We start from the raw sequence: 114,409 nt of genomic DNA, 5'->3' as shown, positions 1-114,409 counted from the left end.
CCGCCCATCTCGACGCGGGCCGACGCGCCGCGCTGTTCTCGATCCTCGAAGAGCTGAATTGCCAGGCTTTCATGACCGGGACCGATGCGGCGCTGTTTTCCAGTCTCAACGGACGCGCGCAGTTCCTGACCGTCGATCACGGCACGGTCGGGCCAACCGTTTGAGTTCCTGGATATTGTGCCAAAAGTAGTAATGAATGGTGAATGGTGAATGGTGAATGGTGAATGGTAGTGAGAGCACCCTTATTCACTAATCACTAATCACTAATCACTAATCACTAATCCCTAATCACTAAATCATCAGGGTTCACTATTCACTATTCACCATTCACCATTCACCATTCACACTATTCAACTGCTGCGCACCCCGATGGGCAAGCCGATGGCAGGCTTTGGCAACGTGCATTACCGCCTGACAAGATTTTTCTCGCGCTATATGGTCCGGCGATGATCACCACCGCGCTCACCAACGAAGAACTCGAACGCTACGCCCGCCACATCGTGCTGCCCGAGATCGGCGGCGCCGGCCAGCAGCGACTGAAGCGGGCTCGGGTCCTGGTCATCGGCGCCGGCGGGCTGGGAGCGCCGGTGCTTGAATATCTTGCCGCAGCCGGCGTTGGCACACTCGGCATCGTCGACGACGACAGCGTCTCGCTGTCGAACCTGCAAAGACAGGTTATCCACGGCACCGGCGCTGTCGGCATGGCGAAGACCGACAGTGCCAAGGCGGCGATCGCCCGCATCAACCCCAACGTCGCCGTGGAACTGCACAATCTCAGGCTGACGGCGGACAACGCCCCTGCCCTTGTCGCCGGTTATGACATCGTCGTCGACGGCTCCGACAATTTCGAAACCCGTTATGCGGTGGCCGACGCCTGCGCCGTGGAAAAGCGGCCGCTGGTCCATGCCGCCGTCGGCCGCTTCGACGGCTCGGTGACCGTGCTGAAACCGTTCGAGACGGGCACGGACGGCAGGCCGAATCCGAGCTATCGCGATCTTTTCCCGGAACCACCGCCGGCCGGCCTGGTGCCATCCTGCGCCGTGGCCGGCGTGCTCGGCGTGCTAACCGGCGTCGTCGGCACGCTGCAGGCCATGGAGGCGATCAAGCTGATCGCCGGCATCGGCGAACCGCTCGTCGGCCGGCTGCTGCTTTACGATGCATTGGCCGCCCGCTTCGACACGATCCGCTACAAGAGCAGCTAGAACAAGAGCAGCTAGATTTTGGACAGCCTGGTTTCCGTCGCGCAGCTTCCGGCCGATTTCGACCGTTGGGACGAGGTGCTGGCGCTGATCATGCGCGCCTTCGCTGCCATGGACGGCGTCATCGATCCGCCATCCTCGGCGCATCGGCTCACGGTCGAAAATCTCCGGGACAAGGCCCGGCAGGAGACGGGCTTTGCGGCGCTGAAGGACGGCAGGATTGTCGGCTGCGTTTTTGTCCTTGAGCGGGCCAGAGATTTCTATGTCGGAAAGCTCGCGGTCGAACCGGATTTTCGGGGACAAGGCATCGCCAGGCGGCTGATGCAAGCTGTCGAGGATCTTGCCCGCAACCGCGGCAAGCCTGCGATCGAGCTTCAGACGCGGATCGAACTGACCGGGAACCACGCGGCCTTTGCCCGCCTCGGCTTTCACGAAACGGCACGGACAGCGCACAGTGGCTATGACCGTCCGACCTCGATCACCATGCGCAAGGTTCTTTCGTAAGCCTGCACTAACTTAATATGGCAGCCGGTCACGTCCGTAGCGGCAGCACGCGATCCGGCGGCCGATGGCCATCGAAGAAGGCGCGGATGTTGATGATCACCTTCTCGCCCATGTCGATCCGGCCTTCGAGCGTCGCCGACCCCATATGCGGCAACAGCACGACCTTGCCCTTGGCGGCGAGCTTCAGCAATTTGCTGTTCAGCGCCGGCTCATGCTCGTAGACGTCGAGCCCGGCGCCGGCGATCTTGCCGTCCTGGATCAGCTTGACCAGAGAGTCCTCGTCGATGATGTCGCCGCGCGCCGTGTTGACGATGTAAGCGGACGGTTGCAGAAGCGCCAGCCGCCGCGCCGAAAGCAGATGGAAGGTCGCCGGCGTCGACGGACAATTGACCGAAATGATGTCCATGCGGGCAAGCATCTGGTCGAGGCTTTCCCAATAAGTCGCCTCCAGTTCGTCCTCGACCGCGGCAAGCACGCGATGGCGGTTGTGATAGTGGATCGACAGGCCAAAGGCCTTGGCCCGCCGGGCGACGGCGGTGCCGATGCGGCCCATGCCGACAATGCCGAGGCGTTTGCCCCAGATACGCCGGCCGAGCATCCAGGTCGGTGACCAGCCGGCCCATTTCTTGTCGCCGGTCAGCACATTGGCGCCTTCCGCCAGCCGCCGCGGCACCGCCAGCATCAGCGCCATGGTCATGTCGGCGGTATCTTCGGTCAAAACGTTCGGCGTGTTGGTGACGGTAATGCCCTTCTTCGCTGCTGCTGACACGTCGATCTTGTCGACGCCGTTGCCGAAATTGGCGATCAGCTTGAGGTTGTCGCCGGCCTGAGCGATCAGCGCCGCGTCGATTTGATCGGTTATGGTCGGCACCAGCACGTCGGCTTCCTTGACCGCCGCGACCAGTTCCGGCTGCGTCATCGGCCGGTCTTCGACATTCAGCCGGGCGTCGAACAGCTCACGCATGCGGGTCTCGACCGGGTCGGGCAGCTTGCGCGTGATGACGACGAGGGGCCTTTTTCTGCCTACCATTGTTTCCTCGAACCCGACCTCGTTGAGACCTCTTTAACCAAGACAGGCGAAACTGCAGGCCGGTCGCGGTGCCAGTTCTCCATGTAACAAGAGGTTCCGCCGAAGACAAAGAAAAAGGGGCGCCAGGGCCGATGAGCCGGCGCCGAAAGGGAACGAAAGTGTCTGGTTTCGCGTCGCTCCGCCTGGCCCTCAGCGCAGCATTTCTCGGCGCTCTGCTTTATTCCCCGGATGTGGCGGCACAGAATGCGGCAGCACCGACCCAGAGCGTCACGCTCGGGCCGAGCGGCCTGCCGCTGCCGCGCTTCGTCAGCCTGAAAGCCGGCCGCGTCAACTCCCGCGTCGGACCAGGCGTCAACTATTCCGTCGACTGGATGTATATGAAGCCCGGCCTGCCGATGGAGATCATCCAGGAATTCGACACCTGGCGTCGGGTGCGCGATGCCGACGGCTCGGAAGGCTGGATCAACCAGTCGCTGCTTTCAGGTCGCCGCACGGCGATCGTAGCACCCTGGCAGCGCGGCAAAGATGCCCGAATCAACCTACTCGACGACCCGCAAAAGGATGCCGGCATCGTCGCAATCGTCGAGCCTGGCGCCATGGGCACGATCAAGTCCTGTGACGGCCAGTGGTGCGAAATGACCTTCAGTGGCCACACCGGCTGGCTCGCCCAGTCGCTGGTCTGGGGCGCCTATCCGGGCGAACGGGTCAAGGACTGACCTCTTCTTGCCGGTTCGGGATGATGGTCCAACGCATGTCGCGCAAAAGTGCGCAGCGGTTTTGCGATAACGACATGCGTAAAAACAACAACCTGAAGCGCGTCGCATGAGGCCGGCCAAACGCGACGCGCTTTAGAGGCCGATACAGGCGAAACGGTATCTCGCCGCCTTATAAAGAGCGGATCAATCGGAGCGTTTGGGGCGCAGCCTCACCACGATATCGACATTGGCGATCTCCATGCCCTCCGGCGGCTCCGGCAGGTTGGAAACCGTGACAGGACCGCTGGCGATGTCAAAAATCCTGTTTTCGCCCTCAATGTAGAAATGATGGTGATCGGAGGTGTTGGTGTCGAAGTAGGTCTTCGACCCCTCGACGGCCAGGATGCGCAGAAGGCCCGCCTGGGTGAATTGATGAAGGGCGTTGTAGACGGTGGCGAGCGATACCGGCACGCCGGCGGCGATTGCCTCCTCGTGCAGTTCCTCGGCCGACAGATGGCGGTCGCCTTTGGCAAAAAGCAGATCGGCCAGCGCAATGCGCTGACGCGTCGGCCTCAGGCCAGCTTCGCGAACCCGCTTGTCCACAGCGACATTTTCCTTCCGGCAGCCCAGATCCATCTATCCATCCAAGCTCAAGTTTCGCCTCAAAACCTGTCCAGAACGGCAAAAAACCAACATTGACCGAACCTGGACATCCCCCGACATATATTCTGTCGGCCGAATACGATCAATAGCGCGCATTGACCCCGGCAGGCGGGCGGGTTAAGCGCAAACGCCGGTTTCCGGCCTGAAATAGATTGTGTTAGGAAACCAACGACAAGGGCGCGCTACCGCCCGGACGATTATTGGGGACGGAGACTGATGGCGGTTTCGAAATCCAGCTACGATTACGAGGAACTGCTTGCCTGCGCCCGCGGCGAGCTGTTCGGACCTGGAAACGCCCAGCTCCCCTATCCGCCGATGCTGATGTTCGACCGCATCACCGAAATCAGCGAGACCGGCGGCGCCTTCGACAAGGGCTTCATCCGCGCCGAATTCGACATCAAGCCGGACCTGTGGTTTTTCGCCTGCCACTTCATCGGCAACCCGATCATGCCGGGGTGCCTGGGCCTCGACGCCATGTGGCAATTGACGGGATTCTACCTTGGCTGGCTCGGCGAGCCGGGCAAGGGCATGGCGCTGTCGACCGGCGAAGTGAAATTCAAAGGCATGGTGACGCCGTCGGTCAAGAAGGTAGAATATGGCGTGGATTTCAAGCGCGTGATGCGCGGCCGGCTGGTGCTGGGTATCGCCGATGGCTGGCTGAAGGCGGATGGCGAACCCATATACGCAGCAACGGATCTCAAGGTGGGACTGTCCAAGCAATCGGCTGCCGCCTGACCGGCGCCTGCGCAGCGCGGCGAGTCCGCGGGAGGCGCAAAGGAAGCTGTAGAACTTAATTTGCGCATCCTTGTCCGGCAGGTTTCGGTCCGGCAGGTTTCGGGTTCACGCGCTGGAAGGAGTTGCGAATGAGACGGGTCGTAGTTTCGGGCCTCGGCATCGTGTCGTCGATCGGCAACAATGCCAACGAGGTGCAGGCCTCGCTGCATGATGCCAGATCCGGCATCAGCTTCTCGGATTCCTTCGCCGAACACGGCTTCCGCTGCCAGGTCTGGGGAGCGCCGACGCTCGACCCCGCCGCGCTGATCGATCGCCGCGCCATGCGCTTCCTGTCGCAAGGTGCGGCCTGGAACCATGTCGCCATGGACCAGGCGATCGTGGACGCTGGACTTGGCGAGAACGACATCACCAATGAGCGCACCGGCATCGTCATGGGATCGGGCGGACCATCGACCAGAACCATCGTCGAGGCCGCTGAAACCACGCTCAAGAACGGCAGCCCCAAGCGCATCGGCCCGTTCGCGGTGCCGAAGGCGATGTCGTCGACCGCTTCGGCGACGCTCGCCACCTGGTTCAAGATCCAAGGCGTCAATTATTCGATCTCTTCGGCCTGCTCGACCTCGGCGCATTGCATCGGCAATGGCTACGAACTGATCCAGTGGGGCAAGCAGGACATGGTCTTCGCCGGCGGCCATGAGGATCTCGACTGGACGATGTCGGACCTGTTCGACGCGATGGGCGCCATGTCCTCCAAGTTCAACGACCGGGCATCGGCTGCCTCGCGCGCCTATGACGTCGATCGCGACGGCTTCGTCATTGCCGGCGGCGCCGGCGTGCTGGTGCTGGAAGAACTCGAGCACGCCAAGGCGCGCGGCGCCAAGATCTACGCCGAGGTCGTCGGCTATGGCGCGACCTCGGACGGCTTCGACATGGTGGCGCCCTCGGGCGAAGGCGCGGTGCGCTGCATGCGGCAGGCGTTGGCGACCGTCTCTTCGCCGGTCGACTACATCAACACGCACGGCACCTCGACGCCGGTCGGCGACTCCAGGGAGATGGGCGCGATCCGCGAGGTGTTCGGCGAAAACATGCCGTTCATCACCTCGACGAAATCGCTGACCGGCCACTCGCTGGGTGCGGCCGGCGTGCAGGAATCGATCTACTCGATCCTGATGATGCAAGGCGGATTCATCGGCGAGAGCGCCCACATCGAGCAGCTCGATCCGGAATTCGAGGGTATGCCGATCGTGCGAGAGCGCATCGACGATGCCAGGATCGACACCGTCCTGTCCAACTCGTTCGGTTTCGGCGGCACCAACGCAACGCTGATTTTCCAGCGCTATTCCGCATAAGGACTGCCGACCATGGACGGATTGATGAAGGGCAAGCGCGGGCTTGTCATGGGTGTCGCCAACGACCATTCGATCGCCTGGGGCATCGCCCGGAAACTGTCCGAACATGGGGCGGAACTCGCCTTCACCTATCAGGGCGAAGCCTTCGGGCGCCGGGTCAAGCCGCTCGCCGACAAGCTCGGCTCCTCGCTGGTCGTGCCTTGCGACGTCGAGGACAGCGCATCGATTGCCGCTACCTTCGGGACCTTGGGCGAGGCCTGGGGCGGCTTGGACTTCGTCGTCCACGCCATCGGCTTTTCCGACAAGAACGAGCTGAAAGGCCTTTACGCCGACACCAGCCGCGACAATTTCGTCCGCACCATGGTCATCTCCTGCTACTCCTTCACCGAGGTCGCCCGTCATGCGGCCGCGCTGATGAGGGACGGCGGCTCGATGATCACGCTGACCTATGCCGGTTCGGTCCGCGTCATGCCGAACTACAACGTCATGGGCGTCGCCAAGGCCGGGCTTGAAGCCAGCGTCCGCTATCTCGCCAACGACTACGGCCCGCGCGGCATCAGGGTGAACGGCATATCCGCGGGACCGGTGCGGACACTGGCCGGCGCCGGGATTTCCGACGCACGCCATATGTTTTCCTACCAGCAGCGCAACTCGCCGCTGCGCCGTACAGTGACCATCGACGAAGTCGGTGGCTCCGCGCTCTATCTGCTGTCCGATCTGTCGTCGGGCGTCACCGGCGAAATCCACTATGTCGATTCCGGCTACCACATCGTCTCGATGCCGGCGCTCGACGAGCTGAAGCGGACCGACAGCGGACGAGAGTAATTTCGGCCGTAGAAGATGCCTTTGTCCGCCTTCAGCGGCGCGCCGCGAAAATCTTGAACATGCCGTCGCGGGCGATCTCGGCATGGCTGGAGAAGGCGGCCGCCAGCACCGGCTCGTAGGGAAGCTGGCGGTTCGCCACCATGAACAGCCGCCCGCCCGGCTTCAGCGCCTTTGCCGCGGCGCGGATCATGCCGGCACCGATCTCGGGCTCGGCCGCCCGGCTGCGATGGAAGGGCGGGTTCATGGCGATGGCGTCATAGCGCCGCTCGACCGGCTCGCTCAAGAGATCGATCCAGAAGAAACGGGGTTCCGCCGTTGTAGTGCCGATATTGAATTTCGCCGCTTCCAGTGCATCGAACTCGGCCTCGTAGAGATTGAGCGCCGATAGGCCAGGTGAGCGGGCGGTGATTTCGGCCGCCACATAGCCCCAGCCGGCGCAGAAATCGGCAACGCTGCCACGCAGGTCGCCGGGCAGATTGTCGACCAGCAATCTCGAACCTGCATCGATCTTGTCGAAAGAAAACATGCCTGGTGCGGTGCGGAACCGATCCTCGACCAGAAGGGCGGGATTGGCAGCGCGAAGTGCCGCTGCGACCGCAGCATCGGCAGGTCGATGAAACCAGAAGGCGATGCCGTGATGTTTCGGCAAATGGCCATCGAGCGGCACAAGCTCGTCGATGCGCTTGCGCAGGCTGGCAATGCCATCGTCCTTGGCGCCGGCGACGACAATCGACCCGCCCGGCCTCACACATTCGACCGCCTCGGCGATGCGCAATTCGTTTTGCCCGCGATGACGGCCGGCAAGCACCAGTGCCGCATCGAAACCTTCGCCCTCCAGGCGCGGCGTGACGGTGAAACCGGCCGCCTGCAGCGCGCGAAAGTGCGGCCGGAAGCCTTGCACCAGATGCAGTGCTGCATCAAAACCTTCGGGCAGGCGGAAGCCCGGCTCAGCGCCGAGAAAGAGGACACGCTCGCCCTTACGCGGCAAGGAAACAGCCTCGGCCTCGAACGGATGGAACAGTGTCTTCAGCGGCTCGGCGGACATTTTTCGATCTCGAAGTGCAGCTGGCTTTTCCAGAAAATGAAAACGGGCGCGACCTGTCGGCGCGCCCGTTTCGATTGTACGGTCAGATCGCTCAGGCGGCGTCTTCTTCGCCGTCGGCCTTCTTGTCGCGGGCGATTTCCTTTCCGGTGGCCTGGTCGACGACCTTCATCGACAGGCGGACCTTGCCGCGTTCGTCGAAGCCCATCAGCTTGACCCAGACCTTGTCGCCTTCCTTGACGACGTCCGAAGTCTTGGCGACGCGATCATTGGCGAGCTGCGAGATGTGGACGAGGCCGTCACGCGGACCGAAGAAGTTGACGAAAGCGCCGAAGTCGGCGGTCTTGACGACCGTGCCCTCGTAGATTTCGCCGACTTCCGGCTCTGCGACGATGGTGTGGATCCACTTCTTCGCCGCCTCGATCTCCTTGGCGTTGGACGAAGCGATCTTGACCGTACCGTCGTCCTCGATGTTGATCTTGGCGCCGGTCTTTTCGACGATCTCGCGGATGACCTTGCCGCCCGAGCCGATCACGTCGCGGATCTTGTCGGTCGGGATGTGCATGACCTCGATGCGCGGCGCGAATTCGCCGAGTTCGGAGCGCGCGCCGGACAGCGCATGGCCCATTTCGCCGAGGATATGCTGGCGGCCGTCCTTGGCCTGGTCCAGCGCGATCTTCATGATCTCCTCGGTGATGCCCTCGATCTTGATGTCCATCTGCAGCGAGGTGATGCCGTTGGCGGTGCCGGCAACCTTGAAGTCCATGTCGCCGAGATGGTCCTCGTCGCCGAGGATGTCGGAGAGCACCGCGAAGCGCTCGCCTTCCTTGATCAGGCCCATGGCGATGCCGGCGACCGGCTTGGCCAGCGGCACACCGGCATCCATCAGCGCCAGCGAGGTGCCGCAGACGGTAGCCATCGACGACGAGCCGTTGGACTCGGTGATCTCCGAAACGACGCGCAGCGTGTAGGGGAACTGGTCTGATGTCGGCAGCATCGGGCGGATCGCGCGCCAGGCGAGCTTGCCGTGGCCGATCTCGCGGCGGCCGGGCGACCCCATGCGACCGGTTTCACCGACCGAATAGGGAGGGAAGTTGTAGTGAAGGAGGAACTTTTCCTTGTACATGCCGGTCAGCGAATCGACATACTGCTCGTCCTCGCCGGTGCCGAGCGTGGCGACGACCAGCGCCTGGGTCTCGCCGCGGGTGAACAGCGCCGAGCCGTGGGTGCGCGGCAGGACGCCGACTTCGGAGACGATCTTGCGAACCGTCTTCAGGTCGCGGCCGTCGATGCGCGAACCGGTGTCGAGGATGTTCCAACGCACGACCTTGGCCTGGAGCTCCTTGAACACGGTGCCGATCTGCTCGGACGTATACTTGGCTTCTTCGCCTTCGGCGGGCGCGAACGCAGCCTTGACCTTGGCCTTGACGGCGTCGACGGCGGCATAGCGCTTCTGCTTGTCGGTGATCTTGTACGCATCACGAAGCTCGCCTTCGACGATCTTCAGCATCTCGGCTTCAAGTGCCGAATAATCCGGCGCGGTGAAGTCACGCGGATCCTTGGCGGCGACTTCTGCCAGCTTGATGATGGCGTCGATCACCGGCTGGAAGCCGCGATGGCCGAACATGACGGCGCCGAGCATCAGATCCTCGCCGAGTTCCTTGGCTTCGGACTCGACCATCAGCACGGCGTCGGAGGTGCCGGCGACGATCAGGTCAAGCTTGGATTCCTGCATCTCGTCGACATGCGGATTGAGCACATATTCGCCGTTGATGTAGCCGACGCGGGCGCCGCCGATCGGACCCATGAAAGGGACGCCGGACAGTGTCAAAGCCGCCGAGGTGGCGACGATCGACAGGATGTCCGGGTCGTTTTCGAGATCATGCTGGACGACGGTGACAACGATCTGCGTGTCGTTCTTGTAACCGTCAGCGAAGAGCGGGCGGATCGGACGGTCGATGAGGCGGGAAACCAGCGTTTCCTTTTCGCTCGGACGGCCTTCGCGCTTGAAATAGCCGCCCGGGATCTTGCCGGCGGCATAGGTCTTTTCCTGGTAGTTGACGGTCAGCGGGAAGAAGTCGAGGCCGGGTTTTGGTTCCTTCATCGAAACGACGGTGGCGAGAACCTTGGTTTCGCCGTAGGTGGCGAGCACCGCGCCGTCAGCCTGGCGCGCAACCTTGCCGGTTTCGAGGATGAGCGGACGGCCGCCCCATTCGATTTCCACTTTGTGGTGATTGAACATGTCTTGTCCTTCATATGCGGAAAGGGCCGCGCCATTTCACCGTGCGCGAGTGCCCCTTTCCCTTGGCTTCGTTTCTCGGGCAGCCACGGGCAAGACAACGGGAAGCTCGGGTAAATCCGGCGCGGGTGCCGCGCGAGCGTCCTGCAATCCTGCCCCATGACCGTCCATGGGCGGTTTCGAATGGCCCTGTGCTATATCGAAACCGGGTCTGGCCAATCGATCCGACTGGCCTTGCGCATGACCCGAAAACCGCGGCTCTCGGAAATGCCTTGCGCAAATTCAAAGTTTCAGAGCGTCCCATGTGCGCGTCCAAATCGAAGCGCGGCGCTCTACTCCTTCATTGGAGCAATGGACTGCTCCAATGCGCGACCGGCGGGCTCTCGAAAGAACCCGCCGGTCAATTCGTCAACGGCGCAGACCGAGCTTCTCGATCAGCGTCTGATAGCGCGCGTCGTCCTTGCGCTTGAGATAATCAAGCAGGCTGCGGCGCTGGGAGACGAGAGCGAGCAGACCACGGCGGGAATGGTTATCCTTCTTGTGGTCCTTGAAATGGTCGGTCAGGTTCTTGATGCGCTCGGAAAGGATGGCCACCTGGACTTCCGGAGACCCGGTATCGCCCTTGGCGGTTGCGAATTCACCCATCAATTCCTTCTTGCGCTCGGCAGTAATCGACATCGTGTTTTTCCTTATCTGTTTGAGGAAACGGGACGCCCTCGGCCGGGATGTCGTCCAGCAGGGGCCGGTACAAGCAACGTGGCATTGCACGATGCTGCGGCGCATATAGTGCAATTCAGGCAAAAACACCAGCCCAATTCACAAGCCGGCTTTTTGCTGCACAAACGAAGTTTTCGCCTCGGCTAAAGCCACTTCTTCCATCTGAAGAAGGCGACAAGACCGAGCGCGACAACGGCCATGAACACCAGCGCTGCCGGATAGCCGTATTGGGCCTTCAGCTCCGGCATGTTCCATGGCGAGGCTTCGGGATCGAAGTTCATGCCCCACACGCCAGCGAGAAAGGTGAGCGGGATGAAGATCACCGAGACGATCGTCCAGATAGCTGATGACGTCGCTGGTGCGCTGACTCAGCGACAGATGCATCTCGATCAGACCGGTCAGCATGTCGCGCTGGGTTTCGACCAGTTCGATGAGCCGAAGCGAGTGATCGAGCGTGTCGTTCAGGAAGATCTTGGTCTCGGGCTTGACGTAGGGCACGTCGTTGCGGATCAGCGTCGCCAGCGCGTCGCGCATCGGCCAAAGCACCCCCTTCAGCACGTTGGCGTCGCGCCGCAACTCGTGAAGCCGCCGCATCTGGTGCTTGTCCGCCGCGCGCAGCATCTGGTCTTCGATGCTGTCGACCAAGTCGCCGGCAGTCTCGATCGGCGGGAAATAACTGTCGACAATGGCGTCGATCAGCGCATAGGCGAGATAGTCGGCGCCGCGTGAGCGCAGCCGGTTGGGCATCGAGCTTTCGATGCGCTTGCGCACGGGATCGAACGGATCGCCTTCGCGCTCCTGGAAGGTGACGACGAAGTTCCTGCCGAAGAAGACCGCGATCTGCTCGTAGCGATGCGCGGTGACGTCGTCGATCATCCTGACGACGACGAAGGCATGGTCTTCGAAGAAATCCACCTTCGGCCGCTGGCCGGTGTTGACGACGTCTTCCAGCGCCAGCGGATGCAGGCTGAAAATCCGGCCGATCTCCTCGATCAGCGGGATGTTGGCGAGGCCGGTGCAGTCGAGCCAGATGACCGGCCAAGCGTTGCAATGAGCATTCAGGTCGTCGATGCTGGCATTTCTCGATTGTCTCGAATTTGTCGGGCGACATCAGTGTCAGTCGCAGTTCGCTGCGCCGCGCCGCAGGGTCGGCGATCAGTGTGCCCGGTGATGCGCCGATCGGCGGCCGCCGTGCTGTCACCGGCGCCCGCTTCCTGATCGTCTCGGCCTTTGCCATGTGCCCCTCGAATGTGCCTCTGATCCAGATTAGACGAGGGGGCTCAGCCGGCAAAGACCCGCTTCGGCTTGAACATGCCTTGCTCGATGGCGCCGATGGCGACCAGCTTGCCGCGCGCCGTGGCGCAGGCTTCCTCGGCTTCCACCGGCGCGTCGCGGCCACGGATGATGACCGGGTTGCCAAGGCGGATTTTTGTTGCCGCGTCGTCGCTGATTGCGATCTGCGGCAGGCAGTCGAGCGCGGCTGACGTGTCGACCAGAAACGCGTCGATGGCATTGAAATCGACCGGCACCGTGTCCGCTGAATCCGAACCTTCATCGGGCTGTTCGCCGAAGCGGGCGGCTTCCAGCTCGGCGATGGTGACGAAGTCTTCCTGCGTGAACGGCTCGACCTCGATCCGGCGCAGTTCGGCGATGTGACCGAAACAGCCGAGATCGCGGCCCATATCGCGGGCCAGCGAGCGGACATAGGTGCCCTTGCCGCATTCGACCTCGAAAATGGTGCTGTCAGCACTGTGCTCGATCAGGTCGAGGCGGCCGATCTCGACTTCCCGCGCCGGAATGTCAACCGTCGCGCCGTCGCGGGCAAGATCATAGGCGCGCTCGCCTGCGATCTTGATGGCCGAAAATTGCGGCGGCGTCTGCATGATGACGCCGGTGTATTTCGGCATCAGCAAAAGCACATCGGCTTCAGCCGGACGCTGGTCGGAGCTTTTCGTCACCGGCCCTTCGAGGTCATCAGTCGAACGCTCCTCACCCCAGGCAACCGTGAAGCGGTAGACCTTGGCGCCATCCTGGACATAGGGGACGGTCTTGGTCGCTTCGCCGAGCGCGATCGGCAGCATGCCGGAAGCGAGCGGGTCGAGCGTGCCGGCATGGCCGGCCTTTTCCGCCTGGAACAGCCATTTGATCTTGGAGACGGCTTCGGTCGAACCCATGCCGACGGGTTTATCCAGCACCAGCCAGCCGGAGATCGGCCGACCCTTCTTCTTGCCGCGACGCGCCACTATTTTTCGTCCTTGTCGTTGTCTTTGTTCTGGTCGCCGATCTGGGCGTCTGGGCCGAGATCGCGCGCCACTTCGGGCGAGTGCAACAATTCGTTGATCTTCTGGAAATTGTCGTAGCTGGTGTCGAGCCGGAAGCGGAATTCCGGCATGTACTTCATCTGCCGGAGCGCGCCGGAAACGCGGCCGCGCACGAATTTCGCATGCTTGTTGAGCGCCTCGACCACCGCATCGGCATCACTGGCGCCAAGCGGCGAGACGAAGGCGGTGGCGACCTTCAGATCGGGCGACATGCGCACCTCCGAGACCGAAACCACCGAATTCTCGATCAATGGATCGAGGATCTCGCCACGCTGCAAGGTTTCCGACAGCGCATGACGCACCTGCTCGCCGACGCGAAGCATGCGCTGGGATGGACCTGACGTGGTTGAACGGGGCATTTTTCTCTATCCTGAAATCGTGAGGCACGGGATGGGACCGCGCCGCATGTCTCATATGCTTTAGAGCCCGATCCATCCCGATAAAGAATCGGAATGGATCAGGCTCTATCTTTTTCTTTGACCATGATCTTCTCCGAAAACCGGATACCACTTTTCGGGATCATGGTTTAGGCGGCAGCCTTTCGACCACCGCCCGGTCCCAGTAGATGCTCGAACTCAAGTTGCTCGAAACTCAGAGCGTCCTGGTCACCATCTCGACGCGGAAGCACTCGATGACGTCGCCGACGCGCATGTCTTCGTAGTTCTGGAAGGCCATGCCGCATTCCTGGCCACCCGGAACCTCCGCAACTTCGTCCTTGAAGCGCTTCAGCGTCTTCAGCGTGCCTTCGTGGATGACGACGTTGTCGCGGATCAGGCGAACGCCCGCACCGCGCTCGACCTTGCCTTCGCTGACACGGCAGCCGGCGATCTTGCCGACCTTGGTGATGTCGAAGATCTCGAGGATCTCGGCATTGCCGATGAAGGTCTCGCGACGCTCCGGCGACAGCAGGCCGGACAGCGCCGCCTTCACGTCATCCACGAGGTTGTAGATGATCGAGTAGTAGCGGATCTCGATGCCTGCAGCCGCGGCCGCCGCCCGCGCCTGCACATTGGCGCGAACGTTGAAGCCGATGATTGCGGCGCCCGAGGTTTCCGCCAGCGAGACATCGCTTTCGGTGATGCCGCCGGCGCCCGCATGAACGATGCGCGCACGCACCTCGTCGGTGCCGAGCTTGTCCAGCGCCGCGCTGATCGCCTCGATCGAGCCCTGAACGTCGCCCTTGATAACCAGCGGGAATTCCTTCAGCCCGCTCGTCTGCAGTTGCGACATCATCTGTTCGAGCGAACCACGCTGGCCGGCATGTTTGGCCACCGCCTTCTCACGCGCCAGACGCTGGCGATATTCGGTGATCTCGCGGGCGCGGGCCTCGTTGTTGACGACGGCGAAGCGGTCGCCGGCCTGCGGGGTTCCCTGCAGACCGAGCACTTCCACCGGCATAGCCGGCGGCGCTTCCTTGATCTGCCCGCCGCGGTCGTTGACCAGCGCGCGCACCCGGCCCCATTCGTTGCCGGCAACGAGGATGTCGCCAGGCATCAGCGTGCCGGTCTGGACCAGCACCGTGGCGACGGGGCCGCGGCCCTTGTCGAGCTGGGCTTCGATGACGACGCCTTCGGCGGTGCGGTCCGGATTGGCTTTCAGGTCGAGGATTTCGGCCTGCAGCAGGATCGCTTCGAGCAGCTTGTCGAGATTGGTGCCCTTGGTCGCCGACACTTCGACGTCCAGCACCTCGCCGCCCATCGATTCGACGAAGACTTCGTGGCGCAGCAGTTCCGAGCGCACCTTTTGCGGGTCGGCGTCATGCTTGTCGATCTTGTTGATCGCCACAATGATCGGAACGCCGGCCGCCTTGGCATGGCTGATCGATTCGATCGTCTGCGGCATCACGCTGTCGTCGGCCGCCACTACCAGGATGGCGATGTCGGTCGCCTGAGCGCCACGGGCGCGCATCGCCGTGAAGGCGGCGTGGCCGGGCGTGTCGATGAAGGTGACCTTGTGACCGTTCTTCTCGACCTGATAGGCGCCGATATGCTGGGTGATGCCGCCGGCTTCGCCGGATACGACATTGGCATTGCGGATGGCGTCGAGAAGCGACGTCTTGCCGTGGTCGACATGGCCCATGATGGTCACCACCGGCGGACGCGGCTCGAGATCTTCGGGGCGATCGGCGATGTTGAAGAGGCCTTCCTCGATGTCGGACTCGGCGACGCGGCGAACCGTGTGGCCGAATTCGGTAGCGACCAGCTCGGCCGTGTCGGCGTCGATGACGTCGCCCGGCTTCAGGATCTGGCCCTGTTTCATGAAGAACTTGACCACATCGACGGCGCGCTCGGACATGCGCTGCGCCAGTTCCTGGATGGTGATGGTTTCGGGCAGTATCACTTCGCGCATGACTTTCTCGCGCGGTTCGTTATGCAGCGCGCGCTTGAATTTCTCCTGGCGCCGACGCATCGACGACAGCGAACGCGCCCGCGCATCCTCATCGGAAAGTGCGGCATTCAGCGTCAGCTTGCCGCGGCGGCGATCTTCCTCGCCCTTGGTCGGCTTGGCCGGACGCGCCACTTCCGGCGTGACCGGACGGCGCACCGGGGCGCCGGCGCCGGTCCGCTTCGGCTTGATGTCCTCGTCGTCGGCTGTCGCCAGTTCGGCGGCCAGCGGCGCGCGGCGGCGCGCCTCTTCCTCGGCACGCCGGCGGGACTCGGCCTCGGCCTGCAGCCGGGCTTCTTCCTCGGCTTGGCGGCGCGCGGATTCCTCGCGCTCGCGACGGCGGCGCTCTTCATCCTCGGCGCGGCGCTTGGCCTCGTCGATGGCGCGCTGGCGATCCTCGACGTCGCGCACCTTCGAACCCTCAAGGGCCCGGCGGCGCGCCTCCATTTCATCGCGCGACAATTGGTTCAGCACCATGCCGCCGCGTTCGACCGGCGGCGGAGGCGGCGGCGCCTTGGGCGCTTCCTGCACAACCGGCGCTGCCGCGACCGGTGGCTTCGGCGTGAAGACGGACACAGGGGCAGCAGTCGGCTCCGGCTTGTCACCGGGCAGCGAGAACTTGCGCTTCTTGGTCTCGACCACGACCGCCTTGGTGCGGCCATGCGAGAAGCTCTGGCGCACGGTGCCCTGTTCCGTACCTGGGCGCTTCAGCGTCAAAGTCTTCTTCGGCGTAACACTCAACGTCTTGTCGTCGCCCGATTTCGTATCGCTCATTCCATATCCTCTGCGGCATCATCTTCGTCAGCAACGGCCGCAAGCATTGCCAGATCGTCCGGGGAACCGCCCCGATACCGGTCGAGCGCAACCATGCGCTTCTGGACCGCCCTGCCCGCGTCTCCCGCGAGAACGGCAGCATGTATCACATTTGTACCCCCCAATGCCAAGCTCAACTCGGCCTCGGAGAAAAGTTTGTAGGCAAGGATGGCGGGGCCACCGAGGTGGACGGTTGCCCGTCGCGCCTGGCTGATCTTGCGGACGCCGTCATCTGACGCCTCGGTCGCATGCAACACGAAAAGCGCCAGCCCGCCACGCACCGCGCTCTCAACCTTGGTGGCGCCGAGCGCGATCGCGCCTGCCTTGCGGGCAAGACCGAGCATGCCCAGAGCGTATCTGGAAAGCAGCCCGTCGACCATGTCGCCGAGATCGGTCGGCACGGTCACCTGCGCCTTGAAGGCGCGAGCGAACAGGTTTTTCGCTGTCGCCTTGTCGATATGTAGGCGGTCGGCAGTCACCCAGCAACCGCGTCCGGGCAGGTTTTTCTTGATATCCGGAACGACGGCCGAATCCGGGCCGACGACGAAACGGATCAGTTCATCCGGTTCGGCCTGTTTGCGCGTGACGATGCAAGTGCGATCGTTCATCTCGTCCAAGGGCGGCTTGTGTGCGATGCGGTTTCACCTCACGCACCAACGGCTTCGTCAGCCGGCACGTCTTCGGCTGCAAGCTCGTCTTCGGTGATCCAGCCGGCCTTGAGGCGAGCAGCCAGAACCATCTGTTCAGCATCGGCCCGCGACACGCCGTGATTGGCGAGCACGCCCGGGAATACCTTCGTCTCGCCGTCCTTGCGTTCCTTCCAGCCGGTCAGATCATCGGCTGCATAGCCGGCGAAATCCTCGATCGTCTTCACGCCGTCCTCGCCGAGCGTCACCATCATGGCGGTTGTCACGCCTGGAATCTCACGCAGCTCGTCCTTGACGCCGAGCGCCTTGCGCTTCTCGTCATGCTCGGCTTCGATCTTCTCCAGATATTCGCGGGCGCGAGCCTGGATTTCCGAGGCGGTGTCCTCGTCGAAGCCGTCGATCGACGCGATCTCGTCGGCATCGACATAGGCGACTTCCTCGACGCTGGTGAAGCCTTCGGAGGCGAGCACCTGGCCGACCATCTCGTCGACGTTGAGCGCATCCATGAACAGAGCCGAGCGTTCGACGAACTCCTTCTGGCGGCGCTCGCTCTCTTCCTGCTCGGTCAGGATGTCGATATCCCAGCCGGTGAGCTGCGAGGCGAGCCGGACGTTCTGGCCGCGGCGGCCGATGGCCAGCGACAGCTGGTCGTCCGGCACCACGACCTCGATGCGTTCGGCGTCCTCGTCGAGCACGACCTTGGCGACTTCCGCCGGCTGCAGCGCGTTGACGATGAAGGAAGCGGCCGAAGGCGACCACGGAATGATGTCGATCTTCTCGCCCTGCAATTCGCCCACCACCGCCTGAACGCGGCTGCCGCGCATGCCGACGCAGGCGCCAACCGGATCGATGGAACTGTCACGCGAGATGACGGCGATCTTGGCGCGCGAACCTGGATCGCGGGCGACCGACTTAATCTCGATGATGCCGTCGTAGATTTCCGGCACTTCCATGGTGAACAGCTTCGCCATGAACTGCGGATGGGTGCGCGACAGGAATATCTGCGGACCGCGCTGCTCGCGGCGCACGTCATAGACATAGGCGCGGACGCGATCGCCATATTTGTAATTTTCGCGCGGGATCAGCTCGTCGCGACGGATTATCGCCTCACCGCGGCCGAGATCGACGATGACGTTGCCGTATTCGACGCGTTTGACAGTACCGTTGACGATCTCGCCGATACGGTCCTTGTACTCGTCGTACTGGCGATCACGCTCGGCCTCGCGCACCTTCTGCACGATGACCTGCTTGGCCGACTGGGCGGCGATGCGGCCGAAATCCATCGGCGGCAGCTGTTCGGCAATGAAGTCGCCGAGCTGGGCGTCGGGATTGCGCTCACGCGCCGAGGATATGGCGATCTGCGTCGCATAGTCGTCGACCTTCTCGACCACTTCCATCAGCCGCTGCAGCTTCATCTCGCCGGTATTCGGATTGATGTCGGCACGGATGTTGGTTTCCTGGCCATAGCGCGAGCGCGCCGCCTTCTGGATCGCATCGGCCATGGCGGCGATGACGATCGACTTGTCGATCGACTTCTCACGCGCGACCGCATCGGCGATCTGCAGCAGTTCAAGCCTGTTGGCGCTTACAACCATCTCTTTTCTCCCGAGCTTGTTGCCGAGGCTTTGCGCCCGGCAGCCCAATCACATTTCCTGTTCGGTTTCATCTTCTACGCCCGCTTCCACGCTCTCTGGCGCGTCTTCGGGCTCGCCGCGGCGCTTCTTGGCTTCCTTGCGCGCCCTGTTGTCCTTCGACAGTGCGTCGCGGATAAGGTCGTCGGTCAGGATCAGCCGTGCCTCGGCAATCGCATCGTAGGGCACACGCACCGTCGGCTGTTCGCCATAGGCCGCCTTGTCGCGCTCGATCAGCACGCCGTCCGCGTCGCTCTCGGCGATCTTGCCCTTGAAGCGCTTGCGGTCGGCGACGAGGACCGAGGTTTCCATCTTCACCAGATGACCCGTCCAGGTCGCGAAATCCGACTTGCGGACCAGCGGCCGGTCGATTCCCGGCGACGACACTTCGAGATGATACGCCTTTTCGATCGGATCATCGACATCAAGCGCCGGCGACACTGCCCGGCTGACCTCTTCGCAATCCTCGACGGTCATGGTGCCGTCCTCGCGTTCGGCCATGATCTGCAGCGTCAGCCCGTTCTGGCCCGTCAGATGCACCCTGACAAGGCGGAAGCCAATGGCACGCAGAACCGGCTGCACGATCAGCGCGATGCGCGCATCGATGCCGCTTTCGCGGATGATGCGGTCGTCGCTGTCGGGTACCGTTGCCGTCATTCTATTCCTGTCGCTTCGTCGGCGGTCGGAAGGTAACAAAAAAGAGCGGGACCGGGTGGACCCACTCTTCGCCATACCGACCAAGAATTTGAGCCTGATATAGACCATCGCAGCCGTCGTTTCAAGTCCGCATGCGGTCCGTGTCGTAAGCAGCTGCGTTGTCCGCATACAGGGTGGGCGAAACTGTCGGGGGCGGCAGCGTTGCACAGGGCGCATAGCGGCCATGCGCCAACGTCCCTGTGATATCAGGCAGTACGCGCCTATCTATGTTGCGCTGCACAAAATCAATCACGCATTGCAGCAGGCGAAAGGGCATAATCATGACCAACCGCAAGGTTTTCTCGGCCATCGGCGATTTCTTCACCGTCTTCGGCAGCGCCGTCGCCGCTTCGCACGCCGTCGAAGCCGGCCGCAAGCCGCGCGCGCACGATCTGCGCAATCTCGGCATGGATCCGGCCGCCTTCAACAAGATCGGCCGCTTCTAAGTCTGGCGACGCAGGGACGAGGACATCTCTGGTCCTCGTCGACGGCAAAGTGCGCTAGGCGCGCTTTGAATAGGACTATCTTCGGACGAAGGTGAGGTAGGCTGGCCGACGGCCTTCGCGAACGGCCTTCGCCTCGTAGCGCGTACCCGGCCAACCCTCGTAGGGCCGCTGCCAGTCGGCTGCCTCTTCAGCCTGCCACGCAAACGCTTCATGTGCCCGGCAGTGCAGCAGCGTCCAGTTCACATAGCTATCGATATCGGACGCAAAGCGGAATGTTCCGCCTGACTTCAGCACGCGCGCGAAACGGTCGAGATTGACCGGACTGACGAAGCGGCGCTTCCAGTGTTTCTTCTTCGGCCAGGGATCGGGATAGAGAAGGTCGATGCCGTCGAGCGAGGCTTGCGGGAGCCAGTCGAGCAGGCGCGTGGCGTCGTCGTCATAGACCCGAAGATTGGCAAGCGGCCGTTGCCTGACCGCCATCATCATCTTGGCCATGCCGTTGACGAAAGGCTCGACGCCGACAAAACCGGTCTCAGGAGCCGCCGTCGCCCGATGCAGCAGGTGCTCGCCGCCACCAAAACCAATTTCGACATGAATGGCGCGGACATCAGCTTCGAACAGGCTGCGCAAGTCGGCCGGCGGTCCGGCCGTCAGATCAAGCCGGTAGGTGCTGAAACCGCTTTCCAGTGCCGCTGCCTGCTGCGGACGCATGGCCTTGCCGCGCCGGCGACCGAAAAATGCTTCGGTCGCACGGCTTGGCCGGTCTTTCGGATCCATGTCTTCCGGATCTATGGACGCCGCGGCTAGGCCGCGACTGCTTCGGCAGGCGCTTCGGCGAGTGCGTCCTTGAGAGCCTTGGCGAGGTCGGTCTTTTCCCAGGAGAAGGACCCGTCGCGGCCGGCCTTGCGGCCGAAATGACCATAAGACGACGTCTTGGCATAAATCGGCTTGTTGAGATCGAGATGGCGGCGGATGCCGGACGGCGACAGATCCATCACGGTGCGCAGCGCCTGCTCGAGCTTTGCCTCATCGACCCTGCCGGTGCCGTGCAGGTCGACATAGACCGACAGCGGCTGGGCCACGCCAATGGCATAGGAAAGCTGGATGGTGCAGCGATCGGCGAGCTTCGCCGCCACCACGTTCTTGGCGAGGTAGCGGGCCGCATAGGCCGCGGAACGGTCGACCTTGGTGGTGTCCTTGCCGGAAAAAGCTCCGCCGCCATGAGGCGCAGCACCGCCGTAAGTGTCGACGATGATCTTGCGCCCGGTCAGGCCGGCGTCGCCGTCGGGCCCGCCGATGACGAACTTGCCTGTTGGGTTGATGTACCAGTTGCAGCTGTCGGCGATCTTAAGGTCGCCCAGCGCCTCGCGAATATAGGGTTCGACGACGTTGCGGACCTTCTTCGAATCCCAGCTGGCGTCGAGATGCTGGGTGGACAGCACGATCTGAGTCACTTCCGCCGCCTTGCCGTCGATATAGCGGACGGTGACCTGGCTCTTGGCGTCCGGCCCGAGCCGGCCGGCATCGCCGTTGCCTTCATGGCGCGCGGCGGCCAGCAGTTCGAGGATCTTGTGGCTGTAGTAGATCGGCGCTGGCATCAGATCCGGGGTCTCGCGGCAGGCATAGCCGAACATGATGCCTTGGTCGCCGGCCCCTTCCTCGCCTTGCCGGTCGGAGGCATTGTCGACGCCCTGGCCGATATCCGGCGACTGGCCATGCAGCAGAACCTCGATCTTTGCCGTCTTCCAGTGGAAACCGGCCTGTTCATAGCCGATTTCGCGGATCGCCTTGCGGGCGGCCGACTTGAACTTGGCCGGATTGACGAGCGGATGACCGGCGGCATCCATCAGGATGTTGCCGGCCTTGTCCTTCTTGAGCAGGGTCTCGGGGACGCGCACCTCGCCGGCGATGACGACGCGATTCGTGGTCGCCAGCGTTTCGCAGGCGACGCGGACCTTCCAGGGGTCCATGCCGGTCTTTCTGGCCTCGCGATAGACCAGATCGACGATCTCGTCGGAGATACGATCGCAGACCTTGTCGGGATGACCCTCGGCAACGGATTCCGAGGTGAATAGATAGTTTTGCCGCGTCACGGGTGTCCCCTCTTGAAAAATCATCGGCACGCTGCCGATTGGCGCGCCACGTGTTAGCTGTGCCGAGCAGCGCTCGTCAAGCGGTGGGTGCCATTATCTTGTACCACTTTGACCGCCGGCAGGATGCCGCCAGCCTGCCTGGCTCCAGCACGTGCTTTAGCTTCAACACGTTGATGAGAAAGACTTTAAGCATGGCTGTCGAGCAAAATCGATCCGCTCTCCGGCATGCCTGCGGGATGTAAATTCCACGATGCGCGAGATCGCAAGAAATTTGCATGCCCGCAATGACGGCTTCGCTATCTTCGACTTTTCAACGGCTGCCAATCAATCGACCCAGACCAATCTGCGTAATCAATCGACTGCGTCAGAGGAAAGGGCCTTCACAAGCTCGATAACCTTGCGGCGTATCTTCACGTCGGTGATCTTGACGAAGGCCCGGTTGAGTTGAAGACCTTCAGGACTGCCGCAGAATTCGACGGCAGAAGCCATTGATGCATCCTCGGCAAATCCGCGGTTGCCCACGGCCTCTTGGCCCGGCGCGTCCTCGAAAAAGAAAGCGACAGGCACACCCAGTATCGAGGCGATTGCCTGCAAACGGCTGGCGCCAACGCGATTGGTACCCTTTTCGTATTTCTGTATCTGCTGAAACGTTATACCGAGGTTCTCGCCCAGCTTTTCCTGGCTCATTCCCAACATATTGCGACGAAGCCTGATGCGACTTCCGACATGGATGTCGATAGGATTCGGCTTCTTCTTGTTTTCTTCTGCCATTTTTTCCTCGCCGAATTTTTCCGGCTTTTTGTGTTTTTTCTGCCCAAAACGAAGCCGGCGGCCAGTGCCCCAACAGAACCGACGTGCTGACTTCGAGAAATTTCAGGCGGTTACAGTATGAGTTTCTAATGTGTCGACTGTCAATTCGCCCGTAGCCGTTGCCTTACATTCATTGTCAAAGCGGCGAGAGCGAACAGCAACATGATCATCAGTCCATTAATGCGTCTTTGGCTGGAAGAAACGATGGCTTGATTGGAAATCGGCACGTGGACATCGATGGCTCCGCGGGCGTCGATTGCCAGCGCATCGAGGATGCGTCCGCGCGGATCGACGACAGCGGAAATGCCGTTATTGGCTGCACGCAACAATGGCACCCCGTTCTCCACCGCACGAATCTGCGCCTGCCTGAAATGCTGGTACGGACCCGGCGTGTCACCGAACCACGCGTCGTTCGTGACATTCACAATAAGCTCAGCTGACGTTGCGTCAACCGCCACCAGATCGGGAAAGATGACTTCGTAGCAAATGAACGGAAGCACGCGGATGCCGCCGGGCAACGCGATCGGGTGCCGCTCATTGCCCGCCGCGTAGGTTGTCGGCCCGGCGACGAGTTGTTTGAGCCCCAAGCGGCCAAGCAGGTCGGCAAAAGGCAGATATTCGCCAAAGGGCACCAGATGAACCTTGTCGACTGCATCGGCGATTTGACCCTTGTCGTCGATTGCCACCACCGAATTGTAGTACCGCCTGTCGGCATCTTCCGCCGACCCGCCTTCCTCCCGGACGACGCCGGCGATCAGCGTCTGGCCGTCGCCAAGCATCTCTCCCAGCGCGGTCAGCGCATCGGGACGTTCGGCGAAAAAAAACGGCACAGAGGTTTCCGGCCACAGGATCAATTGCGGCTTGGCATGACCATTCTCTGGCGCCTTGGCCGAAAGCCCCATCAGTGTAGCGAAGATCCGGTCGGGCACTGAAGGGTCCCACTTTTCGCTGAGGTCGACGGCCGGCTGCACGATGCGGACGTCGATTGCGCGGGTTGCCGGTTCGACCTTGGCAGCAAGCCTGACATAGCCGAAGCCGACATGGGCCGCGACGAGAACGGCAGCCAGTGCACCCCCCAGGCGGACATGCCGGCGCGCCGCAAGCAGGGCCGGCAAGGCAAAGACGAAGACCGCCAGCGCGTTGATGCCAACCATGCCGGTCACCGACACGCTCTGCATAAGCAAGGGCACCGGCATCGCCGCGTAGCCGACGGCATTCCAGGGAAAGCCGGTGAACAGAAAGTCGCGCAGCCATTCCGCCAGGCCGAAGCCGAAGGCAAGGGCGGCGATGCGGCCGATGTCGTTGCTCCACAGCAGCCGGGCAACCGCTGTCGCGAAGCCATAGAAAAAGGCGAGCGCCAGCGGAATTCCGACCACTGCGAAGGGAAGCGCCCAGGCGAAACTGTCGGCCTCGATCAGCAGTGCTGAGCCGATCCACCACAATCCGGCGAGAAAATAGCCGAAGCCGAACCACCAGCCGACGGCGAAGGCCGGCCGCAAATGCCGGAACCAGCCATCGGAGGCTTCGCCGGTTGCGCCGTCGAGGAGCCAGACCAGCAGCGGAAACGAAACGAAACAGACGGCGAAGAAATCGTAAGGCGCCTGGGCAAGAACCGCCAGCGCACCGGCAAGAAACGCCACAAGCGCGCGGCGCCAGCCCCACAGCAGAATTATCCGGCCGGCCAGGCGCTTCATCGATGCTTCCGAGTCGTGCGAATCACGGCAGAAGATTTATCAGGCCGCAGTCCACGCTCCAAACGGCTATGCTTCAGCCAGCCTGCCGGATTAGGTCTGCTGGATAGGTGGGGCGACTGACGCCGGCAAGATAAGTGTCGCATGTGAATTGTCGCGCAGACCGCACGTGCCGGTGTATCACTATAATGCGCGTGATAGAAATGCGTTCAGCCGCTCCAGCACGAGATCCGGGGCTTCGAGCTGAGGCAAGTGACCGACGCCAGGTAATGTTTCGAACGATGCCTGCGGGATCAGCGCATGAAGCGCTTGGCCTCGCTCCAGCGGGATCCATGGATCGTCCTTGCCCCAAATTATCTTTACCGGACACCTGATATCACCGAACAGCGGCTCGACTTCGGCGGTATATTTTTCGTCGGCTTGCGCGAATTGCCGATAGAAGCTTCCTCGTCCCTCCTCGGCAAGCCACGGCTCGACAAGTTTCTCGAAATCTCCGGGCGCGATGTCATTTACGATCGCCCCCTTGATGTATGCTTCCACGATCGCTCTGTGGATATGCGGCGGCAGGCCCAGAAAGGCATCCACATGGCGACCGACATGATCGAAGAACTCCGATCCCCAAGGGCGCATGGCAACGACATTCATCAGGACATACCGCTCGAAGTCGCAGCCATGCAGCAAATGCGCCCGTAGCGTCGTCGCTCCGCCGAAATCATGGGCAACAACGGTGGGCTGCTCAAGGTCCCAATGCGCGAGCATCTCGGCGAATACTTCTCCTTGCACATCGAGTGAGGTGCGCTGCTCCGCCCCTTTGTCGGATCGCCCGTATCCGGGCATATCGTACCAGTGGACACGATACCGCCTTGCAAGATCTGGAATAATCCGATGCCATGAGAACGAAGACCACGGCCAGCCGTGAGCCAGCACAAGCGCGGGTCCACTACCAAATTGACCCGCTGCCACAGCGCCCGCGGATGTTTCCACGGTCTCATCGAGTTTCCACGGCATCAGACATTCTCCTAGTACTCAGGACAGCGTCCGAATTGGTTCGCAAACCATGTAGTTCGAGACCGCTTCCCACCCATTGCTGAAATTCAGCCCGAGGATTCTAGTCGGTGCCAGCCTTCAATCTGCAGATCGCCCAGCCTTTCAGCCTCCTCGCGTGGAACAAAGCGTGCGGTCTGGGAAAATGTCCAGACGTGACCTTCAGGATCGCGCGCCCTGTCCTGCCGTTCACCGTAAAACTGGTCAGCCGGCTCCTGGACGATCTTGGCTCCCGCCGCCCTTGCACGATCGCAGTGGGAATCTAGGCCGTCCTTGAGGCGCACATAAACCGACTGCGTGTTCTTGCCGGCGACCGACGCGGGACTGGCTACATGGTCGGCCCATTCGGAATCGACGATCATATAGCCGTCACCGAACCGCATTTCGGAATGGACGAGCCTGTCATCAGCGTCGCTGACCACCATGCTCGGCTCGAAGCCGAAAGCCTTTTCAAGCCAGATCAAGGCGGCGCGCGGATTCCTGTAGAATATGCCGGAGCCCAAGGTTGAGCGCTTGAACGGATCGTCGACCGTCATCGGGCGAGCGGCGTCTTTCAAGCCTGCTCGGCGCGGACGGCGCGCCGCCGGCGCTCGCTTTTCTGGGTCTCCACGATGCGCACACGCTTGACGCGGCGTGGATCGGCGTCGAGCACATGGAATTCGAAGCCGGGGATGGCCTGCACCACTTCGCCGCGTGCAGGGACCCGGCCAAGCGTGTTGAAGATCATGCCGCCGATCGTGTCGACATATTCGCCATGCTCGCCGGCGGCAAAATCCTCGCCGATCATCTTGGCGACATCGTCGATCTCGGCCTTGCCGTCGACGACGAACACGCCCTCGCCGGTCTGGGTGATCATCGGCTCGTCCTCGTCGTGCTCGTCCTCGATGTCGCCGACCACCATCTCGACGATATCCTCGAGCGAGACCAGACCATCGGTGCCGCCATATTCGTCGATGACCAGCGCCATCTGGGTGCGCATCGCCTGCATGCGCCCCATCAGGTCGGAGGCGAGCATCGACGGCGGCACGAAAAGCACCGGGCGGATCAGGGTCAGGTCGCCGATGGTGCGCGTGAGATCGACCTTGGCGAGATCGAGAAGCGTGGCAGGGGCGGCTTTCCTGGTCGTCCTGCTCTTTCTGACGCGGGCCAGCTTGGTGATGTGAGCGAGCACGTCGCGGATGTGGACCATGCCGCGCGGGTCATCGAGCGTCTCCGAATAGACTGGCATGCGGGAATGGCCGGACTGCTCGAACAGTCCCAGAAGATCGCCCAGGTTCGTCGTGATCTCGACCGCCTCGATGTCGGCGCGCGGCACCATGACATCCTCGACGCGAACCTCGCGCAGGCGCAGAATGTTGTTGAGCATGGCCCGTTCGCCGGGCGAAAAGGCGCCGGCATCGCTCGCCGTTTCGGCAAGCGCGTCGGCGATCTCCTCGCGCAGGCTGGTGCCGTTGCGCTGCCTGAACAGGCCGAGCACGCGATCGAACAGGGAAGGACCGGCAGGCGATGGCTCGCTGGCGAAGCTGCCGGTCGTGGTACTCGGACTAGAGTCCTCTTCCGTCTGTTCGGATGGCTTGGTCGCACTGCCGGCATCTGGGTGGGCGGCAGTCTCTGGTTTGTCGTTCATCGTCGTCCGGTCATTTGATCTTTTTAGTTACGCGTAGGGATCGGGAATGGCAAGCCTTGCAAGTGCTGCGCGTTCGACGGCTTCCATTTCTTCGGCCTCGGCGTCGGTCTCGTGATCGTAGCCCAGCAAATGCAGCAGGCCATGGATGACGAGATGGGTGATATGGTTGTCGACAGGCTTGTCTTCCAGTGCGGCTTCCCGCTCGACCGTCTCGGCGGCCAGCACAATGTCGCCGAGCATGGGCGGCAGCGGACGGCCCTTGGCGAGCGGAAAAGCCGGGAAAGACAGGACGTTGGTCGGTTTGTCCTTGCCGCGCCATCCCGCATTGAGACTGCGGATGTGGGCATCGTCAGAAAAAACGATGCTGAGCTCGGAACGGCCAGCCGCGCCGGTTTCGGCAAACGCGGCGGCAACGGCGCGATCGACCAGCCGCGTCAGCGCGGCCTCATCGGGCCAGTCGCCCGCTTCGACTGCTATATCGATGTCGACGGGGACCGGAAGATCCCCGCCTACAGATTTTTTGTCCTCAGCCATAAGGCTGCATCTTCAGCCTTCGGCGCCCAGGCCCCGGGCCAGCTTGCCGTCGCGGTCGTAGGCCTTGACGATCTCGGCGACCAGCGGATGCCTGACGACGTCGCCTTCGTTGAAGCGCACCGTCACCATGCCGGTGACGCCGTCGAGGATCCTAAGCGCCTCGACCAGACCGGATTTGGTGTTTTGCGGCAGGTCGATCTGGGTCGGATCGCCGGTGACGATCATGCGCGAATTCTCGCCGAGACGGGTCAGGAACATCTTCATCTGCATCGGCGTGGCGTTCTGCGCCTCGTCGAGGATGACGGCGGAGTGCGCCAGGGTGCGGCCGCGCATGAAAGCCAGCGGCGCGATCTCGATCACCTCGGCGGCAATCGCCCGCTCGACCTTGTCGGCCGGCATCATCTCGTAAAGCGCGTCATAGAGAGGCCGCAGATAGGGATCGACCTTCTCCTTCATGTCACCGGGCAGAAAGCCGAGCCGCTCGCCGGCCTCCACGGCCGGCCGCGACAGCACGATACGCTCGACCATGCCACGTTCGAGCAGCATCGCCGCATGCGCCACCGCCAGAAAGGTTTTTCCCGTGCCAGCCGGGCCGATGCCGAAGACGAGTTCGGACCGCTCCAGCGCGCGCATATAGGCGTCCTGGTTGAGCGAGCGGGCATAGATCGTCTTCTTGCGCGTCGATATCTGGGCGGCTGACACCTTGCCCTTGCGCTCCAGCGTCGGCAGCGTCAGCTGGTCGTCGGCAGCGATCGCCATCCGCACGGCGCCGTCGACGTCCGACTGGCCGATATCAGCGCCTTTCTGGAGAATGCCGTAGAGATTATCCAGGGCGCGGCGCGCCTGCTCGGCGGCCGAGGCGGAGCCCTTGATGGTCAGCTGGTTGCCGCGCGAGCGGATATCGACGCCAAGCTTCTGCTCGAGCCTGGCCAGATTCTCGTCGAACTGGCCATAAAGGGCGCTGGCAAGCTTATTGTTGTCGAAAGTCAGAACGATGTGCGCCATATCCGAAGCCCCCGATGGTAGGTTCTGGGGCAGGTTCTTCACTTCCGCAGCGCTCAACCGTCTCTCCTCATCTGCCGAGACCTTCAGGCCAATTCGGCGAACAGGCTGTTGTAACCCGTCTTCGTGATTCGTACCTGGATAATCTCACCGATTTCGCCGGACTTTTCATCAACAATAACCGGCTGCAGCCACGGTGAGCGGCCGACCTTCTGGCCAGCCTGGCGGCCCGGCTTCTCGATCAGCGTGTCGATGGTGCTGCCGACCAGGCTGGCGCCGAACTCCTGCTGCTGGGTCAGCAACAGCGCCTGCAGTCGCTGCAGGCGCTCGTCCTTGACCGCTTCCGGCACATGATCGGCCATTTCCGCGCCCGGCGTGCCGGGGCGCGGCGAATATTTGAACGAGAAGGCCGAGGCATAGTTCACCTGGTGGACAAGGTCCATCGTCGCCTCGAAATCCGCATCCGTCTCGCCGGGAAAGCCGACAATGAAGTCGCCCGAAAGCGCGATATCGCTCCGTGCGGCGCGGATCCGGTCGAGCAGCGTCAAATAATCTTTTGCCGTATGCCTGCGGTTCATCGCCTTGAGGATGCGGTCGGAGCCGGATTGCACAGGCAAATGCAGATAGGGCATCAGCGCCGGCAAGTCACGGTGAGCGGCGATCAATTCGTCGTCCATGTCGCGCGGGTGGCTGGTGGTGTAGCGCAACCGCGCCAGCCCGGGAATCTCGGCCAGCCGGAACAGCAGGCGGCCAAGACCCCATTCCTCGGTCTTGCCCCCTTTGGCTTCGCCTTCGCCGTGCCAGGCATTGACGTTCTGTCCAAGCAGCGTCACCTCGCGCACGCCGGCTTGCGCCAGCCGCTCGGCCTCGGCGACGATCTGCGCCACCGGCCGCGACACTTCCGAGCCTCTGGTATAGGGCACCACGCAGAAGGTGCAGAACTTGTCGCAGCCTTCCTGCACCGTCAGGAACGCGGTGACGCCGCGCCTGATGATCTCGGCGCGCTTCGGCTGCGGCAGATGCTCGAACTTGTCTTCGATGGCGTAGTCCGTCTCGACGATCTTTTCGCCGCCGCGCACCCGTGCCAGCACGTCGGGCAGCCGATGATAGGTCTGCGGGCCGATCACCAGATCGACGGCCGGCGAGCGGCGGATGATCTCGGAGCCCTCGGCCTGCGCCACGCAGCCGGCGACGCCGACCAGCATCTCGCGGCCGGCCCGAGCCCGTTCGGCCTTCATCTCACGAATGCGGCCGAGTTCGGAATAGACCTTTTCGGCGGCTTTCTCGCGGATATGGCAGGTGTTGAGCAGCACCAGATCGGCCTCGCCGATCGCATCCGTCGCAGTATAGCCGTCGGCGGCCAGCGCGTCGGTCATGCGCTGCGAATCGTAGACGTTCATCTGGCAGCCATAGGTCTTGACGAAGACCTTCCGGCTCGCGGCAGGCGGCGCGACCGCAGTTTCGGTCGCAGTATCGATGTCGTCCCGTTCGATCGTGTTCAATTCCATCTGGCGGCTTCTAACGCCTTTCCCCGACAAAAAACAGACGATTCTGCCTTACAGCGCCGCGCCTCCTTTGGACGCGCAAAGCGCTGGAGCTTTTCCGGCTTACCGGCTCGGGCGCGGATCGGCGAATGCCGCCTGCACCATATCACGCACCTGACTTTCCATCAGCCTGGCCGTTTCCTTGCGGCTGGAGCCCTTGGAGAAGGCGACCGGCTCGCCGAAATGCACTTCGACATCGAGCCCGCCCTCCGCCATCAGCACCTTGAGATGCGGCATCAAATCCTCGTCGCCGATCCAGGCGGCAATCGGCCGGTGCCTGCGGCCGAGCGGCACGCCGTGCAGGCGCGTATAGACGATCGCCACCGGCTGGATGAAGACCGTTTCGGCCGCCCCTTCCGAAATCGCCATCGAGGCGGCGCCGAACAGCGTGCTCTTGAACGGCAAGATCATGTTGCCGTCGCTGGTCGAACCTTCGGCAAACAGCACCATGGCGTCGCCCTTGGCCATGCGGCTGGCGATCTCACTCGCCTGGTCGCCCGACGAACGTTTGCGCTCGCGCTCGATGAAAACGGTGCGCTGCAGCTTCGACAACATGCCGATCAACGGCCAGCCGGCCATGTCGGCCCTGGCGATGAACGTCACGTCGGCCATCGACCCCAGCACCATGATGTCGGTCCATGAAACGTGGTTCGACGCAACCAGTAACGGGCGCTGATTGGACAAGGTCCCCTTGACGTGGATGCGCATGCCGAGCGCCCGGATGATGAGCCGGTGCCAGATCTTCAGGATGAACGTCTCGCGCCACAGGCCGGTCTTCATCGACAGGATCTGCAACGGCACGAGGATCAACGAGCCTGCGACAACGAGGCCCAGCGCCAGGAAAATCCTGATTTTTCCGATCATTCGCTCTTGGCCCTGTCCCGAGTTCTGGCTAGAGCGACGCGTCCAACTGGACGTCCAAGCACGCTTTAGCGCTTTTTAATCTGCGCATCTCAACCTGCGCATCGTGCTTTCCGAGAATCGGTTCCGATTTGCGGGCCGATGCGCTAGCGAAGATCGCGGCGCATGACAAGCGCTCCGGTCGGGCCGTGCTCGGGCGATCTGTAGTAGTTGGCACGTTTGCCGACCTCGCGGAATCCCAGCCGCCGATAGAGCGCGATCGCGGCGACGTTGGTCTCGTCGACCTCGAGGAAAAGCGCCTCGGCGCGTTGCGCATGCAGTTCGCGCAGCACCGCATCCATCAGTTGCCAGCCAAGGCCCTGGCGGCGATGGGAGCGCGCCACCGCGACAGTCAGGACCTCGCCTTCGCCGGCCGCCAGGCGCGCCAGCACGAAACCGACCGGCGGCTTGGCACCCTGGCCGGCCTCGCGCGCGGCATAGCCGAACACCGTGTCCTGCTCGATCAGCGCGGCGAATTCGTCATCACTCCACGGCCGGACGAAATCCTCGCGATGCAGCACCGACAGGGCCGCACTGTCGGCGACCGTCAGCGGCTCGAGCGCAAAGTCCCTGCGGCGCGGCTGGAGGAAAGGAATGCGCATCAGTTTTTCTTCCCGGCTTTCTTCCTGGACAGGATAAACCCGGCCTGCGGCTTGGCGTCAGCTCCGCGCAGATAAAGCGGTTTCGGCTTTTCGCCTTCACCCTTGGTAGCGGCCAGCCGGGCATAGATTGCGATATCCGCAGTGGCGCTTGTCGGGCCGACGTCGAAGGCGCGCCCGGCCGATGCAGCAATTTGCGTGGCCGCGGTGCCGGCCAGAACCGGAAACCCGTCAACCGCCATGGCGGCGGCTTGCGAAAGCGTGGCCACCGCGGGACCATAAATCAAAACGGATGCTTCGTCGTAAAGCGCTGCATGGATCTCCTCGCGGCCGGCGTCGAGCGCGGCCAGCACGGCGCGGCCGGGAAATGTCTCTTTCGCCTGCGCCGCCAGCGCTTCCAGCGTCGTCACCCCGATTGCCGGGATTTTCAGCGCCAGCGCCAGGCCCCGCGCCGCCGAGACGCCGACGCGCAGGCCGGTGAAGGAGCCCGGGCCGGTGGAGACAGCGATGGCGCCAAGGCCGGCATAGTCGGCGCCGCCGGTCGTCAACGCCTCTTCGATCACAGCCATCAGATGTTCGGCATGGCCCTTGCCGAGATCGAGCACCGAGCGGCCGAGTTCCTTCCCGGCCGCCGCGTCGTAGACACAGGCGGCGCAGAGATTGGCGGCACAATCGATGGCAAGCAACTTCATGAGGCGGCCGGTTGGGAGCACCCGCTTGGGGCACAGGGGGTTGGAAAGACAATTTCCCTGTGCCTGCCATGGCTCGTCCCTGCAAGGGGATAATGCATAAATCGTTTGGCGGCTTCGCTTCGACCTCGCCCAAAAAGAGGTAGCTTTCAGCGACCACAACCGTCAATGAACCAGTGCCGCACTATGCGGCCTGGTCGATGCGCAGCATGTGATTGTCCCAGACATAGTCCGGCTCGGACCGTGTCGCGCCGCCGGCTTGGGCTATTTGCCCCGTGCCGGTCGTCGCCATGAAGCTCGCCCCGTCGGGCGCCACGCCGCAGACCTCGGCCAGTGCGCTGGTGGCGACGATCCGGCCGCTGGCCGCATCGATGATGGCAAGCGAGTTGCCTTCCGGCGAGGACACCGCGACGGTGCCGGCAGCGGGGTTGGCGGCGACCGAGCCGATGTAGTTCCTGAAGCCGGACAGCACGTCCTGCGGCATGTCGAGCAGTTGCAGATCCTTGCCGCGTGCGGCGCGGCCGACCAGCAGCGGACGATCGCTGCCCGGCCCCCTGTACTGGCAGCCGAACCAGACCGCGCCGGATTTGTCGGTATCCATGTGCCGGATCGAAAGCTGGTGCAGCGCCGGCGGCAATTCGTGCTTTTCGACAAGGTCGCCGGTAAGGCGGTCGACCAGCATATAGGATGGCTTCATCGTCGCGATGTTGAGCTCGGCGCGGCCATAATCCGGGTGCGTCTCGATGCCGCCATTGGCGACGGCAATCGTCCTGCCGTCGCCGAGCAGCAGAAGCTCGTGCGGACCCATGCCATAGGTCGGGAACTCGCCAACGCGCTTGAATTTCGCACGCGTGTCATAGACGCCGACCACGCCGGCGGCATTGTCGAAATCGTTCTCGGTGGCGTAGAGCAGCGCACCGTCGGTCGAAAACACGCCGTGGCCGAAGAAATGCCGACCACTGATGCTGGCAATGGTCAGCGGCTCGTCGCGGCCGGTATGGTCGAACACAACCGCGAAAGTGCCGGGCTGCCTGGCAAAGACCACCGAGCGCTTCGACAGCGGATCGAATGTGACGTCGTGACCGCGGGCGGGCAGGTCGATGGCATGCAGCACCTTGCCGGCCTCGGACAGGATCGCCGCGCCATAGCTGCCGTCGCGCTTGACGAACGCGGTGGCGAAGACGGCGTCCGTGCTAAGCGTCTTCGCCCATGCCGATGGCGCCATCGCGGCAACAAAGCCTGCCCCGGCAGCCCTCAGGAAGTCGCGGCGGTCGATAAGCGACGTCTTCAGAATCAGTCTCCGTCGAGCGACGAGAAGCCGGCGGTCAGGCCAAATTCGGCGGTTAGCCTGGTGCCGATGAGGGTCGACAGGCTGGATGTCACCAGCGAGAAGTGGTCGAGCTTCTGGCGCAGCGCCGGATCGGCAAGCGCCTTGTCGATCGGGCCTCTGATGGCGGTGGCGTCGGCGGCGCCGTTGACGAGCTGGATGTGGATCGATTCCGCCATCCAGCGCGCATCGGGCGACAGCGCGTCGCCAAGCTGCGAAGCCTGGAACAGAGCGTCCATGCCCGAAAGATTTCCGGTCAGCGAACGCGCGGTGTTTTGTGAACGCCAGTAGATCGCCTGTTTCGGCTTGTCGGCCTGCGGGCTACTGCCCAGAAAACCTTTCAGGCGCACGTCACGGACCATCTCCAGTTCGTTGATGAAGACGCCGACCAATTCGGTCACCGCTTCCGTGCCGTCGCGGTAGAGTGCGTTTTGCGGCCCCGGATTGGCCCAAAGTGCTGCAAAGCCGTCGGGCTTGTTCCAGGCGTCGCTGACCTCGGCGGCGATCGTTTCGATGTTGCCGGCGACGGCCGCGCCGTAAGCGCAGCGATAGGGATCGTCCCTGCCGGCGAGCCGCTCGGCGCCGTCGCCGTAAAGCACGAATTCCAGCGCGCCGAGCCCTTGCATGGCAACGCTCTTTTTCGCCAGCTGGGCCGGATCGGCGGCGGTCCGGTCTTTACTGGCCAACGCCGCCTGCACCTGCCTCAGGCCGATGCTCTTGCGGTCCGGCCAAAACAGCATGCGTTCCAGCCGGTTGTTCTGCGTGATCGGTCCGATGCGGATGATCTCGACGACCGACCAGGCATCAACGGTGCCGGAGAATTCGGAACGCGCCGCATCGAGATGGTACTGCGAAGGCGCGTCGCACAGCGTCCGCACCGCCTTGCTCAGGCTGTCGGCATGGTCTTGCAGGCGCGCATAGGCGGGGCGGACAAAGCCGTCGATTGCTCGCTGGATCACGTCGGAAGCCTTCACCGCTGCGGACGCCGGCAATGCGCCGGCGAGGACCAGCGGGAGAACCAGGACAAACGCCAGACGCTTCGACATCACAACGACTCCAGGAATTTGACCAATGCGGCGCGATCGGGCGCGGCGGCGGCGGCAAAGCGGTCGCGCGCCTTCTGCCCCTCGCCGCCATGCCAAAGGATCGCCTCGGTCAGCGTGCGCGCCCGCCCGTCGTGCAGGAAGAAGTTGTTGCCGTTGACGGTCTGGGTAAGACCGATGCCCCACAGCGGCGGCGTGCGCCATTCGCTCCCGCTGGCATCGCCCACCGCTTGCCCGTCGGCGAGGCCCGGCCCCATGTCGTGCAGCAGAAAATCGGAATAGGGCCAGATCAGCTGGAAGGCCTGCGCCTTGTTGGGCGTGCCGCGGCGGGTGACGAATTTCGGCGTATGGCAGGAAATGCAGCCCATGTCGTAGAACAGCTTCTTGCCGGCCAGCACATCGGGCTTGTCGAGATCGCGCCGCGCCGGCACGGCGAGGTTTTGAGAATAGAAGGTGACCAGGTCCATAACCGGCGGCGGCGCCTCGACCGGGCCGAGGCGCTCCTGCACGCCGTTGGCCATGGCAAGGCAGTTCTTTTCGGCCGCGGTGCAATCGCCCCAGTGGTTCGGCACTTCCGGCGTCGAAATGCCGATGTCGCCGGCAAATGCGTCCGCCGCCTGCTGGCGGATCGAAGGGGTCTGCGCCTTCCAGCCAAAGCGGCCGAGCGTCGGCTCGCCGCTGTGGCCGTCGCGCACGATGTTGGGCTTGCCGGAGATGCCGTCACTGTTGCGATCGTCCGGATCGGCACTGGCGAGAATGTCGGCCGGCGCGATTTGCTCGACCAGGCCGAGGCCGATCATCGGCGGCGTCAAGCGCGGCGAAAGCGTGGTGTGCGGATCGAGCGGCCCGTTGGCAAGATCATCGACCGAATAGCTCGGCTTGCGCAGCCAAACCACGGTGCCGTCCGGCAGCCTGACTTTTTGCTCCTGATAGACGACACGCATCCTGCCCTCGCCGCGAAGGCCCGGAACGGCCAGTTCCTGCAATTGCGAGCCGTAGACCGGATCGGGGAAGTTGAGCACCTTGCGGGCGGCCAGCGCTGCTTTCTCCCCCTCGGTGCTCGCCTGCCGCGCCAGCCGCAGGAACATCGAGGTGGTGCCGCTGTCGGCTTCCGGCGGATGACCGCGACCGTCCTTCAGATGGCAATTCTGGCACGCCCGCTCGTTGAACAGCGGACCAAGCCCGTCCGATGCCTGCGTCGATGAGGGCGACGACACCCAGTTCTTCCGGAAAAGAGCATTGCCGAGCTTGAAGGTGCCTTGTTCCTCGAAAGTGAAATTGGCGGAAGATTGCGAGAAAGCGTCCTTGTTAGCGCCTTTCCGCGACGTGCCGGCGCCGCCCTGCATCGGCTCGAACTGCTCGGGCTTGGAAAAATCCCCGGTCGGCCTGGTGATGGCAATGACGCGCGCCAGATCCTTCGGCGTCAGATCGGCACGGCTGGTGGCGAGACCCGCCGGTTCGGGCGCGCCGGCCAGCGCCGAGGCGGTCAGCGCGACCACCACGGCAGGCGAAAGCCGGCGAAGCCAGCCGTATCGCGGGTTGTGCTGGGACGGCAGGCCGCAATCCTCGGCCCGCCGCAAGCGGCGAAAGAAACCTAAGCCGCGCCGCATTCCCGCATGTCCTAATCCGCCTCGTCGGCCGATGCGGCGTTGAGCTGGCCGTATTTTTCCTCGCCGATCGAGGCGAGCAGGTCGAGTTGCGTCTCGAGGAAGTCGATGTGACCTTCCTCGTCGGACAACAAATCCTCGAACAGCTTCATCGTCACATAGTCACCTGCTTCGTCACAAATCTCGCGCGACCGTTTGTAGGCAGTGCGCGCGTCATATTCGCCGGCAAGATCCGATTCGAGCACTTCCTTGACATTCTGTCCGATGCGCAGCGGCGCTACCGACTGCAGGTTCGGATGGCCTTCAAGGAAGATGATACGGGCCACGAGCCGGTCGGCATGGTGCATCTCCTCGATCGATTCCGCGCGTTCCTTCTTTGCCAGCTTGGCGTATCCCCAGTCCTCTAGCAGGCGGAAATGCACCCAGTACTGATTGACTGCTCCAAGTTCCAGAAACAGAGCTTCGTTAAGCCGCTCTATGATCTGTTGTTCGCCTTTCATGGGTTCTGCTCCCGTATTGGACGCGCAGGCCTCTGACGCGATCCAGGTGTGAAACGACATCCACGCCGCTCGCCTCCGAGCGGGCGTGGTAATTTTCGGTTACCCGAATGATCGTTTCGACCACATTTGGGAAGCAGCCGCAACAGCGACCACGCTTCTGCATGGCATGATAGATCTTCGCCGGCACGATGAGCTGCCAGGGATCCTGATCCAGCAGCCCGACGATCGTCTGCTCAATCTCCTTCTCGGTGATGATGTTGCAATGGCAGATCAGCATTATTTGCTCTGTGTGGCTGACGACGCGTGCTCGGCGCCATGTGGCTTTATTTTCTTAAGTGGAGCCTGATGCCGAAGACCGATTTCCACTTTTCGCGACGTCGACTTTCGGTTCGTGCTCCGGAGGCCTTACTGAAACACCTTGTCCGGCGCATCGAGGCTGTCAGAGCCCTCGAAGGCGATGGCATTGAGTTTCAGGGTGCCGACGGCGCGTTCGATCGACTTGGTCTGGTCGACCAGCGCGTCGATCGCCGCCTGCACGGTGGCGTTGCCTTGCGTATTGCCTTCGCCGATCTGCTGGTCATAGGCCTCGCCGCCAAGCGCCCGCGCCTTGATCGCTTCCATCTTGGCGACGGTGCCATCCAGCTTGTCCGACAGTTCCTTGTCGACCGCCGGATCGGCCTCCTTGACCATGTCGGATACCGACGGTCCTTCGACGACGGTGCCGTCGAGGCGGGTGTAGCTGCCCTTATAGGCGGCGCGAATGCCGACGGCATCGTAGAGATGGGAATCATAGGTGTTGTCGGAGAAGCAGTCATGCTCCTCTTCCGGGTCGTGCAGCAGCAGGCCGAGCTTCATGCGCTCGCCGGCGAGTTCGCCATAGGACAGCGAGCCCATGCCGGTGAGGATGGTCGAAATGCCGGCTTTCGGCTCGCCATCGGCAAGGTTCTTGCGGGCGGCGCCGCCTTCCTTCCAGTCGTTGACCATGTCCTGCAGATCGGAAACCAGAAGCTCGCTCGCCGACTTCAGATACTGCGCGCGACGATCGCAATTGCCGCCGGTGCAGTTGGCGAGGTCGTAGTCGGTATAGGGCCGTTCGCCGGCGCCCGGGCCGGTGCCGTGCAGATCCTGACCCCACAGCAGGAATTCGATGGCGTGATAACCGGTCGCCACATTGGCCTCGATGCCGCCGGCCTCCTGCAGCGTGCCGGAGAGGAGCTCGGGAGTAAGGTTGGTGGCGTCGATCTTCTTGCCGTCGATCTGGATCGACTTGTTGGCGATCACATTGGCGGTGTACAGCGCATTCGCGTCCGACTCGGTGCCGTAATTCCCGGCGACATAGTCGATCAGGCCTTCGTCCAGCGGCCAGGCGTTCACCTTGCCTTCCCAGTCGTCGACGATGGCGTTGCCGAAGCGATAGACTTCGGTCTGCTGATAGGGAACGCGCGACGCCTTCCAGGCCTCGCGGGCGGCCGTCAGCGTTTCCACCGAAGGCTTGGCGAGCAGCGCGTCGACGGCCTTGCCGAGCGCCTGCGCCCTGGTCAGCGAATCCTCATATTTGGCGAGCGCAATATCGGAATAGGTCTTGATGACCGCCTTGGCATCGGTTTCCGCCTTGGCCGGCAGCACGAATATCGCCGCCGTCAAGGCCACCGTGGCGCCGATCGCTGCAAGCCTGTTGCCATATCGCGCCGTGATCATCGCTCTCATGATTGTCATCTCCCTAGGGAATTCAGTGAAAATGCCGGCGCCAAAGGCGCGTCGGCAGGCAATCGGCGCCAAGGCAGGTCCATGCCATTGAGCGAGATACAGGCCGCGGCATAGCGCGGTTTGCGGAAGAAAGACATCGAAATGCCTCCAATCGAAAGGGTTCAAGGCCCAGACATCAAAGGGATGCGCTTGACGCGCACGCTTCCATAAAGCGATGAAGGTGCCGGAAGTCAACCAATTTCAGAGGGAAAAGCCAATTGAAACAACAGTTTAGAATTATTCTAAACTGCAAATATCAACTTTAGCCGTACTTGCCGCGCCGCCGTCGAACGAACGATTGACAGACCGCCATTCCGGGTGCGACCCGCAAGGGTGGTCTTGCGGCGGCGTCAGACAATCGCCACTTGGCGAGACGTCCTAGACTTGGATAACGCCTAGGAGAGATAAGGAATTGGGGCTGCGATGAAAAACGGTGTGGTCATTGTCGGTGCGGGTCATGCGGGCGTGCAAGCGGCCGCCAGCCTGCGCGAGGACGGCTACGACGAACCCGTGATCCTCATCAGTGACGAGGACGAACTGCCCTACCACAAGCCGCCGCTGTCGAAGACCTTCATTAAGGATCAGGAGGCCAAACCGCAGCCGCTGCGCGGCGAGGCTTTTTATACCGGCAGCGCGATCGACTACCGGCCGGGCGTCCGCATCGATCGCATCGATGCCGGCGGCCGCAGGCTGGAGCTATCGGATGGCGGCACACTGCCGTTCGACCGGCTGATCCTGGCGACCGGTTCGCGGCCGCGCATGCTGTCGCTGCCGGGTTCGGATTTTTCGGGCGTGGTGTCGCTGCGCTCGCTCGCCGACGCGCGCCTGATCCGCGAATTGAGCGCGCAGAGCGAGGATGTCGTAATCCTCGGCGGCGGCTTCATCGGGCTGGAGATCGCCGCGACGCTCACAGCGGCCGGCCGCAAGGTCACCGTGGTCGAGGCGGTCGACCGGCTGCTCGGCCGGGCGGTGGCGCCGATCATCGCGCGCCACGTGCGGCAGCGGCTGGAAGCGACCGGCGTGCGCATTCTCACCGGCACCACGATTGCGCGGCTCGAAGGCGAGAACGGCCATGTCTCGGCGGCAATCACCGCATCCGGCGAGCGGATGCCGGCGCAGATGGTCATCACCGGCATCGGCGTCGTGCCGAATGTCGAACTGGCGCAAACCGCCGGCATCACTATCGCCAACGGCATCCGCGTCGACCAGCAGATGCGCACGTCGGCGCCCGAAATCCTCGCCATCGGCGACGCCGCCGCCTACCGGCACTGGCTCACCGGCGGCGATGTGCGGCTGGAATCGGTGCAGAATGCCACCGACCAGGCGCGTCTTGCAGCACGCACCGTTGTCGGTCATGCGGACGCCTTTGCGGCGGTGCCGTGGTTCTGGTCCGATATCGGTGACATCAAGCTGCAGATGGTCGGCCTGATTTCGGGCGGCGACAGCCATGTCGTGCTGGGCGACGTCAACGAGAACCGGTTCTCCATCTACCACTATGCTGAGAATCGTCTGCTCGGCATCGAATCGGTCAACCGGCCTGGCGACCACATGCTTGGCCGCAAGATGCTCGGCGCCGGCTTTTCGCCGACGCCGCAGACGGTTGCGACAGGACCGGACGGGCTGAAGGCGGCGCTCGCCGCCTTCCAGCAGGTAGAGCCCGTCCGCGCCGCTGAATAAGGACTTGTTGATATTCAGGTGATGCCGGTCTCGGCGCGGTCTTGCCTTCTCCCCTTGTTGTGGGAGAAGGTGGCCGCGGAGCGGCCGGATGAGGGGTGTTCCAGCTTGGCACCGACAGCACTCCGTCCAACACCCCTCAACCGTCTCGGCGCTCCGCGCCGATCCACCTTCTCCCACAAGGGGAGAAGGGAAGAAGAATCCGCTCAGGCGGCGCGGACCTCGCGGATCGAGCTTTCCAGGATGTCGAGTGCTTCGTTCATGACGCCGTCCTGGATGGTGATCGGCGCGAGGAAGCGGATGACGTTGCCGTAGACGCCGCAGGTGAGCAGGATCAGGCCCTTGTCGAGCGCCTTCAGCCGGACCGCATTGGCGATCTCGGCCGACGGCAGGCCCTTCTTCACATCGTTGAACTCGACAGCGTTCATGAAGCCCGGGCCTCTGATATCGACGATCTCCGGCGTGTCGTCGCGGATCGATTGCAGCCGCTGCTTCAGCCGGTTGCCTAGCGTGTTGGCGCGGTCGCACAGCTTTTCCTCTTCGATCACGTCGAGCACGGCGTGCGCCGCGGCAACGCCGATCGGGCTGCCGCCATAGGTGCCGCCGAGCCCGCCGGGGTTGGGCGCATCCATGATCTCGGCGCGGCCGGTGACCGCCGACAGCGGAAAGCCGCCGGCAAGGCTCTTGGCCATGGTGGTGATGTCGGGCGCCACTTCGTGATGATCCATGGCGAACATCTTTCCGGTGCGGGCAAAACCGGTCTGCACCTCGTCGGCGATCAACAGCATGCCGTGCTGGTCGCAGATCTTGCGCAGCGCGGTCATGAAGTCGCGCGGCGCCTCGTAAAATCCGCCCTCGCCCTGCACCGGTTCGACGATGATGGCGGCGACGCGGGCGGGATCGACATCGGCCTTGAACAGCCGGTCGAGCGCGGCCAGCGAATCGGCGACCGTGATCCCGTGCAGCGCCACCGGGAACGGCGCGTGGAAGACATCGGCCGGCATGGCGCCGAATCCGACCTTGTAGGGCACAACCTTGCCGGTCAGCGCCATGCCCATGAAGGTGCGGCCATGGAAGCCGCCGGCAAAGGCAATGACCGCTGGACGGCCGGTGGCGTTGCGGGCGATCTTGATGGCGTTCTCCACCGCTTCGGCACCGGTGGTGACGAAAATCGTCTTCTTGTCGAATTTGCCCGGCAGCATGCCGTTCAGCCGTTCGGCCAGCCTGACATAGCTCTCATAGGGCACCACCTGGTGGCAGGTGTGGGTGAAGCGGTCGAGCTGCGCCTTGACCGCCTCGATCACCTTGGGATGGCGGTGGCCGGTGTTGACGACGGCGATGCCGGACGAGAAATCGATGTAGCGGCGGCCTTCGACATCCCAGATTTCCGAGTTCTCGGCGCGGTCGGCATAAATCTGCGTGGTCATGCCGACGCCGCGCGAGATCGACTGGTTCTTGCGTTCGGAGATGGTTGAGTTCTTCATGATGTTCCCGTTTGGTATATGCTAAGACCTGTTCTGACCTTATTTCACGTTTTCCTCAAGTTGGCAGCGCCGCCAGGCGATTGGGCCTGCCGCTAAGGTCGCATTCCTTCGCGCCCCCCTCTGGCCTGCCGGCGATCTCCCCCACAAGGGGGAGATCGGCAGCTTCGTCGACGGCGCTCCTTCTGCAGCGTTCGCGATTGGCGAAATCAGTGGTGGCGGCCAATCTCCCCACCCGTGGGGGAGATGGCCGGCAGGCCAGAGGGGGGCGCGAAGGAACGCGACGCGGACAGCTGATTTGACTCACGCAGTCCGCACAAACCCCTCGCTCGCCCTGAGCAAATTGCGCGTATAATCCTTACTGACGCGGCGCTCGACGAGGTCGCCCGCGGTGAGATGCTCGACCGCCTCGCCGTTCTGCATCACCATCAGCCGCTCGCACATATGGGTGATGATGGCGAGGTCGTGGCTGACCATCAGGAAGGTCAGCTTGCGCCGTCGCCGGATGTCTTCCAACAGGTTGAGCACCTCCGCCTGCACGGAAGCGTCGAGCGCCGAGGTCGGCTCGTCGAGCAGCAGGATCGCCGGTTCGAGGATCAGCGCCCGCGCAATCGCCACCCGCTGGCGCTGGCCACCCGACAATTGATGCGAATAGCGGAAGCGGAAGCCGGTGCCGAGCCCGACCTCGTCGAGCGCCCGCTGGATGCGTTTCTCGCCATCGGCAAAGCCGTGGATGGCGAGCGGCTCCTGCAGCAGGCGGTCGACGGTCTGGCGCGGATGCAGCGAGCCGTAGGGGTCCTGGAAGACCATCTGCACCTCGCGATAGAAGGCCTTGTCGCGGTGCTTGCCGAGTTTTTTCCCGTTGACGGTGATGCTGCCCGAAGCGGCCGGGGCGAGGCCGGCAATCGCGCGCAACAGCGTCGATTTGCCGGAGCCGGATTCGCCGACCAGGCCGAAGGATTCGCCGGATTGCACTTCGAGGCTGACACCCTTCAGCGCGCGAAAGCGGTCGAAGACCACCTCCAGCCTGTCGACAGAAAGTGCTGCCGTCATGCCGCCCACTCCGGCTTGCGGTCGAGCACCGGCAGCGGGTGACGGTCGGCGCCGATCTTGGGCATGCAGTTGAGCAGGCCGCGCGTGTAGGGATGCTGGGCGCGGCCGAGCTCCGACGCCTTGAGCTGCTCGACCACCTTGCCGGCATACATGACGATCACCCGGTCGCAGAAGGACGAGACCAGCCGCAGATCGTGCGAGATGAAGATCAGCCCCATGCCGCGCTCGCTGACCAGCCTGTCGAGGATGCCGAGCACGTCGAGCTGAACGGTGACGTCGAGCGCCGAGGTCGGCTCGTCGGCGATCATCATCTCCGGCCCGGCAATCAGCATCATGGCGATCATGGCGCGCTGGCCCATGCCGCCCGACACCTCGTGCGGATGCAAGTCGAAGACACGGGCGGGGTCGCGGATCTGCACCGCCTCCAGCATGGCGAGCGTCCGGTCGCGGGCTTCGGCCTTGCCGACCTTCTCATGCGTGCGCAGCGTCTCGACGATCTGGCGGCCGATGCTCATCACCGGGTCGAGCGAGTATTTTGGGTCCTGCAGGATCATGGCGATGCGCTTGCCGCGCAGCGCCCGGCGGTCGCGGGGCGAGGCCGCGAGCAGGTCGATGCCGTCGAAGGCGAGCTTGCTGGCCGTGACCTCGGCCTGGGGCGGGGTCAGGCCCATGATGGCGCGGCCGGTCTGCGACTTGCCGGAACCGCTCTCGCCGACGATGCCGAGCCGTTCGCGGCCGAGCGAGAAGGAGACGCCGCGCACCGCCTCGATGCGGCCGGTGCGCGTCGGGAAGGTGACGCGCAGATCGTCGACCTCGAGAAGCGTGCTCATTGGTCACCACTGCGCGGGTCAAGCGCGTCGCGCAGGCCGTCGCCGAGCAGGTTGAAGCCGAGGCTGACGATGAGGATGGCAAAGCCCGGTGCACCGGCCACCCACCATTGGTCGAGCACGAAGCGGCGGCCCGACGCGATCATCGCGCCCCATTCCGGCAGCGGCGGTTGCGCGCCGAGGCCGAGGAAGCCGAGACCGGCGGCGGTCAGGATGATGCCGGCCATGTCGAGCGTCACCCTGACGATCAGCGAGGAGATGCAGAGCGGCATGATGTGGCGCAGCACGATGCGGAACGGCGAGGCGCCCATCAATTGCACCGCCTTGATGTAATCCGAATTGCGCACGGTGAGCGTTTCGGCACGCGCAATACGGGCGTAGGGCGGCCATGAGGTGACGGCGATGGCGAGCACCGCATTCTCGATGCCGGGGCCGAGTGCGGCGACGAAGGCCAGCGCCAGGATCAGCTTCGGAAAGGCGAGAAAGATGTCGGTGATACGCATCAGGATCGCATCGATCCAGCCGCCGGCATAACCGGCGACGGTGCCGACCAGCAGGCCGATAGGAGCGGCGATGACTGCGACGAGAATGACGACGTAAAGCGTCCATCGCGAGCCGAAGATGACGCGCGAAAGGATGTCGCGGCCGAGGTCGTCGGTGCCGAACCAGTGCTCGGCACTTGGCGCCAGCAGCCGCGAGCCCTTGAGGTCGCCGAATGTCGGCGAATAGGGTGCCAGCACATCGGCAAAGGCGGCGACTACCAGCAAAGCGATGATGATGAGCAGACCGAGAAACGCCAGCCGGTTGGCGGAAAAGCGCCGCCACGCGACATAGGCACGGCCGAGCCTGGCCTGCATGCGCGACGCCGGCCGCTCGCTGAGCAGCCAGTCGCGACGGCTCTGGATCGCTTCAGCGCTCATCGTACCTTGGTCCTTGGATCGAGCACCCGATAAAGCAGGTCGGACAGCAGATTGATGCCGATGAACACCGAGCCGATGATGATGGTGCCGCCGAGCACGGCGTTCATGTCGGCGTTCTGCAGGGAATTGGTGATGTAGAGGCCGATGCCCGGCCATGAGAACACAGTCTCGGTGAGCACCGAGCCTTCGAGCAGACCGGCATAGGAGAGCGCGATCACGGTGACCATCGGCACGGCGGCGTTGCGCAGCGCGTGGCCCCAGATGATGCGTGTTTCCGACAGCCCCTTGGCGCGCGCCGCGACGATATATTCCTGGGCAAGCTCGTTCAGCATGAACGATCGCGTCATCCGGCTGATATAGGCGAGCGAGAAATAGCCAAGCAGCGAGGCCGGCAGGATGATGTGGCGGAAGGCATCGCGAAACACATCCCACTGCCGCTGCCACAGCGCATCCAGGAGATAAAAGCCGGTGATCGGGGTGAAGGTGTATTCGTAGACGATATCGAGGCGGCCGGGAAAAGCCACCCATTGCAGCCTGGCGTAGAACAGCACGAGCGCCAGCAGTCCCAGCCAGAAGATCGGCACGGAGTAGCCGACCAGGCCGATGATCCGGACGATCTGGTCGATGATGCTGCCGCGCCGGACCGCGGCCAGCACGCCGAGCGGCACGCCAAGCAAAGCACCGATCAGCGTTCCCAGCGTCGCCAGCTCGATCGTCGCCGGAAAGGCGCGGCGAATGTCGGTCATCACCGGATTGGTGGTAAGCACCGAGGTGCCGAAATTGCCGTTCAGTGCATTCTTCACATAGATGTAGAACTGCTCGATCAGCGGCAGGTCGAGACCCATCTCGCGGCGGGTGCGCTCGACGACATTGGCCGGCGCCCGGTCGCCGAGCACCGCCAGCACCGGATCGATCGGGATCACCCGGCCGATGAAGAAGGTCACCGCGAGAAGACCGAGATAGGTGGTTATCGCGATGACCAGGAAACGGGCGATCGACGAGGCGACAGCGACGGCGCGGGCGCTGCCGCGCCCTGCCGTCGCTTCGCTTTCAACAGTACTCATGCGGCGCGTCCGCCGGCGTCACTCCTTGGAGATCTGGCCGACGAAATTGGTGTCGAAGCTTGGGCCGAGTGCAAAACCCTTGAGGTTCTTGCGCAGGCCGGCCACTTCCAGCTGCTGGTGAACGATGATGAAAGGACTGGTTTCGAGAATCTTCCTCTGCAGATCCTGGTACATTGCGGCGCGCTTGGTCGGATCCTTCTCGAGCAGGGCCGCTTCAGTCTGCTTGTTCAAGTCCGGAATATCCCAGGCGTTGCGCCAGGCCAAGGTCTTGGTCTTGCCTTCATCCGAATTGTCGGGGTTGCTGGCGAAGGTCTGGGCGTTGGAGTTCGGATCGAAATAATCCTGGCCCCACTGGCCGATATAGATATCGTGATTGCGGGCGCGGTATTTGGTCAGCGTCTGCTTGCCGTCGCCGGGAATAATCTCCAGCTTGACGCCGGCCTGGCCGAGCGTCTGCTGGAATGATTCCGCCATGCCGGTCACCGGCTGGGTGTTGCGTACGTCCATGGTGACGCTGAAGCCGTCGGCTAAGCCGGCCTTGGCGAGCAGTTCCTTGGCCTTGGCGAGGTCGAATTTGAACGGATTTTCGTCCAGCTCGCCAAGCACGCCTTTTGGCAGGAAGGTCTGGTGGATCTCGCCGATGCCCTTGAGGATGGTCGAGCTCAAGGCATCATAGTCGACCAGATATTTGAAGGCCTGACGAACCTCCGGCTTGGCGAGGTTCGGGTTCTTCTGATTGAGGCTGATGTAGAAGACCGTGCCCTTCGGCGCGCTGGTGGTGGTGAGATCGGCGTTCTTGCCGATTGCGTCGAGGTCGTTCGGCTCAAGATTGCGGGCAACGTCGATGTCGCCGGCCTCCAGCGCCAGGCGCTGGCCCGAGCTTTCCTTCATGTTGCGATAGATGACGCGGGCGAGCTTGGCCTTTTCGCCGTGGTAATTGTCGTTGCGCTCCATGACGACGACCTCGTTGGCCCGCCATTCGCGCAGCTTGAAGGCGCCGGAGCCGGCATAGCCGGTCTTCAGCCAGGCGTTGCCGAAGTCGTTGTCGTATTTGTAGTCGTCGCTGGGCGTCACCGCGGCGGCATGCTCCTTGACCAGCTTGCTGTCGACAACCGAGGCGACGGTCGCCGACAGGCAGTTCAGGACGAAGCTCGGCGCATAGGCCTTGTCGATGGTGAACTGGAACGTCGTGTCATCGATGGCCTTGGCTTTCTCGATGACGTTGTCGCCATTGATGCCGAACTGGCCGATGATGAAGGCCGGGCTCTTGTCGAGCTTGATGGCGCGCTCGAACGAGTAGGCGACATCAGCCGCGGTGATCGGATTGCCCGAGGCGAATTTCAAGCCGGGCTTGAGCTTGAACGTATAGGTCAGGCCGTCGTCGGAGACAGTCCAGCTTTCGGCGAGATCGCCCTTGACCTTGGAGGTGTCGCTCAAGTCGAGGCGGACAAGAAGATCGTACGTGTTGCCGGTGACCTCGGCGGTCGACAGCTCGAACGCCTCGCCCGGATCCATGGAGATGATGTCGTCGATGGCGAAACCCTCGACCAGCGTGTCGGCCGGCGTGACAGCAAGGGCAGGCGCACCGGCCAGAAGCAGTGCGGACATGGCTGCGCCGGCGAGCAGGACGCGGGAGCGTAGAGCAAACTTTTCCATCATCATTTTTAACTGTTCCCTGTTTTTGTTGACCTGAGTTCCCGCTCAGGGTTTTGGCATTCACTTGACACATCGGCCCGAAAATCGGAATCGATTTTCGGCAAGCACGATGTGTAGTTCAAAGTCTTAGAGCGTCCTTTGCGCGTCCAACGGACGCGCGGCGCTCTAATCGAACGGTGACCCTGAACCGGTCGTCCTGGTGATTTCTATCCAGTTCCGCCTCACCATATCCGGCGGTTTCAGGCGCGGCAACGAGCATTTGCAAAGCTGTTTGTTGGACCAGGATCAGCCAGCCGCCGCCGCCGGAAGCGACACCCGCAGTCGCGCTATTTCAACGCTGTGACCAGGTCGGCGTCGGGAAAACAGGTGGCGGCGCGACCGTTCCTGGCCTGCCATTTGCCGATCGACCGGCGCGTCTTGAAACCGGGCAGGCCGTCGGCGCTGCCGACGTCGTAGCCCTCGGCCTCCAGCGCCCGCTGCAAGGTGGCGATGTCGGACCTGTGGAGCCCGCCGACCGCACCCCAGCGCCCAGAAAAATTGCTGTCGCCATTGGCGATGCGGTCAGCACCGTGGCCGATGAACAGGGCGTAGAGATCGCTGGTGTTGTATTGCTTCAGGACGTAGAAATTGGGCGTGACGATGAAGGCCGGACCGCTGCGCCCGGCCGGCATCAGAAGAAAGCCTTCGGCCTTCAATTCGCGCGCCGGAAACGGTCTTGCCGCGACGCGCTTAATGCCCAGGTCAGCCCATTCGGAAATCCTCTTGCCCTGGTCCGGACCTTCGAGCGAGCAGGAGACCGCTTCCGGCACCGTCACCTCAAAACCCCAGCCGCGGCCCTTCACCCAGCCATAATGGACGAGATAATTGGCGATCGAGGCCAGCGTGTCCGGCACCGAGCTCCAAATGTCGACCCGACCGTCGCCATCGAAGTCGACGGCATGTCTGAGGAACGAACTCGGCATGAACTGCGGCTGGCCGAGTGCGCCGGCCCAGGACGATTTCATCGCGCCGACCGGGGCCAGCCCGCGCTCGACGATCTCGAGCGCCGCCATGAGCTCGGTGCGGAAAAACTTCTTCCTGGTCGCCATGAACGCCTTGGTGCCCAGCACTTCGAAAGCGTCGTAGGGCATCTTCGCCGCGCCAAAGCCGCTCTCGCGACCCCAGATCGCCAGCAGCACCTCGCCCGGCACGCCGTAGCGCTTCTCGATCGCGGCGACGGTCCTGGCATTGGCCGCCTTGCGCGTGCGGCCACCAGCGGTCACGGCGCGAACCGTCTTTTCGGCGAAATAGGCGCCGGGCGAACCGAATTCCGCCTGATGCTGCTTTTGCGGCGTCGTCGCCTTTTTGCCCGGCATCACCAGGTCTGGCAGTTTGAGGTTCGGCTTGATGCCATCGAAGGCGGCGTCGAAGGTTTTTCTCGAGATGCCGTTGGCGTTGGCCTCGGGCCAGAGGTCGTTGCCGAGCCAGGCACGGAACTGGGTGTCGAGTTTTGTGGCGGAGGCGGGGGTGGCGAGGAGGAGGGCAACAAGGGCTGCAAGAAAAATCGCCAGTCCGCAAAGTCGACGTTCTGTCGCGCCCCCCTCTGTCCTGCCGGACATCTCCCCCACTTGGGGGGAGATCGGCAGCTTCCACGACGGCGCTTCTCCAGCGCTGGAGGTTGGCGAAAGCCGGCGTAACGGCCGATCTCCCCCCTTGTGGGGGAGATGTCCGGCAGGACAGAGGGGGGCGCGACAGAACGCAATCATCTCAATAGGCCCCCCTCAAAACGCCGTCCGCGAGCGCAGCGCGGCGGCCAGCGTGCCTTCGTCGAGATAGTCGAGTTCGCCGCCGACCGGGACGCCATGCGCCAGCCGCGTCACCTTGATATCGAAGCCGGACAATTGATCGGTGAGATAATGCGCGGTGGTCTGGCCCTCGACGGTGGCGTTGACGGCAAGGATCACCTCCTTGACCTCGCCGCCGGCGACGCGGTCGACCAGCGAGCGGATGTTGAGCTGCTCGGGGCCGATGCCGTCGAGCGGCGAGAGCGAGCCGCCGAGCACATGATAGCGGACATTCATGGCGGCGGCCCGCTCCAGCGCCCACAGGTCGGCCACGTCCTCGACGACGATAAGCGTGCCGGCGTCGCGGCGCGGATCGGTGCAGATCATGCAGGGGTCGGACGTATCGACATTGCCGCAGGTTGAGCAGATGCGCACCTTGTCGACCGCCTCGCTCATGGCGGCGGCGAGCGGCGACAGCAACTGCTCCTTCTTCTTGATGAGGTGAAGCGCTGCCCGCCTGGCCGAACGGGGCCCAAGCCCCGGCACCTTGGCCAGGAGTTGGATCAGGCGTTCGATCTCGGGACCGGCGATTCGCTTCGACATCGCATCGGTTTAGGATTTTTCAGCGGGTTTTGGAACACCGCAGCGGCGCGGCTGTTGCGAACAATCGCTGAGGTTTGCGCTGCCCCTCATTGCCCTGCCGGGCATTTCTCCCCGTATAGTGACGGGGAGAAAGACGCCTTCGCAAAAGATTTCGCCAACCTGAAGCGTCGCAGGAAGGGTGCCAGGGTTGCGGCCAGCCCCTTCTCCCCGTCCCTATTCGGGGAGAAGATGCCGGCAGGCAGATGAGGGGCGGCGCCGACGTCGACTATCGATAGCTCAGTAGGCTTCCAGCGGCCTGCCCTGGCCGGCGATCATCGCACCGATGGCATCGGTGTTCTCGGGTGTCGATTCAAACGACATCGTCGGCTCGGCCGGCGCCGCCGAAAATGACGTAGCTGGTTGCGCACCGGCGGTGCCGCCGAAACGGGCGGCGTCCGGCTCCTGCATCGCCACAAAGGTCACCTTCTCCGGCGTTGCCTTCCCTGGAACAGCCTTTGCCGGTTGCGATGCGACTGCCGTCACATAGGTTGCCTTGGTGGCGAATCCTGCCTTGGCGGCCGGCGCCGCAGAGGCCATGAGCTTCACCGGTGCGGCGCGCGACCGCCGCGGCGTCGCCTGCGCCACCGCGACGGTTGGCTCGTCCGGCAACGGTTTCCAGTTGCGGCCGCGCTTTTCGTAGAAGGCGTTGCCGCCGGCGACCATGGTGTAGTGCATGTTCTTGTAGGGGAAACGCAGGCCGGCGGTGTGAAAGAACATCGAGTTCTTCAGCTTGGCCTTGCGCTCGCCCCTGAGCACCGCCTCGGCGGCTTCCTCGACATCGGGCATCGCCTTCGAATTCATCGGCCGTGTCATCACGCCCGGCGCGAACTGGCCGCGTTCGCCGACCACCTGGCAGATGGTGTTGCCGTGCTTGCCGGAGCGCAGCCGGTTCATCACCACCGTGCCGACGGCAATCATGCCGTCACGGCTCGACCGGTTGGATTCGAAGAACATCGCGCGCTGGAGGCACTCCTTGTCCTTCGCTGTGTGATTGTAGGGCCGGGATCTGACGGTATCGGTCAGGCTGGCCACGGACAGGCCGTGCGTGGTCTGACTGCAGGCGGCCAAAAACAGCGGAGAGGTGATGACGCCGAGCAGCAACGGCGTCTTCCATCGGGTCACGATCAAAGATATCCCCTCATTCTGTCGCCAGCCCGCCCCTGGTTGCGGCAAGAATGAGACACTTTCGGGCAAAAAGATGGCTAAAGCGTTATTAAGTGAGCGGAGTTGCCTAATGGACACAGATGGCCGGCAGGTGGGCGTTGATCGCCGCGCTCCTCGGCTACTGCAACGGCATGACCTTCGAGCGGCGCAGCCTTCGCAGAGCGTCGCAACCTTCGCAGAGTGGGCTTGCCGGGCCAAGCCATGGGCTCGCTTGACCGACGTACAGCCTCTTAGAACGGCAGCTTCATTCCCGGCGGTATCGGCAGCCCGGCGGTCAATGCCTGGGTCTTTTCCTGCATCGTCTGCTCGACCTTGGCCCTGGCGTCATTGTGGGCGGCGAGGAGCAGATCCTCCAGAATCTCGACCTCGTCCTCCTTGAACAGCGACGGGTCGATCTTCAGCGCCTTCATCTCGAATTTTCCGGTCAGCGTGACGCTGACCAGGCCGCCGCCGGCCTGTCCGGTGGCTTCCAAGGTGGCGATCTCGTCCTGCATGGCCTGGAACTTGGCCTGCATTTCTTTCGCCTTGCCCATCAGGCCGAGAAGGTCTTTCATCGCGTTGTCCTCTACGATTGATCTGTTTCTAGTTTAAGCATGATCTTCTCCGAATTTTCGGGATCATGCTCAGGTTTCGTCTTCGTCGGTGGCCGGCTCGATCGGAACCTCGGCCTCCACCGCATCGGCTTCCGGTGCGTCGGGAATGCGCACGTCGATGATCCTGGAGCCGGGAAAACGCGCCAGGATGGCGGCGACGGTCGGGTCGCTCTTGGCATCGAGGAGTGCGTTTTCGCGCTTGGTCGATTCCATCTCGGCCAGCGTCTGGCCGCCCTCTTCCTTTGACAGCGACACCAGCCAGCTGCGTCCGGTCCAGGCGCGCAATTTGGCGGTCAGATCGTTGAGCAGCATCTTCGGCGCGTCATCGGTCAGGCTGACGTCGATGCGGCCCGGCTCGATGCGCACCAGGCGCACGCAGCGCTTGACCAGCACCTTGAAGGCGATGTCGCGCTGGGCGTCGGCAAGGGCGACGATGTCGGCCAGCGATTTCACTGGCACCGGCGGCGCATCGGCGACCGGCTCCGGCGCCGGAACGAAAGGCGCAGGCATCGGCTCGGGTTCGACCAGCCGCATCGTCTGGGCGCCGCCATTGGCCGCCGGCATCCGCGCCTGCGCCACGCCGACGCCGCCATTACCGGGATTTGCTGGGCCGGGATTTGCCGGGCCGGGATTTGCGGCAGCAGAGGTTGCGGGTGCACCATTCGAGCGTGGCGCGCCATTCGGCACCGACGCTGCGCCCTCCAGCGATTTCAGCGCCTCGTCCAGTGTCGGCAAGTCGGCGGCATGCGCCAGCCGGATCAGCACCATTTCGGCGGCGCTGACCGGCCGGTTGGAGGACTGCACCTCGGGAATGCCTTTCAACAGCATCTGCCAGGTCCGCGACAGCACCCTGACCGACAGCGCCTTGGCGAAATCGGCGCCGCGCCGGCGCTCGTCGTCCGACAGCGAGGCGTCATCGAGGGCTGTCGGCACGAAGCGCAGCCGGGTGACGAGATGGTTGAACTCGGCCAGGTCGGTCAGCACAGCGGCCGGATCGGCGCCGGTGTCGTACTGGTTGCGGAATTCGGCCAGTGCGGCCGCCACATCGCCCTTCATCACAAGTTCGAACAGGTCGACGATGCGGGCGCGGTCGGCCAGCCCGAGCATGGCGCGCACCGCTTCGGCGCTGACCGCGCCGCTGCCATGGGCGATTGCCTGGTCGAGAATGGACAGCGAATCGCGCGCCGAGCCCTCGGCCGCGCGGGCGATCATCGCCAGCGCGTCGTCATCGACCGCGATGCCTTCTTTTCCGGCGATCGAGGAGAGGTGCGCGACCAACGTGCCGGCATCGATACGCCTGAGATCGAAGCGCTGGCAGCGCGACAGAACGGTGATCGGAACTTTTCTGATTTCGGTGGTGGCGAAGATGAATTTGACGTGCGGCGGCGGCTCTTCCAGCGTCTTCAGCAGGCCGTTGAAGGCCTGCGTCGAGAGCATGTGCACTTCGTCGATGATGTAGACCTTGTAGCGCGCCGACACCGGCGCATAACGCACGCGCTCGATGATGTCCCTGATGTCGTCGATGCCGGTGTGCGAGGCGGCGTCCATCTCGATGACGTCGACATGGCGGCCTTCCATGATCGCCTGGCAATGCTCGCCCGGCACGGCAAGATCGACCGAAGGCTGGTCGACGGTCGATGTTTTGTAGTTCAGGGCCCGCGCGAGTATGCGCGCCGTCGTCGTCTTGCCGACACCGCGCACGCCGGTCAGCATCCAGGCCTGGGCGATGCGGCCGGTGGCGAAGGCGTTGGTGAGGGTGCGGACCATCGGCTCCTGGCCGATCAGTTCGGAGAAATTGGCAGGACGGTATTTACGCGCCAGAACGCGGTAGGCAGCGGCCTTTTCCGTTCCCGAATTTCCGGCTTCGCTCATTCGCCCGTAAAGCTCCAAGGGCCGCGCCTGCAGGCGGCCGATTCCTGCGCATAGTTTCGCCCGCAGGGCTTGGCGCCGTCAATGTCGCGGGAGAAAGGCGAAGAGGTGGGAGGCTGGAACAATGACCCGTTCCGGGCTCGTTAGGGCTGCTTCCTTCCGGACCTGACCCGGTTGGCGAGTGGACCGTCCACCACCAACCTCCCGGCTCCCATATCGGCAATCCGGCGATGAAATGCAAGGGCGCAGTGACGGGCGGCGAAACCAGAAAATAAAAAACCGCCTCGGAGGCGGATCGCTGGCGCGATTAAGCACCATGTTGAAACTACAGGCATAGCGGCCGGCACAAAGCAAGAACAGATGAGCGAAAGACATGGCCGGACCAGAGGGGGCGAGATGGTGACTTCATTCCAGCCCAGGTCTTGACAGGCCATACCCCGAGTTCTTCGCCGGACCATCATCGCCATGATAGGCCTTGATTCGCTTGCCGCCCTCTTGCGGGCTAACGGCAGCCGCTCTAGCGTCCATGGAGTAAAAAAATACTACAAAAGTGAAGGAAACGCCGATGTCGCCGGGCCTCGAGGCCGGATTCACGCTGGATGCTCGTCTGGAGGCCGACAGCGAGCAGTTGATGTGGCTCGGCCTGTGCGAGTTGCGGGTGATGAATGACCGTCGCTGGCCGTGGCTGCTCCTGGTGCCGCAGCGGCCGGGCGCGGAGGAAATCCATGATTTGACGCCGCTCGACCAGGCGATGCTGACGTTCGAGACCAACATGGTGGCGCAGGCGCTGAAAAGCGTGACCGGCTGCACCAAGATCAACAGCGGCGCACTTGGCAACATCGTGCGGCAGTTGCATGTCCATGTCGTCGCGCGCTCGGAAGGCGATCCCGGCTGGCCCGGCCCGGTGTGGGGGCACGGTATGCGCGAGCCCTACGAGCGCTCGGACCTGCGCCGGTTTGCGCAGAAGATAAAGGCGGCGCTATAAGCCTGTCCCGTGTCCATCCTGAACCTTGAGTCTCCGATGAGCTTCCGCCTGTTTGACGCGCCCTTGCGCGAGCCGAGCCAGTTCGTCGGCTTCGCCGGCAATAGGATCGACCGGCAATCGGAAAACCGCGCCGACGATTCCGTCGAAAAGGCGCTCGCCGATCCTTCAGCCAGGCTTTTGCTGATGCACGGCGGGCGGCTCTACCTGAAGCTCGTTGGTGGCGGCTTCGACCCCTGGTTCGGCGCCGAGGAAAGCCGGCCGCTCCGGGCGTCGCTCGACCATGGCGTCCTGCTCGGTTTTTCCGACAGCGGCCCGGTGCTCGCCGTGCCGGCCGGGCTCGATCCCGAACAACTGCCGGAGACGATCAAGGCCATCGACTATCGCTCGGTCTATATGCAGGGGCTGATCGACGAGGCGGCGGCCGGCGCAATGGCGCAAGGAGCAGCGCTGCTCGCCTGGCATGCCAGCCACCGCTTCTGCAGCAAATGCGGCGCTGAAGCCGCGATGCGGGCCGGCGGCTACAAGCGGCTTTGCCCGGCCTGCGCCACCGAGCATTTTCCGCGAACCGACCCGGTGGCGATCATGCTGACGGCGACGCGTGAAAAATGCCTGCTCGGCCGCGGCCGGCATTTCGCGGCCGGCATGTATTCGGCGCTTGCCGGCTTCATCGAACCCGGCGAGACGATCGAGGCGGCGGTGCGCCGCGAAACGCTGGAGGAAGCCGGCATCAGGCTTGGCCGCGTCGTCTATCACGCCAGCCAGCCCTGGCCGTTTCCCTATTCGCTGATGATCGGCTGCTTCGGCGAGCCGCTCAACGACGACATCCAGGCCGACCTCAACGAGTTGGAAGACTGCCGCTGGTTCTTTCGCGACGAGGTGCTGTCGATGCTGGCCCGCGAGCATCCGGGCAGCCTGGTCACGCCGCCGAAGGGGGCGATCGCGTATAACCTCATCCGCGCCTGGGCCGACAGCGCATAGCCTTGCAGGGGAAGCAAAAATGATCCGTCATACAGTGGTGTTCAGGCTGAAGCACAAGGAGAGCTCGGCCGAGGAGGCAAAATTTCTGGCAGACGCCCAAATACTGGCGGCGATACCGGGCGTCGAGAAATTCGAGCAGTTGCGGCAGGTCAGCCCGAAGAACGATTATCGTTTCGGCTTCTCGATGGAGTTCGCCGACCAGGCTGCCTATTCCGGCTACAACGACCATCCCGACCACGTCGCCTTCGTCCGCGACCGCTGGATCCCGGAGGTCGCGGCGTTTTTGGAGATCGACTACGCGCCGCTGAGCTAAATTGGTGACTTGCCTGTGAAAACCGCCAGTTGAGCGGCGAAAGCACGTTTGTAGGCGGGCCGGGCTTCGCCACGGGCGACATAGGCGGAGAGGTTCGGATATTCGTCCAGCATACCGGACCCGCTCAACCTTAGCAGCACGTGCACCATCATCAGATCTCCGGCGCTGAACGCACCATCGAGCCAGTCGGCATCGCCAAGGCGACCGGAAAGCTCGCCCAGCCGGTCACGGATGCGATCCTCGACCATAGGCAGGCGCTGTTCGTGCCAGGTCTCGTCGCGCTCCAGGAGCACGGCGGTTTGGCGTTCAAGGATCGGCGGCTCCACGGTGTTGAGCGCGGCAAACATCCATGAGATTGCGCGCGCCCTGGCATTCGCCTCGTCTGGCAGCAGGCTAGCATGGCGCTCGGCGATATGGAACACGATCGCCCCCGACTCGAACAGCGCGAGATCGCCTTCTTCATAGGTCGGAATCTGCCCGAAAGGATGAAGCGCGAGATGCGCGGGTTCCTTCATCGCTTTGAACGAAACAAGACGAACCTGGTAAGGCAGGCCGACTTCTTCAAGCGCCCAGCGAACACGCATGTCGCGCGCCAGTCCCCTGCCGCGATCGGGCGACTGTTCAAAGGCGGTGATGGTGGGGCTCATTGGCAGGCTCCAGGTGATCGAATGGCGCCATCGTGCGTCACGTCGTTGATCGAGATCAGGCTCCGCATCTCGTCGCCTTCTTTCTTCGATTGTGGCAAGCAAAGGACGAATGTCGAGCCGGAATTCCGACATCTGGATGAGAGAAGTTCGCGGGATCTGGGAGTGATCTCGCAGTCAGCCCGGTGCTGTCGCCGCGCCGGAAGATGGCGTGAGATTCGGGTCCAAGTCCGGCGAAGATTGGCTTCTTGAGCCCGTTGTCCCACATGTGACTGGCGCTGTCCTGGCGTTGCCGAGATTGCGTTCGTTGAGCGCCCGCGGCGAGCGCGTGCGCTCCGAGCGTCACCTGCCGCTCGGCGCGAGCCGATCGGCAGGTGGGCTGGGTCTTACTGGCCTGATGTATGCTGGTGGGCGTGTGGCGCACCGGGATTGTGATGCGCGCAGGTCACCCGCGGATTGAACTGGGCGAAGATGCCGTTCGGGTTTTCTCGATAGAGCCAGACATGCCGGTCGTGATGCGGCTCGAAGTCATGCGCCTCATCGACGGGCGTCGCCGGGTCGTCGATCATAGTGTCCCAGGGAACGCCGTGGAACGAAGGCGGGGCGTGGTGGCCGGCTTCCTTCCACGCTTTCGCGAAGACGAGATTCTCCACCGCGATCAGCTCGAGCGATCCGTCGGCCTGCGGCTCGTAGACGAGGACCGCGGGCTTGCCGAAGTCCGCATGCGTGCCGGTGCCGTCGACGCGCGGGTTGGGCGGAGCGGTGATGCCGAGCATATCGGGGCGAAAGTAATGGAGGCCCATAGCCCCTAATTTCCGCGGCTGTCCGGTCATTTCGGCGGTCTCGCACATGTTTGCGGGATCGCGGATGTAGCCCTCCGCGGGCGCGACATTGACGTCGCGGAACCGCTCCGTTGCATGGCGGATTTCGGCAAGGCTCGGCTCTCCGGGGGCAGGCAACGACGATGCGTCGATCCGCGCTGCCTCCGCCGGTGTCAGCGGAGCGGCCGGGGCGGCGGCGGTAGTTATGATCGCGATTGCAGACGCGACAAAGGTTGTTGATCTTGAGGTCATCTGGATGATCTCCTGTATTCCTATCTTGTGATGACGTGGTAAGTATGCCTGTAATTGGAACACTTAGTTTCTCTCGACGTCCCGAGGCAGCCTGGCTACCACCACAATGTTTATGCAGTATGTCTTGATTGTTTCATTTGAAATGCATCGGTTTGGTTGATTTATAATCACCTCTGATTATACTGAAGCGTCCCAACTGACGGAATCAGTCTGTCAGTAGCCAGGGAAGTGCTTGCGCATCGCTCTTTCCTCCTGGAGTATGCGGATGCCAAGCGGCACCGCGTAAATCGCCAGGCCGACCATAAGAGTGAAAAAGGCGTGCAGCGTAAGCGCGAAACCCAAGGAGCTCGGGGAGAATGTTGAGATAATAGTTCGGATGGCGAACCCACCGAAAAAGAGGGTGCGTTATCAGCACATGGTCTCGGGCGATCATTAGCTTTACCGTCCAGAAACGACCAAGCAGAAACGCGACGACCAGCAACATCACGGCACCGAAGCCATACAGGGCTAGCCCGATGATCGTGACGAGGTCGAAAGACGTCGGTCGAGCTAGGCCTTCAATCGAAGCTGCGATGTAAAAGGTAATGTGGGCCAGGGCGAGCCAGCGCGAGTTCCGCGAACCGTACTCGATCGCCCGATTCTCTCGCAGCGCTTTTTCATTTCGCATCGAGATCGCAAGCATCACGATGCGAAAGACAATGGCTGCGATGATGAACAAGATAAGCATGCGGACGCATTCCAATCATAAGTTTCACCGCGTCGACGGAAGCTACAGTCGTAGCCAGTGGTGCCGCCATACGGACGGCAATAATCCGGCCGCAGCGACTCTCAATCCGAGAGCCGCCACGCCGGTCGGTCTCTTTCGCGGCGCTGCCGGTCGTCACCTGTCTCTTCTTGGCCGCGCGAAGCGCGCGGAGGAGGAAATCAGCGCGTTGAGCGGCTCGGCTGCATCGGTCAGCGCGCGTGATTGCCTCGCACCGAGGATCGGCAGAGCCGTCTTGTCGATCAGTCCGATCTGCGCAAGCACCGAAGCTTGGTCCCAATAGATGTGCTCGCTTTCGACCCGGCCGTCCTGAATTGAAACGATAGCGACCACCGGGATGTTCACTGGCCTGCCGGTCGGCTCGACGCCGGGCAGGATCCACGGCATCTCGATATCGTGAATGAAAGAGAACAGAAACTCGTCGACGATGCGTTTCTCTCCCACGGTCTGTGAGATGAGATCGAGCCTGGTGCTTTGCGGACTGCGGCCAATAAAGGACGTCGCATAGAAGTTCCGGACGTTGTCCCAGCCGCGCCGCCGGTGGCGACCGGTACATGAATGACGTGTGGGTCGTTGACCATGGTCTGCATGGTTGAATCGACGTCCTTGGTGATGAATTCGTGATCCATATGGGCCTGCCAGAGGTCCGTCATGTCGTGGCCAGGCGCAGCGGTACGCGTCCGCGATAGCGGTGTCGTCATTGCTATTTCCTCGTTAGGTGTGAGAATTGAATGGTGGGAAGGATGAAAGAGCGACCCGCTCCGCGCTATGACGCGGATGCGAAGGGCAGAGATTGTGGCGTCTGTACACTCGCCTGCCGCATCAGTTGCTCGACCTCCTGCCGCAACGCCTCTTCGGGCAGCGTCAAATCGAGCGGATCCCCGTAAGGCTGGCCGAAGGCCATACCGGTCGCCCAGTAGACTTCGACGAGATTTCCCTCAGGGTCTTCGAAATAGAATGCAAGCGACACACCGTGATTGAAAGCCATCTTGATCGGCAGCCCCATGTCGACGATGCGCGTGTAAGCGGCGCGCAGATCGGCCAATGTGCCAACCTTGAATGCGATGTGGCGCAAGGCAGGATTGGTGAAGATCGCGATCTGATGGGAGTCTTCGGCCGGATCGCTGCTCAGGAAGGCGGTGGCGCCGAACGGGTATTCTTCGCCACTGCCGCCGACCACCTGAAGGCCGAGGACATCCTCATAAAATCGCGCGAGCGCAGCCGGGTTTTCGGCGACCATGCCGACGTGGCGAAGACCAACGATCCGTGGCGCGGTCGGCCTGCCTGTTTTGTTCTCAGTTACGATGGCGGGATCGGACCGATCGACGGCGATCCCGCTTCTGAAGTGCTTCGTAGTCATGGTAACAAACTCCGTGTTGACTCAATTCCGTCCGCTCGTCGATCCGATGCGAACGAAGGCGGAGCGAAAAATTCGCGGAGGACGTTACATTCTGATTTCAGGAGCGAAGGAATCTGCTTTCAATCGAAACACCTTCCGCAACCCGCCTGTCATGCACATGGCCGGCCGCCCTGTGATGGTGTGCAAAAAGGCCAACTCCAGTCATCGCAGGGTGGAGAAAAGTGGTTGGCTACCTATTTCGGATGAGGGCGGATGGGGAACTTGGCCTCAAAGCGAAAGGAACCCGCAAATGGCAAAGAACACGATTTGCCTCTGGTACGATAAGGACGCAGAGGCCGCCGCCCGCTTCTACTCCGAGATATTTCCTGACAGCGTGGTGGGTGCTGTGCACCGTGCACCCAGTGACTACCCGGCCGGCAAGGAAGGCGAGGTGTTGACGGTCGAATTCACAGTCGCGGGCCTTCCTTGTATCGGCCTCAACGGGGGTCCCGAGTTCAAGCACAACGAAGCGTTCTCGTTCCAGATCGCCACCGACGATCAAGAGGAGACCGACCGCTATTGGAATGCCATCGTCGGCAATGGCGGCGAGGAGAGCGTGTGCGGCTGGTGCAAAGACAAATGGGGGATTTCCTGGCAAATCACGCCGCGCGTGCTGACTGACGCGATGGCGGCTGGCGGCGACGAGGCAAAGCGCGCGTTTGATGCGATGATCACCATGGTGAAAATCGACGTCGCCGCGATCGAGGCGGCGCGGCGCGGTTGACGCCCCATTGTGTCTTGCGGCCAAATTGCTGCCAGAGCTTGTCCGTTCGCCACCCAACTGCTCGTCAATCGCGCGTGACCGCCGCAACGGAGGCGCGTAGCGCTCCGGCGAAGTCGGGATGGCCATAGAGGTCGTTGTGGCCAGCCGCTATGGCGATGTGGCTGCGCAGGTCACGGGCAGCCTCGCGCAGAGGTGCCGAACGCGCCGCAGGTACGATGGTGTCGTTCTCGGCGGTGATGACGGCCGTGGGCACATCGAGGTTGCGCAGCGTTTCTGCCGTCTCGATGCGGTGCCGCAGCAAGAGGCGAACCGGCAGCCAGGGATAGTGGTGAGCGGCGAGTTCTCTGAGCGAATCGAAGGGAGTAACCATGATGATGCCGCGCAGGGGCCGGGCCGTCGCCAGATCGGCCGCAACCGCAGCGCCGATGCTAAGGCCGACGGCGACGATGCCGGCTTTGGCGTCGCCGGCCAGATGGTCATGGGCGCGTCGCGCGTCATCGAGCAGGGCCGCGGCCGACGGGCTTCCGCTGCTCGGCGCATAGCCGCGGTAGTGCAGCGCAGCGACCTCATGTTCGGGAAATAGCTGGTGCAGCATAAGGGCAAGCGCGTCGGCGTTCCAGGCGTTGCCGGCGAACCCCAGCAGCAGCGGGCGTGGCTCGGCCGGCGCCTGCCTTCCCGGCAGGCGGACCAGAACGACGCGCTCGCCATCCTCAGTCGCCAGTTCGACATGGCGGACCCCGGCCGGCAGATCGGGTCCGGACGCCGCAAGGCCGGCCGGAAAGATCAGCCAGGACTGGAGCGCATACACGACGGCAACAATCACTGCATACAATCCAGCGACCGCAAGCGTCAGTTTCAGAAGCCACATCGCAGCAATGTCGCCCGGCGCCGGTCACCTGGCAAGGCGCTGCGCTAATCCGCCACCTTCCATTGCTCGCGCGACTGGCTGGCCGGGTAGACGCCCAGAATCCGCATTTCGCGCGAGAAGAAGGCAAGCTCGTCGAGCGCCAGTTTTACCAGCGGATCGTCGGGATGACCCTCGATGTCGGCATAGAACAGGGTCGCGGTGAATGCGCCGAGTTGGTAGCTCTCCAGCTTGGTCATGTTGATGCCGTTGGTGGCGAAGCCGCCCATCGCCTTGTAGAGCGCGGCCGGCACGTTGCGGACGCGGAAGATGAACGTCGTCATCATCCTGGCCTCGGACGAGGGACGTTCGGCCCACTGCCTGTTCCTGGTCAGCACGACGAAGCGGGTGACGTTGCTGTCGGTGTCCTCGACATTCTGCTCGATGATGTCGAGCCCATAGAGCGTCGAGGCCAGAGCCGGCGCCAGCGCCGCCATGGTGCGGTCCTTCAGCTCTGCGACCAGCTTGGCGGCGCCCGCCGTGTCGCCGGCGACCACCGGCTTCCAGCCGTTCTTGCGGATATATTTGCGGCACTGGCCGAGCGCATGGATGTGGCTGTGCACGGTCTTGATCTGGTCGCGCCTGACGCCCGGCAGAACCATCAGCTGGAAATGGATCGGCAGGAAATATTCGCCGACGATGTGCAGCTTCGATTCCGGCAGGAGATGATGGATGTCGGCGACGCGCCCGGCAATCGTGTTCTCGATCGGGATCATGGCGAGGTCGGCTTTGCCGGTCTCGACCGCGTTGAAAGCATCCTCGAAGGTCGGACACGGCAACGGCTCCATATCAGGGAACATGTTGCGGCAGGCGGTGTCGGAATTGGCGCCCGGCTCGCCCTGGAAGGCTATTCTGTTGGTTTTTTCGGGCATGCCAAATGTCTCAGGTGTCCAAATGTCTCAGGTTGAAAGGACAGTTCTGGCGCGTTCGAGATCGTCCGGCGTGTCGACGCCGAACGGCGCCGACTGCACGATCTCGGCGTCGATGCGCATGCCGGCCTCCAGCGCCCGCAATTGCTCGAGCTTCTCGCGCCGTTCCAGCGGCGACGGCTTCAGCGCGACGAAGCGCTCGAGCGCCGAGCGGCGATAGGCATAGAGGCCGATGTGATGATAGAGCGGCCCCTCGCCCCAGGGTGCGGTGGCGCGGGTGAAATAGAGGGCCCGCAACCGTGTCTCCGACAGCGGCGAGCCGACGATCTTGACGACATTCGGATTGGTCTTTTCCTCGTCGCGGACGATCTCGATGCCAAGAGTGGCGATGTCGACCGTCGCATCCTCGAAAGGCCTCAGTGCGGCATTGATGATGTCGGGATCGATTGTCGGCAGGTCGCCTTGCACATTGACGATCGTTTCGACCTTGCGCCCGGGATCCAGCGTGGCCAGCGCCTCGAAGATGCGGTCGGAGCCCGATTCGTGGCCGACGCGCGTCATCACCGCCTCGAAACCGTGCGTCCGCACCGCGTCCGCCACGCTGTCAGTATCGGTAGCGACCACCACCCGGCCGAGCCCGGCCTCGGCGGCGCGGCGGGCGACATGGACGATCATCGGAACGCCGGCGATGTCGGCCAGCGGCTTGCCCGGCAGGCGGGTCGAGGCCATGCGGGCCGGGATGAGGATGAGCGTGGACATCGGGTGATGAAGCATCCGAAAAAGAGGAAGGGAAAAGTGGCAAAAGGTCTCACTGGAAGCGCCCTTATAGGTGTTGCAACGCCAGAGCAAAAGACCTAGTTTCCGCCCGATTTGACCGCCTCGCGGGGTGGTTCACGATTACCGACGGACGGAGTGGACGGATCGGTCCGCCGGAAAAGGGAGCCTGGGGCGTATGGACTCTTTCGAAATCAACAAGCTGATCGGCGGCCTGCTCGGAACCGTGTTCGTCGTCTTCTCGGTCGGCATCATATCCGACGCGCTGTTCGCCTCCCCAGCACCGGAAAAACCCGGCTACGCCATCGAGGCGACCGAGGAGCCTGCCGAGGGCGGCCCGGCAGCCCCCGCCGAAGCCAAGCCGATCGCCGACCTCCTGGCCAACGCCAATGTCGAGGCGGGTGCGTCCGTGTTCAAGAAGTGCCAGGCCTGCCACACCGGCGAAAAAGGCGGACCGAACAAGGTCGGCCCTGATCTCTGGGATATCGTCGACCGTCCCATCGCCGAGCATGCGGGCTTTGCCTATTCGGCCGGCATGAAAGAGTTTTCCAAGGGCGGCGCGGAAAAATGGACGTACGACCACCTCAATAACTTTCTGCTTTCGCCGAAGAAGCTGGTGAAGGGCACGGCGATGGGCTTCGCCGGCCTGCCGAAGGACGAGGACCGCGCCAACGTCATCGCCTATCTGCGCACGCTGTCGGACAGTCCGAAGCCGCTGCCGACACCCGGCGCTTCGGCCGAGAATGCAGCCGCGCCCGCCGAGGGCGCCGCGCCGGCCAAGCCGGCAGAGGGTGAAGCACCGGGCGCCCCTGCTGCTCCAGCCCCCGCTGCTCCGGCCCCTGCTGCTCCCGCACCAGCTCCGGCGCAATAACGCAATTGTAATCGAAACATTCCTTGAAAAAGCCGGGTTCAGCCCGGCTTTTTCAATGGGAAAAGCGCATGTACGGCGACAAAGCCGGCCTGTCGCGGTTTTCATGAGCGTCAAATGATCTAGATTGTCCGCTAGCAGCTATCGCACAGAGGAGAAGGCATGACGGTTGGCCGAACGTTTCTCAGATCGATGCTGGTTGTGGCGGCTTTCGCCGGCGGCCTGCAGGCAGCCTTGGCGGACGAATGGCGCACCACCTCGTCGCTGATCGGCGACTCCAAATATGGCGACAACTTCCAGCACTATGATTACGTCAATCCGGACGCGCCGAAGGGCGGCACGCTGAATTCGGTGGTGCTCGGCACGTTCGACAGCTTCAATCCGTATATCGTCCAGGGTTCCGCCGCGGCTGGATTCGCCCCGTTCGGCGGCGGATTGCTCTACGACACGCTGATGGAGCAGGCAACCGACGAAGGCAGCGTCAGCCATCCGCTGATCGCCGACGCCTACAAACACCCCGGCGACTATTCCTCTGCGACCTACCGTCTTGATCCGCGGGCCAAATGGCATGACGGCAAGCCGATCACCACCGACGACGTGATCTGGTCTTTTCAGGTGCTGAAGGCCAACAGCCCGATGTACAGCCGCTATTTCGAGAATGTCACCGATGCGGTCGCGGTTTCCGACCGCGAGGTAGAATTCCATTTCGACCAGAAGGGCAACCGGGAGTTGCCCAAGATTCTCGGCGATCTCGTCGTGCTGCCGAAGCATTGGTGGGAAGGTACCGACGCCACCGGCAAGAAACGCGACATCACCAGGCCGACGCAGGATCCGCCGCTCGGCTCGGCCGCCTACAAGATCGCCAGCTTCAAGCCGGGCTCTGAAATCATCTGGCAGAGGGTTCCGGACTACTGGGCTGCCAAACTGCCGGTGAAGATCGGCCGCGAGAATTTCGACAGGCAGCGTTTCAGCTACTTTCTCGACGACAATGCCTCCTGGCAGGCCTTCACCAAGGGCGGACTGCATGACATCAGGTCGGAAAACAGTTCGAGGCGCTGGAACACCGCCTATAATTTCCCGGCGGTCCAGGCAGGCGACGTCATCAAGCAGGAATTCAAGACCGCCTCACCCGAACCGATGCAGGCCTTCATGCTCAACACAAGGCGTCCGCTGTTTGGGGATCGTCTGGTACGCGCCGCGCTGACTTACCCGCTCGACTTCGAGGCCATGAATCGTACCTTGTTCTTCGGTTCCAACACCCGTACCAGCAGTTACTTCCAAGGCACCGAACTGGCATCGAGCGGCCTGCCACAAGGCAAGGAGCTGGAAATCCTTGAGCCATATCGCGACAAGCTGCCGCCCGAAGTCTTCACCCAGGAATTCAAGCTGCCGGTCTACGATTCGCCGCAGGCGGAACGCAAGTATCTCAAGACTGCGGTCGATCTCTTCGCCAAGGCGGGCTGGGTGATCAAGGGCGGCAAGATGGTCAATGCCAAGACAGGCGAGCCGTTCAAGTTCGAAATCCTCGGCTGGAACGATACCGACCAGGTCCTTTCCAGTCCCTATATCGCCAATCTGCGCAAGATCGGCGTCGACGCCACGCTGCGGCTGATCGACCAGACCCAATACATCAACCGCGTCAACAATTTCGATTTCGACGTCACCATATCGCAGTTGGGGCAGTCGGATTCGCCTGGCAACGAGCAGCGTGACTTCTGGAGTTCCAAGTCCGCAGACACGCCTGGATCGCGCAACTACGCCGGCATCAAGAATCCGGTCGTCGATGCGCTGGTCGACCGCGTCATCTTCGCGACCGACCGTGACGATCTGGTTGCTGCCACCCATGCGCTCGACCGGGTGCTGCTGTGGAATTACTATGTCGTGCCGCAACACCATCGGTCGGCGGTCTGGATAGCGTACTGGAACAAGTTCGGCATCCCGGAAAAGCAGCCGGCCTATAGCGGCGTCGACCAGAATTCCTGGTGGATCGATGCGGACAAGGAAAACGCGCTGGCGGCAAAATACAAGAGTGGCAATTGATGGCGGCGCTCCCCCGCCGCGTCTCGCTGGCCCGCCGCGACTTTCTGGCCTTGGGCGTCGCGGCCACGACGGCAGCGCTGTTGCCCGGCCGCGCCTTCGCCGCCATCCCGACGGGGGTCAAGCTGCATGGTCTGTCGGCCTTCGGCGACCTCAAATATTCCCCAGGTTTCACGCATTTCGACTATGTCAATCCGGACGCGCCCAAGGGCGGCCAGATGAATTTCGCACCGCCGAACTCCACTTTCAATCAGAGCTTCCTGACGTTCAACACGCTGAATTCCCTGGTGTTGAGAGGGGAATCGCCGCCGCGCACCGAACTCTGTTTCGATTCGCTGATGGCTAGCGCACTCGATGAGCCGGATGCGGTCTATGGCCGGCTTGCCGAGTCGGTTACCTTGTCGCCGGACCGCAATGGCTTCCGCTTCAGCCTGCGACCGCAAGCACGCTTCCACGACGGCTCGCCAATGACCGCGGAGGACGTCGCCTTCGCATTGAAGCTTTACAAGGATAAGGGCCATCCGAACCTCTCCCAGGCGTTGCGGCATATGACGGAAGCGGTTGCGGCCGATCCGGTTACCGTGGACCTCACCTTCAACGGCAAACAATCCGCGCAGAATATCCTTGCGATCGTCGCCATGCCGATCGTGTCCAAAGCCTTTTATACGGTCAATGATTTCGATGCCTCGACGATGACACCGCCGCTCGGCTCCGGACCTTACAAAATAGGGCGCGTGGCGGCCGGACAGACCGTCGAATATGAGCGCGTCGCCGACTATTGGGGCAGGGATCTGGCCGTGAACCGCGGCGTCTATAATTTCGACCGCATCCGCATCGATTTTTACATCAATCGCCAGGCAGCGTTTGAAGCCCTGAAGAAGGGGGACACGCATTTTCGCGAAGAATTTACCTCGCGGGTATGGGCAACCGGTTACGACTTTCCGGCACTGAAGGACGGCCGGGTCGTCAAACGCGAATTTCCCGGCGAGAAAACGCCATCCATGCAGGCTGTCGCGCTGAACCAGCGTCGTGCTCAATTCGGCGATGTGCGCGTCAGACGCGCGATCGCCAATTGCTTCGATTTCGAATGGACCAAGCGGGTTCTGTTTTACGGCGCCTACGAGCGCTCGCAATCGAATTTCGAGCGGTCGGATTACAAGGCCGAGGGCCTGCCCTCGCCCGAGGAATTGGCCCTGCTGGAGCCGTTCCGAGCCGAGTTGCCGCCGGAAACCTTCGGCGAAGCGGTGATGCAGCCTGTCTCCGACGGTTCGGGCCACGACCGCAAGCTGCTGCGCGCGGCTTCGAGACTGCTTGCCGAAGCCGGCTGGAAGCGGGCGGGCAATTTCGTTGTCAATGAAAAGGGCGAGCCACTGCGGGTGGAAATGCTGGCCGAGGACGACGGCATCGTTCGGCTTTTGTCGCCGTGGGCCGAGAACATGAAAACGATCGGCATCGACGCTTCGATCCGGCAGGTCGATTCGACGCAATATGAACAGCGGCAGAGCAATTTCGATTTCGATTTCACCCTGCTCGCCTGGTCGATCGGGGCGACGCCGACTGCCGACGGCCTGGAGATACTCTACGATTCGCGGATGGCGAAAACGCCGGGGATGCGAAATTATCCCGGCACGGAAAGCAAGGCCATCGATGCACTGATCGAGGCAGCCGGCAAGGCGCAGAGCCGGGTCGAACTGATCACGGCGCTCAAAGCGCTCGATCGGGTCTTGCGCGCGCGGCTAGACTGGATTCCAACATATTATCTCGCGAATCACCGAGTCGCCTATTGGGACATGTTCGGCTTTCCCGAGCAGAAGCCCGATTTCGGCTTTCCGGTCGAGGCGCTGTGGTGGTTCGACAAGGACAAGGCGGCAAAGATTGGCAAAGGGTGAGATGTTGCACAGCACTTCACCCTCCCCCTTGTGGGGAGGGTCGGTGAGCAGTCCGCGCACTGCGCGGATGGCGAACCGGGGTGGGGGTGCCGGCGCATGCATTGACGTGAAAGCACCCCCACCCCNCNCCNCTTCGCGGATCGACCCTCCCCACAAGGGGGAGGGTAAAAACTGATGGGCGCCTATATCCTGCGCCGCATCCTGCTGATGATCCCGACCTTGTTCGGCATCATGGCGGTGTCGTTCGCCGTCATCCAGTTCGCGCCGGGCGGGCCGGTCGAGCAGGTCATCGCCCGGCTGACCAACCAGGGCGGCAGCGATCGCCTTGGCGGCGGCGGCGGTGACGCCGGCGCCAGCAATTTCGACGTGGCCGGCGATGCCGGTTCGAGATATCGCGGCGCGCAAGGGCTCGACCCCGAATTCATCGCCAAGCTGGAAAAGCAGTTCGGCTTCGACAAGCCGCCGCTCGAGCGCTTCGGCATGATGCTGTGGAACTATTTCCGGTTCGATTTCGGCGACAGCTATTTCCGCGACATTTCAGTGATCGATCTGATCCTGGAGAAGATGCCGGTGTCGATCTCGATCGGGTTGTGGATCACGCTGCTGTCCTACCTGATCTCGATCCCGCTCGGCATCCGCAAGGCAGTCAAGGACGGCTCGGCATTCGACGTATGGACCAGCGGCGTCGTCATTGTCGGCTACGCCATTCCGGGCTTCCTGTTCGGCATCTTGCTGATGGTGCTGTTTGCCGGCGGATCGTTCTACGACTGGTTCCCGCTGCGCGGCATCACCTCCGACAATTGGGACCAGTTGTCCTGGCCGGCGCGGATCGTCGACTATCTCTGGCACATGACCTTGCCGCTGACGGCGCTGGTGCTGTCGGCCTTCGCCACCACGACGCTGCTGACCAAGAATTCGTTCCTCGAGGAAATCCGCAAGCAATATGTGGTGACCGCGCGCGCCAAGGGTCTGTCGGAACGGCGGGTTCTCTACGGTCACGTCTTCCGCAACGCCATGCTGATCGTCGTCGCCGGCTTTCCCGGCGCCTTCATCTCGGCCTTCTTCACCGGCTCGCTCCTGATCGAGAACATCTTTTCGCTCGACGGCCTCGGCCTGCTCGGTTTCAGGTCGGTGGTCGAGCGCGACTATCCGGTGGTGTTCGCCAATCTCTACATCTTCTCGCTGCTTGGTCTGATCGTCGGGCTGCTGTCCGACCTGATCTATACCTGGGTCGACCCGCGCATCGACTTCGAGCGGAGAGACGTCTGATGGCCGGGGCCGCAGCCGAAACGGCGCCGGGCCGGAGCGCACGGCCCTGGCTGTCGCCGCTCAACCAGCGGCGGCTGCAGAATTTCAGGGCCAACCGGCGCGGCTACTGGTCGTTGTGGATCTTCCTCGTGCTTTTCGTGCTGTCGCTGTTTTCCGAATGGATCGCCAACGACAAGCCGGTCCTCGTCTCCTACAAGGGCGAAATCCTGTTTCCGGTCGTGGTCGCTTATCCCGAAGAGAAGTTCGGCGGCTTTTATGCGGTCACCGACTATCGCGACCCGGTCATCCAGGACGAGATCAATGCTCATGGCTGGATGATCTGGCCGCCCGTCCGCTACTCCTACCGGACCGTCAACAACGCCATTCCCGAGGCCGCACCAACCAAGCCGTCTTGGCTCTATGACACCAAGACACGTTGCAACCAGTATCCGCAAGGCGCCGCCGACCCCAATTGCGTCGTCGGCAACTGGAACTGGCTGGGCACCGACGACCAGGCGCGCGACGTGCTGGCGCGCGTCATCTACGGATTCAGGGTCTCGGTGCTGTTCGGCCTGATCCTCACCGCCGGCTCGGCGGTGATCGGCGTGACGGCCGGCGCATTGCAGGGTTATTTCGGCGGCTGGACCGACCTTCTGTTCCAGCGCTTCATAGAAATCTGGTCGGCGATCCCGGTGCTTTATCTGCTCCTCATCGTCGCCGCCATCCTGCCGCCCGGCTTCTTCATCCTGCTCGGGCTGATGCTGCTGTTCTCCTGGGTAGCGCTGGTCGGCGTGGTGCGGGCCGAGTTCCTGCGCGCCCGCAACTTCGAATATGTCAACGCCGCGCGCGCGCTGGGCGTACCCAACGGTACGATCATGTTCCGGCATCTGTTGCCCAACGCCATGGTGGCGACGCTGACCTTCCTGCCCTTCCTGCTCAGTGGCTCGATCTCGACGCTGACCTCGCTCGACTATCTTGGCTTCGGCCTGCCGCCCGGCTCGGCCTCGCTGGGCGAGCTTCTCAAGCAGGCGCAGCGCAACCTCAACGCGCCGTGGCTCGGCATTTCGGGGTTCGTCGTCATCTCGCTGATGCTGTCGCTGCTGGTCTTCGTCGGCGAGGCGACCCGCGACGCCTTCGATCCGCGCAAGACGTTCAGATGAGCGACGCCCCTCTCCTCTCCGTGCGCGATCTCAGCGTCGCCTTCGCGCAGGAAGGCCGCCAATCGATGGCGGTCGACCACATCTCCTTCGACATCGCCAAGGGCGAAACGGTGGCGCTGGTCGGCGAATCCGGCTCCGGCAAGTCGGTCTCGGCGCTGTCGGTGCTGAAGCTGCTGCCCTATCCGGCCGCCAGCCATCCGTCGGGAAAGATCCTGTTCCAGGGCGCCGACCTGCTCGCCGCCGACGAGAAGGCATTGCGCCGCGTGCGCGGCAACAAGATCACCATGATCTTTCAGGAGCCGATGACCTCGCTCAACCCGCTGCACACGATCGAGCAGCAGATCGTGGAGGTGCTGACGCTGCACCAGGGACTGGGTGACCGCCAGGCCAAGGCGCGCACGCTGGAGCTGCTCAACGAGGTCGGCATCCGCGAGCCGGAGAAGCGGCTCGACGCTTATCCGCACCAGCTTTCCGGCGGCCAGCGCCAGCGCGTCATGATCGCCATGGCGCTGGCCAACGAGCCGGAACTGCTGATCGCCGACGAGCCGACGACCGCACTCGACGTCACCGTGCAGGCGCAGATCCTCGAACTGCTCGCGGAGTTGAAGAGCCGCAAAGGCATGTCGATGCTGTTCATCACCCACGATCTCGGCATCGTCAGAAAGATCGCCGACCGGGTCTGCGTGATGACCAAGGGCAAGATCGTCGAGACCGGGCCGACGAAGGAAATCTTCGCCAACCCGCAGCACAGCTATACGCGGCATCTGCTTGCCGCCGAACCCAAGGGCAAGCCGCCCGCCGCCAACGCAGCCGCCAGGCCAGTGATGACCGGCCAGGACATAAAAGTCTGGTTTCCGATCAAGAAAGGCTTTTTCCGGCGCACTGTCGACAATGTGAAGGCGGTCGACGGCATCGACGTCACCGTGCGCGCCGGCCAGACGCTCGGCGTCGTCGGCGAATCCGGATCGGGCAAGACGACGCTCGGCCTGGCGCTGGCCAGGATGATGTCGTCGACCGGGACCATTCAGTTCAACGGGCGCGATATCAACGAGCTGTCATTCAACGCCATGCGGCCGCTGCGGCGCGAGCTGCAGATCGTCTTCCAGGATCCGTTCGGGTCGTTGAGTCCGCGCATGTCGGTCTCCGAGATCATCGAGGAAGGGCTGAAGATCCACGAGCCGAAACTGTCGCCCGATGAGCGCGACAAGCGCATTGTCGATGTGCTCGGTGAAGTCGGGCTCGATCCCGCCACGCGCAATCGCTATCCGCACGAGTTTTCCGGCGGCCAGCGCCAACGCATCGCCATCGCCCGCGCCATGGTGCTCAACCCGCGCTTCGTCATGCTGGACGAGCCGACCTCGGCGCTCGACATGAGCGTGCAGGCGCAGGTGGTCGACCTTCTGCGCAGCCTGCAGGCGAAGCACGACCTCGCCTATCTGTTCATCAGCCACGATCTGAAGGTCATCCGTGCGCTTGCCAACGACGTCATCGTCATGCGCAATGGCAGGATCGTCGAGGCCGGTCCGTCCGAACAGATTTTCGAACGGCCGCAGACCGACTATACCAAGGCGCTGATCTCGGCCGCATTCAGGATCGAAACGGCGCCGGTCGGCATCGTCAGCGAGTAGGCTGTACCGCATAAAGGAAAAAGAACCCGCCATGGAAAAAGGCCGTGTCCTGCTTGCCCTCACCGGTATCCATCCAGGCCGTTGGCGCGAACTCTTGGCGGCCGAACGCGAGGTGGTGCTCGAGCCGGAAGGCGCCAGCGATCCTTCGATCACCTATGCGGTGGTTTGGAAGCAGCGGCCGAACCTTCTGTCGTCCCTGCCCAATCTGCGCGCTGTCTTTTCGATCGGCGCCGGCGTCGACCACATCTTCGCCGATCCCACTTTGCCCGACGTGCCGATCGTCAAGGTCGTGGCCGACAATTTGACCCAGTACATGACCGAGTATGTCGTCTGGCGGGTGCTCGATCATCACCGTCAAGGCATGCTCTACCGGACGCAGCAGCAAAAGAAGATCTGGCACGAGTCGCCGCAGCGGCCGGCCGGCGACATCTCCGTCGGCATCATGGGGCTCGGCACGCTTGGCCGCGCGGCGGCGTCGGTGCTTTTGTCGCTCGGCTTTGCGGTCAATGGCTGGTCGCGCGGCGACAGGCCGGTGAAAGGCGTTTCGACCTATGCCGGCGAGGCCGGCTTGATCCCCTTCCTGAACGCCACCGATATCCTGGTGGTGCTGTTGCCGCTTACGCCGCAGACGCAAGGCATCATCAATTACGGCGTGCTGAAGGAGTTGAGGAAACGCAACGGCCTCGGCGGCTCAGTGCTGATCAACGCCGGGCGCGGCAAGTTGCAGAAGGACGCCGACATTCTGCGTGCGCTGGAGGACGGCACGCTCAAGGAGGCGAGCCTCGACGTGTTCGAGGTCGAGCCGCTGCCGAAGACCAGCCGGCTGTGGAACCACCCGAAGGTGTTCGTGACCCCGCATGCGGCGGCGACCTCCGATCCCGTGCATCTGGTGCCGATCATGCTGCGCCAGATGGCCGCCTTCGAGCGCGGCGAGAAGCTCGAGAACGTCGTCGATCGCAACGCCGGGTATTAACCCGGCTTGCCGCATTCGCGGCGGGCGATCGACCGGTTCATGGCGTCGATCCGGCCGCTTGCCTGTTCGACGTCGCGCTGGGCCTTGGAACGGGCGTCCGGCGTGAACGGGCCGAGGCCCACCCCGGGATCGGAGAAGGACGGCTTGGCATCCAGTGGAAGGCGGTATTGCTGCGCCAGCCGGTTTCGTTGCGCCAGCAATTGATCGCAAGGCACGCTGTCATATTGCAGCGAGGACTGGACATTCGCGTCCTGTCGCTCGGCAATCGAGGTGCCGACGCAACCGGCTATTGCCAGGCAAGATGCCAACACCACCAAGTTCCAGCGCATGCAACGTCCTCCGTGTCAGTGTCCTGCCCTTTCGGGCACGCGAATCGGACTTTTTCGCAGCCGCCGCCACGTGTGGCGCAGGTGAACGAAAAGGGTCGCCGGACAAGGCCTGATGCGATTTCGCGATGGAGATCCCGCCGGCAGTTGCCTGTATGCCGAGTCAGCAGTCACTTGCAACAGGCTTCCCGCGCCGGAATTAGCAACTATCTTGGAGCCATGCGCGCCAGCGACCTGCTTCACCCTCGGCCCGAGGGCCTTTATTGCCCGCCCGGCGATTTCTTCATCGATCCGGTGCGGCCGGTCAGCCGGGCGCTGATCACACACGGCCATTCCGACCATGCCCGTTCCGGCCACCGCTCGGTGCTGGCTACACAACAGACGCTGGACATCATGCGGCTGCGCTACGGCGAGGGTTTTGCCGGGACGACGCAAGCGGCAGCACTTGGCGAGGCGATTGCGCTGAACGGCGTCACCGTAACCTTCCATCCGGCCGGCCATGTGCTGGGCTCGGCGCAGATCGAGGTCGTGCATCAGGGCTCATGCATCGTCGCTTCGGGCGACTACAAGCGCCAGAGGGACGCGACTTGCGAGCCGTTCGAACCGGTCAAGTGTGACGTGTTCATCACCGAGGCGACTTTCGGCCTGCCGGTGTTCCGTCATCCGCCCGATACCGAAGAGATCGCCCGCCTGCTGAAATCGACGGCGCAGTTTCCCGAACGCGCGCATCTGGTCGGCGCCTATGCGCTCGGCAAGGCGCAGCGCGTCATGCGCTTGCTGCGCGACGCCGGCTACGACAGGCCGATCTATATCCACGGCGCGCTGGCCAAGCTCAGCGACTACTATCAGAGCCAGGGCATCGAGCTCGGGACGCTGGAGCCGGCGACCGTCGAAAGCAGTGGCAAGGAGGATTTCACCGGCGCCATCGTCGTCGGCCCGCCCTCGGCCTTCGCCGACCGCTGGGCGCGGCGCTTTCCCGATCCGATCTCGTGCTTTGCCTCCGGCTGGATGCGCATCCGCCAGCGCGCCAAGCAGGGCGGCGTCGAGCTGCCGCTGATCGTTTCCGACCATGCCGACTGGGACGAACTGACCGCCACGATAAGGGAGACCGGCGCCGGGGAAATCTGGGTGACGCATGGCCGCGAGGAGGCCCTGGTGCGCTGGTGCGAACTCGAAGGCATCGCTGCGCGGCCGCTGCATCTCGTCGGCTACGAGGACGAGGGCGATTGATGGTGGTCACGGCCGATGTAGCGCTTCACGGCGGCGCGACAGAACGCAAGGCTGGCCCATTGGCGCGGCCCGCATCATGAACCGCTTCGCCGAACTCCTCGACCGCCTCGTGCTGACGCCGTCGCGCAACGGCAAGCTGACGCTGCTGAGCGATTATTTCCGCAGCGTCGAGGATCCGGATCGCGGCCTGGCGCTGGCTGCCATCACCGGCGACCTGACCATCGCGGCGGTCAAGCCGGCGATGCTGCGCGCGCTGGTCATGGAGCGCATGGACCCGGTGCTGTTCGGCTATTCCTACGACTATGTCGGCGACCTGGCGGAGACCGTGTCGCTGGTCTGGCCGCAATCACCGGCGGATATCGCCAACCATGAGCCGACGCTCGCCGAGGTCGTCGCGAAATTGCAGGCGGCGAGCCGTTCCGACGGGCCGAAGGTGCTGGCCCGGCTGCTCGACAGCGCCAGCATCTCGGCGCGCTTCGCCGTAATCAAGCTGGTCACCGGCGGCCTGCGCATCGGCGTTTCGGCGCGGCTGGCCAAGCAGGCGCTGGCCGATCTCGGCAAGGTCGACATCGCCGAGATCGAAGAACTCTGGCACGGGCTGACGCCGCCCTATGCCGAGCTGTTCGCCTGGCTGGAGGGCAAGGCAGACAAACCCAAGAAGACAGGGCTGGCGCTGTTCCGGCCGGTGATGCTGTCCAACCCGATCGGTGACGGCGACCTCGAAAAGCTCGACGCGGCCGACTACGCCGCCGAGTGGAAATGGGACGGCATCCGCGTCCAGGCGGTATCGGAAGGCGGTGTTCGCCGGCTCTATTCGCGCACCGGCGACGATGTCTCCGGGGCTTTTCCTGACCTCGCAGAGGCGATGGATTTCTCCGCCACGCTCGACGGCGAGCTTCTGGTCGGCGATCCCCGGCAGGCGACCGGCACGTTCTCGGACCTGCAGCAGCGGCTGAACCGCAAGAGCGTGACACCGAAGATCCAGCAGCAATACCCGGCCTTCGTGCGCTGCTACGACGTGCTTCAGATCGGCGACGAGGACTTGCGCACGCACCCTTTCCGCGAGCGGCGCGGCCACCTCGAAGCCTTCGTGCAGACGCTCGACCCGAGCCGCTTCGATCTTTCGCCGCTTGTCGAATTCACCGACTGGCAGGCGCTGGAGGAAATGCGCCGCAAGCCGCTTCATCCGGTGATCGAAGGCGTGATGCTGAAGCGCTGGGATTCGCCCTATCTCACCGGCCGGCCGAAAGGCCCATGGTTCAAATGGAAGCGCGATCCGCACACAATCGACGCCGTGCTGATGTATGCCCAGCGCGGCCACGGCAAGCGTTCGAGTTTCTATTCCGATTACACGTTCGGCGTGTGGTCCGGCCCGGAAGGATCGGAGGAACTGGTGCCGGTGGGGAAAGCCTATTTCGGTTTCACCGACGAGGAACTAAGGCAGATCGACAAATATGTCCGCGACAACACGATCGAGCGCTTCGGCCCGGTCCGCTCGGTGCGGGCCGACCGCAGACAAGGCCTGGTACTGGAGGTGGCGTTCGAAGGGCTTAACCGCTCGACACGGCACAAATCCGGTGTCGCCATGCGCTTTCCGCGCATTTCACGGCTGCGCTGGGACAAGCCGGCGGCCGAAGCCGACCGCATCGAGACGCTGCAGGCGCTGCTCGATAGTTAGAGCGACGTGCGTCCAATTGGACGCACAAAGTACGCTCTAAACAGTTATAATCTACGCATCGTGCTTTCCGAAAATCGATTCCGATTTTCGGGCCGATGCGTTGAGGCTCAAGGAACAATCGCGACGCGGATCTCGTAGATGTCGACCGACTTGCCCTGCTTGTCGAAGTCGGAATTGATGGCGATGGTGCCGGCAGCGCCCGGACGCTTGTCCGGAAACCGCACATCGAAGAGGTATTCGTTGCGCTCGTGGCCGACCGCGTAGCGCTTGCGGCCGCAGTCGCCGAGTTCGCCGAAATTGCAGTCGACGGAGATCTGCGTCTCCTGGCCCTCCTCGGAGCGGGCGATGATGTCGAACGTGGCGTGCTTGCCGGCGAGTTTGTCCAAGACGCCTTGCTCGACGTCGAAGCTGATCGCCGAACCGGAGGCGCCCGACCGGATGCGCAGGAAAGAACCGCTGTCATCCTGCATGACTCCGGCCTTGGCATCCGAAGGTGCGCTGACAAGCGTCGGGTCGCTCGGTGAAAACACATTGATCCAGTCGCGTGCCTCATCCGCCTCGCCGGCGTTCAGCGGCGGGGCCGTGTCGCCTGACGGCGTGAAATCATCGTCTTCCACCGTCGGTGGCGTTTGCGGCGGGGCGGTGTCGAGTTCGGCCGCCGACTTGAAGACGCCGGTCTGGGCAGCGAAATAGAGGCCGATGCCGGCGGCTGCGAGCAGAGTCACGCCGAGGAAGATCGCGGTGAGAGGCAGGCGGGGACCTCTCACCCGCCTGTCGTCGCGGTCGGGCATCACCTCTGCGTCGCCGTCACCGGCCGATTGGGGGGACGACAAGTCGATCTCCGGCGCATCGGGAAAAGCCGCTTCGGGCATGATGTCGGGAACGACCGGCAAGACGCGCGAGCGTGCCGCATCGGAAGCAGGGGGCGCGTCCGAAACAGGAGGCGCGACCGATGCAGGAGACTCCGCCGGACCGTCGACAATGACCTCAGGCGGCGGCGCCGGTTCAGCGTCGGCGCCGGCATCCGGTTCGGCATCGGCCCCGGGTTCGGCATCGGCATCGGCTTCGCTGCCAGCCGGCTGCTCCACAGCCGGTGCTGCAGCGTCGTCATCGGTCGGCCGGCCGACAGCGGGAACCGCCGGCAGGAATTCGGATTCGATTTCGGTTATCTTGGCCTGCACCGCCTTGCGGCGCTTGATGGCGACTTCCACCGTCACGTTCGGGTTGGCCTGCAGGGCGCGATCAAGCGCGGCGAAGGCCGATCGGTAGACCCGCTCGCGAAACGCGCGGTCTTCGGCATTGCCTTTCTCGAAGGCATTCCGGATCGCTTTTTCGATCGCGTCCAACGGGGACCCCTCTGCACGTACGGTCACATTGTCATGATCGTTAGCCGCAGGCGACCGATCAATCAACGGGCCAGCGGCCGCATTCTGCCTTGGCGAGGCATCCAATGCCGATTTCGGCGGTTTTCGGTAAAGGAATCAACATTTTTCGCCGGTTTCCCGATGCAGCGCCAACGCGACGTCGCACAACCTGGCGTTGAGGCTTCGCACAACCGCATGGCCGATCGGTGCGGCGGTCGCTTATAGGCCCGGGATGAGCCGACACGAATTGCCAAGTCCCATCTTGAATTTGTGGCGGGTTGCGTCTATCACCCAGCGCATCTTGGAGGCCTTGGCTTCCCGGGCCGCTTTAGCTCAGTTGGTAGAGCACATCATTCGTAATGATGGGGTCAGGTGTTCGAGTCACCTAAGCGGCACCACTTGTTTTCATTAAACTCTTTCTCCAAGAGCCCTGTGGGCTTGGGGACCACACCGGCCCACCGTCAGGGCTGGGGCCGCAAGGTTGGGGAGCGCCAACTCACACGTTGCGAGGCGATTGAGATTGTGTCGAAGCGTGTAACGTCGCCCGATTTTGTCTCTATGGGGGAAGCATGGCACAGGAACTTGATCGGCCTATTCAACAGAAGGACCAAGACAAACTTGGTAGAGGGCCATTTGTCGAGCAATTGACCGATGCCTTGGTGGACAAAAAAAACAAACGCTCGTCCGGTCTGGTTGTCTCTCTGTTAGGAGCGTGGGGCAGCGGAAAATCCAGCATCCTAAATCTGCTAGAGGCGGACCTCAAATCCCGGTACCAGAATGCAGTTGTCCTTCGGTTTGACCCTTGGCTGATCGCCAATCGAGATAGCTTGGTCAGGCAGTTCTTATCCGATTTGGGGAATGCTCTTTCAAAAGATGCGGGGGCGGCGAGCAAGGCCGCAAAGAAGGCGAGAGAACTCCTTTCAGAGTACGATGATGTAATTAACATTGGGATTGACGCGGTAGGTCTTCTGTCGTTTTCGCTGTTTTCAAGCGGTCTAAAGGCCGCAAAAGGCGCGCTCAAAAAGACCGAGAAGACGCTTCACCAACTTAAGACTGAGATAAACGAGACCATCAAAGATATTCCATACCCCATCGTGGTGTTGATCGACGAAGTTGATCGTTTGGACGATAGCGAAGTCTTGGAGATAATGCGACTTGTGAAGGCAGTCGCGGACTTTCCAAACGTGTCCTATTTGATCGCGTATGACGTGGACCGAGTTGTCGAAGCGTTAGGAGCAAGCGCGAGAACGGCCGAAGACGCAGGTAATCGTGGCCGGGCATACCTGGAAAAGATTGTTCAGCATCAGGTGTTTCTCCCGGCTCTGTTCGAAGCGGAGTTGATCGAAATGTTTCGGGGCGAGGTGAAGACCGTCGCCAGCGAAGCCGAATTCCCCGATTCACGCTACTCGGAAGACCGTTACACGGTGGTAGAAAATGCGATCTTTCCAACCCTCATCAAAACACCGCGCGACCTCAAGCGCTGTGTCGGCATTTTTCGTACCCTCTATCTGATGGTCAGGGGTGAGGTAAACTGGATTGACCTTCTTGGCTACGCAACGCTTCTAGCCAAGGCCCCATCTCTTACAGAGCGGATTAAGAGTGACCCAATATTCTTTTCGTCGGATTTCGGTCGCGGTGGAGCAGCCTATCTCAGATATGGGATGGACGCTCCAAGCGCGGCCGAGCAGTTAGCCGAGGTTCTTGGGGAAAACTACGAACGCAAGCGACCCGAAGCGAAGCTTATTCAGGCGCTTTTCCCACGATTTGTCGAGAAGGCGCGACTGAGTGATGATCACACCCGCATCGAGCATTATAGGGCTCTCAGCTTCTTAATCCGCCAAGGGACGCCACCCGGCTCGTTACCATTGCGGGCGGTGCAGAATGTCTTTGAGCTTAGTTCGGATGAACTCGTGCGATATTTTGGCGACTCCGTCAGCGCAGGTCAATTTGACGATCTGAATTACATCCTGTCCTACCATTATGCGAGTTTCGACAATTGCGACCATGTGAAGTTCTGGACCGCTATGGCCGAGTGGTGTCGAAAGCCAGATAGAACCATTCCTACATCGCACGACCCCCGTGTCGGCTATTTAGAAGTTATCGAAGGTTCGTTTCGATCTGCGGTGGGGAAATCCCCTCAATTGGCGAACGTCATCTTGGAGATTGTGCGGACCACGGCAGATGTCGGCGCGGTCGAGTTTGCCGCTCGTGTTCTGCGTGATCAGGTTTGGGCACATGGGCTTTTTGGCCGGGAGGGAAGGCACGATTTCCATAAAGTTGGAAAGGCCGCTGATTGGGAGAAAGCCTGCCAAGAGTTCGGAGCGCAGTGGAAAGAGGAGCACCTCGCATCAGACTGGTTTTTCGGCAATTGGAAGGAATCACCCGTATGGTTTCTTTCTGATGTCGGTGCGTGGGACGAACCATGCGTTCAACGGCTTAACGGTCTGACAGAAGACGAAGCCGCATTCGAGGCGTTCGTGATGATGGTTTTTGGTCGGCACTATCGCGTCGATAGATCGGGCGCAGAGAAGTTGATGGGGTGGGACAACTTCGCTCGCAAGCTTACGCGGCTACAGAACGGGAGTGCGGGCCGTGAATTTTCGAATGACGTGCGCGATGCCGTCGAAAAGGCGAAAGACTCGGTAATGGCTCGCGATCGGCCGACGCCAGATGTTGATGAGCCAGCCGCTTGATCGGCCAACCCAACCCATCCCATGCTGGCTCGCCCGGTGTCGAAGGAGCCGCAATTGGACAGCCAGCACATCCTGCGGCAGTCCTAGAGAGGACGGCCGGTGCGCTCCCGTCCATCCTCCGAGAAGTCCGTTCGCTGGGCCTAAGACTTGGTTAGTTTCGCGTATTCCTCGGATACCTTGTCTCCGGCTTTTAAGATTTTCGCCTCGCTTTGGTAATAGTCGCCCTTTTTGGGTTTGGAGCCATCATAATGGGTCGACCACAACGTCCAAATCTTTTTCCCGTCCTTGTACCACTTCCAGCAGTCGGTTGCCGTGCCGGAATCGCCGGACTTGATCTTCTTCCAGCTAACTTTCATGCAATTTCTGTTTGAAGAAACAGCCGAGCTACCCGTAAAAGTGACCTTCTCCTTCAAGTTGTAGCCAACGACTGTCCCGTTTGGAGCAAAGAAAGCTCGACTAGAGGCGTCCCAGACCGCAGATTTTCCTGAATAGACAGAACGCACTTCATCTGCGGACATGGGTTTAGCGTTCTTCGGCAAATTATCGGCCGATGCGGTCGATACATGCATTGTCAGAATCGAAGCCAATATGGAGAATGCTGTTGAATGAATTGGTCTCATAACCGCTGCTCCCCTTCGTTGATTGCCATGGAGTGATCGCGGCTCCGCGTGCGTGTAGTTTTTTTACCCCAAGGGCTGCGGACCGCATGAAGAGAGTCTGAAGTGTTTCCTGGTCCGGTTCATGACCCAATTGGGCCATGGCACGTGAAATATTGTTGTTTCAGCACGAGCATCTGGACGACGTTCCCAGAGCGCAACAAAATCAGCAGCTTCTGTGGCAAATGCAGGACTTTTGAATTTCACACAGTAGAGTGACCAGTTCAGAAAACGCGCCTGTCGCGCCGCGCGGCATCACTGCGACGCTGCCGGCGTCAGTCGCAATATCTTTCCCGCTGGTTCGTCGGTTAGCGCCATGACCGCGCCGTCGGGAGCCTGCACCACGTCCCGGATACGCCTGCCGAGAGCGAGGACTTCCTCGCCGGCGACCTGCTTTCCGTCGATCCTGACACGAACGATGCCTTCCGCCGACAGTCCGCCAATCAAGAGGTCGCCTCTCCAATCGGCAAACATGTCGCCGGTGTAGAAGGTCATGCCAGAAGGCGAGATGACGGGCGTCCAGCTATGGATGGAGTCGGCAAACTCCGGCTGCGTCGACGGCTCGGGGATGCGTTCGCCAGAATAGTGCCGGCCCCAGCTGACCTCGGGCCAGCCGTGATTCCTGCCCGCTTGCGGAATGTTCAACTCATCGCCGCCGAGCGGTCCCATTTCCGCCGTCCAGAGCACGCCGGTTTCGGGATGGAGCGCAGCACTTTGCACATTGCGATGGCCGTAGGACCAGATCTCGTCGGTGCCGTCCTTGCCGACGAAGGGATTGTCGTCAGGCACGGAACCATCGGGGTTGATGCGGACGATCGTGCCGAGATGATTGTTCGGATCCTGCGCCTCTCGCATCTTGCCGCGCTCACCGAGCGTGACGAAGAGCTTGCCATCCGGCGCGAATACCAGGCGGGAGCCGTAGTGCAGCCGGCTGGATACGGCTGGTTCCTGGCGGAAGATCACTTCGAAGTTCGAAAGCGCGCTGCCGTTCTCGTCCAGGCGTCCACGGCCGACCGAGGTGGCCGCGCCGCCGCCGCGTTCCTCCGAATAGGAGAGATAAACCGTTCGGTTGTTGGCAAAGTCCGGATCGAGCGCCACATCCAGCAGACCGCCTTGTCCGCTGGCAAGGACGTCCGGCACACCGTCGATCGGGTCGGAAACGGCTCCGTCGGTCGAGACGAGCCGCAGGCGCCCGGGACGCTCGGTGACCAGCAACGCGCCGTCGGGCAGGTAGGTCGCGCCCCAGGGATGCTCAAGCCCTTCGGCAAAGGTCTCGACCGCAACGCGGCCTGTTTCGCTCTCGATGCTGCTGTCCTGCGCGAGCGTGGTCGAGGGCGCACCGAAGGCGAGAAGAAAAGACGAAGCAATGAGTATCCGCAGCATGATTTCTCCATCCGAACGGAGGCATAGGGGAGGAGCCGCCGGCTCCCCGATATAATGACCGACTGCCGATGCAGTTCCAAGCTGGCACCGCGCCCCAGGTTTCAGCTATGGCCAGGTCGAGGTCGGCGAGAGTTCGGCCTGGCACTCTCGGCGTGCCTCTAGATAAAGAAGACAAATGAGCGCGAACTGAAAACCAATTGAGACACAACTGAAACACATCCAGGCGCAGGCGACATGCATGCGAAACGCTTTGGGGCGATGATCGCCGCAAGACCAGGAACGCAGGAGCGTCGCCGATGACACCCGACCAGATCAGACTTGTCCAGGACAGTTTTCGCGAGATCGTGCCGATCCGCGTGGCCGCCGCCGCGCTGTTCTACGAGCGCCTGTTCGCGATCGACGCGGATCTTCGCGCGCTGTTTCCGATGACAGACATGACCAAGCAAGGCGCCAAGCTGATGGCGAGCCTCGGCTTCGTCGTGCATGGACTGGAACGTGCCGACACCATCCTGCCGACGGTTCGCGTGCTCGCCAGGCGTCACGTGACTTACGGCGTCGAGGAGCGTCATTACCCGATCGTCGGGCAAGCGCTCATCGAGACGCTGGCGGCCGGCCTCGGCACGGCTTTTACGCCGGCTGTCCGCGAGGCTTGGGAGGCGGCCTACGGGTTGCTCGCCAGCGTAATGATCGCGGCTGCCCGTGAGGATCAGCTCGCCGCGTAATTTTTGGGGATGCAGCCGCAGGCGACCACCCACCCAAACGACAATTCCAAATGGAGAGAAACACGATGTTCAGATACACAGCACTTGCGGCGCTTTGCGTCGTGGCAGGTTCCGCTTCTGCCGGCGAACTCACGGCCCGTCAGGGTGGGACCGTCGATCTCGGCAATTTTCATGGCGTCGTCTACTACACGGAGGCGGATGACGGCTACCGGGTGGTCACCACGATGGCGGCGGGCGAAGAAAACCTGCCAGTACGCTTCGTCGCGACCCTCAGCGAGGGCCAGGCGTTCGTGATCTCGGTCCCGGGCGCGTTGGCAGGGGCCGGCCAGGCACTCGAAATCTCGCGCGCCAAAGGCAAGCTGGTTGTCGCGGAGGTGGAGTCCACCCAGTAACGGGTTGAAAGTTGACGTCGCGACGCAACCGGGTAGTCTGCGCCCGCTTCCGCGTCTTCCAGCAGCGCGAAGAGACAAATCGGCACCGTCATTGGGATGGGTATCGTCCTAACCTCGGAGAAACGAGATGCTCAAGGTGCAAAGTGCGGAAGTTCGATTTCGACTTTTTGAGTGTCGACAATTTTTCCTGATCCTGATGGGCGCTGGTCTACTTGCGCCGGCCGCTTTTGCCGATGTCGTCGAGCCAGCGACCCTCGCCGTCGCGGATTTCGAGTTCAGGGATACATCAGGCGAAGTCAGGGACCAGACCGCCGAACACGAAGCGCGACTGAAGGCATTTGGCGTTGCGTTGCAGGATGGCCTTTCGGAGAAGATCAAGCTCGTCGCGTTACCCTGTCAGGCAGAACAGTGCACCATCAAGGACCCCGGCCTTGTCGATCTCTCGAAACAGGCAAAAACAGCCAGCGCGAAATATCTCCTGATCGGTCAGGTGCACAAGATGAGCACGCTGGTCGGCTGGGTGAAGTTTGCAGTGCTGGATTTGAGCAACAACAAACCTGTCTGCGATCGATACCTGACTTACCGGGGAGATACCGACGAAGCATGGCGGCGAGCAGCAGAGTTCACCGCGCGTGACGTCGAGAAGCACTGCATTCCGTAGGAATCGCGGTCGCTGCAGCCTTTGATCGGCCGGCGCCCTAACCTCAGCATGGGCTGGGTACCGCAATTGCGGCGTCAGGCGGCCTTCTTCTTCGCCAGCCTCGCCTTGATGCTGGCGACGTCGGCGCGCGGCGTCGCCGCGAACAGCGTTTTGGTGTAGCTGTGCTTGGGGTCGGCAAAGACCTCGTCGCGCGAGCCGTATTCGACGGCCTCGCCGTAATACATGACCATCACCTCGTCGGCGATGTAGCGCACCACCGACAGGTCGTGGCTGATGAAGACATAGGTCAGCTCGAACTCGTCCTGCAGGTCGGCGAGCAGGTTGAGCACCTGCGCCTGCACCGACAGATCGAGCGCCGAGACCGGTTCGTCGAGCACCAAAAGGCTCGGATTGAGCATCAGCGCGCGGGCAATGGCGATGCGCTGGCGCTGCCCGCCCGAGAACATGTGCGGGTAACGGTTGTAATGCTCCGGTCCGAGGCCGACCTTCTTCAGCATCTTCATGGCGAGATCGCGCCGTTCGTCGGCTGGCGTGTCGGTGTTGATGAGCAGCGGCTCGCCCAGCACGTCGCCGATCTTCTGGCGCGGATTGAGCGAACCGTAGGGGTTCTGGAAGACGATCTGCACCTTGCGGCGCATCTCCTTAGTCAGCCCATCCCTGGCGATGTCGACCTTGTTGCCGTCGATGAAGAGCTCGCCCGCCGTCGCCGGATCGATCAGGGTGATGATACGGGCGAGCGTTGACTTGCCGCAGCCGCTTTCGCCGACGATGGCCAGCGTCTTGCCCTTGTCGACGCTGAACGAAACGCCCTTGACCGCATGCACCGTGCGCGAGGGACGAAACAGGCCGCCGCCGACATGATAGTCGCGCACGATGTTCTTGCCTTCGAGAACCGTCACGCTCATGACGCGGCTCCCGTTGCAGTCCCGCTCCCAGCAGCAGAGGGGGCCGGTTCGAACAGCATGTCGGAAATGGTCGGCAGCCTGTCGCCGACGGCGTTTTCCGGCAGCGCCGACAGCAGCGCCCGGGTGTAGTTGCTCTTCGGCTGCTCGAACAGCGACAGAACGTCGGCCTCTTCCATCTTGCGGCCCTTGTACTGGACGATGACGCGGTCGGCGGTCTCGGCCACGACGCCCATATTGTGGGTGATCATGATCAGGCCCATGCCGTATTTGGCCTGCAGGCCGACCAAAAGATCGAGGATCTGCTTCTGGATGGTGACGTCGAGCGCGGTGGTCGGCTCGTCGGCGATCAGCAGCTTGGGATTGCAGGCGATGGCGATGGCGATCATGACGCGCTGGCACTGGCCGCCCGACATCTGGTGCGGGAACGAGTTCAGCCGCTCTTCCGGATCGGCGATGCCGACCAGCTTCATCAGTTCGATGGCACGGGCCCGGCGCTGGGCGCGGTCCATGCCCAAATGGAAGCGCAGCACCTCCTCGATCTGGAAACCGGCGGTGAAGCACGGGTTGAGGCTGGCGATCGGCTCCTGGAAGATCATCGAGATGTCCTTGCCGACGATCTTGCGGCGCTCGGACGGGCTGAGCTCAAGCAGGTCGATGCCGTCGAAGGCCATGCGATCGGCCTTTACCGTCGCCGTGTTCGGCAACAGCCCCATCACCGCCAGCATCGCCACCGATTTGCCGGAGCCGGATTCGCCGACGATCGCCAGCACCTCGCGCGGCTCGATCGACAGGTCGATGCCTTGCACGGCCATGAACGGTCCGGCGGCGGTATCGAACGACACGGTAAGGTTCTTGATCTCGAGAAGAGGCATGGTCACGACCGCTTCAGCTTGGGGTCGAAGGCATCGCGCAGGCCATCGCCGATCAGGTTGATGGCGAGCACCGTGATCAGGATGGCAAGGCCGGGGAAGGTCACCACCCATGGCGCTCGCAGGATGAACTCGCGCGCCGTGGCCAGCATCGTGCCCCATTCCGGCGTTGGCGGCTGCGCGCCGACGCCAAGGAAGCCGAGAGCCGCGGCCTCGAGAATGGCGTTGGAGAAGGACAGCGTCGCCTGCACGATCAGCGGCGCCATGCAGTTCGGCAGGATCGTCTTCACCATCAGCCTGAGATGACTGGCACCGGCCACCTTGGCGGAGATCACATATTCGCGGTTCTTTTCGGCCATCACTGCCGCGCGGGTGAGCCGCGCGAAATGCGGCTGCAGCACCAGCGCGATCGCCAGCATGGCGTTGAACAGGCCGGGCCCGAGGATCGCCACCAGAACCAGGGCAAGGAGCAGCGACGGGAAGGCCAGAATGACATCCATGACGCGCATGATCAGCGTATCGACCCAGCCGCGGAAATAGCCGGCGAGCACGCCGAGGACGATACCGCTGGTCAGCGAGAAAACGACGACGACCAGACCGATGAACAGCGAGAACCGCGCCCCGAAAATCAGCCGCGAAAGCATGTCGCGGCCAACGGCGTCGGTGCCGAGCAGGAACATCGATCTGCCGCCCTCCTGCCAGGCCGGCGGCGACAGCAGCGCGTCACGAAACTGTTCGTCAGGCGAATGCGGTGCGACCAGCGGCGCGAAGATCGCCACCAGCACCAGGGCAGTGAACACGACCAGGCCGATGACGGCGCCGGTGTTCATCGAGTAGTAATGCCAGAACTCGGTGAAGGCGCGTTGCCGGCCGCCGGTCGGAATGGAGGCGGCGGTGGCTTCTGCCGTGGTTTGGTCGGTCATCTCACTGCACCCGGATACGTGGGTTGATGACGGCGTAGAGCACGTCGACGATCAGGTTCACCGCCATGACGATCAGCGCGATGATCAGCAAGCCGCTCTGGACGACAACATAGTCGCGCTTGGCGATCGCGTCGATCATCCACTTGCCGATACCGGGCCAGGAAAAGATCGTTTCGGTCAGGATGGCGCCCGCCATCAGCGTGCCGACCTGCAGGCCGATGGTGGTAACGACGGGGATCAGCGCATTGCGAAAAGCGTGGAGCCCGATGACGCGACGCGGCGCCAGGCCCTTGGCGCGGGCGGTGCGGACGTAGTCTTCGCCCAGCACCTCCAGCATCGCCGACCGCGTCTGGCGCGCTATGACGGCGAGCGGGATCGTCGCCAGCACGATCGCCGGCAGGACAAGATGACTGGCGGCGGACCTGAAAGCGCCGCTCTTGCCGGAGATCAGGCTGTCGATCAGCATGAACCCCGTCGTCGGCTTGAAGAAATATTGAAGGCCGATGCGGCCGGACACCGGCGTCCAGCCGAGATAGCCGGAGAAGAAGATGATGAGCAGCAGCCCCCACCAGAAGATCGGCATCGAATAGCCGGTCAGCGCCACGCCCATCGTCGCCTGGTCGAACCAAGATCCGCGCTTGACCGCGGCGAAGATGCCGGCGGGAATGCCGATGAGCACGGCGATGATCAGCGCGATCGTCGCCAGTTCCAGCGTCGCCGGAAACAGCGCCTGGAATTCACCGAGCACCGGCCGCTTGGTGGCGAGCGATATGCCGAAGTCGCCGGTCAGGACCCTGCCGATATACTCGAGATACTGGACGACATAAGGCCGGTCATAGCCAAACCGCTCGACAAGCTCGGCATAGCGTTCGGGACTGACGCCGCGCTCGCCGGCGAGCGCCGTGATCGGGTCGCCCGGCAGAAGCCGGACGAAAGCGAACGCCGCCAGCGATATGCCGAACACGGTCGGGATGATCAAGGCGAGCTTGTGGAGGAGATAGCGGAGCATCTTGCTTCATAGAACGGCGGCGCTTTAAGTCCAGCGCCGCCGTTCTATTTCTCAGCGTTATTCGGCGACGTCGACGCCGTCAAACCGATGAATGCCGAGCGGGTCCATGACGAAGCCGGTAACCTTCTTGTTCATCGGCATGAAGACCTTGGAATGGGCGATGGTCAGCCACGGCGCCTCACGCTTGAACACGACCTGAGCCTCCTCGTAGATCTTGGTGCGCTCGGCGACATCCGTGGTCGCCTTGCCCTTCTGCAGCAGGGCTTCGAACTCCTGGTTGCACCAGATCGCATAGTTGGACTGGCCGATGGCATCGCAGCCGAGCAGGAACAGGAAGTTGTCCGGGTCGCCATTGTCGCCGGTCCAGCCGAGCTGGAAGGCGCCGTCACGGTCCTTCTGCTTGCCGCGTTCGCGATACTCGGTCCATTCGTAGCTGACGATCTCGGCCTTCACGCCGATCTTGGCGTAATCGGCCTGGATCAGTTCCGCGACCCGTTGGGCGTTCGGATTGTACGGGCGGCTGACCGGCATTGCCCAGATCTTCATCGACAGATCGGTGACGCCGGCATCCGTCAGCATCTTCTTGGCCGCGTCCGGGTCGTACGGGTCGTCCTTGACCTCCTTGTTATAGGACCACATCGTCGGCGGGATCGGGTTTATCGCCGCCTGGCCAGCGCCCTGATAGACCGCATCGAGAATGGCCTGCTTGTTGACGGCCATGTTGAGGGCCTTGCGGACCTCGACCTTGTCGAAGGGCGCCTGCGTCGTGTTGTAGGCCATGTAGCCGATGTTCAGGCCTTCCTGCTCGTCGACCTTGAGGTTCGGGTCGGCTTTCAGGCCGGCAATGTCGGCCGGCGCCGGGTACGACATGATATCGCACTCGCCCGCCTTCAGCTTCTGCGCGCGCACGGCCGGATCGGTGGTGATGGCGAAGATCAGATCATCGATCTTCTGGCGGCCGCCATAGTAGCCGTCCCATGCCGCGTAGCGGATGACCGCGTCGACCTGGTAGTCGACGAACTGGAACGGACCGGTGCCGATCGGCTTCTGGGTGAATTGCTGCCTGGTGCCGGCCTTGTCGAGCTGGTCGGCATATTCCTTGGAGACTATCGAAGCGAAATCCATGCCGAGATCCGGCAGGAAAGCGACCTCAGGCTTGTTCAGGACGAATTTCACCGTCAGGTCATCGACCTTGACGATTTCCTTGAGAAGATCCGGGAAGCCCATGCCGGCAAAATATTCCCAGCCGGTGCCTGCCAGATAGTCGAACCACGGGTTTTCCTTCTTCCACTGGCGTTCGAAGGAGAAGATCACGTCGTCGGCGTTGAGATCGCGCGTCGGCGTGAAGTAGTCGGTGGTCTGGAACTTCACGCCCGGCCGAAGCTTGAACGTGTATTCGAGACCGTCGTCGGAAACCGTCCAGCTCTCTGCGAGGCCGGGTGTGATGGTGGTCTTGCCGTGTTCGAACTCGACCAGGCGCGAATAGATGGTGCGCGACGACGCGTCGAAGTCGTTGCCACCGCTCCACGGCGACGGGTCGAAGCCGGCCGGCGACGCCTCCGAGCAGTAGACCAACTGCTTGGCATTGGCCATGCCGCCGAGGACGCTTGCGGCCAGCAACGCGGCCGCAAAAGTCAGTTTCTTTTTCATGGAGGACTCCCTGATGTTCTTCCAAGCCCCTCTATCAGGCTCGTGAAGCGCGCATATAAGCACCGTTTTTCCGGCTTTGGAACACCCCGTTTGCCTACCCCATGGGAAGCAGAATTTATTTCTGCGCACTCGCCAAAAAGGAGAAGGAAATGTCAATTACCGCCTATCACGGTAATGTTAACGACTGCATTTTTTTATTGATCTTCAACCCGGCGTTGGTGAGGAACTGCGACCTTCGGCTGGTCGTTGCCGCGGACGATTTCTTCCCACCTTGCCGCAGGGACAGACTTGCACGGCTGCCGATAGTCGCAATACATAGATGACAGGCTGGATTTCCTGGATGCCGGCAGCAGCGGAGGACGTCTCTGTCATTCGGAGGCGACGCGGCGAGCAGGCAGAGACAATAAGAACAATCGAGGGAGGGACGAGTGGCAAAAACACCAAGGACGACGGCACCAGCGACAGCCAAGGCCAAAACTGCTGCGAAACCGGCCAGCCCCGACAAGCTAAAAGCGCCGACGGCCAAAGCCAAGCCGAAGGCGGCCGCGGTGCCCGCGACGGCCAATGTATCCGCGAAGGGTGGCGCAAAGCCCGCCGCCGCCAAACCAGCGGCGAAGGCGGCACCGACAGCGGCTGCATCGACGTCAAACCCAGGTCCGGCCACAAGGTTGCCGAATGTGGTTGCCGCCGGATTGCCGGAAAAACCCTGGCTCAAAAGCTATCCGAAAGTCGTTCCGGCCGAGATCGGCGCTCTGCCCTTCGGCTCCATCGGCGATCTGCTCGCCGACGTCTGCAAGCAGTACGCCAGCCGGCCCGCCTTTACCTGCATGGGCAAGACCATCACCTATGCGGAAGTCGAGCGGCAATCGGCCGCCTTCGGCGCCTATCTGCAATCGACGGGACTGCCGAAAGGCGCACGCGTGGCGCTGATGATGCCGAACGTGCTGCAATATCCGGTGGCGATGATGGCAGTGCTGCGCGCCGGCTATGTCGTGGTCAACGTCAACCCGCTCTACACGCCGCGCGAGCTGGAACATCAGCTCAGGGATTCCGGCGCGCAAGCCATCGTCATTCTCGAGAATTTCGCCAGCACCTTGCAGGCGGTGATCGCCAAAACGGCGGTCAAGCATGTCGTGGTCGCGGCGATGGGCGATATGCTTGGCGGCGTGAAGGGGACGATCGTCAATCTCGTCGTGCGCCGCGTGAAGAAGATGGTGCCGGCCTGGTCGCTGCCGGGCCATGTCAAGTTCAACGCCGCGTTGAAGGCAGCCGCCGGCATGAATTTCAAGCCGGTGCATGTCGCTGCCGACGACGTCGCCTTCCTGCAATATACCGGCGGCACCACCGGCATCTCGAAGGGCGCGGTGCTGCTGCACAGCAACGTGCTGGCCAACGTCGCGCAGAACGCGCTGTGGATCGAGGACGCCTTCACGGTCAAGCCCAAGCCGGCGCATCTCAACTTCATCTGCGCGCTGCCGCTCTATCATATCTTCGCGCTGACGGTGAACGCACTGATGGGCATGCAACTGGGCGGCCAGAACATACTCATTCCCAATCCGCGCGACATTCCCGGCTTCGTCAAGCAACTCGGCAAATACCCGATCCACATCTTTCCAGGCCTCAACACGCTGTTCAACGCGCTGCTCAATAATGAGGATTTCCGCAAGCTCGACTTCAAGCCACTGATCCTGACGCTCGGTGGCGGCATGGCGGTGCAGAAGGGTGTCGCCGAACGCTGGAAGGCGTTGACCGGCTGCCCGGTCACCGAGGGCTACGGGCTTTCGGAAACCTCGCCGGTGGCCACCGCCAACACATTCAGCGACGGCAACTTCACCGGCACGATCGGCCTGCCGCTGCCCTCGACCGAGATCGCCATCCGCGACGACGACGGCAATGATTTGCCGCCCGGCGAAGTCGGCGAGATCTGCATCCGCGGACCGCAGGTGATGGCCGGTTACTGGAACCGGCCGGACGAGACCGCCAAGGTGATGACCAAGGACGGTTTCTTCAAGTCGGGCGACATGGGCTTCATGGACGAGCGCGGCTTCACCAAGATCGTCGACCGCAAGAAAGACATGATCCTTGTGTCCGGCTTCAACGTCTATCCGAACGAACTCGAGGAAGTGGTGGCGCTGCATCCGGGCGTGCTCGAAGTTGCCGCGATCGGCGTGCCGGACGAGCATTCAGGCGAAGTGCCGAAGCTGTTCGTCGTCAAGAAGGACCCGTTGCTGACCGCAGAGGTGCTGACTGTGTATTGCCGCGAGAACCTGACCGGTTACAAGCGGCCAAAATACATCGAGTTTCGGACCGAACTGCCGAAGACGCCGGTGGGCAAGATCCTGCGGCGGGCATTGCGGGAATAGGGACAATTTTGGCCGATAGCCTTACTGTCGATGACGCGGCGGATACGCTTTCCCGTCCCGATCCGCTAACCTTCATCAAGGCGAACATGCGTATCGCCCCTGTTGCCGCGCTTCCCGAAATCCGGCTTTATGCAGCCCATCCAGCGAGCGGACTGTGGCGGCTGACGCGTCCACAAGGACGAGCAGCCGAGCCGGAAGAAGAAGCAAACGAAGCCGACGAGGATGGCCCCGAGCCGCAGCCTCCTTACTGGGCCTATGCCTGGGCCGGCGGCGCGGTGCTTGCCCGCTACATCCTCGATCGGCCGGAGACCGTAGCTGGGCTTCGCGTGCTCGATCTCGGCGCCGGGTCCGGCCTCGTCGGTATTGCCGCGGCAAGGGCCGGCGCCAGCGAAGTGATCGCGTCCGAGATCGACCGCAATGGCGTCGCCGCGCTTGGTCTCAATGCGGCGGCGAACGGCGTCGCAATCGCGGTCGTCGGCGAGGATATCACCGCTGGTCCGCCGCCGCCGGTGGACGTCGTGGCAGCTGGCGACTTGTTTTACCGGCAAGATCTCGCCGACCGGGTCATCCCCTTCCTCGACCGCTGCCTTGCCGCCGGCATCAATGTGCTGATCGGCGACCCGGGCCGCGCCTACCTGCCCCGCTCGCGGCTTCGCCTTCTGGCCGAATATCAGGTGCCGGATGTCGGCCAAGCAAAAGGCGCGGCGACGAAGCCGAGCGGCGTCTTCTCGTTCGAGCCGGAGCAACTCGGAGGCGAGTTCAGATCGTCTCCTTGACCCTTGCCGAAAGAAAGTCGGGCAGATCGGCAACCGAATCCAGAATGACGTCGGCGATCTGCGACAGCGATTCCCGCGTGCCGGTGCCGGAAAGCACGCCGATCGCCAGACCGCAGCCGCCGGCCCGCGCCATCTCCAGATCGTGGCGATTGTCGCCGACCACGGCGATCGCGGCAGGCCTCAGGCCGGTCAGGTCCGAGAAGGCGAGGATCGTGTCGGGCGCCGGTTTCGGATTGGCCACCGCGTCGTAACCATAGGCGGCGTCGAACAGCTGCGCGACACCCAGCGTGAGCAATGTCTTCTCCGCGCCAGTGGTCGAATCGTTGGTGGCGACGCCGAGCCGGTAGGATTTCCTGTGAAGAACGCCAAGCGTCTCGACGATGCCCGGCAGCGCCACCGCCATCGACGAGCCCTGCACCGACGTGATCTCGTTGAAGCGAGCGACGGCAAGCATCTGGTCTTCATCCGACAGCCGCGGAAACCAAAGCTCGACGACATCCATGTTGGTGCCGGAGGCAAAGATGGAATCGGGCTTGAAGCGTTTGGTGGCGAAATCGTAGCCCGCCGCGGCAAGCAGCCTGTCGGCCCTCCAGCGGTCGCCCTCCGCCGCATCCATCGCCATGAAATCGGCAACACCGAGCCACGTCGCGTTGAAGTCGACAAGGGTGCCGTCCTTGTCGAACAATATTCCTTTGATCTCGGCCAAGCCGCTTACTCCGATCCGCGCAATCGATGGATGTGTCCCACCAGTCCGGCAGTCGAAGCGTCCCGCTTTGCGGCATTCTCCTTGCCTTCCACGACAGGCAGTAGCCCGGTCGCCAGTTCCTTGCCCAGCTCGACGCCCCATTGGTCGAAGGAATTGATGTTGAAGAGCGTGCCCTCGACGAAGACGCGGTGCTCATAGAGCGCGATCAGCCGTCCGAACGTATGCGGATCGAGTTGTCTGTAGAGGATCGTCACCGAGGGCCGGTTGCCGGAGAAGACGCGATGCGGGGCGATCCTGTCGACCTCGGCGGGCGCCATGCCCTTTGCCAGCATCTGCGCGCGCGCTTCCTCCAGCGTGCGGCCCTTCATGAACGCCTCCGACTGCGCCAGGCAGTTGGCGAGCAACAGGTCGTGGTGATGCTTGAGATCCGGCTCATGGCCGATGGCTGCGGCGAGGAATTCGACCGGAATGAAATCGGTGCCCTGGTGCAGCAGCTGGAAGAAGGCGTGCTGGCCGTTGGTGCCGGGCTCGCCCCAGACCAGCGGGCCGGTCGGCGTCGTGACAGCGCCGCCGTCGAGGGTGACGCTCTTGCCGTTCGATTCCATGTCGAGCTGCTGCAGATAGGCCGGCAGCCTGGACAGGCGTTGGTCGTAGGGAATGACGGCGCGGGCGGGGTATTGGCAGATCACCCGATGCCACCAGCCGATCAGCCCCATCAGCGCCGGCAGGTTGCTGGCCAGCGGCGCCGTCTGGAAATGTTCGTCCATCGCATGCGCGCCATCGAGAAAGGCGCGAAAATTCTTCGGGCCGACGGCGATCATCACCGGCAGGCCGATCGCGCCCCACACCGAATAGCGTCCGCCGACCCAGTCCCAGAAGCCGAAGACGCGATCGGACGCAATGCCGAACTTGGCCACCAGGTCGAGCGCCGTCGAGACGGCGGCGAAATGCTTGCCGACCGCTTCCTTGCCGAGCGCCTTCTGCACCCATTCGCGCGCCGTCTCGGCATTGGTCATCGTCTCGATGGTGGTGAAGGTCTTGGAAGCAACGATGAACAGCGTGGTTTCGGCGGAGAGGCCCTTCAGCGTGTCGTGGATATGGGCGCCGTCGATGTTGGACACGTAATGCGTGCGCGGCCCGTCGTGATAGGGCGCCAGCGCCAGCGTCGCCATGGCCGGGCCAAGGTCGGACCCGCCGATGCCGATGTTGACGATGTCGGCGATTTTCTTGCCGGTGGCGCCGGCCGCCTTGCCGGATCGCACGGCATCGGCGAAGCCGCCCATCGCATCGAGCACGGCGACAACCTGCGCCTTCACGTCCTGACCGTCGAGTACGATGCCCTTGCCGTTCAGGTTGCGCAGCGCGGTGTGCAGCACGGCGCGGCCTTCGGTGACGTTGATCTTCTTGCCCGAGAACATCGCAGCGCGCCGGCCTTCGATATCCGCGGCTGCCGCCAGCTTCTCGAGCAGATCCATCGTCTGCGCATCGACCGCGCATTTCGACCAGTCGAGCAGCAGGTCGCCGTCGGTGGCGGAGAATTTTTCGAAGCGCTGCGGATCGGCGGCGAAAGCCTCGCGCATGCTGCCCGATTTGGCCGCACGGTGATCGCGCAGGGCGTCGAGCTGTTTTTGAAAGGACGATTGATCCACTGCCTCACTCCGAGCCTTGAAATGCCAACATAACAGACCGGGTGTTTCCGGCGCGTGTCGTCGCGGCGAACTATCTAGCCGAAATCCACTGGTTTCAATGCGCCGCGATGACGCGTTGCGTCAGGCAGGGGATGACGCAACGCGTCACGCTGGGGATGCCGCGTTGCGTCAGGCAGCGGGATGACGCTTTGCGTCACCAGCGGGATGACGCTTTGCGTCACCCTTGGGAATGACGCGCTGCTTCACCAGCGGGATGACGCTTTGCGTCACCCTGGGATGACGCTTTGCGTCACCCTTGGGGAAGGATCACTGGCGTAAATCCCAGTGATCAGAAAAATTGATTGGCGCAACAGCTTGTGCCACCGGTACATTCGACTGGTCCAGCCAGGTGAAAAAGGCTGGCCATCGAGGAACATCTCCCATGCCACAGCGAAACGACACGGCCATATGGTCCGGCTTGTTCCGGATTTCGGCGGAATCCGGCCAGACCCTGCAGGCGCAGATCCGTCAAGCGATCGTCGCCGCCATCCTCGACCGGCAAATCGCCGCTTCGATGCCGCTTCCGTCCTGCCGGATCCTGGCCGAGAAACTCGGCGTGGCGCGCGGCACCGTGGTGCTGGCCTTCCAGCAGCTCGTCGACCAGGGTTTCCTGGTGGCGCGCGAACGGCGCGGCCATTTCGTCAATCCGGACGTGCTGGCGACGCCGGCCAAACCGCACCAGAAGGCGCCAGACCAGGCCAACGAGATCGACTGGAAGGCGCGCCGGCAGATCGCGGCCAGCGACATGCCGCCGCCGGCCAAGCACGACAACTGGATCAAGTCGTCCTACCCCTTCGTCTATGGCCAGTTCGATCCGGCACTGTTCCCGACCGCCGAGTGGCGCGAGTGCAACCGCATGGCGCTCGCCGTGCTCGAGATCCGCAATTGGGCGTCCGACATGGTTGACCGCGACGATCCGCTTTTGATCGAGCAGATCCAGGCCAGGCTGTTGCCGCGGCGCGGGATCTTCGCCAATCCCGATGAGATCATCGTCACGCTCGGCGCGCAGAACGCGCTCTACATGCTGGCGACGCTGCTGATGACAAAGGGCTCCAAGGTGGCCATGGAAGACCCCGGCTATCCCGATGCACGCTCGATCTTCCGGCTGGCGGGTGCCGACGTCGCACCGGTTCCGGTCGACCATTCCGGCATTGTAACCGCTTCTATTCCCAACGATTCCGGCTTCGTCTTCGTGACGCCCAGCCACCATTGCCCGACCATGGTGCCGCTGTCGGCGGAGCGCCGGCAGGACCTGCTGGCGCGCGCCAACCGCCATAACCAGATCATCATCGAGGACGGCTATGACAGCCAGCTTCTGGACGAGGCGCCGCAGCAGGCGCTGAAGAGCCTCGACCGTTCCGGCCGCGTCATCTATGTCGGCTCGATGTCGAAGACGCTGGCTCCGGGCCTTAGGCTCGGCTACATTGTCGCCTCGGCCGGGCTGATCTCCGAGCTTCGCGCGCTGCGTCGCTTCATGCTGCGTCATCCGCCGGCCAACAACCAGCGCGCGGTCGCGCTGTTCCTGTCGCTTGGCCATCACGAGGCGCTGGTGCGGCGGCTGTCGAGCGCCTTCGACGAACGGCGCAAGCGTCTGATCCATGCGATTTCCGCCTTTCTGCCGGAGTGGCGCTCGACCGATTCCGCCGGCGGCGCGTCGCTCTGGCTCGAAGGGCCGCGCGGCACCGATTCGCGCGGGCTGGCCGAGGCCGCCGCCTCGCGCAGTGTCATCATCGAGCCCGGCGACCGCTTCTTCGACCGCACCGAAAAGCCGTCACGCTTCATGCGGCTGGGCATCTCCTCGATTGCGCTGCAGCACATCGAGCCCGGCATCCGCGAACTGGCGACGGCGGCCGGGCGCAGGCCGGCCGCCGCCTGATGCCTCGTCGGGGCCGTGACCGGCCACCGTTGTTTAGCCCCCTGGCATATGCGACGGGACCGTCTGGCTCATAGGCTGTGCCAATGCCGGCGGCATAGTTCGACGCATAAGGGGACGAAGCGGCCGATGGTGGACCAACCACCTGGTGGACCAACCACCGCCGCCCGCTTCGCAGTTAAAGGTGGAGTGCCTCGATGTCAGTGGCTGTTGAGAAGCCGGACACGCCCTCGGACCAGCGTTCGCGGCGTTCCGGCGGGCGCGAAGCGCGTCGCGCCATGCGGGCAGCACCCCTTGCCGACGATATCAAGCCGGTGCGCGCCGGCCTCGAAGGCGGTAGCTACGGGCCGCTCAGCGAAAACGACCGCGAGCGCATTCACGAAGCGGTGCTGACGCTGCTTGAAACGGTCGGCTTCGCCAATGCCATCCCATCCTGCATCGAGGCATTGACCGAGGCCGGTGCCACGCTCAACGAGGACGGCCGCATCCGTTTTCCGCGCGCGCTCGTCCTCGACACCATCAAGAAGGCGGCACGCCATTTCACCCTGCATGGCCAGGATCCCAAGCACGACATGCTGATCCAGGGCAAGCGCGTGCATTACGGCACGGCGGGCGCCGCGGTGCATCTGGTCGACGTGGAGAAGCGCTGTTATCGCGAGTCGCTGCTGCAGGACATCTATGACGCGGCGCGCATCGTCGAAGGGCTCGACAACATCCATTTCTTCCAGCGGCCGATGGTGCCGCGCGACATCCCTGATCCGCTCGACATGGATTTCAACACGCTTTACGCCTGCGTGATGGGCACGTCGAAGCATGTCGGCACATCCTTCACGGTGCGCGAGAACGTCAAGCCGGCGCTCGACATGCTTTACGCGATTGCCGGCGGCGAAGATAATTTTCGCGCCCGGCCTTTCGTCTCCAATTCGAACTGTTTTGTCGTGCCGCCGATGAAGTTTGCCGAGGATGCCTGCGGCGTGCTCGAGGCCTGCGTCGAAGGCGGCATTCCGATCCTGCTGCTGTCGGCCGGCCAGGCGGGCGCCACGGCGCCGGCGGCGATCGCCGGTGCGGTGGTGCAAGCGGTGGCCGAGGTGCTCGCCGGCCTCGTCTATGTCAACGCCATCAAACCCGGGCATCCGGCGATCTTCGGCACCTGGCCGTTCGTCTCCGACCTCAGGACCGGCGCCATGTCCGGCGGCTCGGCCGAGCAAGCGGTGCTGACCGCTGCATGCGCCCAGATGGCGCAATTCTACGACCTGCCCGGCGGTTCGGCCGCCGGCATGACGGATTCGAAACTGCCCGACATTCAGTCCGGTTACGAAAAGGGCATCACCGATGTGATGGCCGGCCTGGCCGGCCTCAACCTTGTCTACGAATCGGCCGGCATGCACGCCTCGCTGCTCGGCTTCTGCCTGGAAAGCCTGATCATTGACAACGACATGCTCGGCCATTGCCTGCGCTGCGTGCGCGGCATCGAGGTGACCGATGAGTCGTTGTCGATAGACACCATCGCCGAGGTCTGCCTGAAGGGGCCGGGTCATTACCTCGGCAACGAGCAGACGCTGCGGCTGATGCAGACGGAATATTTCTATCCGGCGGTCGGCGACCGCTTTTCGCCGAAGGAATGGAACGAGAAAGGCAGGCCCGACATCCTGCAGCGGGCGATCATCGAGAAGAACCGCATCCTCGCCGAGCGCTTCCCGCGCCACGTGCCGAAGCCGGTCGACGACAAGTTGCGCGCCCGCTTCGGCAATCTGATCCAACTGCCGCGCAGCGGCATGGGCGGCTGAAGACGGTTCTCGTCAAAACGGTCAGAGACTAATCCATCCCGGCAAAATCGGGATCTGTTTGACCATGATCGTTTCCGAAAACCGGGTTCTACTTTTCGGGATCATGGTCTAGTCGGCGCTCAACCCGTAGCGGTCGACGACCTCGCCACTGATCAGCTTGGCATGCAGCGTCATCAGTATGATTTGCGCATCGAAGCTGTCGCCGGCCTCGAGTGCCGCCTCGAGCCGGCGCTCCGCATCCAGCCTATGTCGAAGGCCGTTGGATTGCTCGAATGCGTCCGGCCCGGCAATACAATAGCCAAGCAGCTGCGCCACCGGCGGGTAGGCTTGTGGCGGCGGCTCGTCGGGCCAGTGGTCCTTCATCAGATTGACGATGGTGAGCTTTGCTCCCTCCGGCACAAGGGCGGGATGAAGGTCAACGCCGCGTAGCGCGGCGTCGAGTTGCCTGAGGTCGCCTGAACGGCCGAACATTCCAAGGAAGCCTAGGGAGGAGCGCCGTTTCGCCATGATGTTCCTATCCGAATGCCCGAAACCGCAACGAAGCGCCGTCCGCAGGCAGCCGCTAAAGCGCGTCGCATTTCAGCCGGCCGCATGCGACGCGCTTTAGGTTGTTGTTTTATGCATGTCGTTATCGCAAAACCGCTGCACACCCTCGGGTCAGGCCCGAGGGCATGCTTTTGCGCGACATGCATTAACCACTCGCTGCCAGCAACAGAACACCGGCGAGGGCCGATCCCGCAAGCGTCGGCAGCATGCCGATCTTCAGCTTCAGAATGGCGATCATGGCAGCACATGACAGCAGCGCCGCGCGCCAGTCGATCGATGAGAGCACCGGCACGTCGGTTCCAAGCCCGACGTTGCGCACCTCGCCGAAGATGACGTGCAAGCCGAACCACAGAGCGAGATTCATGATGACGCCGACGACGGCGGCGGTGATCGCGCCCAGCGCCGCCGACAGCGCCTTGTTGTCGCGCAGGGATTCGATATAGGGCCCGCCGAGGAATATCCAGAAGAAGCAAGGCGTGAACGTCGCCCACAGGGTGAGCATCGCCCCAAGCGATCCGGCAAGCAGCGGGCTCAACGATCCGGATTGGCGGAACGCGGCCAGAAAGCCGACGAACTGCAGGACGAGTATGAGTGGACCCGGCGTGGTTTCGGCAAGCCCGAGGCCATCGACCATCTCACCGGGTGCGAGCCAGCCGAAGGACTCGACCGCTGCCTGCGCGACATAGGCAAGGACTGCGTAGGCGCCGCCGAAGGTGACGACCGCCATGACGCTGAAGAAGCCGCCGATCTGCGTCCACACACTGGTGGATCCGGTAAAAGCCCAGATCAGCAGCATCGGCCCGAGCCAGATCGGCAGCCAGATCGCGACGGTGCGCGGCGCATGCCATCGCGTCGGCTGGGTGTGGGCCAGTTCGCCGCGCTCGAACATCAGGTCGACTGCGCCCTTGATGTCGGGAACCGCGTCCTTGCCGTGCGCCGCGCCGGAAAAAAGCGCTGGCGCAACACGATTTCCAATCCAGCCCGTCAGGCCGGCAAGCAGGACGATGAGCGGAAACGGCATGTTCAATGCATAGATGGCGATGAAGGCGGCGAGCGCGATCGAAACCATGACCCGGTTCTTCAGGGCCCGTCGTCCGATCCGGATCATCGCCTCGATCACGATGGCGAGCACGGCCGCCTTTACCCCGAAAAACAGCGCCTCGACGAGCGGAGTGTCGCCATACAGCGCATAGAGGACGCTCAAGGTGAGCATCACAAGCGCGCCCGGCGCGACGAACAGGATGCCGGCGACCAGGCCGCCGATCGTCCGGTGCAGCAGCCAGCCGATATAGATGGCGAGTTGCTGGGCTTCAGGGCCGGGCAGCAGCATGCAGTAGTTCAACGCATGCAGGAAACGTTGCTCGCCGATCCAACGCCGTTCCTCGACCAATTCCCTGTGCATGAGCGCGATCTGGCCGGCCGGCCCGCCGAAGCTGAGCAGGCCGATTTTCGCCCAAAGTTTTACGCCTTCACGGAAGGATGGCGCGGCCGGCGCTTCGACGATCTCGACCGTTTTGGCAGAAGTCCCCGTTTCGCTCATGATGGCTTGCTCGCGCTTGGCCAGTTGTGCGTCTCCTCGGTGGCGTCGCGGCACCATCGGAAAAACGCGTCGTAGAGCAGCATTCCTGCCTCCAGCTGTTCCAGGTCGTCGCGAAACATCCGCGACAGGCCAAGCGAGGCGGCCAGGAATCCGGCTGCCTGGGGAACCAGATCGAGGCGTGCGGTATCGGTTGCGCGCACGATCATGGCCAGGCGGTCGAGCGCCTCGGATTCGAGCCCGAACTCTTCGATCATCGTATCGAAGGTGCAGCACTCGCCCCGGTGAGTCCAGAACACATTGTCGATGTCGAAAGGCACGGCCTGAAAGCGGTCCGCAGTGGCCGACACTTCGGCCGCCTCGACAAAGAGGAAGACCGCGCTCGGATCGATGAAACGCCTGATCAGCCAGGGGCAGGCGATGCGATCGACCTTCGGGCGGGCCCGCGTCACCCACACGGTGCGGCCTTTTTCATCGCGGGGCGGTATCTTGCCGGCATTGATCAAAGGCCCCTTGCCATCGCGCCAGGCTTCGAACCCGCCTTCGAGGGATTCGGCACTGACGCCCTCATGCCGCAGCCATGCGGCCACGCCTTGCGAGAGCTTTTGCCCTCTTTGGCAGACGACCGTCACTCGGCTGCCGGCGAATTCGGATGCCCAGGTCGACACGGTTTTGAAATCACGCCGGTTTGAGGCCGGCAGCAGGCGCGGATCGGCGCTGTAATCCTCCTCGATGCGAACATCGATGATCGCGGGCGCGCCCGGCAGACCAATCAGACGGGACAGTTGCGATACGGTGATAGCGGTTGTCGACGGCATGGCGTCCACCTCCCTGAGAGAGAAGCTTGGACGCGAACGTTGGGCTGACGCCTCACGGGGTCGTCGCGATGCACCCCTTGCCATGATCGTGGATTTGTCGCGCCCGCTTGTCAAGCGCCATGCCTGGAGCAAAGGATGCTCTGGCTCCGGCGGGCGGCAGAGCCAGGACACGTCTGGGAGGAAACCCATGAAAAAGACCTATCACGGCAGCTGCCATTGCGGTGCAGTGCGTTTCGAAGCCGAAATCGACCTCACTGAGGGCATCCGCAAATGCAATTGCAGCTTCTGCTGGAAACTCGGCTACCGGAAATCTTTCGCCGCCTATGAGGCCGTGCGGGTGACGGATGGCCGCGACCGGATGCGGGAGTACAAGGCGACGCCGTCGAACTGGCCGGAAGGCGACATCAACCACTATATGTGCCCGAACTGCGGCGCGAATTTTCTCTCGCGCGGCTATCTGGATTTCATGGGCGGGAATTTCTGGGCGGTGAACGTCGCCTGCCTCGACGACGTCACCGAAGAGGAACTCGCCGCAGCCCCGATCGTCTACGAGGACGGCAAGCGCGACAGGCAGGACCAGACGCCGGAGATCACTGTTTATCTATAGGCGCTTGGGTGCGCCTCTTCCTTCTCCTCTTGTGGGAGAAGGTGGATCGGCGCGCAGCGCCGAGCCGGATGAGGGGTGCTGGACGGAACGCGGTCGGAGCCAAGCTGGAGCACCCCTCATCCGTCGCCTTCGGCGACACCTTCTCCACAAGGGGGAGAAGGCAAGAAAAGAGGCGTTCAGTGATTGTCCCGCGGCACGCCGCTGGTGTGCGCCACGTCCTGGTATTTCACCGCCGGCTTCAGCACCATTCCTTCGGAAAACTGGTCGACCATGCCGCGCTGGATCTCCTGCCATGGCGTCTGGTGCTTGGGGTAGCGATAGCCGCCATTGTCCCGCAGCTCGGCGCGACGGCGCGTAATCTCGTCGTCGGTGACGAGAATGTCGGCGGTGCCCTTGCGCAGGTCGATGCGGACGCGGTCGCCGGTCTTCAATAGCGCCAGCCCGCCGCCTATGGCGGCTTCGGGCGAGGCGTTGAGGATCGACGGCGAGCCCGAGGTGCCCGACTGGCGGCCGTCGCCGATGCAGGCCAGCGCATGGATGCCCTTCTTGATGAGATGGGCCGGCGGCTGCATGTTGACGACTTCGGCGCCGCCGGGATAACCGATCGGGCCGGCGCCGCGCATGAACAGGATGGTGTGCTCGTCGATGCCTTGCGCCGGATCGTCGATGCGGGCGTGGTAGTCCTCTGGCCCGTCGAAGACCATGGCATTGCCCTCGAAGGCCTCGGGGTCGTTCGGGTTCGACAGATAGCGCTCGCGGAATTCGGGCGAGATGCCGCTGGTCTTCATGATCGCCGAATCGAACAGATTACCCCTAAGATTGATGAAACCGGCATTGTCCTTCAGCGGCTCGGCGACGGTGCGGATAACATCGAGATTCTCGTTGACTGCCGCGCTGCAATTGGCGCCGATCGTCTTGCCGTTGACCGTCATGGCGTCGGGATGAGGCAACAGCCCGGCCTTCATCAGTTCGGCCACCACCGCCGGCACACCGCCGGCATGGTGATAATCCTCGCCGAGATACTCGCCCGACGGCTGCAGGTTGACAATGAGCGGTATCTTGAGGCCGACCGTCTGCCAATCGTCATTGTCGAGCGGCACGCCGAGATGGCGGGCGATGGCGTTGAGGTGGATCGGCGCGTTGGTCGAGCCGCCGATAGCCGAGTTGACGACGATGGCATTCTCGAAGGCCTGGCGGGTCATGACGTCGGAGGGTTTCAAATCCTCATGCACCATGTCGACAATGCGTTTCCCCGTCTCATAGGCGATCTGGCCGCGCTCGCGGTAGGGCGCCGGAATGGCGGCCGAGCCCGGCAGCTGCATGCCAAGCGCCTCGGCCAACGAATTCATGGTGGTTGCGGTGCCCATGGTGTTGCAATAGCCGGTTGACGGCGCCGAGGAGGCGACGATGTCCATGAACTCGTCATAGCCGATCTCGCCGGCCGACAGACGCTGGCGCGATTCCCAGACGATGGTGCCGGAGCCGGTGCGCTTGCCCTTGTGCCAGCCGTTGAGCATCGGGCCGACAGACAGCGCGATAGCCGGAATGTTGACGGTGGCAGCGGCCATCAGCAGGGCCGGCGTCGTCTTGTCGCAGCCGATGGTGAGCACGACGCCGTCGAGCGGATAGCCGTAGAGCACCTCGACCAGGCCGAGATAGGCGAGGTTGCGGTCGAGTGCGGCGGTCGGGCGTTTGCCCGTCTCCTGGATCGGGTGGCACGGGAACTCGAAAGGGATGCCGCCCATCGAGACGATGCCCTCGCGCACGCGCTTGGCCAGTTCGAGATGATGGCGGTTGCAGGGCGAAAGATCCGAGCCGGTCTGGGCGATGCCGATCAGCGGCTTGCCCGACATCAGTTCGGCACGCGTCAGCCCGTAATTCAGGTAGCGCTCGAGGTAAAGCGCCGTCATCCCCGGATTGTCGGGATTGTCGAACCACTCCTGCGAGCGAAATTTCTTTTTCTGCGTGGGGGCGCCGGCCATCATGGTCTCCGTATTTGTATGACAAATCGATATGACAACGCGCGAGAGCAGGCAAGAGGCACGCGCCATCCGATTCCGGACTTTGGTGCGATAGACATGCGTTTACCCCCACGCTAGACCGCATCGGGGCTTGTCAATTCGTATCCGGGAGATTTTGATGGCTTTGGTTATCGAAGGCGAGGAACGCATCGCCGCACCCCTGCAAAAGGTGTGGGAGGCGCTGAACGACCCGGACGTTCTGAGGCAGACCATTCCGGGCTGCCAGAGCCTTGAAAAGAAGTCGGACACCGAGATGGCGGCGACCGTGGTGGTCAAGATCGGCCCGATCAAGGCGACATTCAACGGCGAGGTGACGCTCAGGAATCTCAACCCGCCGCATTGCTACACCATCCAGGGCGAGGGCAAGGGCGGCATCGCCGGCTTCGCCAAGGGCGGCGCCGATGTGACGCTGACCGCCGATGGCCCGGAGGCGACGATCCTCAGATATGCGGCCAAGGCCGATGTCGGCGGCAAGATCGCCCAACTCGGCAGCCGGCTGATCGAATCGACATCGAAGAAACTGGCCGGACAGTTTTTTTCGAGTTTTGGCGAGAAAGTTGGCGGCTCCCCTCCCCCTTGAGAAGGGTGCCGCGCGAAGCGCGGCAAGAGGGGTCGCCTCAACCGCCTCGACCTACAACTGGCGTTGACCAAGAAAGGTGGAGTGCGTCGCCACCGACCCCACCCGACCCTGCGGGCCACCCTCCCCTCAAGGGGGAGGATCACTCAAACACGATGTTCGGCACGGCGGCTTCGGCCGCGCCGCGTTCTTCTTTGACCCGGCCCCAGACGTTCGCGGCGATGTCGCGGTAGATCTTGGCCTCGGCGCTGTCGGGCTTGGAGACCACCACCGGCCTGCCGGCATCCGAGCTTTCGCGGATGCCCATTTCGAGCGGCACTTCGCCGAGGAAGGAGACGCCGAGACGCTCGGCCTCGCGGCGCGCGCCGCCATGGCCGAAGATGTCGTAGCGCTTGCCGGTGTCGGGGGCGAGGAAATAGCTCATATTCTCGACGATGCCCAACACCGGCACGTCGACCTTCCTGAACATGTTGAGGCCTTTTCGCGCATCGATCAGGGCCAGATCCTGCGGCGTCGAGACGATGACGGCGCCGGCCAGCGGCACCTGCTGGGCCATGGTCAGCTGCGCGTCGCCGGTGCCGGGCGGCATGTCGACGACGAGCACGTCGAGCGGACCCCATTCGACCTCGCGCAACATTTGCGTCAATGCCGACATCACCATCGGCCCGCGCCAGATCATTGGCGTCTCCTCATCGACGAGGAAGCCCATCGACATCACCTTCAGGCCGTAGTTCTCCATCGGCCTCAGGACCTTGCCGTCGACGGTCTGCGGCCGGCCATGGATGTTGAGCAGCCGCGGCATCGACGGGCCGTAGATGTCGGCGTCGAGCACGCCGACCCTCAGGCCGTTGGCGGCGAGGCCAAGCGCGATGTTGACGGCAGTGGTCGACTTGCCGACGCCGCCCTTGCCGGAAGCGACAGCGATGATCGCCTCGATGCCGGGCACGCCGCGCTTGCCTTGACTGTGCGAGGCTGGAGCGTGCGGAGCCGGACGTGGCGCGGCAGCGGGTGCGGCCGGCGGTACGGGCCTGGGGGCAGGCCTTTGCGGCACCGGAGCTTCCATGCCGCCACCCTTCTTTTCCGCCGTCAGCGCGACCACGGCTCCGGCGACACCCGGGATCGCCTTGACGACACGCTCGGCGGCGGCACGCAGCGGCTCCATCTCCTGGGCCCGGGCAGCCGGCACCGTGATCGAAAAGAACACCTTGGCATCGGCAATGAAAATCTCGGAGACCATGCCGAGGTCGACGATGTTGCCGGTGAAGTCCGGTCCGTTGACCGTCTTCAGGCGCTCGATGACGATTTCCTTGGTGACGTTTTCCTGGACGGCGGGCATCAGCTTTTCCTCTGCTTTTGCGACTGAGATAGTGCAGTTCCCGAACAGAACCAAGCGGCGGAACGACACGCACGGGCGTGGCTGCAAAAACTTGCGTCCGTTTGTCGGTCTTGCAGAGGACGAAACGTCTTTAGGGAAGAAGCACGCCGATCGCACAGGCTGCGGTCGCCGGAAGACGGAACAGCCCTATCTTTGCAGGCTTCGGACGTGCTCGCCCGCAAGCAAAGGAGACCAATCATGCTCGCAAACAGCAACGCAACGGCCAATCTCGCGGTGAAGGACCTGGCCAAGGCCAAGGCCTTCTATGAAGACGTTCTGGGGCTGACGGAGGTTCACAACGAGGGTGGCGAACTGATCGTCTACAAATGCGGCGACACCAGCATCAATGTCTATCGCTCGCAATTCGCCGGAACCAACAAGGCGACGGCGGTGACCTGGATGGTCGGCGACGAGATCGACACCATCGTCAAGGCGCTGAAATCGAAAGGCGTTGTCTTCGAGCACTACGAGATGCCGGGCCTGAAGCTGGAAGGCGACATCCATGTTGGCTACGGCATGAAGGTCGCATGGTTCAAGGATCCTGACGGCAACATTCTGAACCTGGTCGACAGGTAGGCACGTACGGCCGCGAAGCTTCGGCCGCAATGAGGATCCGCCAGGCAAAAACAGTATGCATCTGGCGCAGCCTCACTTGGCCGGGTAGCGTCCGCTCATGATCGACAAGCTGGAATTCTTCATCGCGCTGGCCAGGGAGGAGCATTTCGGCCGGGCGGCGGAGGTGTGCGGCGTCACCCAGCCGACGCTTTCGGCCGGCATCAAGCAGCTGGAGGGCCAGCTCGGCGTGATGCTGGTTCTGCGCGGCTCGCGCTTCCAGGGGCTGACGCCGGAGGGAGAACAGGTGCTGGCGTGGGCGCGCCGCATCGTCGGCGATACCCGCACCATGCGCGAAGAGATGCGGGCGGCGCGTCACGGCCTTTCGGGGCGCATCCGCATCGCCGCCATCCCGACGGCGCTGGCCATGGTGGCGCGGCTGACGACACCCTTTCGGGCAAAACATCCCGGCGTCACCTTCTCGGTGCTGTCGCGCACCTCGATCGAGGTGCTGTCGCTGCTCGGCAATTTCGACATCGACGCCGGCATCACCTATCTCGACAACGAGCCGCTGGGGAGGGTGACCAGCGTGCCGCTCTATGACGAGCGCTATCAGCTGATCACCGCGATCGGAAACCCCTATTCCGACCGCGACAAAGTGACATGGGCGGAGCTCAGCCAGCTGCCGCTCTGCCTGTTGACGCCGGACATGCAGAACCGCCGCATCATCGACCAGCATTTGGCCGAAGCCGGCACGCAGGTGCGGCCGACACTCGAATCCAATTCGATGATCGTGCTGTTCTCGCATATCCGTACCGGAAAATGGTCGTCGATCATGCCGCTCAACCTCTCGGAAACATTCGGCTTTTCCGAGCCGATCCGGGCCATTCCGATCGTTGAGCCAGACGCCAGCCACACCGTCGGGCTGGTGGCGACGCTGCGCGAGCCGCATACCCCGCTGGTCTCGGCGCTGCTGGACGAGGCAATGGCGCTGGCAGACGATTTCCGCGCCCGCCACTGAGCTAGAGATTGCAGGCTGGACGGCAGCGATAGAAGATTTCTATCGAGCAACGGATCAGCTTTATTGATTTAGCGGGTTTCCTCCGATTTCCTAGGCACTTAGCGGATTACTACGACCAGGGAGGGCGCTGCATGATCATGCAGCCTGCAAGTACCGAGATCGCGTCGCGCACGGCGGCGATCGTCCAGGAGCTGAAGGGCCTCGAAGGCCCGCTGTTGCCGATCCTCCACGGCATCCAGGAAGAGTTCGGCCATGTGCCGCAGGACGCACTGCCGGTCATCGCCGAGGCGCTGAACATCTCCAAGGCGGAGGTGCACGGCGTCGTCACCTTCTACCACGATTACCGCAGCCAGCCGGCCGGCCGGCATGTGCTGAAGCTCTGCCAGGCCGAAGCCTGCCAGTCGATGGGCTCGGACGCGATTGCCGCCAAGCTCAAGCAATTGCTGGGCATCGGCTTCCACGAGACGGCCCGCGACGGTTCGGTGACGCTGGAGCCGGTCTATTGCCTCGGCCTTTGCGCCTGCGCGCCATCGGCGATGCTGGACGGCGAGGTGATCGGCCGGCTCGATGACGAAAAGCTCGACGAGATCGTTGCCGAGGTGCGCTCATGATCCCACGCATTTACATTCCCGGCGATTCCGGCGCGCTGGCGCTCGGTGCGGAAAAGGTCGCCAAGGCGATTGAGAAGGAATTGGCCGATCGCGGCATCGAGGCCAAGATCGTGCGCAACGGCTCGCGCGGCGCCTATTTCCTTGAGCCGATGGTCGAGGTGGCGACAGAAAATGGCCGTGTCGCCTATGGGCCGGTGAAGCCGTCCGAGGTCAAAAGCCTGTTCGACAGCGGCTTCCTCACCGGCGGTCATCACAAGCGCTGGCTGGGCGCGCCCGACAAGATCCCGTTCCTGGCCAGGCAGACGCGCCTGACCTTCGCGCGCTGCGGCGTCATCAATCCACTGTCGCTCGATCACTACAAGGCGCATGGCGGGCTGAAGGGGCTGCAGAACGCCGTGGCTATGGCGCCAGCCGAAATCGTCAAACAGGTCACCGAGTCGGGCCTGCGCGGTCGCGGCGGCGCCGGCTTCCCGACCGGCATCAAGTGGAAGACGGTGCTCGATACGACCGCCGACAAAAAGTACATCGTCTGCAATGCCGACGAGGGCGACAGCGCCACCTTCGCCGACCGCATGATCATGGAGGGCGATCCCTTCGTGCTGATCGAAGGCATGGCGATCGCCGGTGTCGCCACCGGCGCGACCAAGGGCTTTGTCTATATCCGCTCGGAGTATCCGCATGCGGTGGCGATGATGCAAAAGGCGGTCGAGGCTGCCCGCAAGGCCGGCCTGCTCGGCCTCAACGTGCTGGGCTCGCCCAACGCCTTTGACATCGAAATCCGCGTTGGCGCCGGCGCCTATGTCTGCGGCGAGGAAACCTCGTTGCTCAACAGCCTCGAAGGCAAGCGCGGCGTCGTTCGCGCCAAGCCGCCACTGCCGGCCATCCAAGGGCTGTTCGGCAAGCCGACGGTGATCAACAACGTCATCTCGCTGGCCTCGGTGCCTGTGATCATGGACAAGGGTGCTGCCTTCTACAAGGATTTCGGCATTGGCCGCTCGCGCGGCACCATTCCGATCCAGATCGCCGGCAATGTCAGATATGGCGGCCTGTTCGAGGCGGCGTTCGGCATGACGCTTGGCGAGATCGTCGACGACATCGGCGGCGGCACGGCGACTGGACGGCCGGTCAAGGCGGTGCAGGTCGGGGGTCCGTTGGGAGCTTATTTTCCCCGCGCCTTGTTCGACACGCCATTCGACTACGAGGCTTTCGCCGCCAAGGACGGGCTGATCGGCCATGCCGGCATCACCGTGTTCGACGACACCGCCGACATGCTGAAGCAGGCGCGCTTCGCCATGGAGTTCTGCGCCATCGAGAGCTGCGGCACGTGCACGCCCTGCCGCATCGGCTCGACACGCGGCGTCGAGACGATCGACAAGATCGCCAGGGGTATCGAGCCGGAAAAGCAGATCGAGCTGGTGACGGACCTCTGCAACACGATGAAGTTCGGTTCGCTCTGCGCGCTGGGTGGCTTCACGCCTTATCCGGTGATGAGCGCAATCAGCCACTTCCGCGAAGATTTCAAGCCGGCGCCAGTCGCCGAAGCAGCAGAATAGGAACCTCGCCATGGGTCTCATTCAGGAAATCGACTACGGCACGCCGGCCTCGACATCCGAGAAGCAGGTGACGCTGACGGTCGACGGCTTCACCGTCACCGTGCCGGAAGGCACCTCGATCATGCGCGCCTCGATGGAGGTCGGCATTGCCATCCCAAAACTTTGCGCCACCGACATGGTCGACGCCTTCGGCTCCTGCCGGCTCTGCCTGGTCGAGATCGACGGCCGCAACGGCACGCCCTCCTCCTGCACGACGCCGGTGGCGCCGGGCATGGTCGTGCACACCCAGACCGGTCGGCTGAAGGACATCCGCCGCGGCGTGATGGAGCTCTACATCTCCGACCATCCGCTCGACTGCCTGACCTGTGCGGCCAATGGCGACTGCGAATTGCAGACGCAGGCCGGCGTCGTCGGCCTGCGCGACGTGCGCTACGGCTATGAGGGCGACAACCACGTCTTCAAGAAGAATGATGGCGCCGAAAACTTCAAATGGATGGCGAAGGACGAGTCCAACCCATACTTCACCTATGATCCATCGAAATGCATCGTCTGCTCGCGCTGCGTGCGCGCCTGCGAGGAGGTGCAAGGCACATTCGCGCTGACCATCGAGGGCCGCGGCTTCGAAAGCCGTGTGTCGCCCGGCATGCACCAGCTTTTCATCGACAGCGAGTGCGTGTCCTGCGGCGCCTGCGTGCAGGCCTGCCCGACGGCGACGCTTTCCGAGAAATCGGTGATCAAGATCGGCCAGCCGGAGCATTCGGTCGTCACCACCTGCGCCTATTGCGGCGTCGGCTGCTCGTTCAAGGCCGAAATGCGCGGCGACGAACTGGTGCGCATGGTGCCCTACAAGGACGGCAAGGCGAACCGTGGCCATAGCTGCGTCAAGGGCCGTTTCGCCTACGGCTACTCGACCCACAAGGAGCGCATCCTCAATCCGATGATCCGCGAAAAGGTCACCGATCCATGGCGCGAGGTGTCGTGGGAAGAAGCGCTGACCCACACCGCCAATGAGTTCCGCCGCATCCAGTACCAGTATGGCCGCACCTCGATCGGCGGCATCACCTCGTCGCGCTGCACGAATGAGGAAACCTATCTGGTGCAGAAGCTGATCCGCCAGGGTTTCCGCAACAACAATGTCGATACCTGCGCCCGCGTCTGCCATTCGCCGACCGGCTATGGCCTTGGCCAGACTTTCGGCACTTCGGCAGGCACCCAGGATTTCGATTCGATCGAGCAGACCGATGTGGTGATGATCATCGGCGCCAATCCGACCGACGCACATCCGGTGTTTGCTTCGCGCATGAAGAAGCGGTTGCGCAAGGGCGCAAAGCTGATCGTGCTCGACCCGCGCCGCACCGACATCGTGCGCTCGGCTCATATCGAGGCGCAGCATCATCTGCCGCTGAAGCCGGGTACCAATGTCGCCGTGGTCACCGCGCTTGCCCATGTCATCGTCACCGAAGGCCTGTTCGACGAGGCCTTCATCCGCGAACGCTGCGACTGGGACGAGTTCCAGGATTGGGCGTCGTTCGTGGCGCTGCCGGAAAACAGCCCTGAGGTGGTCGGCCAGCTCGCCAATGTCGATCCTGAAGAGATCCGCAGCGCCGCACGGCTGTTTGCCACCGGCGGCAATGGCGCGATCTATTACGGCCTCGGCGTGACCGAGCACAGCCAGGGCTCGACCACCGTCATCGCCATCGCCAATCTCGCCATGGCGACCGGCAATATCGGCCGGCCGGGCGTCGGCGTGAACCCGCTGCGCGGCCAGAACAACGTCCAGGGCTCCTGCGACATGGGCTCGTTCCCGCATGAGCTGCCCGGCTATCGCCACGTCTCCGGCGACGCGGTGCGCGATATCTATGAAAGCCTGTGGGGGGTCAAACTCGACGACGAGCCCGGCCTGCGCATCCCCAACATGCTGGACGCCGCCGTCGACGGCTCGTTCAAGGGCCTCTATGTGCAGGGCGAGGACATTTTGCAGTCGGATCCCGACACCAAGCATGTCGCCGCAGGCCTTGCGGCGATGGAATGCGTGGTCGTGCACGATATCTTCCTCAACGAGACCGCCAACTACGCGCATGTCTTCCTGCCCGGCTCGACCTTCCTCGAGAAAGACGGCACCTTCACCAATGCCGAGCGCCGCATCAACCGCGTGCGCAAGGTGATGGCGCCGAAGAACGGGCTGGCCGACTGGGAAGTGACGCAGAAGCTCGCACAGGCGATGGGGCTTGCCTGGAATTACCAGCATCCGTCCGAAATCATGGATGAGATCGCCAGGACGACGCCGAGCTTCGCCAAGGTCTCCTACGACTATCTGGAAAAGATGGGCTCGGTGCAGTGGCCTTGCAACGAGCAGGCGCCGGAAGGCACGCCGATCATGCATATCAGCGGCTTCGTGCGTGGCAAGGGCAAGTTCATCCGCACCGAATATGTGGCGACCGACGAGAGGACGGGACCGCGCTTCCCGCTGCTGCTGACCACCGGCCGCATCCTGTCGCAGTACAATGTCGGCGCGCAGACCAGGCGTACCGACAATGTCATGTGGCACAGCGAGGACCGGCTCGAGATCCACCCGCATGACGCCGAAAACCGCGGCCTGCGCGACGGCGACTGGGTCCGCCTGACCAGCCGCTCCGGCGAGACGACGCTGCGCGCGCTGATCACCGACAAGGTGTCGCCTGGCGTGGTCTATACGACATTCCACCACCCCGACACGCAGGCCAACGTCATCACCACCGACTTCTCCGACTGGGCGACCAACTGTCCGGAATACAAGGTGACGGCGGTGCAGGTCGGCGCGTCCAACGGGCCGTCGGAATGGCAACTCGACTATGACGAGCAGGCCCGCAACAGCCGTCGCATCGCGACCTTGGAAGCAGCGGAGTAATCTTTGAGCGCGCGCCGCAAAGCGACCACACAAATCTCCCGCCTCGCCCACCGCGCCGGCGGCAGTGTGGCCGCCAACCGGATGGTGCCGGAAGAGACGCCGGTGGCGTTCTCCTTTGCCGGCACCACTCACGCGGTGATGATGGCAAGTCCGGCCGATTTCGAGGATTTCGCGCTCGGCTTCTCGCTGACCGAAGGCATTATCGCCGACGGCCGGGAAATCGAGGCGATCGAGGTTGAGGATCACGGCGCCGGCATCGACATCCAGATCAGGCTGAAGGACCAGGCCAATACGCGCTTCGAGGCGCGGCGCCGACGGCTGGCCGGCCCGGTCGGCTGCGGGCTGTGCGGCATCGAGTCGATCGAGGAGGCGATGCGCTCGGTCGAGGCGGTCGGTTCGTCAAGACTTACACTTGACACCGACGACATCGTCCGTTCGGTCAGGCGTTTGTCGAAAGCGCAGCCGCTGCATGCCGAGACCGGTGCGGTCCATGCCGCCGGTTTTTATATCCCAGGCAAGGGCCTCGTCATGGCGCGCGAGGATGTCGGCCGCCACAATGCGCTCGACAAGCTGGCCGGGGCGCTCGCCAAAGCCGGCATCGATGGCTCCTTGGGTGCCGTCGTGGTGACGTCGCGCGTTTCGGTCGAGATGGTGCAGAAGACGGCGGCGATCGGCGCTGCATTCATCATTGCCGTTTCGGCGCCGACGGCACTTGCCATCCGCACCGCCGGGGACGCCGGCATGACGCTGGTGGCTTTGGTGCGCGGCGATGATTTCGATATTTTCACCCACCCCGAGCGGGTGGCTTCCGGAGTTGCCAAGCATGTCGCATGACGAAGGCCACATCATGAGCACCAGCGAAAAGCTGGTCCGCATGGCCAACCAGATTGCCGCCTTTTTTCACTCCAAGCCGCGCGAGGAAGGCATTGCCGGCGTCGCCGAGCACATCAACAAGTTCTGGGAGCCGAGGATGCGGCGGCAATTGTTCGAAATGCTGGACAATGGTGGCGAAGGCTTCAACGAGCTCGTCGTGGCCGCCGCGCCCAGGATCAAGCGGCCGGCCGCGCCGGAAGCAGCGGGCTTCGGCGCCGATGCCGGGGGCGTCGTTTCAGGCGGCAAGGGCCCCGGGGCCGGAGAGTCGGATACCGGGATCGCCGCTTCGCAGAAGTAGGCCCGGTGCTGCCCCTCATCCGGCCCTTCGGGCCACCTTCTCCCCGTCAACGGGGAGAGGTAAAAAGGCGCTACCCATGTGCCACCATCACATGGCGGACGGCGGTATAATCCTCCAGCGCATAGAGCGACATGTCTTTGCCGTAGCCGGACTGCTTCAGCCCGCCATGCGGCATCTCGTTGGTCAGCATGAAGTGGGTGTTGATCCAGGTGCAGCCGTATTGCAGCCGGGCGGCCGTCGCCATCGCGCGCGAGACATCCTTGGTCCACACCGAGGACGCAAGGCCATAGTCGCTGTCATTGGCCCAGCTCACCGCCTCGTCGACCTCGGAAAAGCGGGTGACGGAGACAACCGGCCCGAACACTTCGCGGCGCACGATCTCGTCTTCCTGCAGCGCGCCGGCGACGACGGTTGGCTGATAGAAGAAGCCGGAGCCCTCGCCCGGCTTGCCGCCGGTGGTGATCTCGATGTGCTTCAGCTCCGAGGCGCGCTCGACGAAGCTCGAGACGCGGTCGCGCTGGCGGCGTGAGATCAACGGCCCGATCTCGTTTGCGGTGTCGTCGGGGCGGTTGTATTTGATGGTCGAGACGGCGGCGGAAAGGTCGGCGACGAGCTTGTCGTAGATCTTCTTGCCGGCATAGATGCGGCAGGCGGCGGTGCAGTCCTGGCCGGCATTGTAATAGCCGAAGGCGCGCAGGCCATTGACCACCGCGCCGAGATCGGCGTCGTCGAAGACGATGACCGGAGCCTTGCCGCCGAGTTCGAGATGCGTGCGCTTGACCGATTTGGCGGCGGCCTGCAGCACCTTCTTGCCGGTGGCGACATCGCCGGTGATCGAGATCATGTTGATT

105 protein-coding genes, 1 tRNA gene, 1 other RNA gene and 1 pseudogene (2 of these 108 cut by a window edge) are annotated in these 114,409 nt (G+C 62.9%); 40 read left to right on the top strand and 68 right to left on the bottom strand.

Annotated features, from left to right (window positions below; all coding sequences use genetic code 11):
- The 3 genes from recF to M727_RS0104735 form a co-directional block, all read left to right on the top strand.
- Positions 1-164, top strand: partial view of a DNA replication/repair protein RecF gene (gene recF / locus M727_RS0104750; RefSeq protein ID WP_051505516.1) — the 3' end only. It extends 1,000 nt beyond the left edge of the window; only the last 164 of its 1,164 coding nucleotides appear in the window; its start codon lies off the left edge, out of view; the stop codon is at positions 162-164.
- A 282-nt stretch (positions 165-446) separates the two neighbouring features.
- Positions 447-1,202, top strand: coding sequence for a molybdopterin-synthase adenylyltransferase MoeB (locus M727_RS0104740; protein WP_023802132.1), 756 nt, complete (start codon positions 447-449; stop codon positions 1,200-1,202).
- Positions 1,203-1,220: 18 nt separating this feature from the next.
- Positions 1,221-1,703, top strand: a complete 483-nt coding sequence (locus M727_RS0104735; protein WP_027151700.1) for a GNAT family N-acetyltransferase — start codon at positions 1,221-1,223, stop codon at positions 1,701-1,703.
- Positions 1,704-1,731: 28 nt separating this feature from the next.
- On the opposite strand, the gene M727_RS0104730 is transcribed toward M727_RS0104735, so the two are convergent.
- Positions 1,732-2,733, bottom strand: coding sequence for a D-glycerate dehydrogenase (locus M727_RS0104730; protein WP_023802130.1), 1,002 nt, complete (start codon positions 2,731-2,733; stop codon positions 1,732-1,734).
- 158 nt (positions 2,734-2,891) lie between these two features.
- On the opposite strand from M727_RS0104730, the gene M727_RS0104725 reads away from it, so the two are divergent.
- Positions 2,892-3,449: an SH3 domain-containing protein gene (locus M727_RS0104725; protein ID WP_027151699.1), complete on the top strand. Its 558-nt coding sequence runs from the start codon at positions 2,892-2,894 to the stop codon at positions 3,447-3,449.
- A gap of 183 nt (positions 3,450-3,632) precedes the next feature.
- Here the strand turns inward: M727_RS0104725 and irrA are convergent, their stop codons facing one another.
- Entirely contained in the window at positions 3,633-4,064 is a 432-nt protein-coding gene (gene irrA / locus M727_RS0104720) for an iron response transcriptional regulator IrrA (RefSeq protein ID WP_027151698.1), read from the bottom strand.
- A gap of 243 nt (positions 4,065-4,307) precedes the next feature.
- Between irrA and fabA the strand changes: the two genes are divergently transcribed.
- From fabA to fabI, 3 genes are all read left to right on the top strand, one after another.
- Positions 4,308-4,826: a 3-hydroxyacyl-[acyl-carrier-protein] dehydratase FabA gene (fabA, locus tag M727_RS0104715; RefSeq protein WP_023802127.1), complete on the top strand. Its 519-nt coding sequence runs from the start codon at positions 4,308-4,310 to the stop codon at positions 4,824-4,826.
- 128 nt (positions 4,827-4,954) lie between these two features.
- Complete coding sequence (fabB, locus tag M727_RS0104710; RefSeq protein ID WP_027151697.1) at positions 4,955-6,175, top strand: beta-ketoacyl-ACP synthase I; 1,221 nt, start codon at positions 4,955-4,957, stop codon at positions 6,173-6,175.
- A gap of 12 nt (positions 6,176-6,187) precedes the next feature.
- Positions 6,188-7,000 carry an enoyl-ACP reductase FabI gene (gene fabI / locus M727_RS0104705; protein WP_027151696.1) on the top strand — a complete coding sequence of 271 codons (813 nt, stop codon included), beginning with the start codon at positions 6,188-6,190 and terminating at the stop codon, positions 6,998-7,000.
- A 31-nt stretch (positions 7,001-7,031) separates the two neighbouring features.
- Here fabI and M727_RS0104700 read toward each other — a convergent pair whose 3' ends face one another.
- The 10 genes and pseudogenes from M727_RS0104700 to rimP all read right to left on the bottom strand — a co-directional run bounded on the left by M727_RS0104700 (position 7,032) and on the right by rimP (position 19,452).
- On the bottom strand, positions 7,032-8,045 hold the full coding sequence (locus tag M727_RS0104700) for a class I SAM-dependent methyltransferase (protein WP_027151695.1): 1,014 nt from the start codon (positions 8,043-8,045) through the stop codon (positions 7,032-7,034).
- 91 nt (positions 8,046-8,136) lie between these two features.
- Positions 8,137-10,284, bottom strand: a complete 2,148-nt coding sequence (gene pnp / locus M727_RS0104695) for a polyribonucleotide nucleotidyltransferase (protein WP_027151694.1) — start codon at positions 10,282-10,284, stop codon at positions 8,137-8,139.
- A 405-nt stretch (positions 10,285-10,689) separates the two neighbouring features.
- The gene (gene rpsO, locus M727_RS0104690; RefSeq protein ID WP_274609416.1) at positions 10,690-11,064 is read right to left on the bottom strand and encodes a 30S ribosomal protein S15; all 375 of its coding nucleotides are present in this window, start codon (positions 11,062-11,064) and stop codon (positions 10,690-10,692) included.
- Positions 11,065-11,141: 77 nt separating this feature from the next.
- Positions 11,142-12,235, bottom strand: a pseudogene (gene corA / locus M727_RS43960) (magnesium/cobalt transporter CorA).
- Positions 12,236-12,278: 43 nt separating this feature from the next.
- Complete coding sequence (truB, locus tag M727_RS0104680) at positions 12,279-13,241, bottom strand: tRNA pseudouridine(55) synthase TruB (RefSeq protein WP_027151693.1); 963 nt, start codon at positions 13,239-13,241, stop codon at positions 12,279-12,281.
- Positions 13,241-13,678, bottom strand: coding sequence for a 30S ribosome-binding factor RbfA (rbfA, locus tag M727_RS0104675; protein WP_027151692.1), 438 nt, complete (start codon positions 13,676-13,678; stop codon positions 13,241-13,243). Before rbfA ends, truB begins: the two co-directional genes overlap by 1 nt.
- A gap of 232 nt (positions 13,679-13,910) precedes the next feature.
- Complete coding sequence (gene infB, locus M727_RS0104670; protein WP_027151691.1) at positions 13,911-16,478, bottom strand: translation initiation factor IF-2; 2,568 nt, start codon at positions 16,476-16,478, stop codon at positions 13,911-13,913.
- The gene (locus M727_RS0104665) at positions 16,475-17,125 is read right to left on the bottom strand and encodes an RNA-binding protein (protein ID WP_027151690.1); all 651 of its coding nucleotides are present in this window, start codon (positions 17,123-17,125) and stop codon (positions 16,475-16,477) included. Before M727_RS0104665 ends, infB begins: the two co-directional genes overlap by 4 nt.
- A 38-nt stretch (positions 17,126-17,163) precedes the next feature.
- Positions 17,164-18,759 carry a transcription termination factor NusA gene (gene nusA / locus M727_RS0104660; protein WP_023802116.1) on the bottom strand — a complete coding sequence of 532 codons (1,596 nt, stop codon included), beginning with the start codon at positions 18,757-18,759 and terminating at the stop codon, positions 17,164-17,166.
- 48 nt (positions 18,760-18,807) lie between these two features.
- Complete coding sequence (rimP, locus tag M727_RS0104655; RefSeq protein ID WP_027151689.1) at positions 18,808-19,452, bottom strand: ribosome maturation factor RimP; 645 nt, start codon at positions 19,450-19,452, stop codon at positions 18,808-18,810.
- A 320-nt stretch (positions 19,453-19,772) separates the two neighbouring features.
- Here rimP and M727_RS39685 point away from each other — a divergent pair, with 320 nt between their 5' ends.
- Positions 19,773-19,937 (top strand): hypothetical protein, encoded by a 165-nt coding sequence (locus tag M727_RS39685; protein WP_077377234.1) that lies wholly within the window; start codon positions 19,773-19,775, stop codon positions 19,935-19,937.
- 75 nt (positions 19,938-20,012) lie between these two features.
- On the opposite strand, the gene trmB is transcribed toward M727_RS39685, so the two are convergent.
- The 19 genes from trmB to M727_RS0104545 all read right to left on the bottom strand — a co-directional run bounded on the left by trmB (position 20,013) and on the right by M727_RS0104545 (position 38,645).
- Complete coding sequence (gene trmB, locus M727_RS0104640; protein ID WP_027151687.1) at positions 20,013-20,714, bottom strand: tRNA (guanosine(46)-N7)-methyltransferase TrmB; 702 nt, start codon at positions 20,712-20,714, stop codon at positions 20,013-20,015.
- 26 nt (positions 20,715-20,740) lie between these two features.
- Positions 20,741-22,030 carry a methionine adenosyltransferase gene (gene metK, locus M727_RS0104635; protein ID WP_023802112.1) on the bottom strand — a complete coding sequence of 430 codons (1,290 nt, stop codon included), beginning with the start codon at positions 22,028-22,030 and terminating at the stop codon, positions 20,741-20,743.
- Between the two features lie 351 nt (positions 22,031-22,381).
- Positions 22,382-22,801, bottom strand: coding sequence for a helix-turn-helix transcriptional regulator (locus tag M727_RS0104625; protein WP_023802110.1), 420 nt, complete (start codon positions 22,799-22,801; stop codon positions 22,382-22,384).
- Between the two features lie 140 nt (positions 22,802-22,941).
- Entirely contained in the window at positions 22,942-24,534 is a 1,593-nt protein-coding gene (gene lnt / locus M727_RS0104620) for an apolipoprotein N-acyltransferase (protein ID WP_027151686.1), read from the bottom strand.
- 180 nt (positions 24,535-24,714) lie between these two features.
- The gene (locus M727_RS0104615; protein ID WP_027151685.1) at positions 24,715-25,539 is read right to left on the bottom strand and encodes an alpha/beta hydrolase; all 825 of its coding nucleotides are present in this window, start codon (positions 25,537-25,539) and stop codon (positions 24,715-24,717) included.
- 86 nt (positions 25,540-25,625) lie between these two features.
- Entirely contained in the window at positions 25,626-26,132 is a 507-nt protein-coding gene (locus M727_RS0104610; RefSeq protein WP_245268445.1) for a VOC family protein, read from the bottom strand.
- Positions 26,129-27,202 carry a hemolysin family protein gene (locus M727_RS0104605; protein ID WP_023802107.1) on the bottom strand — a complete coding sequence of 358 codons (1,074 nt, stop codon included), beginning with the start codon at positions 27,200-27,202 and terminating at the stop codon, positions 26,129-26,131. The genes M727_RS0104610 and M727_RS0104605 overlap by 4 nt, the downstream gene beginning before the upstream one ends.
- Positions 27,203-27,229: 27 nt before the next feature.
- Complete coding sequence (gene ybeY / locus M727_RS0104600) at positions 27,230-27,736, bottom strand: rRNA maturation RNase YbeY (RefSeq protein ID WP_027151683.1); 507 nt, start codon at positions 27,734-27,736, stop codon at positions 27,230-27,232.
- Between the two features lie 12 nt (positions 27,737-27,748).
- A complete protein-coding gene (locus M727_RS0104595; protein WP_036261435.1) occupies positions 27,749-28,798 on the bottom strand; it encodes a PhoH family protein in 1,050 nt (349 codons plus the stop codon).
- 26 nt (positions 28,799-28,824) lie between these two features.
- Positions 28,825-30,246 (bottom strand): tRNA (N6-isopentenyl adenosine(37)-C2)-methylthiotransferase MiaB, encoded by a 1,422-nt coding sequence (gene miaB, locus M727_RS0104590; protein WP_036261432.1) that lies wholly within the window; start codon positions 30,244-30,246, stop codon positions 28,825-28,827.
- A gap of 99 nt (positions 30,247-30,345) precedes the next feature.
- Complete coding sequence (locus M727_RS0104585; RefSeq protein WP_027151680.1) at positions 30,346-31,146, bottom strand: 1-acyl-sn-glycerol-3-phosphate acyltransferase; 801 nt, start codon at positions 31,144-31,146, stop codon at positions 30,346-30,348.
- Positions 31,147-31,289: 143 nt separating this feature from the next.
- Positions 31,290-31,784: a ribosomal protein S18-alanine N-acetyltransferase gene (rimI, locus tag M727_RS0104580; RefSeq protein ID WP_027151679.1), complete on the bottom strand. Its 495-nt coding sequence runs from the start codon at positions 31,782-31,784 to the stop codon at positions 31,290-31,292.
- The gene (gene tsaB / locus M727_RS0104575; protein ID WP_027151678.1) at positions 31,784-32,473 is read right to left on the bottom strand and encodes a tRNA (adenosine(37)-N6)-threonylcarbamoyltransferase complex dimerization subunit type 1 TsaB; all 690 of its coding nucleotides are present in this window, start codon (positions 32,471-32,473) and stop codon (positions 31,784-31,786) included. The genes rimI and tsaB overlap by 1 nt, the downstream gene beginning before the upstream one ends.
- Positions 32,474-32,654: 181 nt before the next feature.
- Positions 32,655-33,761, bottom strand: coding sequence for a DUF1513 domain-containing protein (locus M727_RS0104570; RefSeq protein ID WP_027151677.1), 1,107 nt, complete (start codon positions 33,759-33,761; stop codon positions 32,655-32,657).
- A 2-nt stretch (positions 33,762-33,763) separates the two neighbouring features.
- Positions 33,764-34,843 (bottom strand): imelysin family protein, encoded by a 1,080-nt coding sequence (locus M727_RS0104565; RefSeq protein WP_027151676.1) that lies wholly within the window; start codon positions 34,841-34,843, stop codon positions 33,764-33,766.
- Positions 34,843-36,450, bottom strand: a complete 1,608-nt coding sequence (locus M727_RS0104560) for a di-heme oxidoredictase family protein (RefSeq protein ID WP_027151675.1) — start codon at positions 36,448-36,450, stop codon at positions 34,843-34,845. Before M727_RS0104560 ends, M727_RS0104565 begins: the two co-directional genes overlap by 1 nt.
- A gap of 11 nt (positions 36,451-36,461) precedes the next feature.
- Positions 36,462-36,947, bottom strand: coding sequence for a bacterioferritin (bfr, locus tag M727_RS0104555; RefSeq protein ID WP_023802097.1), 486 nt, complete (start codon positions 36,945-36,947; stop codon positions 36,462-36,464).
- Positions 36,913-37,224: a (2Fe-2S)-binding protein gene (locus M727_RS0104550; protein WP_023802096.1), complete on the bottom strand. Its 312-nt coding sequence runs from the start codon at positions 37,222-37,224 to the stop codon at positions 36,913-36,915. The genes bfr and M727_RS0104550 overlap by 35 nt, the downstream gene beginning before the upstream one ends.
- A 128-nt stretch (positions 37,225-37,352) precedes the next feature.
- Positions 37,353-38,645: an imelysin family protein gene (locus M727_RS0104545; protein WP_198032595.1), complete on the bottom strand. Its 1,293-nt coding sequence runs from the start codon at positions 38,643-38,645 to the stop codon at positions 37,353-37,355.
- A 471-nt stretch (positions 38,646-39,116) separates the two neighbouring features.
- Here M727_RS0104545 and M727_RS0104540 point away from each other — a divergent pair, with 471 nt between their 5' ends.
- Positions 39,117-40,370: an FAD-dependent oxidoreductase gene (locus M727_RS0104540; protein WP_027151673.1), complete on the top strand. Its 1,254-nt coding sequence runs from the start codon at positions 39,117-39,119 to the stop codon at positions 40,368-40,370.
- 203 nt (positions 40,371-40,573) lie between these two features.
- On the opposite strand, the gene M727_RS0104535 is transcribed toward M727_RS0104540, so the two are convergent.
- The 12 genes from M727_RS0104535 to ffs all read right to left on the bottom strand — a co-directional run bounded on the left by M727_RS0104535 (position 40,574) and on the right by ffs (position 53,604).
- On the bottom strand, positions 40,574-41,851 hold the full coding sequence (locus M727_RS0104535; protein ID WP_027151672.1) for a 4-aminobutyrate--2-oxoglutarate transaminase: 1,278 nt from the start codon (positions 41,849-41,851) through the stop codon (positions 40,574-40,576).
- 300 nt (positions 41,852-42,151) lie between these two features.
- Positions 42,152-42,901 (bottom strand): ABC transporter ATP-binding protein, encoded by a 750-nt coding sequence (locus M727_RS0104530; protein ID WP_027151671.1) that lies wholly within the window; start codon positions 42,899-42,901, stop codon positions 42,152-42,154.
- The gene (locus M727_RS0104525; RefSeq protein WP_027151670.1) at positions 42,898-43,731 is read right to left on the bottom strand and encodes an ABC transporter ATP-binding protein; all 834 of its coding nucleotides are present in this window, start codon (positions 43,729-43,731) and stop codon (positions 42,898-42,900) included. The genes M727_RS0104530 and M727_RS0104525 overlap by 4 nt, the downstream gene beginning before the upstream one ends.
- Positions 43,728-44,648, bottom strand: a complete 921-nt coding sequence (nikC, locus tag M727_RS0104520) for a nickel transporter permease (RefSeq protein WP_027151669.1) — start codon at positions 44,646-44,648, stop codon at positions 43,728-43,730. The genes M727_RS0104525 and nikC overlap by 4 nt, the downstream gene beginning before the upstream one ends.
- Positions 44,645-45,712: an ABC transporter permease gene (locus tag M727_RS0104515; RefSeq protein ID WP_023802089.1), complete on the bottom strand. Its 1,068-nt coding sequence runs from the start codon at positions 45,710-45,712 to the stop codon at positions 44,645-44,647. The genes nikC and M727_RS0104515 overlap by 4 nt, the downstream gene beginning before the upstream one ends.
- An 18-nt stretch (positions 45,713-45,730) precedes the next feature.
- Positions 45,731-47,374, bottom strand: coding sequence for an ABC transporter substrate-binding protein (locus M727_RS0104510; RefSeq protein ID WP_036261427.1), 1,644 nt, complete (start codon positions 47,372-47,374; stop codon positions 45,731-45,733).
- Between the two features lie 320 nt (positions 47,375-47,694).
- Entirely contained in the window at positions 47,695-48,966 is a 1,272-nt protein-coding gene (locus M727_RS0104505; RefSeq protein ID WP_027151667.1) for a lytic murein transglycosylase, read from the bottom strand.
- A gap of 162 nt (positions 48,967-49,128) precedes the next feature.
- Entirely contained in the window at positions 49,129-49,734 is a 606-nt protein-coding gene (gene recR, locus M727_RS0104500) for a recombination mediator RecR (protein ID WP_023802085.1), read from the bottom strand.
- A gap of 276 nt (positions 49,735-50,010) precedes the next feature.
- Positions 50,011-50,901 (bottom strand): cell wall hydrolase, encoded by an 891-nt coding sequence (locus M727_RS0104495; RefSeq protein WP_027151666.1) that lies wholly within the window; start codon positions 50,899-50,901, stop codon positions 50,011-50,013.
- Positions 50,902-51,167: 266 nt separating this feature from the next.
- Complete coding sequence (locus M727_RS0104490; protein ID WP_027151665.1) at positions 51,168-51,491, bottom strand: YbaB/EbfC family nucleoid-associated protein; 324 nt, start codon at positions 51,489-51,491, stop codon at positions 51,168-51,170.
- Positions 51,492-51,560: 69 nt separating this feature from the next.
- Positions 51,561-53,402 (bottom strand): DNA polymerase III subunit gamma/tau, encoded by a 1,842-nt coding sequence (locus M727_RS0104485; protein WP_027151664.1) that lies wholly within the window; start codon positions 53,400-53,402, stop codon positions 51,561-51,563.
- A gap of 105 nt (positions 53,403-53,507) precedes the next feature.
- Positions 53,508-53,604, bottom strand: an RNA gene (gene ffs, locus M727_RS39670) — signal recognition particle sRNA small type.
- A 360-nt stretch (positions 53,605-53,964) separates the two neighbouring features.
- Between ffs and M727_RS0104480 the strand changes: the two genes are divergently transcribed.
- From M727_RS0104480 to M727_RS0104470, 3 genes are read left to right on the top strand one after another with little or no spacing between them, the layout of a single operon-like run.
- Positions 53,965-54,384, top strand: a complete 420-nt coding sequence (locus M727_RS0104480; RefSeq protein WP_027151663.1) for an HIT family protein — start codon at positions 53,965-53,967, stop codon at positions 54,382-54,384.
- Positions 54,385-54,420: 36 nt separating this feature from the next.
- On the top strand, positions 54,421-55,362 hold the full coding sequence (gene nudC, locus M727_RS0104475; RefSeq protein ID WP_027151662.1) for an NAD(+) diphosphatase: 942 nt from the start codon (positions 54,421-54,423) through the stop codon (positions 55,360-55,362).
- 19 nt (positions 55,363-55,381) lie between these two features.
- A complete protein-coding gene (locus M727_RS0104470) occupies positions 55,382-55,675 on the top strand; it encodes a Dabb family protein (RefSeq protein WP_027151661.1) in 294 nt (97 codons plus the stop codon).
- On the opposite strand, the gene M727_RS0104465 is transcribed toward M727_RS0104470, so the two are convergent.
- The 5 genes from M727_RS0104465 to M727_RS39095 all read right to left on the bottom strand — a co-directional run bounded on the left by M727_RS0104465 (position 55,672) and on the right by M727_RS39095 (position 59,515).
- Positions 55,672-56,322, bottom strand: coding sequence for a glutathione S-transferase family protein (locus M727_RS0104465; RefSeq protein WP_027151660.1), 651 nt, complete (start codon positions 56,320-56,322; stop codon positions 55,672-55,674). The two genes, M727_RS0104470 and M727_RS0104465, sit on opposite strands and share 4 nt — an antisense overlap.
- Positions 56,323-56,705: 383 nt before the next feature.
- Positions 56,706-57,392 carry a hypothetical protein gene (locus M727_RS35840; RefSeq protein WP_084646632.1) on the bottom strand — a complete coding sequence of 229 codons (687 nt, stop codon included), beginning with the start codon at positions 57,390-57,392 and terminating at the stop codon, positions 56,706-56,708.
- 205 nt (positions 57,393-57,597) lie between these two features.
- Complete coding sequence (locus tag M727_RS35835) at positions 57,598-58,119, bottom strand: isoprenylcysteine carboxylmethyltransferase family protein (protein ID WP_245268443.1); 522 nt, start codon at positions 58,117-58,119, stop codon at positions 57,598-57,600.
- Between the two features lie 153 nt (positions 58,120-58,272).
- Positions 58,273-58,599, bottom strand: a complete 327-nt coding sequence (locus M727_RS42275; protein ID WP_027151659.1) for a hypothetical protein — start codon at positions 58,597-58,599, stop codon at positions 58,273-58,275.
- A gap of 322 nt (positions 58,600-58,921) precedes the next feature.
- Positions 58,922-59,515 carry a VOC family protein gene (locus tag M727_RS39095; RefSeq protein WP_051505515.1) on the bottom strand — a complete coding sequence of 198 codons (594 nt, stop codon included), beginning with the start codon at positions 59,513-59,515 and terminating at the stop codon, positions 58,922-58,924.
- A gap of 289 nt (positions 59,516-59,804) precedes the next feature.
- Between M727_RS39095 and M727_RS0104440 the strand changes: the two genes are divergently transcribed.
- Complete coding sequence (locus M727_RS0104440) at positions 59,805-60,278, top strand: VOC family protein (protein WP_027151658.1); 474 nt, start codon at positions 59,805-59,807, stop codon at positions 60,276-60,278.
- A gap of 64 nt (positions 60,279-60,342) precedes the next feature.
- Here M727_RS0104440 and M727_RS39090 read toward each other — a convergent pair whose 3' ends face one another.
- From M727_RS39090 to M727_RS0104425, 3 genes are read right to left on the bottom strand one after another with little or no spacing between them, the layout of a single operon-like run.
- On the bottom strand, positions 60,343-61,146 hold the full coding sequence (locus tag M727_RS39090; RefSeq protein ID WP_051505514.1) for an alpha/beta hydrolase: 804 nt from the start codon (positions 61,144-61,146) through the stop codon (positions 60,343-60,345).
- Positions 61,147-61,190: 44 nt separating this feature from the next.
- On the bottom strand, positions 61,191-62,054 hold the full coding sequence (locus M727_RS0104430; protein ID WP_027151657.1) for a prephenate dehydratase: 864 nt from the start codon (positions 62,052-62,054) through the stop codon (positions 61,191-61,193).
- Positions 62,055-62,081: 27 nt separating this feature from the next.
- Positions 62,082-62,810, bottom strand: a complete 729-nt coding sequence (locus M727_RS0104425) for a 3-deoxy-manno-octulosonate cytidylyltransferase (RefSeq protein ID WP_027151656.1) — start codon at positions 62,808-62,810, stop codon at positions 62,082-62,084.
- A gap of 193 nt (positions 62,811-63,003) precedes the next feature.
- Between M727_RS0104425 and M727_RS0104420 the strand changes: the two genes are divergently transcribed.
- From M727_RS0104420 to M727_RS0104390, 7 genes are all read left to right on the top strand, one after another.
- Entirely contained in the window at positions 63,004-63,696 is a 693-nt protein-coding gene (locus M727_RS0104420; protein WP_027151655.1) for a cytochrome c family protein, read from the top strand.
- A gap of 159 nt (positions 63,697-63,855) precedes the next feature.
- Positions 63,856-65,733, top strand: a complete 1,878-nt coding sequence (locus M727_RS0104415) for an extracellular solute-binding protein (RefSeq protein ID WP_027151654.1) — start codon at positions 63,856-63,858, stop codon at positions 65,731-65,733.
- On the top strand, positions 65,733-67,619 hold the full coding sequence (locus M727_RS0104410) for an extracellular solute-binding protein (RefSeq protein WP_027151653.1): 1,887 nt from the start codon (positions 65,733-65,735) through the stop codon (positions 67,617-67,619). Before M727_RS0104415 ends, M727_RS0104410 begins: the two co-directional genes overlap by 1 nt.
- Before the next feature lie 174 nt (positions 67,620-67,793).
- A complete protein-coding gene (locus tag M727_RS0104405) occupies positions 67,794-68,888 on the top strand; it encodes a microcin C ABC transporter permease YejB (protein ID WP_027151652.1) in 1,095 nt (364 codons plus the stop codon).
- Positions 68,888-70,027 carry an ABC transporter permease gene (locus M727_RS0104400; RefSeq protein ID WP_027151651.1) on the top strand — a complete coding sequence of 380 codons (1,140 nt, stop codon included), beginning with the start codon at positions 68,888-68,890 and terminating at the stop codon, positions 70,025-70,027. The genes M727_RS0104405 and M727_RS0104400 overlap by 1 nt, the downstream gene beginning before the upstream one ends.
- Complete coding sequence (locus M727_RS0104395) at positions 70,024-71,655, top strand: ABC transporter ATP-binding protein (protein ID WP_027151650.1); 1,632 nt, start codon at positions 70,024-70,026, stop codon at positions 71,653-71,655. The genes M727_RS0104400 and M727_RS0104395 overlap by 4 nt, the downstream gene beginning before the upstream one ends.
- A 31-nt stretch (positions 71,656-71,686) precedes the next feature.
- Positions 71,687-72,628, top strand: a complete 942-nt coding sequence (locus M727_RS0104390) for a glyoxylate/hydroxypyruvate reductase A (RefSeq protein ID WP_027151649.1) — start codon at positions 71,687-71,689, stop codon at positions 72,626-72,628.
- Here M727_RS0104390 and M727_RS0104385 read toward each other — a convergent pair.
- On the bottom strand, positions 72,625-72,957 hold the full coding sequence (locus M727_RS0104385) for a hypothetical protein (RefSeq protein WP_027151648.1): 333 nt from the start codon (positions 72,955-72,957) through the stop codon (positions 72,625-72,627). The two genes, M727_RS0104390 and M727_RS0104385, sit on opposite strands and share 4 nt — an antisense overlap.
- A 216-nt stretch (positions 72,958-73,173) precedes the next feature.
- Between M727_RS0104385 and M727_RS0104380 the strand changes: the two genes are divergently transcribed.
- Positions 73,174-74,184, top strand: a complete 1,011-nt coding sequence (locus M727_RS0104380) for a ligase-associated DNA damage response exonuclease (protein WP_027151647.1) — start codon at positions 73,174-73,176, stop codon at positions 74,182-74,184.
- 76 nt (positions 74,185-74,260) lie between these two features.
- Complete coding sequence (locus M727_RS0104375) at positions 74,261-75,862, top strand: cisplatin damage response ATP-dependent DNA ligase (RefSeq protein WP_027151646.1); 1,602 nt, start codon at positions 74,261-74,263, stop codon at positions 75,860-75,862.
- Between the two features lie 107 nt (positions 75,863-75,969).
- Here M727_RS0104375 and M727_RS0104370 read toward each other — a convergent pair whose 3' ends face one another.
- Positions 75,970-77,208 (bottom strand): hypothetical protein, encoded by a 1,239-nt coding sequence (locus tag M727_RS0104370; RefSeq protein ID WP_027151645.1) that lies wholly within the window; start codon positions 77,206-77,208, stop codon positions 75,970-75,972.
- Between the two features lie 340 nt (positions 77,209-77,548).
- Between M727_RS0104370 and M727_RS0104365 the strand changes: the two genes are divergently transcribed.
- A tRNA-Thr gene (locus M727_RS0104365) sits at positions 77,549-77,624 on the top strand.
- A 171-nt stretch (positions 77,625-77,795) separates the two neighbouring features.
- The gene (locus M727_RS0104360) at positions 77,796-79,919 is read left to right on the top strand and encodes a P-loop NTPase fold protein (protein WP_027151644.1); all 2,124 of its coding nucleotides are present in this window, start codon (positions 77,796-77,798) and stop codon (positions 79,917-79,919) included.
- A 140-nt stretch (positions 79,920-80,059) separates the two neighbouring features.
- Here the strand turns inward: M727_RS0104360 and M727_RS39665 are convergent, their stop codons facing one another.
- Complete coding sequence (locus M727_RS39665; RefSeq protein WP_198032593.1) at positions 80,060-80,488, bottom strand: DUF995 domain-containing protein; 429 nt, start codon at positions 80,486-80,488, stop codon at positions 80,060-80,062.
- A 342-nt stretch (positions 80,489-80,830) separates the two neighbouring features.
- A complete protein-coding gene (locus tag M727_RS0104345) occupies positions 80,831-81,958 on the bottom strand; it encodes a PQQ-dependent sugar dehydrogenase (RefSeq protein WP_027151642.1) in 1,128 nt (375 codons plus the stop codon).
- A gap of 296 nt (positions 81,959-82,254) precedes the next feature.
- Here M727_RS0104345 and M727_RS0104340 point away from each other — a divergent pair, with 296 nt between their 5' ends.
- The 3 genes from M727_RS0104340 to M727_RS0104330 all read left to right on the top strand — a co-directional run bounded on the left by M727_RS0104340 (position 82,255) and on the right by M727_RS0104330 (position 83,733).
- The gene (locus M727_RS0104340) at positions 82,255-82,680 is read left to right on the top strand and encodes a globin family protein (protein ID WP_027151641.1); all 426 of its coding nucleotides are present in this window, start codon (positions 82,255-82,257) and stop codon (positions 82,678-82,680) included.
- A gap of 65 nt (positions 82,681-82,745) precedes the next feature.
- Positions 82,746-83,072 carry a hypothetical protein gene (locus M727_RS0104335; RefSeq protein ID WP_027151640.1) on the top strand — a complete coding sequence of 109 codons (327 nt, stop codon included), beginning with the start codon at positions 82,746-82,748 and terminating at the stop codon, positions 83,070-83,072.
- 127 nt (positions 83,073-83,199) lie between these two features.
- Positions 83,200-83,733, top strand: coding sequence for a DUF2380 domain-containing protein (locus M727_RS0104330; RefSeq protein WP_084646629.1), 534 nt, complete (start codon positions 83,200-83,202; stop codon positions 83,731-83,733).
- A gap of 74 nt (positions 83,734-83,807) precedes the next feature.
- Here the strand turns inward: M727_RS0104330 and M727_RS0104325 are convergent, their stop codons facing one another.
- The 5 genes from M727_RS0104325 to M727_RS0104305 are packed head-to-tail and all read right to left on the bottom strand — an operon-like array spanning position 83,808 to position 89,089.
- A complete protein-coding gene (locus tag M727_RS0104325) occupies positions 83,808-84,638 on the bottom strand; it encodes a dipeptide ABC transporter ATP-binding protein (RefSeq protein ID WP_027151638.1) in 831 nt (276 codons plus the stop codon).
- On the bottom strand, positions 84,635-85,510 hold the full coding sequence (locus tag M727_RS35815; protein WP_051505513.1) for an ABC transporter ATP-binding protein: 876 nt from the start codon (positions 85,508-85,510) through the stop codon (positions 84,635-84,637). The genes M727_RS0104325 and M727_RS35815 overlap by 4 nt, the downstream gene beginning before the upstream one ends.
- A gap of 2 nt (positions 85,511-85,512) precedes the next feature.
- Complete coding sequence (locus tag M727_RS0104315) at positions 85,513-86,430, bottom strand: ABC transporter permease subunit (protein ID WP_027151637.1); 918 nt, start codon at positions 86,428-86,430, stop codon at positions 85,513-85,515.
- Between the two features lies 1 nt (position 86,431).
- Complete coding sequence (locus M727_RS0104310; RefSeq protein ID WP_027151636.1) at positions 86,432-87,439, bottom strand: ABC transporter permease subunit; 1,008 nt, start codon at positions 87,437-87,439, stop codon at positions 86,432-86,434.
- Positions 87,440-87,496: 57 nt separating this feature from the next.
- On the bottom strand, positions 87,497-89,089 hold the full coding sequence (locus tag M727_RS0104305; RefSeq protein WP_023802896.1) for an ABC transporter substrate-binding protein: 1,593 nt from the start codon (positions 89,087-89,089) through the stop codon (positions 87,497-87,499).
- A 428-nt stretch (positions 89,090-89,517) separates the two neighbouring features.
- Between M727_RS0104305 and M727_RS0104295 the strand changes: the two genes are divergently transcribed.
- Complete coding sequence (locus M727_RS0104295; protein WP_027151634.1) at positions 89,518-91,452, top strand: long-chain fatty acid--CoA ligase; 1,935 nt, start codon at positions 89,518-89,520, stop codon at positions 91,450-91,452.
- 86 nt (positions 91,453-91,538) lie between these two features.
- The gene (locus tag M727_RS35810; RefSeq protein ID WP_084646639.1) at positions 91,539-92,228 is read left to right on the top strand and encodes a 50S ribosomal protein L11 methyltransferase; all 690 of its coding nucleotides are present in this window, start codon (positions 91,539-91,541) and stop codon (positions 92,226-92,228) included.
- On the opposite strand, the gene M727_RS0104285 is transcribed toward M727_RS35810, so the two are convergent.
- Together M727_RS0104285 and pgi are read right to left on the bottom strand one after the other, a co-directional pair.
- Positions 92,212-92,934: an HAD family hydrolase gene (locus tag M727_RS0104285; RefSeq protein ID WP_027151633.1), complete on the bottom strand. Its 723-nt coding sequence runs from the start codon at positions 92,932-92,934 to the stop codon at positions 92,212-92,214. The genes M727_RS35810 and M727_RS0104285 overlap by 17 nt on opposite strands.
- A gap of 5 nt (positions 92,935-92,939) precedes the next feature.
- The gene (pgi, locus tag M727_RS0104280; RefSeq protein WP_027151632.1) at positions 92,940-94,583 is read right to left on the bottom strand and encodes a glucose-6-phosphate isomerase; all 1,644 of its coding nucleotides are present in this window, start codon (positions 94,581-94,583) and stop codon (positions 92,940-92,942) included.
- A 421-nt stretch (positions 94,584-95,004) separates the two neighbouring features.
- Between pgi and M727_RS0104275 the strand changes: the two genes are divergently transcribed.
- Positions 95,005-96,498, top strand: a complete 1,494-nt coding sequence (locus M727_RS0104275) for a PLP-dependent aminotransferase family protein (protein WP_023802891.1) — start codon at positions 95,005-95,007, stop codon at positions 96,496-96,498.
- 194 nt (positions 96,499-96,692) lie between these two features.
- Positions 96,693-98,282 (top strand): trimethylamine methyltransferase family protein, encoded by a 1,590-nt coding sequence (locus M727_RS0104270; RefSeq protein WP_027151631.1) that lies wholly within the window; start codon positions 96,693-96,695, stop codon positions 98,280-98,282.
- Positions 98,283-98,390: 108 nt separating this feature from the next.
- Here M727_RS0104270 and M727_RS0104265 read toward each other — a convergent pair whose 3' ends face one another.
- The 3 genes from M727_RS0104265 to M727_RS35805 form a co-directional block, all read right to left on the bottom strand.
- The gene (locus tag M727_RS0104265; protein ID WP_023802889.1) at positions 98,391-98,789 is read right to left on the bottom strand and encodes a hypothetical protein; all 399 of its coding nucleotides are present in this window, start codon (positions 98,787-98,789) and stop codon (positions 98,391-98,393) included.
- 184 nt (positions 98,790-98,973) lie between these two features.
- Positions 98,974-100,368, bottom strand: coding sequence for a chromate efflux transporter (gene chrA, locus M727_RS0104260; protein ID WP_027151720.1), 1,395 nt, complete (start codon positions 100,366-100,368; stop codon positions 98,974-98,976).
- Complete coding sequence (locus M727_RS35805; protein ID WP_036261415.1) at positions 100,365-101,183, bottom strand: chromate resistance protein ChrB domain-containing protein; 819 nt, start codon at positions 101,181-101,183, stop codon at positions 100,365-100,367. Before M727_RS35805 ends, chrA begins: the two co-directional genes overlap by 4 nt.
- A gap of 187 nt (positions 101,184-101,370) precedes the next feature.
- Here M727_RS35805 and M727_RS0104245 point away from each other — a divergent pair, with 187 nt between their 5' ends.
- Positions 101,371-101,790: a GFA family protein gene (locus M727_RS0104245; protein ID WP_027151629.1), complete on the top strand. Its 420-nt coding sequence runs from the start codon at positions 101,371-101,373 to the stop codon at positions 101,788-101,790.
- Positions 101,791-101,966: 176 nt separating this feature from the next.
- Here the strand turns inward: M727_RS0104245 and M727_RS0104240 are convergent, their stop codons facing one another.
- Positions 101,967-103,772, bottom strand: a complete 1,806-nt coding sequence (locus tag M727_RS0104240) for an IlvD/Edd family dehydratase (protein ID WP_027151628.1) — start codon at positions 103,770-103,772, stop codon at positions 101,967-101,969.
- A 157-nt stretch (positions 103,773-103,929) separates the two neighbouring features.
- Here M727_RS0104240 and M727_RS0104235 point away from each other — a divergent pair, with 157 nt between their 5' ends.
- Positions 103,930-104,391: a carbon monoxide dehydrogenase subunit G gene (locus M727_RS0104235; RefSeq protein WP_027151627.1), complete on the top strand. Its 462-nt coding sequence runs from the start codon at positions 103,930-103,932 to the stop codon at positions 104,389-104,391.
- Positions 104,392-104,530: 139 nt separating this feature from the next.
- On the opposite strand, the gene M727_RS0104230 is transcribed toward M727_RS0104235, so the two are convergent.
- On the bottom strand, positions 104,531-105,724 hold the full coding sequence (locus M727_RS0104230) for an Mrp/NBP35 family ATP-binding protein (RefSeq protein WP_027151626.1): 1,194 nt from the start codon (positions 105,722-105,724) through the stop codon (positions 104,531-104,533).
- A 237-nt stretch (positions 105,725-105,961) separates the two neighbouring features.
- Between M727_RS0104230 and M727_RS0104225 the strand changes: the two genes are divergently transcribed.
- The 7 genes from M727_RS0104225 to M727_RS0104195 all read left to right on the top strand — a co-directional run bounded on the left by M727_RS0104225 (position 105,962) and on the right by M727_RS0104195 (position 113,558).
- On the top strand, positions 105,962-106,339 hold the full coding sequence (locus M727_RS0104225; RefSeq protein WP_027151625.1) for a VOC family protein: 378 nt from the start codon (positions 105,962-105,964) through the stop codon (positions 106,337-106,339).
- Between the two features lie 97 nt (positions 106,340-106,436).
- A complete protein-coding gene (locus M727_RS0104220) occupies positions 106,437-107,336 on the top strand; it encodes a LysR family transcriptional regulator (RefSeq protein WP_027151624.1) in 900 nt (299 codons plus the stop codon).
- A 131-nt stretch (positions 107,337-107,467) separates the two neighbouring features.
- Complete coding sequence (locus tag M727_RS0104215; protein ID WP_027151623.1) at positions 107,468-107,947, top strand: formate dehydrogenase subunit gamma; 480 nt, start codon at positions 107,468-107,470, stop codon at positions 107,945-107,947.
- Entirely contained in the window at positions 107,944-109,500 is a 1,557-nt protein-coding gene (locus M727_RS0104210) for an NADH-quinone oxidoreductase subunit NuoF (RefSeq protein WP_027151622.1), read from the top strand. The genes M727_RS0104215 and M727_RS0104210 overlap by 4 nt, the downstream gene beginning before the upstream one ends.
- A 10-nt stretch (positions 109,501-109,510) precedes the next feature.
- Positions 109,511-112,387: a formate dehydrogenase subunit alpha gene (fdhF, locus tag M727_RS0104205; RefSeq protein ID WP_027151621.1), complete on the top strand. Its 2,877-nt coding sequence runs from the start codon at positions 109,511-109,513 to the stop codon at positions 112,385-112,387.
- Between the two features lie 3 nt (positions 112,388-112,390).
- Positions 112,391-113,221: a formate dehydrogenase accessory sulfurtransferase FdhD gene (fdhD, locus tag M727_RS0104200; protein ID WP_027151620.1), complete on the top strand. Its 831-nt coding sequence runs from the start codon at positions 112,391-112,393 to the stop codon at positions 113,219-113,221.
- Complete coding sequence (locus tag M727_RS0104195; protein ID WP_027151619.1) at positions 113,211-113,558, top strand: formate dehydrogenase subunit delta; 348 nt, start codon at positions 113,211-113,213, stop codon at positions 113,556-113,558. Before fdhD ends, M727_RS0104195 begins: the two co-directional genes overlap by 11 nt.
- Positions 113,559-113,628: 70 nt before the next feature.
- Here M727_RS0104195 and M727_RS0104190 read toward each other — a convergent pair whose 3' ends face one another.
- On the bottom strand, positions 113,629-114,409 hold the 3' portion of the coding sequence (locus M727_RS0104190) for a gamma-aminobutyraldehyde dehydrogenase (RefSeq protein WP_027151618.1). The gene runs 647 nt beyond the window's last position; only the last 781 of its 1,428 coding nucleotides appear in the window; the start codon falls outside the window, past its right edge — the gene reads right to left on this strand; the stop codon is at positions 113,629-113,631.

Origin of the sequence: Mesorhizobium sp. WSM2561, assembly GCF_000513915.1 — a bacterium.
GTDB lineage: Bacteria > Pseudomonadota > Alphaproteobacteria > Rhizobiales > Rhizobiaceae > Mesorhizobium > Mesorhizobium muleiense.
This window is presented reverse-complemented; position numbering and strand designations above follow the sequence as displayed.

Bases quoted from the DNA above. Each gene is read 5' to 3' on its own strand.
- M727_RS0104740 (WP_023802132.1), top strand. From the start codon at position 447: ATGATCACCACCGCGCTCACCAACGAAGAACTCGAACGCTACGCCCGC.
- M727_RS0104730 (WP_023802130.1), bottom strand. From the start codon at position 2,733: ATGGTAGGCAGAAAAAGGCCCCTCGTCGTCATCACGCGCAAGCTGCCC.
- irrA (WP_027151698.1), bottom strand. From the start codon at position 4,064: ATGGATCTGGGCTGCCGGAAGGAAAATGTCGCTGTGGACAAGCGGGTT.
- fabA (WP_023802127.1), top strand. From the start codon at position 4,308: ATGGCGGTTTCGAAATCCAGCTACGATTACGAGGAACTGCTTGCCTGC.
- fabB (WP_027151697.1), top strand. From the start codon at position 4,955: ATGAGACGGGTCGTAGTTTCGGGCCTCGGCATCGTGTCGTCGATCGGC.
- fabI (WP_027151696.1), top strand. From the start codon at position 6,188: ATGGACGGATTGATGAAGGGCAAGCGCGGGCTTGTCATGGGTGTCGCC.
- M727_RS0104700 (WP_027151695.1), bottom strand. From the start codon at position 8,045: ATGTCCGCCGAGCCGCTGAAGACACTGTTCCATCCGTTCGAGGCCGAG.
- pnp (WP_027151694.1), bottom strand. From the start codon at position 10,284: ATGTTCAATCACCACAAAGTGGAAATCGAATGGGGCGGCCGTCCGCTC.
- rpsO (WP_274609416.1), bottom strand. From the start codon at position 11,064: ATGCGCCGCAGCATCGTGCAATGCCACGTTGCTTGTACCGGCCCCTGC.
- rbfA (WP_027151692.1), bottom strand. From the start codon at position 13,678: ATGCCCCGTTCAACCACGTCAGGTCCATCCCAGCGCATGCTTCGCGTC.
- infB (WP_027151691.1), bottom strand. From the start codon at position 16,478: ATGAGCGATACGAAATCGGGCGACGACAAGACGTTGAGTGTTACGCCG.
- M727_RS0104665 (WP_027151690.1), bottom strand. From the start codon at position 17,125: ATGAACGATCGCACTTGCATCGTCACGCGCAAACAGGCCGAACCGGAT.
- nusA (WP_023802116.1), bottom strand. From the start codon at position 18,759: ATGGTTGTAAGCGCCAACAGGCTTGAACTGCTGCAGATCGCCGATGCG.
- rimP (WP_027151689.1), bottom strand. From the start codon at position 19,452: ATGACGGCAACGGTACCCGACAGCGACGACCGCATCATCCGCGAAAGC.
- M727_RS39685 (WP_077377234.1), top strand. From the start codon at position 19,773: ATGACCAACCGCAAGGTTTTCTCGGCCATCGGCGATTTCTTCACCGTC.
- trmB (WP_027151687.1), bottom strand. From the start codon at position 20,714: ATGGATCCGAAAGACCGGCCAAGCCGTGCGACCGAAGCATTTTTCGGT.
- M727_RS0104625 (WP_023802110.1), bottom strand. From the start codon at position 22,801: ATGGCAGAAGAAAACAAGAAGAAGCCGAATCCTATCGACATCCATGTC.
- lnt (WP_027151686.1), bottom strand. From the start codon at position 24,534: ATGAAGCGCCTGGCCGGCCGGATAATTCTGCTGTGGGGCTGGCGCCGC.
- M727_RS0104615 (WP_027151685.1), bottom strand. From the start codon at position 25,539: ATGCCGTGGAAACTCGATGAGACCGTGGAAACATCCGCGGGCGCTGTG.
- M727_RS0104605 (WP_023802107.1), bottom strand. From the start codon at position 27,202: ATGAACGACAAACCAGAGACTGCCGCCCACCCAGATGCCGGCAGTGCG.
- ybeY (WP_027151683.1), bottom strand. From the start codon at position 27,736: ATGGCTGAGGACAAAAAATCTGTAGGCGGGGATCTTCCGGTCCCCGTC.
- miaB (WP_036261432.1), bottom strand. From the start codon at position 30,246: ATGGAATTGAACACGATCGAACGGGACGACATCGATACTGCGACCGAA.
- M727_RS0104585 (WP_027151680.1), bottom strand. From the start codon at position 31,146: ATGATCGGAAAAATCAGGATTTTCCTGGCGCTGGGCCTCGTTGTCGCA.
- rimI (WP_027151679.1), bottom strand. From the start codon at position 31,784: ATGCGCATTCCTTTCCTCCAGCCGCGCCGCAGGGACTTTGCGCTCGAG.
- tsaB (WP_027151678.1), bottom strand. From the start codon at position 32,473: ATGAAGTTGCTTGCCATCGATTGTGCCGCCAATCTCTGCGCCGCCTGT.
- M727_RS0104565 (WP_027151676.1), bottom strand. From the start codon at position 34,843: ATGTCGAAGCGTCTGGCGTTTGTCCTGGTTCTCCCGCTGGTCCTCGCC.
- M727_RS0104560 (WP_027151675.1), bottom strand. From the start codon at position 36,450: ATGCGGCGCGGCTTAGGTTTCTTTCGCCGCTTGCGGCGGGCCGAGGAT.
- bfr (WP_023802097.1), bottom strand. From the start codon at position 36,947: ATGAAAGGCGAACAACAGATCATAGAGCGGCTTAACGAAGCTCTGTTT.
- M727_RS0104550 (WP_023802096.1), bottom strand. From the start codon at position 37,224: ATGCTGATCTGCCATTGCAACATCATCACCGAGAAGGAGATTGAGCAG.
- M727_RS0104545 (WP_198032595.1), bottom strand. From the start codon at position 38,645: ATGATCACGGCGCGATATGGCAACAGGCTTGCAGCGATCGGCGCCACG.
- M727_RS0104540 (WP_027151673.1), top strand. From the start codon at position 39,117: ATGAAAAACGGTGTGGTCATTGTCGGTGCGGGTCATGCGGGCGTGCAA.
- M727_RS0104535 (WP_027151672.1), bottom strand. From the start codon at position 41,851: ATGAAGAACTCAACCATCTCCGAACGCAAGAACCAGTCGATCTCGCGC.
- M727_RS0104530 (WP_027151671.1), bottom strand. From the start codon at position 42,901: ATGACGGCAGCACTTTCTGTCGACAGGCTGGAGGTGGTCTTCGACCGC.
- M727_RS0104525 (WP_027151670.1), bottom strand. From the start codon at position 43,731: ATGAGCACGCTTCTCGAGGTCGACGATCTGCGCGTCACCTTCCCGACG.
- nikC (WP_027151669.1), bottom strand. From the start codon at position 44,648: ATGAGCGCTGAAGCGATCCAGAGCCGTCGCGACTGGCTGCTCAGCGAG.
- M727_RS0104515 (WP_023802089.1), bottom strand. From the start codon at position 45,712: ATGAGTACTGTTGAAAGCGAAGCGACGGCAGGGCGCGGCAGCGCCCGC.
- M727_RS0104510 (WP_036261427.1), bottom strand. From the start codon at position 47,374: ATGATGATGGAAAAGTTTGCTCTACGCTCCCGCGTCCTGCTCGCCGGC.
- M727_RS0104505 (WP_027151667.1), bottom strand. From the start codon at position 48,966: ATGTCCGGCAGGACAGAGGGGGGCGCGACAGAACGTCGACTTTGCGGA.
- recR (WP_023802085.1), bottom strand. From the start codon at position 49,734: ATGTCGAAGCGAATCGCCGGTCCCGAGATCGAACGCCTGATCCAACTC.
- M727_RS0104490 (WP_027151665.1), bottom strand. From the start codon at position 51,491: ATGAAAGACCTTCTCGGCCTGATGGGCAAGGCGAAAGAAATGCAGGCC.
- M727_RS0104485 (WP_027151664.1), bottom strand. From the start codon at position 53,402: ATGAGCGAAGCCGGAAATTCGGGAACGGAAAAGGCCGCTGCCTACCGC.
- M727_RS0104480 (WP_027151663.1), top strand. From the start codon at position 53,965: ATGTCGCCGGGCCTCGAGGCCGGATTCACGCTGGATGCTCGTCTGGAG.
- nudC (WP_027151662.1), top strand. From the start codon at position 54,421: ATGAGCTTCCGCCTGTTTGACGCGCCCTTGCGCGAGCCGAGCCAGTTC.
- M727_RS0104470 (WP_027151661.1), top strand. From the start codon at position 55,382: ATGATCCGTCATACAGTGGTGTTCAGGCTGAAGCACAAGGAGAGCTCG.
- M727_RS0104465 (WP_027151660.1), bottom strand. From the start codon at position 56,322: ATGAGCCCCACCATCACCGCCTTTGAACAGTCGCCCGATCGCGGCAGG.
- M727_RS35840 (WP_084646632.1), bottom strand. From the start codon at position 57,392: ATGACCTCAAGATCAACAACCTTTGTCGCGTCTGCAATCGCGATCATA.
- M727_RS35835 (WP_245268443.1), bottom strand. From the start codon at position 58,119: ATGCTTATCTTGTTCATCATCGCAGCCATTGTCTTTCGCATCGTGATG.
- M727_RS39095 (WP_051505515.1), bottom strand. From the start codon at position 59,515: ATGACTACGAAGCACTTCAGAAGCGGGATCGCCGTCGATCGGTCCGAT.
- M727_RS0104440 (WP_027151658.1), top strand. From the start codon at position 59,805: ATGGCAAAGAACACGATTTGCCTCTGGTACGATAAGGACGCAGAGGCC.
- M727_RS39090 (WP_051505514.1), bottom strand. From the start codon at position 61,146: ATGTGGCTTCTGAAACTGACGCTTGCGGTCGCTGGATTGTATGCAGTG.
- M727_RS0104430 (WP_027151657.1), bottom strand. From the start codon at position 62,054: ATGCCCGAAAAAACCAACAGAATAGCCTTCCAGGGCGAGCCGGGCGCC.
- M727_RS0104425 (WP_027151656.1), bottom strand. From the start codon at position 62,810: ATGTCCACGCTCATCCTCATCCCGGCCCGCATGGCCTCGACCCGCCTG.
- M727_RS0104420 (WP_027151655.1), top strand. From the start codon at position 63,004: ATGGACTCTTTCGAAATCAACAAGCTGATCGGCGGCCTGCTCGGAACC.
- M727_RS0104415 (WP_027151654.1), top strand. From the start codon at position 63,856: ATGACGGTTGGCCGAACGTTTCTCAGATCGATGCTGGTTGTGGCGGCT.
- M727_RS0104410 (WP_027151653.1), top strand. From the start codon at position 65,733: ATGGCGGCGCTCCCCCGCCGCGTCTCGCTGGCCCGCCGCGACTTTCTG.
- M727_RS0104405 (WP_027151652.1), top strand. From the start codon at position 67,794: ATGGGCGCCTATATCCTGCGCCGCATCCTGCTGATGATCCCGACCTTG.
- M727_RS0104400 (WP_027151651.1), top strand. From the start codon at position 68,888: ATGGCCGGGGCCGCAGCCGAAACGGCGCCGGGCCGGAGCGCACGGCCC.
- M727_RS0104395 (WP_027151650.1), top strand. From the start codon at position 70,024: ATGAGCGACGCCCCTCTCCTCTCCGTGCGCGATCTCAGCGTCGCCTTC.
- M727_RS0104390 (WP_027151649.1), top strand. From the start codon at position 71,687: ATGGAAAAAGGCCGTGTCCTGCTTGCCCTCACCGGTATCCATCCAGGC.
- M727_RS0104385 (WP_027151648.1), bottom strand. From the start codon at position 72,957: ATGCGCTGGAACTTGGTGGTGTTGGCATCTTGCCTGGCAATAGCCGGT.
- M727_RS0104380 (WP_027151647.1), top strand. From the start codon at position 73,174: ATGCGCGCCAGCGACCTGCTTCACCCTCGGCCCGAGGGCCTTTATTGC.
- M727_RS0104375 (WP_027151646.1), top strand. From the start codon at position 74,261: ATGAACCGCTTCGCCGAACTCCTCGACCGCCTCGTGCTGACGCCGTCG.
- M727_RS0104360 (WP_027151644.1), top strand. From the start codon at position 77,796: ATGGCACAGGAACTTGATCGGCCTATTCAACAGAAGGACCAAGACAAA.
- M727_RS39665 (WP_198032593.1), bottom strand. From the start codon at position 80,488: ATGCATGTATCGACCGCATCGGCCGATAATTTGCCGAAGAACGCTAAA.
- M727_RS0104345 (WP_027151642.1), bottom strand. From the start codon at position 81,958: ATGCTGCGGATACTCATTGCTTCGTCTTTTCTTCTCGCCTTCGGTGCG.
- M727_RS0104340 (WP_027151641.1), top strand. From the start codon at position 82,255: ATGACACCCGACCAGATCAGACTTGTCCAGGACAGTTTTCGCGAGATC.
- M727_RS0104335 (WP_027151640.1), top strand. From the start codon at position 82,746: ATGTTCAGATACACAGCACTTGCGGCGCTTTGCGTCGTGGCAGGTTCC.
- M727_RS0104330 (WP_084646629.1), top strand. From the start codon at position 83,200: ATGCTCAAGGTGCAAAGTGCGGAAGTTCGATTTCGACTTTTTGAGTGT.
- M727_RS0104325 (WP_027151638.1), bottom strand. From the start codon at position 84,638: ATGAGCGTGACGGTTCTCGAAGGCAAGAACATCGTGCGCGACTATCAT.
- M727_RS35815 (WP_051505513.1), bottom strand. From the start codon at position 85,510: ATGCCTCTTCTCGAGATCAAGAACCTTACCGTGTCGTTCGATACCGCC.
- M727_RS0104315 (WP_027151637.1), bottom strand. From the start codon at position 86,430: ATGACCGACCAAACCACGGCAGAAGCCACCGCCGCCTCCATTCCGACC.
- M727_RS0104310 (WP_027151636.1), bottom strand. From the start codon at position 87,439: ATGCTCCGCTATCTCCTCCACAAGCTCGCCTTGATCATCCCGACCGTG.
- M727_RS0104305 (WP_023802896.1), bottom strand. From the start codon at position 89,089: ATGAAAAAGAAACTGACTTTTGCGGCCGCGTTGCTGGCCGCAAGCGTC.
- M727_RS35810 (WP_084646639.1), top strand. From the start codon at position 91,539: ATGCGTATCGCCCCTGTTGCCGCGCTTCCCGAAATCCGGCTTTATGCA.
- M727_RS0104275 (WP_023802891.1), top strand. From the start codon at position 95,005: ATGCCACAGCGAAACGACACGGCCATATGGTCCGGCTTGTTCCGGATT.
- M727_RS0104270 (WP_027151631.1), top strand. From the start codon at position 96,693: ATGTCAGTGGCTGTTGAGAAGCCGGACACGCCCTCGGACCAGCGTTCG.
- M727_RS0104265 (WP_023802889.1), bottom strand. From the start codon at position 98,789: ATGGCGAAACGGCGCTCCTCCCTAGGCTTCCTTGGAATGTTCGGCCGT.
- chrA (WP_027151720.1), bottom strand. From the start codon at position 100,368: ATGAGCGAAACGGGGACTTCTGCCAAAACGGTCGAGATCGTCGAAGCG.
- M727_RS35805 (WP_036261415.1), bottom strand. From the start codon at position 101,183: ATGCCGTCGACAACCGCTATCACCGTATCGCAACTGTCCCGTCTGATT.
- M727_RS0104245 (WP_027151629.1), top strand. From the start codon at position 101,371: ATGAAAAAGACCTATCACGGCAGCTGCCATTGCGGTGCAGTGCGTTTC.
- M727_RS0104240 (WP_027151628.1), bottom strand. From the start codon at position 103,772: ATGGCCGGCGCCCCCACGCAGAAAAAGAAATTTCGCTCGCAGGAGTGG.
- M727_RS0104235 (WP_027151627.1), top strand. From the start codon at position 103,930: ATGGCTTTGGTTATCGAAGGCGAGGAACGCATCGCCGCACCCCTGCAA.
- M727_RS0104230 (WP_027151626.1), bottom strand. From the start codon at position 105,724: ATGCCCGCCGTCCAGGAAAACGTCACCAAGGAAATCGTCATCGAGCGC.
- M727_RS0104225 (WP_027151625.1), top strand. From the start codon at position 105,962: ATGCTCGCAAACAGCAACGCAACGGCCAATCTCGCGGTGAAGGACCTG.
- M727_RS0104220 (WP_027151624.1), top strand. From the start codon at position 106,437: ATGATCGACAAGCTGGAATTCTTCATCGCGCTGGCCAGGGAGGAGCAT.
- M727_RS0104215 (WP_027151623.1), top strand. From the start codon at position 107,468: ATGATCATGCAGCCTGCAAGTACCGAGATCGCGTCGCGCACGGCGGCG.
- M727_RS0104210 (WP_027151622.1), top strand. From the start codon at position 107,944: ATGATCCCACGCATTTACATTCCCGGCGATTCCGGCGCGCTGGCGCTC.
- fdhF (WP_027151621.1), top strand. From the start codon at position 109,511: ATGGGTCTCATTCAGGAAATCGACTACGGCACGCCGGCCTCGACATCC.
- M727_RS0104195 (WP_027151619.1), top strand. From the start codon at position 113,211: ATGTCGCATGACGAAGGCCACATCATGAGCACCAGCGAAAAGCTGGTC.